This is a genomic window from Paenibacillus sp. Leaf72 (assembly GCF_001422685.1).
Classification (GTDB): Bacteria; Bacillota; Bacilli; order Paenibacillales; family Paenibacillaceae; genus Pristimantibacillus.
The window spans coordinates 288358-403700 of sequence record NZ_LMLV01000035.1 but is presented as its reverse complement, the minus strand read 5'-3'; the positions used below and the strand labels follow the sequence as shown (position 1 = coordinate 403700).

Genomic DNA, 115343 nt, shown 5'->3' with positions numbered 1-115343 from the left:
GCGAGATGATGATGGAGATTATGAAATATCGGGAATTCAGCCTGCCCCATCGCCTTATTCTGCTTGGTGTGTTCTGCGATAATGTCAACTTGCTGATGGATGAGAAAAAATATAAGGAGCTGCCACATTTATGCGTTCAGTTCAGGGAAGAGGTTGCCCACAACGATGAGCTGCGCAGTTATAATGTGTATCCGCTAGATCCTATTTTTCAACTGCAATATTTGAATAATTATTTGATGGATATTTTGGATGATACGATATGGAATGCCCGCTACCGAGAGTGTATCCATGATTATAAACAAGGAATGACGCGAAATGGAAGTTCATTGGAAGCAATTGCGGGTACCTACGATTACTCTTACGAGCATTATTACAAGCCATTTATGGATCAGCATGCGCACGTTTTAGAGAATTTCATTTTGAATCATTTATATAGCCGGATGCTTGCGGAAATGCATGTGAACATCCCCGTTTTTGACAGCTATCAAATGCTCGTGGCCGAATTTGCCATGATCAAGCTGCATCTTATCGGCATAGCTGCGCACCATCAGCAATTAACCGAGGAACTGACCGTAAAGCTCATTCAATCTTATACTAAAAACTATGAACATACCGCGCTGTTTCTTAAAAACATCCTCGATGATTTTAAAAAGCAAGGCTATCATACGCTAGGCTATATGAGCCTGCTCATTAAAAATGACTAAATAAAAAAGTTCCGAACCTCCACTGATAGGGGTCGGAACTTTTGTTATTTAGAGGGACTCTTCAGCGGATCATAACGCACAAATACAGGAAAATAGCGCGGAGCCATCGTAAAGCTAAACTGCTGCTCCGTATTGTCCTTATATGTAACCGTGTAATTACCGTGGCCAGTATCATAAACAATTTTTAGAAAAGTAAACTCGCTGCTCGCGTAATGTGAGCGAACATAGTAATGGGAAGCTGCCTTAGCCGCATTTTCCTGAAACAAGCTCGTATTAACGAGTAAAATAAGCAAGGCCATTATGACGATTGAAAAAAGAATAAAACGCTTGTACTGCATGTTACTCCTCCGCTTAAGCTTATGTAACAATTACGTGAACATGCTTGTAACATCATTCCATTGCGAGTGGTCAGGCAGCTTCTGTGCTCCCCAATATTCAAGAAACATTCGAACAATCTCGCCTTTATCCGTCGTTTTGTATTCATAGTGTTTGAATGAATCATCGGCATACACGAACCGGATTTCCACAACGAAGCCGCTCATGCCTTTCCCTACGGTTGCAGCCTGCAAATAGATGCTGTTTTCCAGCGGCAAGCTCGGCTCAAGCACGATAAAATCCTCATAATCCAGTTCAAATCCATATATGATATCCGTGATAACCGACATATTAATCTCTTCTTTCTTAAATTCCCCATGATCCGTCATCAGCTTATATGTAAGTCCTGCATTCCCCATAAAAGCACCTCCCAGCCAAGGCCATTATGCCCCGGAACTCAAAAAACATGATTTCACAATTGTATCATACGGCTATAACCCGATAATATCAGTCTGCCGACTGATTATTTGCCTCAGCTATGCCAATAGAACTAGCTTCATCGTAAAGTTTGATAGTTGACAATGACACACGGGCTATTTAAAATGAGAAGCAACCATGTGTAACCGATTACACATCACATAATCAAAAACAAGAGGTGTTTCTATGTCTCAAGCAAAAATTACCGTTATTGGCAGTTTGAATATTGATATGGTTACAGAAACGGATGTGATGCCGAATCAAGGGGAGACGTTGATTGGCAACGCTTTTTCCAGCTTTACAGGCGGAAAAGGCGCTAATCAGGCAGTCGCTTGCACAAGACTTGGCGCTGCGGTTACAATGATCGGCTGTGTCGGCGAGGATACGATGGCGCAGCAGCTAAGGGACGCGCTTGGCGCTGAGGGTATCGATATGCAATATGTGAAAACGGTTCCTCATAAAGCTACCGGCATCGCTGCTATTACCGTCACCGAAGGCGACAATCGCATTATCGTTATTCCAGGAGCAAACCACTGCTTGCTTCCAGAAGATGTCCTTGCACTGAAGGATGTCATCGCTGCCTCAGATATGGTCATGCTGCAGCATGAAATCCCGCTTGAAACGGTCGAAGCTTCCATTAAGCTCGCGCATTCACTCGGCGTACCTGTTATTTTGAACCCGGCGCCTGCTGTGAGATTGCCGGAGGAATTGCTAGCCCAGCTGCATCTCATTACGCCAAATGAATCTGAGCTGGCTATTGTGACAGATTTAGAGCGCCAGACTACGCCGGAATCTTTACTGGAGCAGTATCCGCATCCAATCGTAATGACAGCAGGCAGCAACGGCGCTTATTACAAATCGGCGGATGGGACGCAAGGCCATGTAACGGGACATAAGGTCGAAGTTGTAGATACGACTGGTGCAGGCGATACGTTTAACGGTGCATTGGCTGTGAAGCTAAGCGAAGGAGCCGCTCTAGAGGAAGCTGTCCAGTTTGCCGTTGCCGCAAGCGCACTATCCGTCACCAAGCTAGGTGCACAAAGCGGAATGCCGCTCCGCAAGGATGTCGAAGCTTTCATCCAGCAAGCATCACACTAAAGCTCACTATTGAAAGGATCTAGCCCCTATGACCACGATCAGAGATGTCAGCAAGCTGGCTGGCGTATCGGTTGCCACTGTCTCTCGGCTGTACAATAAAAGCGGATATGTAAGCAAGGAAGCGGAAGCCGCCATTCAAGCCGCTGCCGAGAAGCTGAACTACAAGCCTAATACGATTGCCAGAAGCCTTGCGGGCAAAAAAACAGCTGCAGTCGCCTTAATGGTACCCGACATTTTGAACCCTTTTTTCCCGGAAATTGCCCGTGCTGCTGAGGATGCAGCCGCATCCCAAGGCTATACGCTCGTCCTTTGCAACACGGACAATAATCCCGACAAGGAAAAAAGGTATATTGAAGCGTTAATCAATAAACAAATTGATGGCATTATCGTTTCCTCTTATATGATTTCACCCGAGCAGATTATTGCCTTGCAAAAACGGTCGATTCCGATCGTCGTCATTGATAAAAGCTTTCCTGACCATCCAATTGTTACGATTACAGCAGCTAACCGCTATGGCGGACAGCTCGCCGTGCAGCATTTGCTGGACGCTGGCTGCGGCAAAATCGCCCATATATGCGGGCCATCGCATGTGCATTCTGCACGTGAGCGGACGCTCGCTTATGAGGAAATGTGCTCTGACCTGCCGTGGTTTACGCCCAGCCTAACCGCATTCGGCCACTTCAGCGTTGCAGGAGGCTACGAGGCAATGAAAAATATTTTTCGCCAGCATCCCGATGTGGACGGCGTATTCGCCGGCAATGACCTTATGGCCGCGGGAGCGCTTAAGGCGCTGCATGAGCTCGGCGTATCCGTCCCCTCCCAAGTGAAGCTAATTGGCTTCGACGGTGTTCGAATGGATATGGTATATCCTGAGCTGACCACCGTTTCCCAGCAAATTTATACGCTCGGCAGCACCGCTATGAACTATTTAATTCGCCTAATCAACAACGAGCCGATCGAGCGCTGCAACTATGAGCTGGAAGTAGCGCTGCTCCAGAAAGCTACGACCTAATTTCAGTATGCTGATTTCCGTTTACTGATTTCAATTTGCTGATATCAGCACAGATGAACCTTCGACTCCGCTTGTGCTGCTTGCGGACCTCGAAGGTTTTTTCCTACATCCGTTAAACAGGAAATTCAAGGAATGGTATGGCATAATAAGAGATAACCTGGTGCCTCTGATTACTATTTTTTTTACAGGGGGAATTTACGATGCTTAGATCCATCTTTGAAACAGAAACGCTGGAGCAGCTGAACGAAGTCATTCAAGCGGCTCCGGTTATGGACGAGCTTCGCGAGCTGCTCATTGCCGAATATCATCGGCTTTTTCATTATGCCAACATCAAGCAGTGGAATGAGCTTGTACGTGTATGCGAGGCGCTTGCTATTACTGGCTGGGGAGCTTCTTTGACACCCGTAGAGGCAGTTGCGGAAAAATGGATCAACGGCTCCTTCTACACCGAGCTGCGCACCCGCACCTTCAAGCAGATCGAAGGCTCCTGCAAAGGCTGGAGCAAGCGGCAAGACAGCTTCGTCATCCATGAAGGCAGCGACAACAACGATTATGGCATTGCCGCCTTTGCTTCCCAGCGCAATCTGCTGCCGAAAAATCCGCTGCGCCTCGTCCGCTCCGGCAACTATCAGCTGTCAGCCAAGCCTTTCATAAACAGCCTGAGCGAGCTGCGGAGCGCACTGGATGAACATATGCGTCAGCAGCTTTACGGCGATTCTTTTAGCTACATCGGTATTTATTGCTTCTTTAGCCATCATGATGATGCCGAGCGTACGCTGCAGTATGAATATTTTCACGAGCAAAACGATGTTCCGGACGGGTTCGAGCAAGGGTATTACATAAAGCCGAAATTCGCTGTCGGCAAGCTGGCTTCCCGCAAGGGCGAGCTTAAACTAGAGGTGACCAGGCATTTTACGAGAGCGGAGGGAGAGCTGCCTTTACAGGAGCAGCAGCAGCTGTTTAAAGCGGATCTGCTCGTTATTGTGGACCTGCTGGAAGAGAAGCTGCGCAAGAAAAAGCTGAGCTACCGTGTAGATTTATTAAAGGAAGATTTAATTGATATTTTGGAAAAATGGACGACGAGGGGGAACGCTACATGAGCGTAAACCGTACATTAATGACGCAACTACAGCAATTCGCTTCCGTATTTGGAAGGCATGACATTGACCTTGGCGAGGTTTATTATCATGAAAAGCCGCTGCCCGTTCAGGAGCCGCTTCCACTTGGAGAAGCGCTGCACACCTTTTATAGCTGTATAGAATTGCAGGAGCATCCGATGATTGGCGGTGTTCTGGCCGTGCAATTTTTCCGTTTGCCGGAGCTGGAACGGGCGCAGCAGGGCTGGCGCTGGATTATGACGGCTTCCGGACTCGCTCCTGATCCAAAATGGCCAGCTGGCTGGATCGTCTTCGCCGATTACAATGGCGATGCGCTTATCGTTGATTCGGCCGATCCGCAAGGGCCGGTATACGGCAGCATTCAGAAGCGGCATTCGCAAATCGCTGCCTCACTGTCCGACTTTTTCGCCATGACCACTGCATTGATGAAGGTCGAGGAAGAGGAATTTGAGCTCGATGCTACAGACGAGGATTCCGAAGTAAAGAGCGAGTTTATTGAACGCGCAATGGAGCTTGCCCCGGCGATTATAGGACGCGAGCATGGACAGCAATATTTGGATTTTTTCTTTAGCTAGCGATTGATTCGGCTTGTAAAAAAATAACTGGCCATGTACCGCGTTGTGATTTGCGATGCACCATAGCCGGTTATTTTCGTTTATTATTCATTCTGAACGCATTCACTAAAGACGCATCCGTTATGACCGCTCCTGCTCCTTGATTTCCTTCAGAAAAGCTTTCAGCTCCGGATTCGCTGGTGGGTCCTGTAGCTCCATGCTTCTCAAGGCGTCCACAGCAATGCGCAGCACGGCATAATTGCGGTACCAGCGATGGTCGGATGGTACGATATGCCAAGGCGCGTGCTTGCTGCATTTTTCAAACAGCTGCTCGTAATAGCCCTGATATTGCTCCCAGTATTTCCGCTCCTGGAGGTCCGACGGGTCAAACTTCCAATTTTTCGAAGAATCCTCGATTCGGCTTTTCAGCTTCTCCAGCTGAAACTCCTTGGAAATGTGCAAAAAGATTTTGACAACCTTAACCCCGCTATCCGCAAGCAGCGACTCAAAATGGTTAATGTGCTTAAAGCGCCGCTTTGCCTCTTGGTCGGACACTGCACCATGCACCCTTGTAATCAAAACATCCTCATAATAAGAACGGTTGAAAATCGCGATTTGGCCCAGCTCCGGCACGTTGTTGTGCGCCCGCCAAATAAAATCATGCCGCTTCTCCACATCCGTCGGCGCCTTGAAGCTGTGAGCGGACACGCCCTGCGGGTTCAGCCCGGCAAACACATGCTTCGTTACGCCATCCTTCCCGCTGCAATCCATCCCTTGAATGACGAACAGCACCGCCTGCTCCTTCGCAGCCGCGAGCTTCTCCTGAAGCTGCTCCAATTCCTCCTTCAGCTTCAGCGCTTCCTTCTCCACCTCTTCCTTATGGTTAAAGGAACCTTTATCCTTTGGATTGATGCTGCTCAAAACAACCTTTTTATTCGCCATCTGCTCATGGTTTTTTGCCATCTGCTTCACGCTCCTTATGTACCAGTATTCCACTTTGTGCCAATCTTATCAATCTTGCACCTATCCAATATCTTACCCTGTAATTGAATTTTTGATAGACTTCACAGCGCTAATGGATTCCACACCTTAGTTATGCGTTAATGGCCTGCAATAGCTGCTGCTTGTCCAGCCATGATTGTACATGGGCAAGGAATCGCCTCGTAGCAGGCGAGCAAAACTTCATAGAATGGACGGCGATGCCAAGCGACCGAAAGCTTGGTTCTTCCAGCTCCATGACGTGGACATGATGCTTGCGCCCTTCAATTACGAGCTCGGGCAATATGCTAATGCCCAGTCCCTGTTCAACCATGGCAATAATAGCCGCATCATCACCCGCCTCAAATCTGACGTTTGGCGTAATCGCCGCCTTCTTAAGCACACGCCGAACGTCATGATCCGAGCCCGCTTTAGGAATAATGAAGGGTTCCTCTGCAAGCCGTGCAAGCGGAAAAAAAGCGGCTCCGCACATCGGATGATCCTGGGGCAATATGCACAGCATCCGATCTTCTTTTAGTGGGAACACCTCCAGCTTGTCACTCGTGGGCAAAGAGAAGAAACCGCAGTCGATTTGCCCCTCCTCCAGCCATTCCTCAACCTCCTGATAATCTCCCTCCATCAGCTTAAATTCAATTTGCGGATAATCGTTCAGGAAAGCTTTCATCATCCGCGGCAGCCAGTGGACGGATACGCTTGTGAACGTGCCGATACGAATCGTACCAGCCTCCAGCCCCCTGATTGCAGCGATCTCTTCTTGTAATCGAACATTGGCTTGCAGCACCTCGCGCATCGGCTGCAGCAGCCGCTCGCCTTCCGCTGTCAATTGAATGCCCGCACGGCTGCGCTGCAGCAGCCTAAAGCCGATTTCACTCTCCAAGCTGTTGATCGCGTGGCTAACGCCCGATTGGGTAAAACCGAGCGTTTCCGCCGCCTTCGTTAAACTGCCAAGCCGCGCAACCTGTACGAATATTTCATATTTATTAATGCTCATCCTGCGTCTCCTCTATTTACATGAGCATTTCTCATGCTTAAAATAAGAAATCCTCGTTATACTTATATATCAAACCCCAGTATACTAGGTTTCGGCCCATAAGCCTATTCTATTAAAGTCGGAGAAGATAAATCTCATGAAATCTAGAAACGCCGAATTACTCATCGTGCTCGCAACCGTATTTTGGGGCTGTTCTTACTTATTTATGAAAATAGGGCTTGAATCCATTGCTGCATTTAATTTAATTGCCCTGCGCTTCGGACTCGCCTTTCTGCTGACGTCTCTTCTCTTCTGGAAATCGCTGCGCAAGGTAGATTGGCGCACGATTAAATATAGTGCGATGCTCGGCTTCCTGCTATTCGCCGTTTTTGCCTGCATCATGTTCGGACTTAAGACGACTACGACGTCTAATGCCGGCTTCCTCGTTAGCATGACCGTCATCTTCGTTCCGCTGCTGTCGGTTCTGCTGTTCAAGCAGAAGCTTGCTCCATCCATGCGGCTCAGTGTTGTGCTGGCCCTTACCGGCATCGCGCTGCTGACGCTAAAACTGCCATTCAGCATCGGGGGTGGAGATATCCTTTGCATGCTGTCAGCTGCTTTTTATGCCCTTTATATTATATTAACGAACTCGGCGGCGAAAGCTTCAAACACGCTGAATCTGGGCATTTTACAGCTAGGCTTTGCGGGCGGTTTTGGCTTAATCGGCATGCTGCTGTTTGAGACCCCGACTTTGCCGCAAACGCCTGCCAGTTGGGGCGCTGTGCTTGCGCTAAGCCTTTTATGCAGCGGCTTTGGCTTCATTATTCAGCCCATTGCCCAAAAATACACGACACCAACGCGAACGGGGCTTATTTTCGCCTTGGAGCCTGTGTTTGCGGCAGCCGTAGGCTTTTGGTTTGCACATGAAATTTTGCCGCCGCAGGGCTATGTCGGAGCAGCGCTCGTGCTGCTTGCTGTCGTCGCCTCCGAAATAAAATGGCATCGGATTACGAAAATTGGCCGTTTCGACCTATAAGCCTGCATTGCTATTTATGAATTCATCCATTCATAATAGATAGCAGAATAGGAGCGATCAACGATGAACAATCAAAGGAATTACAATAATAACAGCAGCTACTGGGAGAGCTATCAACGATTTTTCCCTGCAGAAATACAGCTAAAAGAAAACAACCTGCCTACTGAAGAATGGTGGCAATGGAATAATGGTGAAATTCACTTAGATCGTTTGCTCGCACCCGAAAGTCCGCTCAAAATTGTACTCGTGCATGGCGCTGGAGGCAATGGCCGTTTATTCGCCCCTTATGGCAAGATGCTGCAAAAGTACGGCTATGAAATGCTTGCACCGGACCTTCCTCCCTATGGGCTCAGCCAATTAAGCCCTCCCTCCAAATCGATTCGTTATGAAGACTGGATTCAGCTTTTAGTTGATTTAGTTGAAAGCGAATATAAACGTGATGGCAAACCTATCGTACTGCTCGGCGCCAGCATTGGGGGCATGCTCGCCTATCATGTTGCTGCCCGTAGTCCATATGTGCAAGGTCTAATTGCTACAACCTTCGTAGATACTAGTGACGCTGCTATGCGCCTCCAGCTTGCCCCTAATAAATATGTAGCGGTGTATGGCAAATGGCTAATGGATGCATGCCCAATTTTACTAGATTCATTTCGGCTGCCTGTTTCCAAAGTATCGCGCATGAATCTAATAGCCAACCATCCTGAATTAGCTCAGCTTATTATGGAGGATCCCCGTGCAGCAGCAACCCGTGTGCCTCTTAAATTGCTAAGAACTTTTCTGAACATGACACCGGAAGTGCAGCCAGAAAACTTTAATTCCTGTCCTGTACTGCTGGTTCACCCAGAAGCCGATCCCATGACCCCGTATGCTTTTAGTGAAAGCTTCTATAATAGATTGGCTTGTCCGAAAAAGCTGGTGTTGCTGGAAGGAGCCGGACATTTTCCGATTGAACAGCCAGGACTTGAACAATTAAGTGCTGCTGTCCTGCAGTTTCTCGCTAATCTTGCCTCATCAACCGCCAAATAACACAACTCGCACCAGCATCTCCCATGTTTATTCAATAAAATTTGTATAAATAATTATATTATTAGTATAATGTTTTTCGCCCTATAAACCGATAAGTATTCAAGCAGCTTCCTTTTTTTCACTAAAAGAGAGTTGTTTACAGCAAATACTATCCCACAGCACTAGAAAGGAAGATTAAGTAATGAATAAGCTTCACCTTTTTACAAAAAAGAATGTTTGCATGCTTTTTATTCTCACCCTGCTGTTTACTAGCTTCGGCACAGTAACAGTACCGACAGCCGAGGCAGCAGCAAACGCCAGCGGTTATGTTTATTACACATCTGACCAAGACCTGTTCCGTATTAAAACAGATGGCACTGGTGCCGCTCTCATAATGGAGGATTTTGACGTTCCTGGTACTGCACTGAATCGCGGTGGCAACTATTTGTATTATTTGTCCTACAGCGGATCAACTACGCTGCTGCGTTTGCCGATCGACGGCACAGCAACCGAAGATGAAGTATTTTATAACGATGTGCTGCACTATTCCATTGTGAATGGAACGCTTTACTACATGACAAGCGCTGGGAAAATCTATTCTGTTCCTGCTAATGCTGCTGCTGTATCGGAAGCAAAACAAATCGCTGATAAAGCTGATACAGACTTTGAAGAATTCAAAATCATTGATGGAAAAATCTATTACAATACCGTGCGTAATGGTCGTTCCACATGGGTAGCCTCCAAAGCAGTTACAGGCGCAGGACAAGTGCAATACATTGCAGCGGGTGCGATTGAGCAGGATCACCATATCCAAACAACTGCTAATTCCGTCAATATTATTGTCAATACCAAGCCGGAAGAACAAATGTATTCGCTTGATTGCATCGTGCTTTATAGCGTTCCTAAAAAAGGCGGCGCAGCTAAAGCCCTTAACTTAAATGCTCCAATTGATGCAAATGCTGCATATTCCGGTATTTGGGCAACAAATACGTACTACCTCTTCAACAAAGGCATTCGCCTTGATTCCGAAGGGCATTTCAACTATAACACCGGTAAAGGCTACCTCTTGAACACAAGCGGCAAAACCTTCTCCCTGCACAGCACAGGCGTCTATGATATTGCAAATGTAGGCACAGACAAAGTGGCTTTTATTGATTCAGCAGACAAAGGTTATGTTGCCACGATAAAAAACAATAAAGTTACCAGCAAAAAAAATCTTAACATTTCTAAGCTTCATTCCGTATACAACATTATGTCAGGCGGAAAAATCGCTTCTACAATCTTTTTCGGTGACAATGCCAGCTATTTGCTGAACTCGGATTTGTCGGTTCAAAAAATACCTGGATTGAACTGGGACTATATGCAGCTTAGTGAAGACGTTGATGGCATTTACTACATCAATGACGACTCTAAGGATGCTGGCTACGGGCAGTTGTTCCAACTGAGCAGCAATGGCAAAACAGCATCCAAGCTTAGCGAGCAATCGATCAGCCGGGTTCTGCTTGTTGCTAAACAATAAGCTGCTATTTTTTAGTCCTAATAGGTAAATCCACTTTTTTAAAAAAGAGGAGCAGAATTTTAAAATCTGCGCCTCTTTTTCCTTTATAAAATGCCTGATTTTTTTACCGTTTAATCTGCTCAAGAATTTGCGGATCTTTAATTTTTGTATCTTGTGCAAGCAGAACAATTTTGGATAAAATCTCTGCTGTCTTTGGATCTTCATCTATAAACGGCAGAAACAGCTTGCCGCGATGCTGGGAATGAACCGGAATAATGGCAATGGCACCAGAAGCCTGTTTATATACGATACCGCTGCCCAGATGAACGCTGTATTCACCTAATTGACCTGCAATTAAAGCATGATTGCCTTCCAATCTTACATTGTCAATTTTGAGCAAGCGCAACGATTCACGAACGATAGCTTGGCGAATTTCAATCGTTGTTAGACTGGCCTCAGGATCTACTCCGCCTACATGCGCCACACTGACGACTAAATCCACATCACGCATCACTTCAGAGAAGACGAGCGGCGGCACATTTTCAATATCAATCGGTTTATACGTATGGCGGTCAAAGAAACGGACGGTCTCGATCGTCGGGCATTCGACATCCGATGGCGAGAACCAATCAGCAAGCGCATAAATGCTCGCAATGATATTTTCCTTGTAATAAACCTTCTGCAGCCCCTCCTCATAGCTTACCGTCCATAAACGGCTTTTCAGCAAGCTAACGGTTTTACGAGGCTGTACCTGGTGTCCATCATATCTGCGGGATATCGCACCACTAGCCAGTTCATCAGCATTCGGTATATACAGCTCCCTGAATACTTGTTTGAACGGCTGCTTCAACTGCCTATCAAACATATCCTTCTGGTACAAACTCCACTGTCCGCTATTTAGCAAATGCAGAGGATGGGCAATAAACAGCTCCTCGCCTTCGCAAACTTCACATGACCCCTCATCTGCTCCCAGCAGCGCCCCATTTTCAAAATAACCGAGCTTCCCATTGGCACCAAATACCAATGTTCTAATTAAAGGTGCAATAACCGGATTTTTCGCGAGCTTGTTAATCTCTTCCTTAGTGAAGAGACTTCCTGTTTCCATGGAGCGTTCAAGCTCCTTGCGCGCCCGCTTGTATTGATCGGAAAGCTCCGATTTAATTTGTTTTAACGTCTCCATGTATTCATGCTTTTTAAAAGCGGCCGGAACCGACTTAAGCTCCTTGTCTTTGCGGAGCAAACGGATTTCTGCTTTTCCTTCTTCATCAATAATAAGCTGTACCGTCACATCCTCGTCCAAAGCGACTGGATCAAAGTAATGCAGAAGCTCGTCTATTTTCCGCCCTTCCATATCCCAGGTTAAACGAACAACATCTGTATACCCTGCATTTCGGGCTAAATTATCCAATGCAATAGAGCTTGTTTTTGACTCTGTAGCTCGGCGCTGGGCTCCGAATGTTTTGCTTTCTTTAAGAAATTGCTGAATAAATTCATAACGCTCCAGTACATCACGCTGCTTGTCTTGCTCCAATGGAACTAGGCTATAGCACAGCAAATGATCTTTATTGCGCTTATCTGCTACTGATTTTTTCAAATCTGCAAGCTTAAGCTTGCCCAGAACCGCATCGGCAAATAATTGAGAGCGTCTGTGATTGGAACCAGCCGAAATGTATTTTGCAGACTGATAGAGTTGATCAAACCGTGTCTCTCCCAGTTCTTTATAGGCCGAATGGAACCAGTTCACATCGAATGCGCCATCGTTGAAGTCCTCCGGCAAAATCGGAGAATAATGTGCTACAATCGTTTCTTTCTCCCCTGAAAACGTCTCATTAATATGAGCGTGAAAATACCAGGCTGCACTTCGCAGACCATCCCAGCCCAAATATTTTGCTATAATATCAACCCATTGCGGTGCATACATCGCTGCTTCAAGCAGTCTGACCTCGCTTATTTTGCTACCTTTAAGCAGCTCTTTCAATGTCTCCTCGTTTTCCCCCGCAGCAGGGTGGCATACTTTAAGCATTTGGCTGAACGATTCTTTCTTCGTCGTATCTTTGCCATAGCTATAAATGTAGCCCCGAACGAATGATTCTTTATCCAATCCTGTCAAAATACGAAGGAAATAAGAAGTCCCCTGAATATGTGAAATGCTTGTTGCGAGCTTGGTGACATCTGTCGGAAGATCACCGCGATTAAGTTCAATTTCCAAAATCCGCTCGATAATCCGATTTTTAATAGCTTCAATTGCTGGATATGAGTCTAAAACATGATTTTTCGGGCTAGTCATTTCCCTAATATAATTATCGCTTCTTGGTCTGGACATTAATAATCGAATAAGTTCATGTTCGGTCAGTATTTCCAAGCTGTACGCCCTTGCAAAATCCTCAATTCCAAGCAAATAACCATCGTATTCCTGAAGCGCAAATAACCAGTAATAAACTTCAAAATACGTTTTGAATGCATCATCGCTATGCAATTCAGACTTTTGCCAGCTTCGCCAGAAACTCGTCAATGCATTTAAAATGCCTTGGTATTCATCCTCTTTGTCATACGGAAAGCAGCTAATAATTAAACGCAGCGCATGATTCGACTTGTCAAAACGCTCCCGCTTATCACTATCTGAAATATAAGCGCCAATAATTTCATTGACCTGATTCTCATAATTCAATTGCTTATAAATCGCTTGCATTTCCGCCACCTTATTCATTGGATAAATGGCTTCAATCAGTTCCTTACCCCAGTTCTCTATCACCTTAACGTTGGACCTGTACATTTCCCAGCTGTTCAATTCTCCCGTGCAGCAGCGATGCAAGAAATTGGCCTGACGATAAAACTCCAGCTGCATTAGCTCAAGCGGGCCAAAGCCGCTCGAATCCAAATAACTTCTCCATACTTCAGCAAGGGGGTACCGATCCAATACGGGTGTTGGATCTTCGGGATCATAGCGCCAGCTAGTGGTGGACAGCCTTGTCCCGAGTAGTACAGACTGTTTAGCCTCATAATAATCTTGAATTTCATACTCATGCTCCCGATACTCGTGCACAAGCTCAGATAACCCTTCCAGAAAACGCTGCATTTTGTCCACCGGCAACGTAAAATATTGCTTAACTTCTTCCAACGCTGACAACGGCAATGGTTCTATTTGCAAAAGCCGATCCACTTTCTCCAAAAGGTTGTACAAGCCGAAACCATTTGTTAAAGAATAGGTGGTCTCTTGCTTCAGCTTCGCTAGTAATAGCCGTTCCTTATCCGTTGGCTCAGTAAGGACTTCTACCTGATCCTGTAGCTCCGCAAACAGCTTTGCGTGCTGCTCGTCTTCCTTCATCTCAGTCAGCAATTCCAACGCAGCCAGACGCTGCAGCTCCACCCTACTTTGCAGCAGTTCCTTTGTTACAGCCTTAAGACTGGACGCTGGCTGATTAAGAAGGAGCTCAATGGCACCTTGGCGAAGCGCTCCCTTCTTAAGCTTTAGAAGAGCGGATATGGAGGAAAGCTCCTCCTCATTAAGTTGAAGCTTGGCAGCTTTACTAATCGCGATTTCACGATTGCTTGTACTTTTATCTGAAAGGCTTGCAAACAAAAAGCCTCGCTGTGCTCTATTTTTTAGATCGGGAAGGAAATACTTTAACAGCTCGCCCCGCATGCTAGGGCTCAATGTATCTTTAATAGCTATCATTTCAGCAATCATTTCATTGTCCATATCGTAAGCAATAAGATAAAGCATTTTACTTACTATATCATCGGCACGTAGCGTATAACTTCTCCAATCAAATACACGGGAGTTTCTCGTAATTTCCTTTTCATTCATCCCGGACAGCATCGTGGAAAATTTCAGGAAATGACTTTGTCGCTCCGATTTCTCTTCAAGCAAAGGCGTACTTGTATAGGTCAACGTATTGTCTCGATCCATATGCCATTCATAGCTGTATCCATAGGCATAATTATCAAGAAGCCAATACTGTAGTTCAAAATCTGTCTCATCAAGCCAATTTCTAGCAATGGCAAAACGCATCGCTGTATTGGTGCTCTGTGCAAGAACATACTGGGCTACCACTTTACGGTACGTTTCTTGACTTGCCATTAAATACGCGATCTTGTCTTTCAAATCATCTTCCTCATGAACAGCTGTCGCCCACAAAGCCATAAATACTTCATTTACGTTGCTGCTTTGCAGCCACTGCTCACATAGTGCCTTATTACTAAGAGACTGGGTTGCATAGCTTAGACATTGCTTCGCTACACGCGCATTAGCAGCCTCCAAATTCATGCCTGTCCACACGTCCAGCGCACGAACAACTGAACTAAAGCGGATTAAATTATTGTCCTCCACAATTTTCAGCATAAATATCATAGCCTCAATCGTACCCGAGTCCATTTGCTCGACAATACTTTGTCTGAGGCCTTCTTGCAGTCGGGCAGCAACAAGAAGCTCGCCTATCATATGATAAGCCCGCTTACTGTGGCTCAAAAATATACCGGAAATCATAGAACGGGAAAGCAGTGCGGTGTTATTGTCCCCATATATAATTTCTCTTAAATATTCAAATGTTTCTTCGTTGCCTCTGTCGATCTCATAGGCAATCATATCTGCTGCGGCAAGCATAAGATGGTTGTAATTCGAAAGAGAAGAATAATCCACTTTTGTTAAATAATCTTTTACATTGAATTTCGCCGCCTGCATATAAAAGAGTGAGATGCATTTCTCCATCACTCTTTCTGTATGTATTTCTAAATTTGACGTGCGGAATGGACGACGCAAATAACCATTGCTGTGCGGATACTCCACGCAATAGTTAACAATATAACGGAATACGGCTGCATAAGGATCATCAAACAGCTTGTCCATAATAATAACGAGTGGCTCAAACCAACTGCTATTATCATCTGCTGCTATTTGCGTCAACAGCTGCTTCAATTCTTTCTTCATGTCGCTGTCCATATATCTATTTTTAGCAGATTCAATTACTAGAACGGCAAGCTTGCGATAAGATTCATCCTTATATAAGGTACCCGCTTTATCCAGCATCTCTTTAAAATATTCCTTACCCGCTTCCAACTCCATATTGTAACAGCCTCCTGTATATCTAAAATGAATTATGAATCAATTTGGCTACCACATTCTACCTGCCAACATTGTAAATCGAATCAATGCGAGATCGTCTCCATCCTGTATATTTAAAGGACTATCCATTTGTTCGACTTCATCGCCATTAATGAATACCTTGTATAGTCCATCTTCAAACGCCAGCAATGCGGTGCAAAGCGCTTCATCTAAGCTCGCCCTTTGCTCATTATATATAGAGCCAAAACCGACTTTTCCCGTCTCGGCTTGCAGCTCTACATCACTTTGCGTCAAATATGGCACAAGCGGAACGTCCGTCTCCTTCTGATTGAATTTCTGAACATTTACAGTAATCAGGTCCGTAATTAGCGCTTTCAACGTATCCGGTTTATTTGCAAATGTCCACTCGAGACGATCTAAATAGCTTTTCTTCTTACCAAGGCTCTTAACCGTTATGTACACAATCATGACTGACTACCTCCGGATACTTATAATGTTCCCTGACTACCATAATAGTACCATAATAAGGAAAGGACGCCCTTCATGCCGTTAGGAGGAAATAATGAAATTTTCTCTAAACAGCTAGGACCAATTACACTTAAAAATACGTGACATAGACTATTTACACATATCGCAGCTAGAGAACACGATGCATAAACTTTTAATATTTCGATATCATGTATATTTAATTGCCCTTTAATATTTACGGCTTGCCAAAAGAGAACATAGGTTCTATAATTCATATTACAGGAACATACGTTCTTAGTCAATAAAATTCCAGCGTCTTCCTTCTGCTTTTGATTATTTGGATTTGTTAATTCATTAAAAAAAGAATGTTTGAGCCTCTCTTAGTTTGGGTATAACCCTCTATTGGAAACTTTGCCTTTATGCTCGATTGTTTTTTTATCATTTTCAGGAAAGCAGCTGGATTGACGCTGCTGAGCAGAGCGTGTTATTTTTAATTTTGACATGGAAACTTTTGGAGGGATTATGAATGATTGAGATTCGCTTATCCGTTGATTACGATGAATATGAAAATGGTGTTCGCATTTCCCAGCTTATTGAACAGCTCACTGAAAAACCGAACGCAGCTAATATTTCCGTCCTTACGATCGGCGATTGGGGACAAGCCTATGAGAACGGCCCTGAAGATGCCATCGAGTCACTCATTAAACACAAACATATTTTCACAGGACTAAGCAGCGTATTTCTTGGAGATATGGAATCAGAGGAATGCGAAGTATCCTGGATTAATCAGACAAACATCGCTCCACTGCTTGAGGCCTACCCTAATCTCCGTTCCGTGACAGTTAAAGGAAGCACCAATTTAAGCTTTGAGCCCCTCCAGCATGCAGCGCTTCAGGAACTGAAAATTATTTGCGGCGGATTGCCGAAAAGTGTAATTAAACAAATTGCTGGCTCCCAGCTTCCTGAGCTTCGCAGACTCGAGCTTTATCTCGGTGTAGATAATTATGGGTTTGATGCATCGCTGCAAGAGGTTTTGGCAGTCGCAAAACCAGAGCTATTTCCTAAGCTCACCTATTTGGGTTTGAAAAATAGCGAGATTCAGGATGAGATAGCCATTGCGATTGCTGACTCCCCAATTGTTGACCAATTGGACACGCTTGATTTGTCTTACGGTACACTAACCGACGTAGGCGCAGAAGCTCTCATAACGAGCGAGCGGGTGAAGAAGCTTAAACATTTAGATCTTAATTACCACTATATGAGCGAAAAAATGATTGAGCGCTGGAAAGCTACTGGTCTTTCTGTTGATCTTAGCGATGAACAAGATGCTGATGAGGATGACTGGCGCTATCCCTGCATTACGGAATAATGGCCGCTTCCGCTTCAGTACAGCCCTATTTGATAATTGGGAACCCGGGCAACAAACGTACACTTGGCCTACAAGCTGCCAGACACAAGCTTGGGCTTCCCCCCGCTGTCGTGCTTCCTTATTCGGATTTGCTGAAACGTTCTATTCATTTAGGTGAATTGATTCAGCAGATGGCAGCAAACTCACAACCCCTTGAGGGCAAGCCTATTATTATCCGGCTGGATGCTCCCGGGGAAAATCCACTTGTGGAGCGTGAATTAATTGCTTGGGGAGCAGAATTCGAGAGCAGCAGGAAAGATTTAAGCAGCGGTTTATCCGTTACTGCGGCCGAGTCATTGCGGCTTCCCGAACAATATGGAAGAATCCTTTTTCCAGGGCAATGGTACCTTGGCTACTGCCGCTTGCTGGCCGAGATCCGTGAAGCTGCACAGCAAAGTGATTTTCCTATCCGCTGGGTCAACGATCCGGCGGATGTTGCTGTTATGTTCGACAAGCGTCGCTGCCAGCAGCTGCTTTCACAAAATGGTGTTCCCACACCTGCTCTGCCGGCTCCTGCTGGCTCTATTCAAGATTATGAATCGCTGCTGGCGGCTGTTCAATCAAGCCGTATGAACCGCTTGTTCATTAAGCTTGCTTATGGCTCTGCAGCCTCAGGCATTATCGCTTATCAGCGGCATCCTGCAACCGGCTCAGAAATTGCAATTACAACGATTGGTGTAGAACAACATAACGGCGAACAGCTTTACTACAATTCTGGTAAATTGCGGCGTTACACCGATCATTCAACGATCCGCTTAATTATTGACTGGGTATGTCGTGAAGGTGCTCAAATTGAGCGTTGGATTGAAAAAGACAGTATCAATGGCAGCAGCTACGATATTAGGCAGCTTGTCGTTAACGGTTCCCCTTGCCATGCATTGGCAAGGCTAAGCCGCACGCCAATTACTAATTTGCATTTGCGCAATGAGCGGCTTTTAATAACAGATGACACGCTGCCAACTGAATTGAAAGAACAGGTTGAAGCTACCGCAGTATCCGCACTTGCCGCTTTCACTGGTTCGTCGGTCGCGGGAATTGATGTCCTTGTACAAAAAAAACGGGGCCGGGTCTACATATGCGATGTTAATCCCTTCGGCGATTTACTTTATCATGCCGAGCATAAGGGAATGAATACTTACGAATGGCAAATGTCTAGTTTAAAGTAGTAAAAGCTTACGTAGAGAGGATGCTCAGGATGATTGATATGAACCAGATCGTGGGCTCCCATGATATTGTAATGATTACGCTCGATACGCTGCGTTATGATGTAGCCAAGCTCGAAGAAGCCAACTGCCGCAACTTATGTGCAGATGGACCATGGGAGAAACGGCATACGCCTGGCAGCTTTACATATGCTGCACATCACGCCTTTTTTGGCGGCTTTCTCCCTACACCCGCCAATACAGATAAAGCATCGCATGTGCGATTATTCCATACCAAAAATACAGGCTTAAAAACACATCCCCATACGTGGCAGTTTGATGCACCTGATCTTGTAAGCGGCCTTGCCGAAGCAGGTTACCGAACGATATGTATTGGAGGCGTCATCTTTTTCACTAAGAAAAACAAGCTGGCAAAAGTACTTCCCGGATATTTTCAAGAAAGCTACTGGCGTATGACTTTTGGGGTTACCAACCCTCGTTCTACTGAACATCAAGTTAATCATGCTCTAAAGCTGCTGGAAAAGGCTGATCCCCATGAAAGATTGTTTCTGTTCCTAAACGTCTCAGCTATTCATGGGCCGAATCATTATTTTCTCCCTGGCGGATCACGAAAAGACTCCATTGAGTCACAGCGTGCAGCACTGAGATACGTAGACAGCCAGCTTGGCATATTGTTCGATGCGCTGCGAAGCCGCGGCAAAACCCTTTGCCTTGCCTTCTCCGATCATGGAACTGCCTATGGCGAAGACGGATATGACGGACATCGACTGGCACATGAGGTTGTATGGAACGTACCGTACCGTGAATTTATTTTATAATGAAAGAGGAGAGATGCCGGATGTCTATGCCAACATCACTAACGAGACCAGCGGATTTGCCGGAATGGGGCAAGCGCTGGTTCGCCTCCCCTTACCGCTCCTATCTTTATTCTTATCCGCATAAGACTGCTTATCGACCAATAACGCCGGCGTTGCCCCTTGATGAGCTCTGGAAGCACGAACCGGCTGATTATTATTTTTTATATATGCATATCCCTTTTTGTGGCGTGCGCTGCGGATTCTGCAATTTGTTTACACTGCCTGATCGCCGTACCCATGTCCATGAGCAATATGTAGACGCACTTGAACGCCAAGCTTTGCAGTGGGCTCCTATTATTACAGGAAAGCCTTTTTCCCGCTTCGCCATTGGCGGCGGCACGCCTACGCTGCTTGAAGCTACTCAGCTAAATCGGCTGTTCACAATTGCGGAAGATATTATGGGGCTGGATACATCGCAGGCTTCTATTTCCGTGGAGACCTCTCCCGATACAGTAAGTGAAGAGCGGCTGCAAATTTTAAAAGACCGCCGAACTGACCGAGTTAGTATTGGTGTGCAAAGCTTTATCGATGAAGAGGCCTCGGCGATTTATCGCCCACAGAAGCCTAAACTTGCTGAACAAGCTATTACGATGCTGCAAGCTTTTGATTTTCCATTGCTGAACATTGATTTGATTTATGGTTTGCCGGGCCAAACGACCGATTCATGGATTTATTCGCTAGAGAAAGCAATTAGCTTCTCTCCAGGAGAAATTTTCATTTACCCGCTGTATACGCGAGAGCATACTATTCTAAAGCCAGACCAAATTCAGCGCCAAGGCACCGATGCACGGCTGGAACTCTATCATATTGCATGCGAACGACTTAAGGCGGCAGGCTATAAGCAATTTTCCATGCGGCGGTTCGCTAAAGAAATAACGTTTACGCACAAAAACATTTTACCGTTTAGCTGTCAAGAGGAAGGCATGGCAGGACTCGGCTGCGGTGCGCGCTCTTATACGCGTGAAGTGCATTATGCATCCCGTTATGGCGTAAGTGCGGCGGCTACAAGAAGCATCATTGCCGATTATGTTTCCACAGAAAATTTCCAATCCGCGAATTACGGATTTATATTAAATGTAGCTGAACAGAAGCGGCGGTTTGTTTTAAAAGCGCTGCTTCACGCCGAAGGCTTGTTACTTGCAAGCTATTCAGAACGTTTCGGCAGTGAAGCACTAGCCGATCACTCCGAATTGGCTGAGCTGATTCAACTCGGCTTTGCGCAAATAATGGACGCCGGGCAAACCCTTCGTTTAACGGAGCTTGGCATGGCTTATTCCGATGCAATCGGCGATGAATTTATTTCTGGTGATATAAGAGAATTGATGGAAGGATACGAGCTGTCATGAAGGCCGTGCTGTATTATCGGGGATCGCTTTCTTCCTGCAACTATGACTGTCCCTATTGCCCATTTAGCAAAAATAAAGACAGTGCCGCTACGCTTCGCAAGGACGAGGAGCAATTGCATACGTTCATGGATTGGGTTCGGGAGCAAGGTCACGCCGGCCATGAATTGTCTATTTTTTTCAACCCCTATGGCGAAGCCCTGATCCATCGCTGGTATCGCGAGGCTATGATTGAGCTGTCGCATATGTCCCATATTTCCAAAGTAGCTGTTCAGACAAATCTCTCTACGAAGCTGGACTGGACAAGCCGGCTAAACCCGGAGAAAGCTGCTTTTTGGGTTACTTACCACCCTGGTCAGACGACGCTTAGCCAGATGCTGTCACAGTGTATGCAATTGTATCAACAAGGGCTTAATTTTAGCGTTGGAACGGTAGGGCTGCGGAGCGCCTTTGAGCAAATTGAAGAGCTTCGGAGCAGCCTGCCAGAGGATGTATACGTTTGGGTGAATGCTTTTAAAGATAAGCCCAATTATTACACAGAGGCGGAAATTGTACGGCTTGAAGCCGTTGATCCTTATTTTCTATGGAATACGAGAGATTATGATAGCTTCGGGCAACGCTGCTCCGCTGGCTCCTCGGTGTTTTATGTTCAAGGAAGCGGTGTTGTCAAACATTGCTACAAAGATCGGCGTATCATTGGTCAGCTCTATCGAGACGGACTGGAAGGCTTATCCGCAGAGCGGCCTTGTGGCATGAAGAAATGCGGATGCTATATCGGCTATATCCATATACCAAAGCTGGAGCTTGGAAGCATCTATGCTGATAGTCTGCTAGAACGAATTCCGGCGCATTTTCAGCACAAAGAAAAAGTAATCACTTCATAAAACAGGTTTCTGTTTTCCCTAGACTTTTCCTGTAAAGGAACTTGTCTATTTCTGTCGAATTATAACTAATATGATACTCAAAAACTATCCAAAAATCAGACTTTTCATTTATATCTTGCTATTCGCAAGTATTCTAACTGGACTGCATTTCGCTTGGAACGCAGCGCATAAGCCCCCTGTCCATCCTGTTGCTAAACAAGGTGTACTTGATTTGCGTAACTGGCATTTTACAGATGGGGAAACGATTCGGCTTAATGGACAGTGGGAGTTTTATCCGGATGCTTTTCTCCCACCTGAGCAATTTAATTCCATCCCTGCAGACAAAAGCTGGGCTGCCGTTCCTGCTGCATGGGGCAGTTATTCGGACAAAAATTCGAATCGTTCTGGCTTTGGATTCGGCACTTATCGTCTCAGGCTTTTGCTGCCTGACAATAACGTTGACCAGTATGGAATGGAAATGATGGTTGTATCCAGCAGTTATGAGCTATTCGTTAACGGGCGTTCTGTATCCAAGCTCGGTCAACCTTCAGAAAATAAGCAAGAGCATGTGGGAAAGATGTATCCCCTTATCGCATCTATTACAGGAACACATGAAATGAATATTGTGCTGCATGTGTCCAATTATGATTTCCCTAAAGGGGGCGGCATTACCAAACCGATTAAGTTCGGGACGCTTGCTTCCGTTCAATATGAAAATAATTTTTTAATTGCTATGCAGCTTATGGTCGCAGTCATCTATTTGCTTCATCTTATTTATGTTGGTCTGCTGCCTTTGCTTGGAGTTCGGAAGAAAGAGCTTTTTTATTTTGCCATTGTGGTTTTCTGCATGATGACAGGCACGCTTCTTGATGACAACCGCTTGCTTACGATGTGGCTTCCAATCTCTTTACATTGGACTATAAAAGGGCTAATGATTGCTATGATTGGCGCATCCACGTTGCTATTAACGTTTTCTGCGAACTTCTTCGCTGTTTATCAGAAAGGCAAAGCGGTACGGGTCTATTTATTTCTATGCTTCCTTTATACGCTTGCCATTGCGATATTGCCATTCAATTATGCGATTACTCTTTCACCTTATATGGCTGCTGCGGTTACCGTACCGTCTCTCTTTATTCTTATAATGATTCTGCGCCTGGCCCTTAAGGGCGAAGAGCATATGATTTTTCTCTTATTCGCAGCTATGAGCGTCGCTTCCAGCATTTTTTGGGGCTCGGTCAAGTTAAGAATAGCCTCGGATTTGCCTTATTATCCGTTTGATTTAATTTTTGCTTTTATCTGCTTTGCCTCCTTCTGGTTCAAACAATTTCTGCAAACAAGAACCGATTTGGAGCAGCTTGCTTTCAAACTGCAAAAAGCCGATAAAGCGAAAGATGAATTTCTCGCTAATACTTCTCACGAGCTGAGGAATCCGCTGCATGGCATGATTAATATGGCACAGACCGTATTGGCTAGTACTACCCATTCCATTAGTGAAGCAAGCAAAAACAATTTAATGCTGCTCATTACCGTAGGACGCCGCATGTCGCTGCTGCTTAATGATTTGCTTGATGTGACGCGTCTAAAGGATCGAGATATTCATTTGAATAAGGAAAGCGTCCGGCTGCAAAACATCATTTCCGGTGTATTCGATATGCTGCGTTATTTAACTGAGGACAAGCCTGTCCGGCTTGAAATGAATATTCCCCGTTCATTTCCTAAAATAATCGCGGATGAAAACAGGCTGATTCAGATCTTATTTAATCTCATCCATAATGCGGTTAAATTTACGAATGAGGGGATTGTTAGTGTCCATGCAGAAGCTATTGGCGATAAAGCCTATATCCACATACAGGACTCAGGCGTCGGCATAGAGGCGGACGTACAGCGCACTATTTTCCAAGCTTACGAGCAGGGCGATTCTAGCATGACGGCTATGAGCGGCGGAATTGGCCTCGGACTCAGCATTTGCAGGCAGTTAGTCGAGCTTCATGGAGGCAAGCTAACGGTATATTCGGTCCCTGGTAAAGGTTCTACTTTCACCTTCACCATGCTCCTTGACCCCCATTCAGCTGCTGACGAACCGGAATTTATACTGCCAAGCGCAGTTGAAGCAGCCGTATCTGCAAAGTCCGTCATTGCCGCCGATTCGCAATTACTGCGCCTTGATCAGAGAAAAGCGGCTTCAGAAACACAGCAAAATAAAGCTACTGTGCTCGCCGTGGATGATGATCCTGTTAACTTGAAAATATTATTCAACTTGCTGGATTCAGAGTTTTATGAAGTGGCTACCGTCACGAGCGGCAAGGAAGCACTCAAGCTGCTTGAAACGAAGGAATGGGATCTCATTATCGCCGATGTTATGATGCCGCAAATGTCGGGCTATGAGTTGACCCAAACGATTCGGAAACGATTCAGCATTTCTGAGCTTCCTATTCTATTGCTAACTGCTCGCAGCCGTCCTGAGGATGTCAACACAGGCTTTATGGCAGGGGCAAATGATTATGTTACTAAGCCTGTCGATGCAATGGAGCTCAAGTCTCGCGTACAAGCTTTAACAGACCTCAAACAAACGGTAAATGAGCGGCTGCGAATTGAGGCTGCTTGGCTTCAAGCGCAGATTCAACCACATTTTCTATTTAATACGTTAAATTCCATTGCCTCCTTAAGTGTAATTGACCAATCGCGAATGGTGCAATTGCTGGAGGAATTCGGGAAATATTTGCGAGCGAGCTTTGATATGAAAAATTCAGAACGCGTAGTTCTGCTTCAGCATGAGCTCGACCTGCTTCATTCCTATCTTTTCATAGAGAAAGAACGCTTCGGCAATCGCCTGCAAATTGAATGGGAGCTTGATGAACTGCCGTGGCTTCGCATTCCACCGCTTTCCATTCAGCCGCTTGTAGAAAATGCCGTGCGTCACGGCGTACTCGCCCGTTCAAGTGGAGGCAGCGTGCGTATTCGCCTGAAAGAATACGACAATTATATTGAAATTGCGATTATAGATAATGGGGTAGGTATGGAGGAGGAACAGGTTAGGAGCGTGCTCGAGCAGAACCGTGGAGGAATTGGCCTGCGCAATACTGACCGTCGCTTGAAACAGTTATACGGTAAGGGATTACGCATTGAAAGCACAGAAAAACAAGGCACGGTTGTAAGCTTTACTGTCCCAAAATCATCAACCAATGAAGGTAATTCAAATAAGTTATAGAGCAAGTATAGAAATTGTATAGAAGTTGCGTGTATAATGTTGGGGGAACAAAAAAAATAAATATGGTGATAAAACATGCGCTTAAAAAAATGGGTTAAGATTCTCCCGACCTCCATTATGATTGCCGCAATAACGGGAATGTTGGTGCTGTTTTTCACGCAACTGTTCAGACTCCCCGAGCCAATCTACTCTAACCAGAACCTTCCTTTCTTCTTCAACACCTTTATGGTCATCATCATTACCGTACTAATCATAATAATGCGTGCCATGCTTGTTGAGAGAGCAGTATTGAAGAAGCTTGCTTTTAGGGACGGTATTACTGGTCTATATAATCGTCATGGGCTTGAGCAATTCTGGAAAACATATCGCAGCAAAAAAAGTATGGCCATTCTCTATCTCGATCTGGATCACTTTAAAGAAATAAATGATCGCTTCGGTCATCATGTTGGAGACGCACTGCTTCGGGAGGTCAGCGTTCGCTTACAACAGGTGGAGTCTAAAAAAAGCCGTGAGTTATTCCGGCTTGGCGGTGATGAGTTCGTTATGATTCTCAAAAACTGCGATCCTATTATGGCGAAACGGGCTGCCACGCAAATTTTGGATAAACTGACGACGCCTTATGCAGTCGAAGGTTATCACGTGTTAATTACGGTGAGTATCGGTATTCGGATGTGCACGGCCCGCAACGCTGAGCATGATATGCTTGTAAAAGAAGCGGACGCTGCGATGTATGTGGCCAAGAAACAAGGCAAAAATGGATTTTTTGTCTTCCGGGAAGGCAGAAGCAAGCTCCCGAAAGAAAAATACGGCAATGTTAATCAAGCTAAGCCATAAAACCACAAGGCAAGGAGTTCTACTTCGTCCATTTATTCCGTGGATTGAGAGTGACTCCTTGCTTTTTTTTCCTATTTAGCAATCACGCACCTCTATAGTGTCTCTATTTGACGAGCGTGTACAATTAGCCTGTGCGTCGGATTAATGAGCGGATCACAGGTAATAAGTGTAAGTATATTTTCTCCCGGGACACTATCTAAAACTGATAATTCGGTTGGCTCCACAATTAACGTCTCGTACACTTTATAAATAAATTTGGCAGTGCTCGTCTGCACGACAATTTCATCGCCAATTTCTACTTCATTCAGCCGATTAAATAACCTTCCGGTTGTATGGGCACGATGCGCTGCTACAGCCGCATTGCCCTCCTCCCCAAAAATAGCGGTCTCTCGCATATGTACAGCCGCATGCTTCATATTCGCCTTAGTAGCGCCCTCTAGGATCGGTAATAAGACATCAATACGATCTATCGTAATCGTTGCAATGGGCTTGCCATTTTGAAAATCGTTTAATAGGGAAGCTGCTTCATCCTCGGTTTCTTCTCCTGCATTTAACATATCATTCAGCTGTGCGTAGCTTTGTGCGGCCCCCATATTTACAGGCTCGGGCGTATCCATGAGCAGCAGCGCTTCTTTTAACAGCTTGTCCTGCTCCCGATCAGCCATCCATTCATTCCACTGCGGATAAATGAGCAGCAGCGCTCCGAGCGCTACCAATATAATTGCGATTTTACGCAAATTCTCAGCTCCCTCTGCTTATATGTCTCTTAACTAAACTGAATAGGCTTCTCTATTATGCAGAGCCTGGCTCTACAGTTTCTCTACAGGCCACACGCTTCTATAAAAAAACCTCCAAAACGAATGAAAAATCTTCGTTTTGGAGGCCGTATGTGCAGAGTAGAATGCGTACAGAATCAAAAATTTTCTACTCTTATGAAGCTTACTGCATCACGCTTAAGGACGTGAGCGTTTTTTTCTAAGCAATATAGCTCCAAGGGCAATTAATGCAGCGCCTGCGAGCTGGATTGGCAATTGACTGGACTCACCTGTCTTCGGAAGTGTGCCTTGGTTATTCGGTGCTGGCTTATTTCCATCTCCATCTTCATCCGAATCCTCCACTACCCCGAGCGGGATTTCATCCACATCAATTTCAAATAAAATTTCCTCTTCGTTGCCGTCAGCATCTTTTACAATAATGGAGAAATCATCTTTGCCTGTATAACCTGGGTCAGGCGTATACACCCATTGTCCATTATCGTCAACCGTTACTTGTCCATGCTCCGGTTGCTTGCCAACGTCTGTATTTCCACCTTTCGGAACATCAACTTTACCTTCAACTGGCGTATTTTCCTTAGTCTTATCTTTCTCTACTACAGGAGTCGCCGTTGGTGCTGGTGTCGGTGTGCCTGGCTGAACAGGAGTTGGAGCCACCGGTGTTGGCGTAGGCGTCGCTGTTGGCGTCTCCGTTACAGCAGGTGTTGGTGTAGGAGACGGTGTTGCTGTGGGCGTAGGTGTCGGCGTCGGTACTGATGGGTTGCCCGAATTTCCACCTGGACTAGTTGGCTTATTAATAAGCCCAAGGTCAATCGTCAAATCTTCCCAGCCACGCGGCGCTCCTTCACCAATAACAATAACTTCTGTGTATCCATCTACCTGTTTGTTTGAATCTTCCTCAGCAGACACGCCGTCTGCCTCAGCTTTCGTTACGGTGTAGCCAGTTGGCACAATAAATTTCACAAAATATTGTCCGCTTGGCAATTGATCAAACAAATAATAGCCAGGATTTCCACTCGCATCATTTGCTGTAATGGTTTCTCCAATTTGCTGTTTGTTTTGATCAAAAAGCTGTACGGTAACGCCATTGCGGCCATCCGCAGCCAGTTCATCCTGCTTGCCGTTGTCATTACGGTCAAACCATACATAATTGCCAATAACCCCTTTGGCAACTACGCCAAGGTCAATCGTATGATCAACCCAGCCAGCCGTCTCGTTAATAACAATTTTGACTGTTATGCCGTCTGCATCCGTTGCGTTGGAATCAAGGGCTGCGTTCGCTCCTTGCTCCGCGCTTGTTTTCAAATAATCGCTTGGCAAAACGAATTGAACATAATATTCGCCTGCAAGCAAATTATCGAACAAATAATAACCCGGCTTGCCACTTGCATCATTCGCTGTTGTAGTTTCAGCTACAGGCGTACCTGTGCTGCTGCCTTTATACAGCTTCACCACAATGCCATTAATTCCGTCTTTCTCATCTTCGTTCTGCAAGCCATCACGGTTGCGGTCGAGCCATACATAATTCCCGATTTCTCCGCGTGGAACAAGACCCAAATCAATCGTCAGATCATTCCAGCCTGCCGGCCCAATCGTAATGACCTCGGTTATTCCTTGGCCATCCGTTTTGTTGGAATCCACATCTGCCGCTCCAGCTTCCGGCTTCGTTACGCCGTATTCTGCCGGAATGACAAACTGGACATGATAATCGCCTTGCGGCAATCCGGCAAACAAATAAAATCCTGGCTTGCCATTTTCATCATGCGTCACGGTCTCAGCCAATACATGGTTTGCATCGTCATAAAGCTTAACGATAATGCCATTAATGCCTGTTTCCGCTGCATCTTGCAGCCCATCTTCATTACGGTCAAGCCATACATAATTGCCGATGGAGCCCCGCTCATCCGAAACGACAGGTATTTCATGCTCAGTCGTCACCGGCGGTGTTTCATCGGAAACAGCTTTAGCCACATTGATAATGGAAGCCGCTGCTGTATCTACTGATGTTACTTGATAGGAATACGTAAATTCCTTCGATTCCCCAGATTTTAGCGATGGAATGCTCGGTATGCCGGATACTTTCGTATCCGTAATCACAACATTCGTTAAATCGCGTTTGCCTGTATTCGTTACTTTAACCGTGTAGTTAATCCAGCTTCCTGCTGCTGTATCGGATACAGCGACTGCACTGCCTCTTTTCTCAATCTTAAGCCCTGCTGTCGGAATGCTAGCCTCATCCTTAATCGGATCAGGGGATTCATTGTAATACACGGTTGCTACATTATCCAAATCTGTCAAATCCAAATCCGCACTCGTGACACGGTATACGCCTTCAAGCGTCAATCCCGCTCCTGCTGCAAGATTTTTAATGACAATAGACGGATTCGTTCCGCTATTAGCCAACTGGCCAATAATGTCTGGTCTGTCATGGCTGCCGCCATTCAAGGCAACTTCCTCGCCATTATACGTCAGCTTAGTAAATTCAAAGCCAGCTTGCAGTCTGTCAAGCGCATCTGAAATTTTAAAATTATGCAAAGTAACAGAAGATGTATTTTTCAAAGAAAGCTTATAATGCACATCGTTCCCTACCACTACATATTGCTGCGATGGAGCAATTGTCGAGGAGCCTTGCGTCACACTTGTAATTTCTTTCTCAAACGTGATGGTTGGGTAAGACTCGCCAGTAGGTGATGCTGTTTCGATTAAGCCCAAATCGATTGTCGGAATTTTACCAGCAGTACCCAAGCTGATCGTATCCGTACGATATGGCGTATAACCGTCTACTGCAGCGCCTTTCGTTACCAGGTTGGAGTCATTGTCATTCGTATGGCTTGGATCTGCGCCATGCACATTGGCTGTCGTCGGCATGTAGCGATCTGGCAGCACAAACTCTACGAAATAATTTCCTGCCTCAAGTCCCTGGAACAAATAGTAGCCTGGGCTTCCATTGTAATGATAGCCTGTCTTGCTTGACTTGAACGGTGTCGTTTCACCCGCTTTGTACAGATTTACGGTAATGCCGTTAATACCTGCACCTTGGCCGCTGTCGCCTGGATATTCTTCATCCTGCGTGCCATCACGGTTGCTGTCGAACCAGACAAAATTGCCGATTTCGCCAAGCGGTACATGCTCGTCATTCGGGTGAATCAGGAAGCCGACTTTGTTAGGCGCTGTTGGAAGCATTTTGCTGCCTTCATCATTGCCTGCACCGATTTCAGTTGCTTGAATGGCAAAAGAGTTCCAAGCTACTTCATTTGTCGGTGCTCCTACAGGGGCATCCATTTTCCAATCCAATACGATATAGTCGCCTGGCGCAAGTCCAGATGCTCCATCACTGCCTACAATGTTCGACAGCTGGAAGTAGAGCGATTTGATGTCTGTCAAATCATCCTTTTGGTAATTCCCTTGTTCGATCCAGCCCTGCTTGCTGTCATTCACATTCGTGAAATTGACAACCTGCTCCTGATTAACCGACTTGCTGTAATACGCGGACAGCGTGTAGTTTACCGTTCTGCTTCCCGCTGCCGCTGAGGATGTAAAGGTTTTATTGCCGGAAGAGAGTACTTCCGCTAGGTTAGGCTGCCATTGGGAGCCCCTTGCTTCATAAGGCGAACCGCTGTTGACGCGCAGTGCATTATCGCCTACATGCGGCAAAATATCCAGCACATCAATGACGCCGAGTCTCGTATTGCCGCTATTGCGAACTGCCAATCTGTAATCCGCTGTTCCGCCTTCGTACGTTACGCTGTAGCGCGGGTACTCGGTGTATTCAATATCGCCATCACAATCAAATGGCTGTACAGGAAGAGCTGGTTCTCCATCATACGTAGCATCATCTGATGCCCGGAAAATAGGCTCCAAATCGCCTTGATTCCATTTTGTCGACTGGACGAGAGATGCTTTGCGTACCGTTACGTTCGCTGAAGCATGAACAAAAAACTCATTCGTTCCCGCCGTTGGATCAAAGCCTATAACTGTATCTTTAATCGTATTGTTGCGTGTTTGCCACGCTGGCAAACTTTGCGGATTATCCTGTGCGGAATCCCCTGTATGCCAGAACTCTGAATTTGGATCGCTTGTTGTAATATACATATCGTTCGTGTAGGTAGTACCTTGAGGCGTACCTGCACGGACCTCGCCTTTATAGCTGATTTCAAAGCTTGTACCTGGAGCAAAAGAGGTGCCGTCGGACCATGACCATTTCACAAGGGTCCGTCCCGTACCGTTCCAGTTTTTATCAACAAGCTCCAGCTGTGGAGCACTTGCTCCAGCAGGCGTGCCCGTAAATGTAAACGAGGCTGCCAGTGCCGCAGCAGGATCAGCTATTTTAGGATTCGTGTAATAATCAAAGCTTGTTGGCAATAAATCATAGACAACTGGATTAATATAAGGTCCCGTTGCTTTAATATCGTTGCGGACCGTAAGTGTGAACGGCACCGTGCTGAGTGGACGGAAATTTCCCGCTCCAATCGCTTTATTAGCTACAAGCCATGGCTTCTCATTGTTGATGTTGAAATCTGCCTGAGCCGTTTTCTGAGGCTTGTCATCCCATTGGCCCGGAATGGTAACATTCAGCGCTTGATAATCCAGCGTGACTTGATTCGTTACTTGATCACCGTGGACGACAGGGGTGTTCGTGCCATTAGCAAAATCTCTAACGGTCCCTGTAATTTCAATGCCGCCAATTGTACCTCCTGGAGCTAGGGTGCTGAACGACCACTCCAAGGCAACCAAAAATTCGCCAGCATTTAGCACAATGCGGTTCGTACCAGCTGTCGTGCTCACTGTAATTGTGCCGTTAGGCGCAAGGCTGCCGCTATACGCATGCCAAGTTTCAGTCGTACCATCGCTTGTTTTATAACGAAGCTGGGAAGTGAAAACATTTGGCATTTTAATGCTGCTGTAGTCCATTTCCGCAGGCAGCACATCTGTCAATACCAGGTTCGACAAAGAGGTATTTACATTCGTCCCCGTATTGCTGATGCCGCCGATGTTGAACTTCTGTGTTTGGCCATGCCAGCGATACTGGTAAACACGCGACTTGGTTAGTCCGGAAACGCCAGATACTGGCTCTCCGAATTTAGTTGTCACATCAGCGTCAGGATCAGTGACCGAGCCGCCACCTTCGAGCGTATAACCGCTCAAAATTTCAACATTATTTTTGCGTTCCAGCGGTGTTCCGGTCGGATGACCATACCCTAAATCGTCAGGGAAGGTGACCGATACTTTCGCTTCGAAAGATTGTCCGGAAGCAAGCTCAATATTCGACCAAGTGATCGTGCGAGCTGTTGAATCATAGACACCGCCTTCTGTTGAGCTCACATATACAGCATCTGGCGGCAGTGTATCGACTAACGTCGCATTTTTCAAGCTGCCAGGGTTATCATTGCCGGCTTCGCCTTTAATGCCTACCGTATACTCAACCGCTCCGCCAATAATCGGAACTGTGCTGCCAAATCCAGTAGCTTGGCTTTTATAAGCCCACCACTTGTCGTAGGTCGAAGCAGTTGGCGTCGCCGTCGGTGTTGCTGTAGGCGTCGGTGTAGCTACCGGATTCGGGTCCGCGTTAATCGTTACATTCGCCGATGCCGTTGTACTTTCCGCTGAATCAACGAGTGTAATCGTCGCCGTATTCGTCGTAGGCACAACCGAGCTTGAGCCAGTCGGCTTCGCTTTCACGGGAATTTCCAGCTTCACCGAAGTACCGGAAGGCAATGGATGTGCATTGACGGTTAGAGTTTGGCCATTTTTCGTATCCCAGCCTCCATCCTCCCAGCCATCTACAATTTCAAATTGTGCCGGTACTGTATCAACAATCGTTACATTCTTACCGACATGAGTCGCTCCATCTGCCTGATACAAGATCGTATACTTGAAGGTATCTCCTACATTAACAGTGCTCACACTGGCTGTCTTTGTAAAAGTCAGCCCTGTAATCGGTCCTGCTGCCTGTACCGGTGCTGCGAATGGCTGTAATGCAGCTTGCAGCAGCAAAACGAGCAGCATGATCCAGGAAATCTTGTGCCTGATCGCTCTCTGTCTACTTGCGGGCATCTCATCAATCCTCTCTTTTTCTCTATCTCCTCTAGTTTCTCTCTTGTTGTGAATACCGATAATGCCTAGTACAAAAACATTACCTTACAAATACCACGTCATTTTCCATCCTCTTCCTCCTTGTATTCAAATAAGAAAATTATATCCAGCCCAACTGTACAAAAACTTTACAAGCCTCCCCTTTATCCGTCAGCTAAATAACTGCAAAAAAGCTTCGTCCATCCGATGAAGGATAGACGAAGCTTCTGTGTGTACCTATTGAGTTATATGTGTTTATTTCCGTTTAATAAACTTTAGCAGCCGTATAACGCGAGCTGTCTTTAATCATTTTGCCCGCTTTCTTGCTGTTCTTCAGGCCAGCATCAAGCGTCGTATCGATCGTGATCCATTTGCCGTCCAAATATACTTCATTCCAGGCGTGATAATTTGATACATCAGACGCTTTGCCCGTCACCATCTTGGCCGGAATGTCCAAGCTGCGAAGCATGCCTGCCATTAATGCAGCGTAGCCGTAGCAAATATCTTTCTGCGAACTAAAGGTACGATCGATTTGAGGCAAATAATCGTTGGTCACCTTAGCCGCAAGCTGATGATCGTAAGAAATATTCGCTACAATATAATTGTAAACCGCCGTTACCTTCTCGGTATCCGTCTTTGCTCCCTTAGTCAGTTCCAATGCTTTCTTAACCGCTTTGCTGTTGCTGCTCCAATCAATATTTTGAATGGAGTTCAAATAGACGAGGCTGCTGTCACTCAAATTCAAGGTAACTTTGCCTGTATGAACTGCTCTATATTTTTTGGTACCACTTACGTTTTCCAATAATGAAATCGTATAATCTCCATTGCCCAGTTGAAGCGCAAACCATTCTTCTGTCTGGTTTGTCCGGAGCGCATACGTATAATTTTTGCCGTCTTTGGCTACAACCAGCCTTGTATCTACGCCTGACTTGACCTCATAACGAATGCCGATGCTTCCTTTATCCACATTGGATTCGTCGAGCCAGCTTGTCCCAGCTGCCGCTGCCACTTGAGCAGTTGCTTGAGGGAACACGGACAGAATCAACGCCAGCAAAATCATAACCGTTAAACTTTTGCGCATAAAAAAAACTCCCTTCGGTGGCTAGGCTGCCATCTAATAATAGAGAAGGCCCTTTAGCTTTGCGTCCCTGCCTTTCGACAGGTTTGCCGTTATCGTGTAAAGTTTTGTAAGTGGTGTTAGGTAGAAAAACTACCTTATATTAAACTATGATTATCTCTAGTATATACCCATTATTTGCAATAAACAATACGTTAAATCTTTTTTATTTCCAGGCTGAGGCTTGTATTTTCTGGTTTTTCTTCATCCATCTCCGCTTTAACCGTTTCATAAAAGGCTCTTCCTTCCGCTCTTTAAGCATGCCCTTTACGTCTCTAAGCAGGAGCATATACCGCATTTCATCTTCGTGCTTCAAGCTTTGAAATTCTTTCAAATGTTCTGCGCCCATCTCGCTTCAACTCCATCATGCGTTTTATCAATCCTATGTCGGTTGATAAAATTCCGATACCCGAAACAGCGTTTAGCTGCTTTTGACCGTGTAAAACTTTTGGAATCTCCAAAACTTCCTTGGTCCTGTCGACAAATAAAGCCACGCAAAAAAATCACGAATACCATCATCTACGATTCCCTCATTGTACCGATAAAGCTGACGCTGGTAGTTCAGGCGGCATATTTCCACCCCGTCCCACCAAAAAGAAAACGTGTTCCGCTTATCATCATGCTCCAGAGTAATCATAAATTTCCCTTCCGAAAGCTGAAAATACTGCTTGTCATAAAAAAACAAAGGCCCCTCAGAAGTAGCTGTAATGCCAATAAAATGACCTCTATGATGGGTATAAAAGCCACGAACGATGGTGTAATCGGTCATTTGATTCAAATTCAGCTGTCGTAGGTGCTGGGCTCCCTCGCTTATACAGCAAGCCAGCTCAGGATAGCGAAAATGGCGAATGACATTCATTTGCCGCTTCTCGGTTATCATCATCTTCTTCAACCATTCCTTTGGACATGCTATTTTTTTGAAAATGAAGCTCGTAAAGCTTGTCCGTCTCCATTTTCACCTACTCCTCCATTATAAATAGGGCAACTCTACAATTTCTCGACAAAATCTCTGTTTAATCTCGCAAAACTTACAAAATAATAGGCCGCATAGAATATTGAATTTTTATTCCTTCAACAGTATGATAATTCAAAGGAATACTCAGAAAGGACTGCAGCCCTTTGGAAGAACAAAAACTTTGGACTAGAAGCGACGGATTTACAATTAGCACAAATAAAGCTTATTTGGATATTGAAACGATTTATAAATTTCTAAACGAGGAATCTTATTGGGCAAACGGAATTGACAAAGAACTTGTACAAGCAGCCATTGAACACTCCATTTTGTGCTACGGCATTTATCAGGGGAATCCGCTTAAGGAACAAGCGAAGCTAGTTGGTTTTGCGCGAGTTGTCACCGACCTTGTCCGCTTTTCCTGGTTAGGGGATGTATTTGTTATACCCGAGTTTCGAGGTATAGGACTTAGCAAGTGGCTATTAGAAACCATATTGGAGCACCCCAAACTAAAAGGAACAAGCTTTAATCTAGGTACAAAAGATGCTCAGACTTTATATGCCAAGTATGGTTTTAAGCCTCTCGAGCAAGTAGAAAGAAGAATGGCACGGCCATTGGATTGGAGAGCTATTTATGAGGGCTATGGTTTAAAAAGTCAATAGCACTCGCTTGCCCCTCCAATTATTTACCATTTTGTTTCCTTCACCAGTCTACAAACCATTAACGCCGCTTTTCCAATCTTTGTACCATTCTGTAATGTATGCGCTTGGCTGCTCGTTCAATTCCTCCATCAGCGCGGCGGTTAAAGCATTGTACTGCTGATTAACCATAAGATGATTCCCTTTAGACGCATACAGCTGCATTAAGGCAAAATAAGCCTCTTCCGCCTGCGCATGCTCCTCGATAATTCGAATATATCCGGCAATCGCTTTATCCAGCTGGCCATGCTCGACATGCCAAGCTTCCAAGCGATAGGAAGTATTCAGCCACAGGCGCTTCAGGCGCTGGCGTTCGCTCTCCGCCCACCAATAATCATAATCCTTTAAATAATCGCCTCGATAAAGATTCATAGCCTCCTCGTATTCCGCAAGGGTTGCCGCCGCTAGCGGCGGTGCAGCAGCAATTCCTCTCTCCCATTCCTCCACATCCAGCACAACCTGATTAAGCGTCAATATGTATCCTTCTGTTGTATTGGCGATGTGAAAACACTTTCCAAACTGATCAAGCGTTTTCCTAATATGGTACACCGTCGTATACAGCTGGGCATATACTTTCTCCGTCCCATTATCGGGCCATAGCAAATCGATTAATAGCGATTTCCTTACCAGCTGTTCGCGATGCTGGAGCAAATACAGAAACAGCTCCTGCGCCTTTGTCGTACGCCAACGTATGGCTGCATCCTTTTTTCCAGAAAATTCGACACTAAACTGCCCCAGCAGCTGCAAAATCAGGTGCTGCTCCTCATTCGTTTTTATCACTTGCTGCACGGCCTGCCCTTTATCCTTCACATGGGAGTCCAGCCGCTTCTGAATCCGTTCCATCGTTTTCATTAACCGCTCAGGATGGATCGGCTTGACGACATAATCCAGCGCATTCAGCTCAAAAGCTTTCACTGCATATTCATCATAAGCGGTTACAAATACGATATTCAGCTCTGGTCTTACCTCCAGCAGTTGCTCGGCAAGCGCAATGCCACTGACTTCGGGCAAATTAATATCCAAAAATACAACATCCGGCAGATCAAGCAAAATCCGCTCTTTCCCGACCGTTGGATCCTCATATTTCCCCAATACCTCTACGTTATTTAGTTTCACGAGTTGCCGCTCCAAGTAATCCAAAGCGAGGCTTTCATCATCTACAAGGATAACCTTCATGCTTGACTCCTTTAATATACGAAATAACCACTCGTTCACAAACTCTGCCATGCTGACAACAATTATAATGCAGTTAAATAGTTGCCGCAATCATTTGGCATGAATAGTCGTTACAAATTCAGGAAAATTTATATAGCAAAAGAGCAGCAAGCGTTAAACCTAAGGCAGGTCAAACGCTTGCTGCTCTTGCGATTTGCGGTTTTGGTTTTGCCTACAGGCAAAACTCGCAGCGATAATAGATGGAATACACGATCCAGTTGTTCTGCTAGACAGTCTACCAGGCGTTGACGCCCAGTTGTTCAATCGTTGCTTGAATAAAAGCCGGCTCGTCCTCTGGCGTACGGGAAGTAATCAAATTACGATCAACTACGACTTCCTCATTGCGAAAATGCCCCCCGGCTGCCTGCACTTCCTGCTCCAGCTCTGGATAAGCCGTCAGTGTGCGTCCTTGCAGCAAACCAGCTTCCGCCAAAATTTGCGGGCCATGGCAAATGGCAGCAATGGTAATGCCTTTTTCATCAGCCTCTTTGACAAAAGCTTGCACGGCCGCATCTTCCTTCAAGTGGGAAGGTGATGCGCCGCCAGGAATAATAATAGCCGCATAATCGCTCGCCTTCGCCTCATTAATCGCAAGATGCGACTTATAGGCAACTGTGCCCTGCTTGCCTTTTAGTTCCTCATTGCTGCGCAAGCTTATAATAACCGCCTCATGGCCATTTTTCACCATTTCATCATACGGATTTTGCATTTCTGAATCTTCAAAGCCATCGGCCAGCAGAAAAGCCACCTTCTTCATTTGCGTCATCATTTACACGCTCCTTCTTGTTTGGGCTCTATGTTACTTTACCCTAAAAAAAGGTTTCGCAAACAAATCCTGCTGTTCATATTCCATCAACGATACACGAGCATCCTCCCGCAATAGTCGCATTCCTCGCTTTGCTGGGGAAGAAGCACCTTATTCGCCCCGCAGCCTGGGCAGCTGATTGTTTTAGGTTCAGATGATGCTGGGGGCGGAGAGCTCTGCCTTGCATTATCGTGTTCTGTCTGCTCTACTAAACGGGCAGCTGCTGCCGCTTGCTCCTCCGCTTCTCTTGCAGATTTTCTCGCTTGCTCCTCATTTTCAGCAAGACTTTTCTCATGCAATAGCTCTTGTCTTGCGATATGCAATTCAAGCTCTAAAGAATCAATCGTTTCCTTATGCTTCTTTTGGACTGATTTACGGTTCGAATAGCGCAAACCAAGGTACACTCCAATCCATGCTGGGAAAACGAAAATCAAGGAATAAAGAAGAATATAAAACATTAATTCTTCCCGATTTGGAGTCGATATTCCATTTTTAATAAAGAAAGCACCAATAACTAACCACACAATTCCGTTTACATACGAAATCATTTTAGATGAATCGTATCCCTTCCGCATTGCTCATCCCGCCTCTGTATCATCGTCCAGTCTCTTTAATTTAAATGTTGTACTCGTGCAAGTCTTGCCCTCTTCAGCTCACTTGTTTCGTTTTGCATCTCATGCAATCGCTGCTCCAAGCTGGCTGAATACTTCTGTGCTTTTTCCATGTATTCTTTTTGTTTTATTTTATCGACCTTCTCGATCATTGCCGCCAATATAAATATGACTGCCGCTGTTATCCCGAAATATTTCCCGAAAAATAAAGCCTGCTCCGCGAAGGACATCTCACCTGCTCTATATAAGGGCATATACAGCATGCCATTCACAAGACATCCGATTGCAATTATTTTAAGTACTCCACCCATCCCGCTATCCCCTTTCCCTTTCGTTGCTGCAATCATTTGAGACCATAAGCTGCTATTATATTGAATCTCTTACCCTAGTAAAAAAAGCAGCATCCGTTAAACCCGCTATAGGCTAAACGCTTGCTGCTCTTATTTCTCTTTGGAGACCCTCAAATAGGCTGGCTTAAAATTAACTATACACCAGCATCGTTCCACAATAGTCGCATTCCACGCTCTGCATAGGCTGCAGCACCTTTCTCGCGCCACAACCCGGACAACTGATATTTTTAGGCATGAGGGGTGGCGGTGGCGGAGACGACGGTGGAGGCGGTGATGTACGGCTCGCGGCTTCGCGCCTTGCCGCTGCCTCTGTTTCTGCGCGCAAAGCCGCCAGCGTCGCTTCCTTCTCAGCCTCTAGCCTAGCCGTTGCTTCCGCTTCCTCGGCTCGTTCGCGTTCTTCTCTTGCAAGCTCCTGCTCATGCTCCAGCTTCTGTAGCTCTATTCGAAACTGGACTAGATATGGCTCCTGTTCATTTAAATATTTTTGCTTCCAATTAAAACGCCTGTTCTTCCTTACCCCAACACAAAAAAGGGAAGCGCCAGGAAATAAAGAGAAGACAACCCAAGAGGCTATGAGTCCATCTAATCCATAACTTGGGTCCAATGTATTCGGATATAAGATGAGACCTAAAGCAGCCCAGAATACGCCAATTGCCTTGTGCCAAAAACCAGCTGCCATTTTCATTCACCCCGTCTTTCGCTCTGCATGGCATAGGAGCCTTTACACCTAGCGGTATTCAATACTTGCATGGCAATATTCGCAGAGGATTGTTTGTTTAGGCCATAGCATCGTATGGTTGCCACAGCTTGGGCAAGCAACAGATTTTCTCCCTTGTCCTGAGCTGCCCGCTGGAGCCCTGCCTTCCCTTGCCTGCTCTCTCTGCAAACGGGCATGCCTCATTTCGTCGGCCATTTTTTTAGCCTCGAAGGTGTTTTGTTGTATCGTGGCATGGGTCGCCCGGATGTTTGCGACCCATGCGTCATCACGCTTCTTCTCACTCTTGGCAAAAAAATACGCCATAATAAAAAAGAACAAAGCAGGAAGAATCGCTCCTAATAAATATATTCCTACTTTTTGTGTAAATAAAAGCGAACTTGGCCTATTATCGAAACCGCCTAGCATATAACCTACAATTAGCAATAATCCCACTCCAATTACGCGAAACAGCAAACTCATGAAGCTTTCCCTCTTTCCCAGCAGCAACGCCATTACGTCTCACGCGCAGTAATGTGCTGCTTTTGATAGCTGCCACAGCCCAATATTTGCGTCCCCTGTGCACTGCACTCGAGCAGCAAAAGAGCTATGCTCTGCCAGCAAGTCCATGCCCGCATTCCGGACAAAACTTCTGCCCCGGCTGCACTTCATGACGACATCCTGGACATTGCTGGCTGCCGCTGCTGTTGCTGGTTCCGCAGTGCGGACAAAACTTGGCGTTTGCGGCTACTTGCTCGCCGCAGCCTCTGCACGGATGCGGCAACGTCTCGCCGCAAGCGCTGCAATTGACTGCATCCTCCGCACAATCCGCGCCACAGCTTGGACAAGGATTATAAGCATCGCCGCAGTTGGCGCAAAACTTGGAATTTTCCCGATGCGGCATCCCACACTTATCGCAATTATGAATCGGTCTCGGCGCTCCCGCCTGACCGCCAGCGGAGCTGCCGGCAAGCCCTTTGCCGCAGCTGTTGCAAAACTTCGCCTGCGCATCGTTGCGGCTCTGACAGCTTGGACAAACCTGAGCTGCGCCGGCTGCTCCATACAGCTGCTCGCCCAGCTGTCCAAATTGGCTGCCGAATATGCCGCCAATTCCCGCTCCCATGCTAAGTCCGAGGGCTGCGCCCATGACGCCAGCTTGCGAGCTGCCTTCATTTTTCGCTGCGCCCTCCAAGGTGTCGAAGGTACGCTCCTGCTGGTAGTTGTAGCCGATAATGTCCATCTCTGCTTTGCGCGCAAGCGCTTCGCGCAGCCGTTTCAGCGAGGCATCATCCTCCGGTGTACTGATGGAATCAATGAAGAAATTAACGAGCCGAATGCCGAATGGGTGCATCAGCGCCCCAACTCGTTCTTCGACGTGCTTGGAAATTTCGCCGATGTAGGCGTTGATTTCAAGCAGGCTCACTTTTTTGAACACCAGATAGGAAGAAAGCAGCTCATTAATATTCATCATAATCATGCCGCGCAAATGTTTGGACAGCGTTTCTTGATTGAACAGCGGGAGCGTTCCAACCAGCTTGGACAAAAACCGGCGTGAATCCTCAATCGCAATGCCGAACTGGCCGAAAGCCCGAACCGGAATGACAATATTGTATTTCGGGTCCTGCAATTGAATCGGCGACGACGTTCCCCACTTCACATCGAGAGATACCTGCTTGTTCACAAACCACACCTCGGCCGAGAACGGCGATCTCCCGCCAAAAGGAATGTTAACCAACTGGTTTAAAATCGGTATATTAAGCGTACTGAGCGTATGCCTGCCAGGCCCGAATAAATCGAGCGCCTGACCGCCCTTGAATAACAGCGCCTCTTGCGTATCATTAACGATTAACTGCGTCCAAGTTCCTAGCTCCGCATTCGGATATTTCCAAGCGTATACGTCCGGAGAACCGTCGTATTTGACCACCTCTACTATAGCCATTCCCTCTCACCTCTAACATGTTGACTTTTTTTGTCACTCACTAGCAGCTTGACGAAACAGAGGCTATTCTGCAAGAAAAGCTTCGCCTTTTTCACTGCACTATCAAAACTTCTATCTCTATTATTTAATAATAAGAACAATTTTCCTGTTTTTCAACAAAATTATGGTCCATATTCCACAGATTTAAGCTAATTTCTCCAGCATTCGACTTTACTAAGCAAGCCTAACCTAAGAAAAAAGACATGGATCGATAATCCTGCCCCGCCTAGGCCAGTCTATCATCCATGTCTTATCGTTTAGCTTGCGTTTAACTTGCGTTCAGCTTATCGCGTCTAGGCTTGCGGCTATACGCCGTATTGCTCGATTTTAATCAAATTCGTCGTACCGGATAAGCCAACAGGCGCTCCAGCCGTAATGACGACAAAATCTCCCTCAGCAAGCAGCCCGGTTTGCTCCGCATCCGCCATTGCCGCATGCAGCAGCTCGTCCGTCGTGCCAGTCTTCGTGCCCTTCACCGGAATAACGCCCCAAATCAGCGCCAATAGCGGCAAAATTTTCTCGTCGGAAGTAATCGCGATAACTGGCGATTGCGGGCGATATTTGGATACCATCCGCGCCGTAAAGCCGCTTTCCGTACGAGTAAGAATCGCTTTCGCCTTGAGCTCCAGAGATGAGCTGACGACCGCTTGGCTAATGACTTCGGTAATCGTCGTGGAAGCAAGCTGACGGCGCTCCTGGAAGCCTGCATAGTAGTCCAGTTGGGACTCCGCCTTAAGCGCAATAGCAGCCATCGTTGCAACCGATTGAACCGGATATTTGCCCGCAGCCGTCTCGCCAGACAGCATGATTGCATCTGTTCCTTGCATAACCGCACCTGCAACGTCGCTCACTTCTGCTCGTGAAGGACGCGGGTTTACTTGCATGGAATCCAGCATATGGGTCGCAACAATAACCGGCTTGCCTGCTACGTTACACTTATTAATCATGTCGCGCTGCATCGAAGGCACATCTTGAACAGGAATTTCAACGCCCAAGTCGCCGCGGGCAACCATAATGCCATCCGAAGCTGCAATGATGGAATCCAGGTTTACGACGCCCTCTTCATTTTCAATTTTCGAAATGATTTGAACGTGGCCAGCACCGTGTGCTTGCAGCAGCTCGCGAATTTCCAAAATATCTTCCGCTCTTCTTACGAAGGAAGGCGCAATAATATCGATGTTTTGCTGGATGCCGAAGTGGATATGGCGAATATCGCGCTCTGTTACACCTGGCAGCGTCGTGCGGATGCCCGGAAGGTTAACGCCTTTGCGCGGCTTGATCAGACCGCCGTTTACGATCGTGCAGTGTACTTCCGTCGCTTCCACCGATGCCACCTCAAGATCAATCAGGCCATCATCGAGCAAAATTGTATTGCCAGGCTTCACGACAAGCGGAAGCTCGCTATAGTTAACATGAATGCGGCGGCCATTGCCCAGCACTTCTTCCGTCGTCAGCGTCAGCGTCTCGCCAGCCACCAGCATGTAAGAAGCTTCCTCCAGCTTGCCAATCCGCACCTCTGGTCCTTTAATATCCAGCAAAATCGGCACGATTGCATTTTCAGCAGCAGCCGCTTCGCGAATCCGCTCAATACGCCGGGCATGATCCTCCAGTTCCCCGTGCGCCATATTCAGACGCGCCACATTCATCCCCGATCGAATCATTTCCCTTAAAGTATCAACCGAATCACAAGCAGGTCCCATCGTACAAACAATTTTGGTTTTACGCATGAAGTCTCATTCCTCCTGAACATTTATACCCCTATTATAAACCTAGCCGTTTCAATCGACTACGAAATATAGTATTCTAAATGTAATATAGTACTGTTCAAGCGTAAACGGCTTTCGCCGTCCTTTGGCGGCAAAGCTTCCGTTTCGAGGGTGAAATATAAGCTGATTATAAGAGTGAAACTTATAATTTCTTATATTTTTGATAAGGAGGCCGATGGCCCAAATGCTGCAAGTAACAGCGGTTCGACAGGACCGAGGAATGGAATGGTTTTACGAAAAAAACACAAAAAACACGAACGAAGCAGCTTTGATTCTAGTCAGCTATGGGACGGTCGTCTATTGGATTGAGAACGAGAAGGTGATCGCCGAGAAAGGCGACCTGCTCTATATACCGCCAAACCAAGCGTATTATGGAAAATGTGTGCCTACTGTTTTTCATGAGAAGTTTGTTGTTACATTAAGTTTGTCTTCTGCCCCCGTATTGCCGCTGCTTCAGCGCCAGACGTGGGTGAAATCCCGCATTGGCATGTACGACATGCTGCTGGCCCGAATGAAGCATCTTCATGCGGAATGGCTGGAGCAAGCCGAGTATGCGCCTATCATCGCCCAAGCTGTCGTAACGGAATGGCTGGCGGTCTGGAACCGCGAATGGAATAAAGGTCCCGCAATGGCTGATACGAATCAGCAAGTAGAGCGTATGAAGCATTATATTTTCAACCATTATCGTGAAAAAATTACGAAGGAAGAGCTCGGCAGCTACATTCAGAAAAGCCCCAACTATGCTGCAACCCTGTTCCGCCGTGTCACTGGGCAAACGATTAGCACCTTCGTTCATGATACGCGTATGAAAAAAGCGATCTATATGCTCGTCGATTCGATGCTGACGGTTGGTGAAGTTGCTGAATTTGTCGGCTATCGCGACGTTTCTTATTTTCAGCGGCTGTTCAAGCGTTTTACGGGAAGGACGCCGACCTTTTATATGAAAGAGCGCGCCAAAACTCAGCCTTGAATCGCCCAATAAATGAAACATTGACATTGATTTCGATAATGATTATCATTCTAATTGGAGTCAAGAATAGGTTTAGGCCGTGCTTGATAATTAGAGATTTCTAGGAGGAAATTATGCTCTCACGTTTTGGATTTCTGAAAGGCAAATCACAGGTTACCCTCGTTGCTCTGCTTGCTCTAACGCTGCTTCTTGCAGCTTGCGGCGGGAAGGAAATGACAAATAACAATACCGCAGGTTCAGCCGCACCATCCGCCTCGCCGGAAGCAAGCGTTGAAGCCTCCGAGGCTCCTGCAGCAGATAAAGTAGTAACGGATGCTATGGGTCATGAAGTAACCATTCATGGCAACCCTCAGCGTATTTTGGCTTCTTATTTGGAGGATCCAGTCGTCACGCTTGGCAAAATTCCAGTCGCACAATGGACCGTTGGCAGCGACAGCATTCAGCAATACTTGCAAGGCAGTCTGAAGGATGTTCCTACGATTGCCTACGATCTTCCAGTAGAAGCTGTGGCAAGCTTCTCTCCTGATTTGATTATTATTGGCGAGGAAAGTGCCGTACAAAAAGGCCTTTATGAGCAATATGCCAAAATCGCCCCAACTTACGTGCTCGGAAGCGCGACTGCTAAAGACTGGCGTAAAACGCTGCTCACAATCGGCGATTTGCTGAATAATAAAGCAGGCGCTGAGCAAGCGATTGCCGAATATGATCAAAAAGCAGCCGATGCCAAAACTAAAATTCAAGCGGCAGTCGGCGAGAAATCCGCAGCTGTCTTTTGGCTGACACAAAAAAACTTCTATATGGTAGATGAAGTCGTATCAAGCGGAGCTGTTCTTTATCAGGATCTGGGCCTCAAAACTCCGAATCTGGTTACCGAAGTGCCCGTAGAAAGCCGCGGCAACTGGAACCCCGTATCACTGGAGAAGCTGGCCGAGCTGGATGCCGATTATATTTTCCTGCTCAATAGCGACAAGCAAGCTGGCGATACTTCCATCATTGATGGTCCCATTTGGCAAGGCCTTCCGGCTGTCAAAGCAGGCAATGTCATTGAGCTCGATTCGTCCAGCAGCTGGCTGTACAAAGGCAAAATCGCAAATGGGCAAATCATTGACGATGTGCTGAAAGCAATGGTGAAATAAGCATTTAATAAGCCTCTGGCTTTTGAACACGCCGTACGATCGTCCTTGCTGGACGAGGTACGGCGTGTTTTTTCAATTAGGCATTAATTCATGGAGTATGGCGTTTTGCTTTTCCTTTTTTCAACAATAAGCACTGTACGCCTGTCCATTTAGCATTATAATAGGAAGTGATGTAATCACTTACATGGAGGTTGATAAACGTATGAGTTCGATCCCTTTGCATAAACGCGGCATTGAAGCGAGCCAGCTTGTTCTCGGCTGTATGCGCTTTGGCGGCGGCTGGAACCGTAATCCGATTGAGGCCGAGCATTTTAAGGAAGGCCATGAAGCCGTCGACGCGGCGCTGGAAATCGGCATCAACATGTACGATCATGCAGACATTTATACGTTCGGCAAAGCCGAGCAAGTTTTCGGCCAAGTGCTGAAGGACCGTCCGGGCCTGCGTGAGCAAATCATTTTGCAATCCAAATGCGGAATTCGCCTGCAAGGCGGCGATGATGATCCGCAGCGCTTTGATTTTTCGGAAAGCCATATATTAAGCAGTGTCGATGGTATTTTGGAGCGGCTGCAAACCGATTATCTCGACATTTTGCTGCTGCATCGCCCAGATGCGCTTGTTGAGCCAGAGGAAGTAGCCAGTGCGATTTCGAAGCTCAAGGCTTCCGGCAAAGTTCGCGCATTCGGCGTTTCCAATATGAGCCAAGGGCAAATTAAGCTGCTTCGCGCTTATACGGATGAGCCGTTTATCGTGAATCAACTGGAGCTTAGCTTGCTCAAGCATGGATTTATTGATACAGGTTTGCATGTCAATCAGCTCGCAGCGCGCGATAATGTGTTCCCGGAAGGAACGCTTGAGTATTGCCGAATGGAAAATATTCAGCTGCAATCGTGGGGCCCGCTCGCTCAAGGCATCTATTCCGGCGCGCCGCTCGGCGACAGCCCTGAATCGGTTGCTGCAACAGCCGCGCTCGTCGCTGAATTCGCCGAGCGTAAAGATACGACGCCGGAAGCGATCGTACTTGCATGGCTGATGAGACATCCGGCTAACATTCAGCCTGTTATCGGCTCAATCAATCCGAAGCGTATCCTCGCCTGCAAAGATGCCAATACGCTTCGTTTAACGCGCGAAGAATGGTACAGGCTGTATAACTGCTCACGCGGCAAAGCGCTGCCTTAAGGATTATAAGAACAACGGTACTTATATGTAATTGAAAAAAGCTTCCAACACCACTTTTCGTGGCAGCGGAAGCTTTTTTCTGATTCATAACTTATTATCTTGGATCGTCAACGACGTGACAATTCGTGACTATGCTCGACTACGCGACAGCTTAAACGCCAGCAGCGCGGAAACGATAAACCTTGCTTGCATAATCGTTATGGAATTGCGGCGTCGCAAGTCCAGCATATAGCAGCTCATCGCCGCCATACGTCTCGCCATTTTCTTGCCATACATAATCGCGGCTTGGATCAAGCCCTTTCAGCACAAAACGGCTGAGCGGCGGATTCGGCTCCTGCAAGACGGATGTGTAGACAGCAAACGCCTCGCTCTTGTCTTTCGAAACGAACATCCATGCGGCAATATTGCCTTCAAATGGGCTGGACAGACGATAGAAATCGCCAAACTGCACGAGATGGCGGACTTCTTTATAGAGCGCAATCTGGTCTTTCACCGTTTCCTTCTCATCCTCGGTGAACTTCGTCAAATCCAGCTCATAACCAAAGTTGCCGGACAGCGCCACATTGCCGCGCGTCTCAAGCGGCGTACTGCGGCCAACCTGATGGTTAGGAACAGCCGATACGTGGGAGCCCATCGAGCTAATCGGATAAACGAGGCTTGTGCCATATTGGATTTTCAGCCTCGATACGGCATCGGTATTATCGCTCGTCCAAGTTTGCGGCATGTAATACAGCATGCCCGGATCAAAGCGTCCGCCGCCGCCGGAGCAGCTTTCAAACAAAATATGCGGGAAAGCAGACGTAATCCGCTCGAGCACTTCATAAAGGCCAAGCATGTAACGATGAGCCGTCTCACGCTGGCGCTCGGCTGGAAGCAGTGCAGAGCCGATCTCGGACATATTGCGGTTCATGTCCCATTTTACGTACGTAATCGGTGCGCTAGCGAGAACATCAGAAATCGTTTTAATGATATATTCGCGAACGTCAGCACGGGACAGATCCAAAATCAGCTGATTGCGAGCCTCTGTACGACGCCTTCCTTCGACATGCAGACACCACTCGGGATGAGCACGATACAGCTCGCTGTGAGGCGATACCATCTCCGGTTCAAACCAAAGGCCGAACTGCATATCCAGATTGCGAATGCGCGCTACTAGATCCTCAAGACCGCCCGGCAGCTTGTTTTTGTCAACGAACCAGTCTCCAAGCGATGAATTGTCGCTATTGCGCTGCCCAAACCAGCCATCGTCGAGCACGAACAGCTCCATGCCCAGTTCCTTGCCAACCTTAGCAATATCCTCAATTTTATCCGCTGTAAAGTTGAAGTAAGTCGCTTCCCAGTTGTTGATCAAAATCGGTCTGCTCTCGTCACGGAAGCTGCCGCGGCATAGACGCGAACGATAGAGATCATGGAAGCTGCGGGACATGCCGCCCAGCCCTTCGGAGGAATGCACGAGTACCGCCTCTGGCGTCTGGAATTGCTCGCCTGGCTCCAGTCTCCAATTGAAATCAAACGGATTAATTCCGATAAACAATCTTGCCGCATGGTACTGGTCGACCTCAACGCCTCCTACAAAGTTTCCGCTGTAGACGAGGTTTACCCCATATACATCGCCATGATCCTCTGTTGCCCCAACAGATAACAGGGCGATAAATGGATTTTGCGCATGGCTGCTTGCGCCGCGGCGGCTTTCCACCGATTGCAGTCCCGGCTCCAGCTGGCGGCGGTGAATGTAACGCTCGCGCGCCCATGCACCAGACAGCTGAAGCATATCATAATGGTCATTAGGGAGGTCTAAGCTCATGCTAAGCGCCCGAAGCAGCTGCAGCGTGTTCTCGCTGCCATTTATGACACGAGCCGAGCGAGTAATCGCGTTATACGATTCGAATACGGTATAGAGCAATACGACACGCAGACCTGAGTAGCTGTCAGCAAGTGTAATTTCAAGCGTCTGTGCCTCGTCTTCGCCTTCTACATAGACAGACGGCAATCCTTCAAGTGACGGCTTGCCCTGTACGATCCGGTGAGAATCGTAACGCAGATCCGTTACCGTCGTTCCGTCAGCAAGCTGTACTTGATAGGCCGGATAGCGGAAATCCGAATTGCCGAATGCCGGATATTCCTGCGGAAGCGTATCAAGCGACACTCTTAAATCATCCGCTTCTGTTGAAGGACTGAACGAGCAGCGCTCCTTCAGCTCAAGCAGTCTTCCGAGCTGGCTGCCTCGTACCCGCTTGCCCCAATACACATGTGCCGGGTAAGCGCCTTTCACCAACGCGATCACATAGCTGGTTTCTTTCGATTGCAGATGAAAAAGCTGATTTTGTTCGTCAAAAATAATAGCCATTATTCATTAGCCTCCTTATTATGGCCGGCTGTCCCGCTGCTTTCACGCGCCATTAGCGTCGTATTCATCATGACATGCAGCGGAACTTCACGGCCTTCAATCCGTTCCAAAAGCAGTTGTACTGCTGTCTTGCCCATTTGCTCCGTATATGCCTTGACGCTCGTTAGCGGCGGCTGTACGAAAGCCGATACCTCAATGTCGTCGAAACCGACAATTGCCATTTGCTCCGGCACCTCTACACCGTGCTCATGCAGCGCGCGAAGCGCACCGATTGCCATCGGGTCGCTGCCGACAAAGCATGCGGTAGGACGTTCTTCCAGGCCCAGCAGCCCATTCATCAGCTCATAACCGCTGCCTGTTGTCCATTCCCCGGCAAGCACCCAATCCTTACGCAAAATACCGTGCGACTCCAGCAGGTGCTGCATATGCTTGCGCCGCGGCTCGTCGGCGGCTTGATCTACTCCACCGCCAATGTAGCCAATGCGGGTATGTCCAAGCTCCAGCAGATGCTCCATAACATCCTCAACCGCCTGCTCAAAATTCAAGTTGACCGTGTCATAATGCCGCAGCTTGCCTAGATGGTCAATCATAACGACTTTGTCGCCTTCGTACAGCATCCGAACGTCACGCTCTGCCACCCCGCCAACGACAATGAGGCCATCCAGCTGCGGATGAGGCTCCATAGCTCCGCCAATGCGCCATACTTTAACGATGGCGATGCCGAGCTCCTCACAACGGCGCTCGATCCCTCTGCGAATAGACAGGAAATAAGGATCTATATCCTCATGTTCAAGCGTAAAGCTCAGCAATAAGCCAACTTGCAGGTGTGAACGCTGGCTTTCTTGCTTGAGCCGTTTTAGACGCGATGGCTTATACTGCAACTTTTCCGCTATCGCGAATATGCGTGCACGCGTCTCTTCGCCGACAGCGAGCGTCATATCGTTGTTAAGCACACGTGACACCGTCGCGGCAGACACCTCCGCCATAGCCGCAATTTCTTTAATCGTTGCCATTTCATCCACCACATTCGTTTAGTTAATAAATTTACTAAATAACTTCCGCTTTATTTTAGCAAATTTCTTGGTGCACAACAAGCCTTGTCTTAAAGAACGAAAAAAAGAGCCTACCCTAGTACGGGAAGCTCCTGCTGGCTTTTCCTTATTTTACTCATAACGGGTTCAACTTACTCTAATCTAAGGCTAAGACATACAAGCCTTAAGACACATGCTTTTGGTAAAGCTTGATGAAGCACTCAGCCGTAACCGGCGGACTATAAATATAGCCTTGCACCAGATCGCATTTATGCTGGCGAATAATTTGCAGCTCCTCGTCGGTTTCGACGCCTTCCGTCACAACCTTCATATTCAGGTTATGGGCGATAACGACGAGCGATTTAAAAATCATTTGCTTCTTAAAATCCGAGACAATATCATGGATAAATGATTTATCCAGCTTCAGATAATGCAGCGGAATGTTTTGCAAATAGCTAAGGGACGAATACCCCGTACCAAAATCATCTAGAGAAAGCCGAATGCCAAGCTGCTGCAGCTCGCGCAATATTTTCAGCGTGTGATCGGGATTGTCCATAAAAATCGTCTCCGTCAGCTCAAGCTCAATTTGCTCGGGTCTGACAGAAGCTTCTGTAATAATGGACTGGATCGTCTCCACGATATGCTTTTGCTGAAATTGCAGCATCGACATATTGACGCTGACCGTCAGCGCCGTGACGCCTTGCTGCTCCCACATCTTGATTTGTTTGCATGCCGTTCGAAGCACCCATTCCCCCAGCGGGATAATGAAGCCCGTCTTCTCGGCAAGCGGAATGAAATCAAGCGGCGAGATCATGCCAAACTCAGGATGGCGCCAGCGGATCAAAGCTTCGGCTCCGTATATTTGTCCGGATTTCAAATCCACCTTTGGCTGGTAATACAACACGAACTGCTCGCCCTCAAGCGCAGGGAACAGCCCATTTTCAAGCTCCTGCTCCCGCTTTGAAACATCCTTCATCGATGGGGAATACAGCCTGCTTGTATTGCGCTGCTTCTTGGCGACAAAAAGCGCGGTGTCCGCCTCCTTGACCATACGGTCGCCGGTTTCCTCCGTCAGCTCATGCTGCAAACTAATGCCAATGCTAGCGGTAATGTAAAATAGCCGGTCATTCAATTGTATAGGTTCGGCAATCGTAAGCAAAATATCATCAGCTACCAGCAGCAGCGGATTCATATGATTGACGTCATTCAGCAGCACAACAAATTCATCTCCGCCAAAACGGAACACCCGCCCATTAGAACCAACGGTCTGTTTGAGACGGTCCGCGAACTGCTTGAGCAGTTGGTCGCCCATCGCATAATCAAGCGTATCGTTAATGACTTTAAAGCGATCCAAATCGATATACAGCAGTGCTGCCTGCTTATTGCTGTAAGGAACAGTATGTATTTGCTCAATATGACGCGTATAGCCGTAACGATTAGGCAAGCCTGTCAACAAATCATGAGTCGCTTGAAATTCGATTAATTCCTCGCTCGCCTTGCGGTGATCAATCATGCGATTGAACTGCTGCGCCATAAATTCAAACTCGTCCTTCGTATCAATGTCCAGCTTCTGGTCGGTATCTCCCTCCACCAGCGCCGAGGACACGTGGACCACTTTGCGGATGTTTTGGAGCACAATTTTGCGAATGAGCAAAATCATCAGCATCGTTGTGAAAACAAAAGCAACCAGGGAAATGATGATGGTATTGCTTAAGCCTTTATAGTAGTCCTTGAGCATATTGCCCTTCGGAATGATCGTTTCAAAATACCATGTTTGATCCTTTATATGTATCGGGTTAAGCAGCCTCATTACCGTTCCGCCCAACATGGGGTCGGAAGTATACATAATGGTTAGAGCCTGCTCCTTCAGCTCCTCTAACGATTCGCCCTTAGGCAAAGGCAAATAAGGCTTGGATACCAGCGCGCGATCAAATCCATTAGCAAGGTAGCTGTCACCAGCCGTAATCATCGTCGCGTAGCCGCCCATAGGACGGATTTTCTCCACTTCCTGCTGCACCATGTCGAGGGAAATATCCGCTCCAACGACACCTAGAAACTTGCCCTGCTCATCCAAAATCGGATAAACAAATGACGAAATCAAAATCCGCTCGCCATTTATATCATAATAATAAGGCTCCATTAGAGCGAATTTCTTCGTCCGCTTGGGGATTTGGTAATAGTCCCCGTCGCCAATATTTTCATAGTTTTTATTAGGATAGGCTACTATCTTGTCGCCTTGACGCACAATATAGGGGACAAAACGTCCCGTGTCATCATCGTAGCTGCTTTTGTTGCGAAAATTCCCATCCTGATTATCGAACGCATTAGGCTCCCAAACCGTAAAAACACCGAGTATATAAGGCTGTTCCCGCACAAAATTTTCAATGAGTCTAACTGCCTCCGAGCGGTCAGTCATGTTATATTCCTTCATTTGCTGCAACGATTGCTGCAGTCCTTCAAGTCTAATCAAGGCATCGTTCGTTTCAATGGACATCTTGGTTGTGTAGGCATTGGACTGATTTTGCGCAACCAGTTCCCCTTGACGCAAGCTGACGTCGTAAAGCTTCATTAATTGAATGGAAGCAAGCAAAGTGAAAGACAGGATCATGAGGGCTCCCAAAGTAAAAATTAATTTATGTGCAATACCAACCCTCATTGTTTTCAAGTGCCTATCCTCCTCCAAATGAAGCTGCTTATTGAATCGACGAATTTTGCCAAATTATGATATAGTTCTAGTATACTTGACGCATTAATCCAAACACAACGCCAAATTAATTTAATATTTTAAATTACCACGACAAATTGCGACAATTATTGTCGAATCTCGATTTAACTGCCCTATCTGCTGAAAAAAAGCTGTTTTTCCGCCATTTCCACCTGGCTGCTGACGTTCAAAAAACTGTATTTCCTCCGAATCATTGCCTGTTATAGCCGAAAGCTCCCCTACATGTGATGGGAGCTTTCGCGCTTTCCGGCTATGCTTTTGTTTTGCCATCCTTTGGCGGCACAGCTACCGTTTCAAGGGAAATACGGCGAATTTAACGCCTGCTGTCGTCTGCCGTGTCCTTGGAGCGTTGAAACTTGCGAATATCCTCGCGCAGCTGCTCGGCCGTTTTTCCTTCAGTCTCAAGACCATACTCTTTCGCTGCATTGCGCAGCATTTCCAAACGCTTGGCCCGATGCTCCGCTTTAAAAGCTTCCCACTTCGCCGGATCTTTTTCCTTCGCTGCCTTCAGCTCGCTCTTTAATTGCTCGGCTGTCTTGTCTTCTACCGCAATGCCGAAATATTCAGCCATATAACGAAGCTTGGCGAGACGATACTGCTCGTGGCCCAGCGCGTGCTCGCGATGCTGCTTTTTATGCTCCTCGTGAAAATGGCCCTTGGCAGCTGGCAGCTTGCCAGGCTGTTCCTCCGTCTGTGGCGGCTGGACAGGCTCGGCGGCATAGGCCGCGGGTAACGCTATGGCTGCTACGAGCAGGCATGCCGCTGCTGACCTCACTATTTTTGACTTATTCATCCTTGGACACAACCTTTCTGCTGGGCACAAGCGAAGAAAGAAAGGGCTATTTTTAAAATCCTTTCAGCGCCATGCCTGAATTCTTGATGCAAGAGGGCGAATCGCTTCAGCCCCTTTACTTGGTTATTTTGTCCATCAACGATTTAACATAATCATGAGAAAAGCGGAAGAATCATAAAAAACGCCAGAGCTTCTGCTCTGACGTCTGGCGCTGCAAATACAGCTTTATGTGTATGGAGACAGCCCATTTGCCCCGTTCTTACTGCTGGCTCGCTTTATGCTTCAGAAGAAGCGCCGTACTCCAACTGCTGAAGCTGTGCAATCAGCTCTTCCCGGGAAAAATGCTCGCCAATAAACACGGCTACATCATTAACTTTGCCTTGCGGTGTTATTTTCATAAAATCGCTTTCCCCATAGGCATATTGAAACAAGAAGCGGCTCGCCGTATCCGTAAAGGTCACGATGCCCTTCGCCCGATAAACATGCTCAGGCAAATTTCTTAGCAGCGCTTCAAACTGAACACTGTCTACGGGTCCCTGCAAATAATGGGTCAGCGTCATGACATGGTCATGCGAATGGTGGTGGTGCGCATGCTGCTCTTTATGCTCGGGAGAATGCTGGTGATGATCCTCATCATGCTCATGGGAGCAGCCCGGGCCACAGGCATGGACAGCTTCAGCGTTTTCCTGGTTCGCAGTCGGCGGCAAGGCCGCGGAGCTTGCAATCACCGGTTGCTGAGCGTCCAGCCAGGACCACTCGTCTATAATGCAGCGCATCGTTGCAACGATTTGGGCGTGGGCGTTCAGCTCCCGCAGCGCCTGCTGCGCTTCAACCAGCTGCTCCGGCTCCAGCTTGTCCACCTTATTAAGCAGCAAAAAGCTCGCGCAGCGAATTTGGTCCTGCATCAGCTTAAGCGTCCGTCCTTTGCCGGCACGGGTACGCTTTAACAGCTCAGGGCCATCTACAACTGTAATAACCGCTCGCAGATCAATGCGCATATACATGGCCGCTTCGGTTACGCCGTCCAAAATCTCCATTGGATTCGCAGCACCCGTTGATTCAATGACGATAATATCAGGCTGATGCTCATCCATCAGCAGCTTCATCTCCAAGCTCAAATCGCCGCGAATCGTACAGCAAATACAGCCGCCCAGCAGCTCGGCCATCGGCACTTCATCTCCGACTTCTTGTCCATCCAAATTAATATCGCCCAGCTCATTCATAATGACAGCTGCTTTCTTACCTTCAGCCTGCCAATAATCGAGCATGCGTTTCAACAGCGTCGTCTTGCCGCTTCCGAGAAACCCGGTCAGCAAATAGACTGGTACTGGCGGTTTGCTATTTTCCATCTCCAAAACTCCCGTATCCCATTATTGTCCTTCTACATAAGCTTTATTATATCGTAATAGTTACGTTTTCGCACCTTAAATACGGCCCAAGCTATGTAAAAGCCCGGAGCGCGGGAAGCTCCGGGACGATTAAGCCTATTTCATGATTTTGCACGCTCAGGAAAGCTGGCAGTCTGAACGAAATAGCTTGCAGCGGTTATGCAAAACCTAATAAAGTTATGAGCCATGTCGGCAGACATCAACATTTATTCATTAGATGAAAGCGCGAGTGATGATAACAAGTAGAATGAAAAGGACAAGGATCGCTCCTACGTTAGTAAAGGGGCTGCAGCCGTGGCCGTGGCCGTAGCCTGCACCTGCTAAATTGTAGCTCATTTGTTCAACTCCTTTTTGTTCAGATATACGTTTCTGCAGCCCAGCGCCTAGTTCGGTGCCGAACCGCCAGATCCTATAACTGGACTATAGCCAGCAAGCGCGAGTAATAATTACAAGCAGGATGAAAAGTACAAGAATCGATCCTACGCTTGTGAAAGCTCCGCCTACACCGCAAGGGGCACAGCCAATTCCAGCGTTTGCCACATTGTAGCTCATTTGTCCATCTCCTTTGGTTGAAGTACACAGTATCCTATGGACGAAATGGCGAAACGGTATAGGCGCTTGCAAGAAATGTGCGTTTGACCCGTCAGAGACTGCGACGAAATGAAGTACCGCTAATTTGTTGACAAAACTCCCAAAACCATGGAGATTTTGTCAACAAAAGCGAGTACTAATTTCCTCGCAGCTCCTTAACTACGGGCTTGCTGGCTTAAGGAGCCTTTTATGCAAAAACCTTGTCGAATCCGGCTTTGGAGCGGCTTAGCAGTTCATCAGCAGTTCCTTCAGGAGCAGTCTGGGTCAATATTTCCTGTACAACTGGCCCCTTGTAGCCGATGTCGGCGAGCGCAGCAAGAAAGCCTTTCAGGTCAATAATCCCTTCACCAGGGTAAAGGCGGTCATTGTCCAGCAGCTCAGCAACAGGAAGATCGCGGGCATCATTAATATGAACGTGAACGACCTGATCAGCTCTAAGGCTCCGCAAATGCTCCGGCGTAAAACCCGTCGTATGGCAATGATAAGCGTCCACCAGCAAGCCGACATTTGGCCGATTTATTGCCGAAATAAGTGCTAGCGTCTCCTCAACCGTCCATATAAAAGGGTTCGCCCATGCTGTCCGCAAATGATGCGGTCCCACAAACTCCAGCGCAAAACGAATACCATACGCGTCCAAAATGTCGGCAATTAGGCGCAAACGGGATATCGCAAGCGCTGTGAACAGGGCCGATTTATAGTCCGTCGAGGGCAAAATGTATGTACAGCAGGCTGTACATCCCAATTGTGCCGCAGCCGCTGCATGCAGCGGAAGCTGCTTCAGGCCCTCCCGAAACTGCTCATCCGTGCCGCGCCATTCAACATTCAGCCCTATGGAGCCTAAAGTCACATGATGGTCAGACAGCAGCCTCACTGCTCCTTGCTCCCCATGCTTTTCTACAAGCGCTTTAGCATCGATATCCACGACGCCAAATCCATACTCTGAAGCTTTTGCAATCAGCTGTTCATCTGTAATGGAGCCTAATCCCGACTTGCTTAATCCTCTAATCATTCCCCTACACCTCTTCCCAGTTAAATAGCACACCTAAATATTCATCTTTTTTACTGCGTAATCCTTCATAGGCAGCAGGTGCATCAGCAGGACTCATGATGTGGCTAATGAGCGGCTCGACCTGCAGCTTGCCATATTGCATGAGGCGGAATACGACCTCTGAATTGCGCACAAGGGAATGCTTGACGAATGCTTCAGGCGTTAGCGGATAACGCCATTCATGTGCTCCCTTGAACGTCACACAGCCGCGACCATTCAAATGAATGCTGTTCAGCAAATCGGTTACATTGCTTTGCAGCTCTCCCCTTGGACTGCCAAGCAGAATCGCTTCTCCATATTGGCCTACAAGCGCTACATTGTCCAAAATAACTTGCGGGACGCCGGTCGCTTCGATAAGTGTAGATACGCCTTTGCCGCCCGTCAACTCCATAACCTGTTTATGCGTATCCGTGCCTGCCTCAATGGCATGCTGGATGCCGCAATTTTTCGCGAGATCTCTGCGTTTTGCAGCTAAATCAATGCCAATAACCGAAGCGCCTTGAAGTCCGGCCAGCTGCGCGGCCATATTGCCAATTAGGCCAAGGCCCGTCACCGCTACATAATCGCCCAGTTCAATCGACGATACTCGCGTGCTTGTCATCGCTACCGTGGCCATTCGTGTAAAAGGAGCCCAAGCCAGCGGCAGGCTGTCCGGCACTTTAAGAAACACCCCACTTGTCGTCGTCAGCTCATAGCGGGAATGCTTCCCGTAATGAAACACCATATCGCCAATTTGGAAGCCTTCAGCCGCATCCGGCCCCAATGCCACAATTTCACTAGCTGCCGCATACCCTGGTACAGATGGCATATGGAACCAGCCTTCGCCTCCCGAAAGACAAGCAAGCTCCGTGCCAGGGCTAATGAGCGTATAATGCTTTTTCACCAGCACCTGATTGCCTGTAAGCTCTGGAACCTGGGCTTGCAGCTCCTCCTGCTTTACTTCTACTTTCCATGGCGCTGTAAATTCAATTTGCGTGTTTTTCATGAGACGCACTCTCCCGTTATGTAGTGGTTGGATTATCACTTATGAGGCTCCGGATAGGACCGGATGCTTCGGCCTTGAATTGGCTGGGGGTCAAGCCCGCCTCGCGTTTAAATATTCGGCTAAAATGATGGATGCTCGAAAATCCGCTGCCCCCCGATATAGCGGTCAACGTCTCTCTGCCCTCCATAATCCGTTTTTTGGCATGCTCAATGCGCACATACGTCAAATACTTATGAAGCGTGACACCCGTCTGCTCTTTAAATAAGTTGGATAAATAGCCAGGAGACAGCCCGGACTGCTCACTTATGCGATCATTATCCAGTTCAGGATCGGTGTAATGCTGCTGAATATAGTCAATGCATTGCTGGATTGGCGCCCACGCTTTCGCCTGTGTGCCTTCCTGGCGCTCATGCCCGCTTTGGTTGCGCAGAAAAAGCACGAGCAGCTGCAGTGCGATTGCCTTAAGCTCCAGCTCGCTAGTGGCGCCGCCTTCTATGAATCTTTTTCGCATGATGAGAAACAGCTTCTTCAGCTCCATGCGGTCAGGCCCGCTAATGGCGGAAACCGGATGCAAGCCTTGCAGCAATTGCTCACACTGTGGAATGATTAGCTGCTCACCTGTTACAATGCCAATGGACTGCCAACGTTCGCGGGTATCATCATGGAATAAATCAAAGTGAAAAATATACTGAATCAGCGGCTCGCTCGACGTAGAGCGAATGAAATGCGTCATCAGCGGCGGCATCACAATGGCATCGCCTTCTCCAAGCTGATAGCGAACGCCATCTAATATAAAATCGGCTTCCCCCTGCTCAATAAATGTAAATACATGGTCAAAATCCAGCCACTCGCCCGATAGCTCGGCGGATTTGATGATTTTAACAAAACGAACGAATGGAGAAATATCTTTTAATGCTGCTGCCGAAAAAGTCATCCGCTAGCCCTCCTCCTGCGAAAATAGCTTATAAGCTTTAGTTTAACATGGAAGAGGCAATCATTGGAGGGAGAGACAAACTTACGATCATGTGCTTTTTCGCCTATTCGTTTGCTTTGCTACCGTTTTATTTTAACGTAATAACGCTTCCAATTCTTTAGGGGAAAACATGACTATTTAACAAAAACTACGATTTATTTTTCACAAGGATGTGGTAGGAAAATAGACTTTGCTGGAGAATATAGTTCAACTGAGGACATCGTGCTTTTATATTCAAATGAAAGGAAGGTGACCCTGCCCATGTCTCTTTTTTATTATATGGCCGCTAGCCATGAGCTTCCAACAGGCTCGTTCGGGATGAATAATAAGACGATGACACTAATGGATTACGTCACTTATGTGAATCCAGAGGCTAAAAATCATGAACATATGAAAACTTTATTGGAGAAATATCCGAAAGGGGACAAACTGATAGAAATTTATGAAACCGAAGAGGATGCTGCGGGGTTATTTGTAAGCGGGCCCATGGAAAATCAAGATGCCTCTCATATTTTCCGCCTCCCCTATGTATACGAAGTACACCCGGATGGCGGCTCCTTCGAAATGAGTGAGGAAATAAAGCGCTTGTATCCCACTGCCTATCCATGCAGCAAAAAATGCTTGACGGAGCTGTTCCATTACCTCGACCGCAATCTGGAAATCGGTGAGGAAATCGAGCTATTTTCCTGCTGGGCGGATGGAATGGAGCGCTTTAGGGAAGCGGCCAAGCTGGAGCCTGATCTGATGCTAGAAATATCTGAGCTGCTTCAAGCAGAGGAGTTCGAATGGAGGAGGCAGCAGTACATCGTGGTCAAAAAGTAAGCTTGCGGCAAGCGCCGAAATGGAGAGCGTCTGGTGAGTAACGCAAAAGTGCGTCGAAATCGTGGTTTCTCTCCATTTCTTTGTTCAGATCCTATCTGTGAGTCGATAAAATAGATGGTCACAGGCGTTTTATTGTTCTTTTTGTCCGCTTGCTTTGCGAAGCTCATTTGCAAGTCGATGTGCTTCTTGCATGCCTGCGGCATCGCCTTTTTGCTTGCATGCTGCCCAGGCGGGCTGCAAGTAACGCTTAATAAGATCATTAGCATCCTCGGCTTTCATGATATACAAGTCCTCCTTCGTTATATGGGCCATCGCCGCCGCAATCTGTGCCGCAGTTGGCCGAATGCCAGCCCGGAGCTGCGCCGTCGATAGGCCAAACGTCATTTCAAAATGGGGATAATCCTTAAATGAAGTCCAGTCTCCTCCCCACGCAAAACCAAGCCGCTTCGCTTCATCTACTACCTCGGCCCAGTCCGCGACTTTATTGGCATTGCCGTCGCGTTTCGTATCCCAATATACCTGCTTTCCGTCTTGCGACAGCAGCGCAAAATCTATCGCTACGCCAAAATTATGGTAACTGTAGCCGCCTCTGGCGTTAGTGACGATACTGCCCGCCGACGTTCGGCCTTGAGCGTAGAGCTTGTCTTGCTCAGCAATTGTACGCAAGCCTTGCGTAATGACGATGGGAATATCGCGCGTATAGCAGCGTTCAATTAAGCGCTCTGCGGCGGCGCGAACAGGGGCTAGCAGCCCTTCGAGCTTGGGTACGGATTTATTTTTCACCTGTAAAAGGGTTAGCATTAGGAATCATTCCTTTCTGTTTGGTCTGTAGATTCAGTTGGTTCTGTTGATTCAGTTGGCTCTTTTGGTTCCGCACCGCGTTTTGTCGCCCGCTCCATCTTCGCTTTCAGCTCGCTTTCGATCAGCTTGACCACAGCCTCGGGAATCCATTTACCCCAGCCGGCGTGGTAGGCGTTGGCCGTTAAGGACTGCCAGGTGTGATAAATCAGCCCAATCGTAATTGCGTAGAAAAACAGCCCAGGCATCGCCAGCATCATATCCAGCAAATTCGCCAGTACTGGCAGGGCCAGAAGAAACAGCGTCCGCAGCACGCCCTGCATGCCGTATTCTGAGGAATACGTCGTATCTTTATGCGAAGCGGCAATGCCCGTAATCCAGTCCAGCCCAATGACCACCATTAGCAGCAAAATCGGAATCAGCCTCCCCTCCCCATAAATCAGTCCAATCCACGGCGCCAAAAAAGCGCCCACCGCTCCCGCAATCGTTGTCCCCGGCGTAATATCGACGTTAAAAATAGGTTTGAACATATTAATGTTGCCCCCTTTCGTGTTGGTCTCAGCGAGGTTGTTGCGCTAGAGTCAAAAAAATGAGGCCCCGCCGGAGCGGAGCCTTATTTAAATAATGATTTCATCACCAATTAAACTCTAGAGATCGATAGCCAACTATTTCTTCCATCCATATTTGTGACACAACTTGCCGTGCAATTACCATAAAAATCGATAATATCTCCAACATTTAAATAAACTAGAGTCGAACCCGAAATAGTAACATATCCCGCTGAATTGTTGGTTACCGAGCCTAATGTTCTTGCATAAATACCATTTACATATATGATAAGTTGACTGTTTGAGCCAGCAGCAACACTCATTAGTTGAATCGATGCCGCAATATGATGAGGACCAGCTGTTTTTGCTGTAAATCGATTGCCTCCAGTCCACTCCCCAAGATGATCTTTACCAATCGTTGCATATGCCAGTCTTGTAATCACATTTGTAGGTAAAGAAACAGCTGAAGATGTATGCGCAGCTTCAACATATGATTTTGCAGATGCTGTATTATCTCCCCATGGATTTATCACTGAGTTTGCATTATTAACAATCATCCCACCAGTATCCGCGAACATAGGAACATTCGAAGTGATAAGAGACGAAAGAATTGTCAATTTTGCATTAAGTTGAGCCGTGTAAGCCACATTGTTTCCAACTCCAGAGATCGTCTCAGCTATCATACCCGAAGAGTAGGCACATAGTATTGCATTGCTTTTATTGCTAATTTCACAGTCATAAATACTTACAACAGGAGAAGTGATAGCGAATGCTCCAATCTTATCAGAACCTACAAAAACAGAACGACAGTATTGAACACTAACGTAGCCTGGATTATCGTAAATAAAAATGCTAGAACTATTGGCCCAAAGCGGCGCTGTTAAAAATTCAAACCCCTTAAGAATTACGCGAACTGTATTTTTTTCCGAAATGAAATTATTAAATCTATAATTAACTGAGCTGCTCCTGGCTGCTGCTCCGATTATGGAAATGGACCCTTTTCCGATAAAGCCTCTCAAAGCAATTTCCTCATTGTAAGTACCAGCTGCAACATTAATAACAATCGCATGATCAACGATGTTAGGTATAATTGCTATTGCTGCTGCAATGGTTTTAAAAGCTCCAGAAGCTGAATTAGAAAGACCATCATTGTTGTCATTACCATCAATTCTAACATATAAAGTTAAATTATTAGCTGTTGCAGTCGGAACATACTCTGTATAATCCCACTTAAATATTTCATTTCCTTTATTACCTTTCAAAACAATTAGTTTGTTTCCAGGGGAATTAGCATCAAGCATCATTGAATTATAAGATGGATTAAAACGTTTGAATCCAACGCCATCATGGTATGCATTTGCAATCAGACGGGAAACAATGCCTTCTAGACTAGCGGACCCATTAACAGTACGTACAACAAATCTATCATTTGAAACCGGCCCTACAAAATTCTCACCACCATTAGAAACGAAGCGCCTCGCTACTAAATCACCTTCTTCGGTTCTTTGAGAGATGGTATTTGGTTCCGCTCCACTAGTAGCGCCATGCACATCGGTTGTAGCTTCTGTGTGAGTATCTACTTTTTCAAGATTATCATTCACTTCCTGACCCAACTCATTCATATCCGTCTCGGTCACAATATCATTAAATTTCCAGTCTGTTTTAGCCATGTTTATGTTACTCCTCCTTCACAAAAATCGTTTGAATCATGAGTGTGTCTGATGCAATGGGCAGGTTTACGGTGTTGTCGCTGACGGTTCCGGCTGCATTTTTCAGCTCAATGCGAGTGACGGTATCAACCGCTCCCTCCGGAATAAAATAATTCAGGCTCAGCACACCATCGCTGGCCGATTTCACTATAAAATCCGTAATTTCATAAGCCCCGCTATTGAGCACAACCTTCGTAATTTTTGAGTCAATAAACTCCGCAACCTCCTGCTTAAACGTTGACGTAATCACTTCACAATCACCTCTGCTTCCCTATCTGTAAATGGCGTAACGCCGAGCTTCCAGCTGCCGAGCTTCGTGTTACGCACGAGCGGAACTCCCACAATGCGCTCTTCCAAAACAACGCCATCCATAATCGCCGTCTGCTGGCGATACACGATATTGGCAGGTTTAATCGCCGAAACCGTACGCTCGACCTCTTTAAAAATATTAGCATCGTCAATCGCCGCTGTTACCGTCAATATGAAGTTCTGCACATCAACGGTAGCGACGCCTCGCCCTGTACCGACAAGAAAATCCAGCCGCTCCTGCAAATACCTCATCGTAAAAGGAGGCTTGGTCGAATAACGATTAACGATCCGTCTCCGGCGAAAATCAATGCTCTCTGCATTCGGATCAGCTTGAATGCCCAGCATGCGCTCTCTGCGTTTGATAGCAGGCAAGCTAGCGGTCATTACAAACCCGTCGTCCAGTTGCTGAAGCTGTGCCTGTTCCAACAGAGCCAGCTCCACATCTTCCGAGGCTGCGAGCTTGATGAATTCCTTAATGTCCGCATACAGCTCCGGCCAATAGGATGAAACCGGCTTAGTCATGCACAACCACCGTCCCCAATAACGGGATTTCATCCTCAGCCAAAGCTAAATTGGCTGCAGCACCGTTTAGCTTTGTGCCGAGTACATCCACCACTCCTAAAACAGTCAAAATACGGGCCTCGATTTGAGCAATGCGAACGGTAAGCTCCTGCTGATTCATCCATTCTTGGCGCAGCTCTAGCAAATATGCGGAAATTTTATCCTCAATATCGCTTTGAACCTGTCCTACCGTCCGGCCTTCCCCAAGCACAACTGTCGTTTCCACAGCAACCTGTGCCCCGTCGACACCTGTTACCGTTACCTCATGCCCAATAGGAGCCATGCCAAGCCCGAGTCCACTGTTGATGGTTGGATCAACGGCTGTCTGAACAAGCGCAATGAGCTGTTCCGCTGGCTTTGTCCAATCCGCAGCAATAACCGTGCATTTGACGGTGCCGCCGCCATTCCAGACCGGGAAAATTTTCGCCCCGCCTACGCCATCAATCGAGCTGATCATTTGCTTATAATCGGCAATATTGCCGCCAAACGCCGGCTCATTCACGACGCTGTAATACCTTGCCCGCAAAGCCTCATCCGTTTCATCCTCTTCACCTGGCACCAAAATTTGCGTCAGCTCTGCACGCGCCAACCCATCAACATAAGCAAGCGGCAGCAGCGCCCCATATTTCTGATTACCAAGGATGCCCGCTGTCTCACAGGTCAACGTGAAAAGTCCCGTTCCGATTTTCCCCGTCACCGTATACCTCAAATCATCGAGGGCAAACCGGCTCTGCAAAGGAACATCTACGGGCTGACCATTGCTGCCAAAAAACTCCCCTTGCCGCTGGGCGAAGGTCGCTGGCTGCCTTTCCACACCAAACTCAGCCGTCCGCCGCTCCAGCCACTCGCCCGTAGCCGTATCCGCGAACAAAAGCGCCTGATTTACATCAAGCTGCGCATACATCTCTGACAGCTCAGCAGCCGCTGGCGCCAGAGCGTCAAAAATAACGCTGCCCTCACGCTTATCTACATCATCTGAAACCCGGTCCAGCATACGCTGTAAAATAAAGCTATACGTAAATGCCTCATACACGGGCCATCACCTCCTCTTTAAAGCTTCCTTCATCGGTCACTACCGTAAAACTCACCGCTGCCTTGTCTCCCTCCACCGTCAGTTCAAAATCAGTCACATCTGCTATTCGATCATCCGCCAGCAGCGCTTCGGTTACGCGGCGCTTGAGCTCAGAGCGTACATAGAGATGGGAGGATTCATTCAATAAATCCAGCTCGGAGCCATAATCGAAGCTATAGATAAAATAGCGATAACGCTCCGTTTGCAAAATTTTGAACACAGCCTGCTTAATCGCACTGAGGCCATCCGTCATGCCGGACATACGCTTATTGGCAAAATCGATATAATACGTGCGACTAGGCTCAATTGCCGCTTCGGTCTGAAGCTCGTCGATGCTTGCACCTTGTGGAATCATGCGCTCACCCGATCCAGCACGACGAACTGTTGTCCGCCCTGGACCCGAAGCAGCAGCACCTTATCGTCAATATCCAACGCACGCCGAATGCGCAGCATTGATCCTGAGCCAGCGGCAGCTGTCTCAATAACCCCCTGGTTCGTACTAGTTCCCTCTGCCTCATCCGTTCCTGCTTCATAGGTAAGCATGAGACCTGTCTCCAACTGTGTCATACTTTCCGGAATAATTAAAAAATCCTCCGAAAGCGTGAAACGTTGGTCGACGTTCACTTCCAGAGGATTTGTGCCGGTGACCCTGCCGATTAACACAGCGACGGGGTTGCCCGACGCATGGGCGGCAGCGCCCGCTTTTTTAATTGCATCAAGCAGTGCCATCATATCACCTTCAATTCTAATGTCATCGTATGCGCGTCCGCTTCGAGCTTGTGGGAGCATTCTTCGACCAGAAAATACTGTCCAATATCCAGTTCCTCAATGACAATCGGAACATAGGAGCCTGCACGCACGCGTAAATCACCGATCGCTTCAATGCTGAGGCTGCGCTGCTCCCGATTTTTCAGCTTCAGCAATTGGTCCAGCAATTCATTAATTTGCGCACTGTTCATTTGCTCGTCGGCTACCTGATAAAATTGCAGCAGGCCCCATTTGGCGATATTTGCGCTGTCCTGTCCAATGTAGACGTCTCGCTTCCCGGTTTCTTTATTGTTTTGTACCACTTTGATCTTATTGTACGATTCGCTGTCGATCGAGCTTTTGTAGCCAAAATCCGTCATCAAGCTCCAATCGCCAATGATAGAATCTGTCTTCATGTCCTCAATATTGCGTAGAGACAAAGCACCCGCTTCATCGAATAATACAAAATTGCCCTTATCATTAATTAGCGTATAGTCGAGCGCTTTGCACATAATATCCAGCAGCTTTTTGTTGTCCTCCACCATAGAAGGAATGACATACTCCGTCTCCGCAAGCGTTCCTATTTTCAAGCCCGTATCCTCAGCAATTTGCTTAATCATTTGGGTAGCGGTTTTGTTGCTGAACACATACGTATCGCTCATCAGCAAATAACGCAGCTGGTCATACGCCTTGATCGTGACACTCTCGTCCCTGCCGAAATTGTATTCAAACACATAGCCGTAAAATACGACCTTCCCATCCTTCGACAGCCGCACGACGTCGCCATTGTTAACCTCAAACGCTTGGTGCTGGTACGGAGCGCCCTTAATAAGTGTAAAATCCAAGCTCGATGCAGAGCCTATCCGCTTCGTTTTATACGTTAGGGAAGGAACGAGATTTGTCACATTCCACACTTTCCCATTCCGGTTATCGATCAAAATTTCCAGCATCTCATCACCCCGGCAGCTTCAGCACCCTACCGATTTGCAGCTTGCGCAGCTCAGAATCGGCGATGCCATTCAGCTTCTGTATTTCCTTCCAACGCGACTCATTTCCGAGCTGCTTTTTGGCTACCCCAATGAGCGTATCGCCGCTTACGAGCGTGTAGGTTTTTGGGGTTTCCTTGGTCAGGCGCCCTTTTGTATCGCGTTCTTTACCGCCACTCTTCTCATGTTTTTTATTAACTTTGACGGGCCTTGCCTTGTAAAATACGTACTTTTTCAGCCCCAGGCTGTATTCAATATCACCAGAGCCCGCCGCTTCACGCCATTCAAACTTCTCAATGCTGACGGCAAGATTCAGATCGAAGGAGGCACCTGTGAAAATAAAGCGGATTGGACGTTTCTTTTTCATCCAGTCCTGGATCAAGGTCAAATAAACATAAGGCTCGAGCAGCGTCTCGCTAGCGATAAACGAATAATTCGCTCCAGGCGCAGGAAAAAAGCTGTCGAAGGAAATCTCCGTCAGCTTTGGACTTTGAATCACATTAATTTCGCCAAGACCGGACACGTCGTAAGACTTGCCGCTAGTTGCGTCGCTAATTTGCAGCTCAGCTGGATTAACCGGCAGTCGAAAGCCGCTTTTCTGATTATCATAGCTGAGCCAAATACCGTACTCATGATGCTTGTTTGTAATCATTAAGCATACACCCCTTCCGCGGACGAAGCGATTTGCTCATTCAAGGAGCGCTCAATTCGGCTAATAATGGTGTCAATATCGGTGCCATTGTTGATGTCACCGGTTTGTACGCTCACGGTCGGCTGGAGCGATACGAAGTTTTGAATGTTTTTCATCTCCGCAAGCTCGCGCATCGTCTTGATATCTTCACTTCCGATATCCACAGTATCGTTGATTTTGCCAACTTCATCGACTTTATTAATATGGTCGATGCCGCCGGAGGCACCCGCTCCCATGCCAGCTGCACCTGCCGGATTAGCAGTTGTAGAAGCAGGCTTGGTCATATCTGCTGTAGCAGCAGGAGTAAACTTATCCGTCGTTGCGGCAGGAATGAGCGGCTGATCTCCTTCTGTTGGAATGAGCCCATTTTTTCCACCGTTTAAATTACCTCCGGCCCCACTCAACTTATCCGTCAAACTAGTGGTCATATCTTTCCCGGCTTGATTTCCTTGTGCAAACGAGTCTCCAAGATCCATCTTGCCCATCCTGTATTTGTCCAGATTCACAACATCTTCATCTGATGTCGGTTTGAGACTCTCTACAAAGCTGGCATCAAATTCAGGAATTAATGATATTTTCGTATCTGCAACGCTGTTAATTTTCTCAATAATCCAGTTGAGGCCATCCAATACTCCGTTAACCATTCCACCGAAAAACTCCGCAACATTTTTGACCAAATTATAAAATAGATTTTTTATAGCATATACGGGATCAATAAAAATATTCGCAAAAAACTCCGCAAAACTAATGATATAATCCCAAAACAACGAAATTATATTGTATATATTCGCGAATAATGCGTAAAAAACACCTGTTACAAATCCAACAATGTCAGATGCCGTAGCTCCAAACATCATAACAATAGCAATCAGCAAGCCAACTGCTGCAACAATCAATAATATCGGCCAGTTCATAATGGCCCAGATCGCCGCCTGCATAAGCAATGGAGTGATCATCGCCCAAAGATTTGTCAGCATGATTGGGAGATAAATCGCTCCAGCAGCAAGTAGCATTGCAGCAATAATCGGCCAATATTCCGCAAAGGTTGTGACAACCCATAGCGCGAGTTGCCCCACTAAAGAAAGCATTTCAGCGGCAACAGTCAATCCTACACCCAACATATCAAAATAAGGCTGTAAACGACCGCTGTTAAAAGCGTCTAGTATCATAGCAAACAATGGCGAAAGCGCCTCAATGGCGCCCATGCCCGCACTGGACAGAGAAGAAGTTAAATTTGTCCCAATGGCACTAATTTGTCTTGAAGGACTATCCATCATCGTATCAAAAGCAGCTTTACCTAAATTTGCTTTTTCTAGCACCTGATTAAGTCCATTCAGAAAACCATCCATATCCTTATTATTAATAAATGATTCCGCATCAAAGCCTTCCATAGCTTCTGGAGCTATGTTGAACTTCGATGCAAACTCATCCATGTCTCCCCCCATTGCCGCTTTCAACGCATCCGCGGCTTCACCGACTCCCCCTTGCGCAGGATCAAGAACAGCGAGCTGCATCGTCATATCTGACATTTTAGTCAATTGATCCACATTTGCGGCCATAGGCATTAGTGAATAAGTCCCCTCGATGCCTTCATTTGGATCAATTCCCGCCTGTAGGGACTGGGTCCTTATTCGATTAAAAATATCGGTGCCTTGCTCTTCGCTGCCTGTTCGCGCAATGAGCATATCCTTCTTTTCCTGTTCTTTGAGAGCGCCCTCGATAGAAAGCTGAACAATTTGCTTAAGCGCTGCTCCGGCCTGAGCGGCGATATTTCCCCACATTTGATTCCAAGCATCCATTTGTTCCTCAACCGTATCTCGAATTTTATTAAAAACAGAGAAACTGGCTGTTGCAATGGCTAATGCTGATTCCAAATCCATTTCTGGGATCGGCATTCCGAATATTTTTCGGGGCTTTTTACCGCTGTTAGCCGCATCTTCGCCCGCATTTGCTGTCTCATCAGGATTAGCCGCGGTACTGTTCTGAGCCGCATTCGCTGCTTGAGCTGCTCCCTCTGCAGCGGTCGTGGCTGCTGTATTGAAATTTTTAACGGCATCGGTCAATACATTGACTTTACGCGCCATCTCATCAAACTCTGCATTTAGATTTCTTAAGCCTTCTGTCAGCATTTGTACGCCGTTAATTAATCCATTGCCTTGTTCAGCAAAACCCATAAAACTTTGTTTCATACTGTCCATCATCTGAGTAAAACTGCCTACAGAATTCTGACGTTCACGTACGGTAACAACTTCGGTGCGTGGTTGATATACAACGATCTCATTTCCTGGCGTAACGGTACTCGCCATCCTTCCACCTCCTTCACACAAGCGTAAACGGCTGACGCCGTCATCTGGCGGCAAAAGCTCGTTTCGCGGTGAAATATAAGTCCTATTTATAAGCTCCAACTTATTAATTCTTATATTTGAACAAAAGCGCCCTCTAATAGAGAAGCGCCGTCCCGCTAACTTTCATTATTTCTTCTTCATCTTGGCCCGCTGCTTTTTCTCGCCCTCGATGCGGACATCGATCATGGCGTAGATCGCCGCTTTCTCGCGGCGCGACATGCTCATCAGCTCATGGGGCAAAATGCGAAGCTCGTGGAGGGCGTAGTAAGCGTAATTCGCTTCACCGTCGCCCTCTTTAATTAGTTTTTTACTTCATCGGCCAGCTCATTCAGGCTTTGATTAAAGCCGTTGATTTCCTGCACGCGCTGCACGAGCGATGCATATTCGCCCGGACGCAGCATTTTGCGGAGCAGATGCTCGGCACCCATCGTGCCGTACGATTTTTGCAGCTCGGCATCCTTCAAGCTCGGATATTGAATGCTGCTTACGACCAGCTTGGCCAAATATTCATCCGTATTCGTCTCAGGCACGAAGGTGCCATTTTTGCCTTTCACTTTGCGGGTTGCGGATTTGCGGCATTCTTCATTTTCCGCCTCCGTCATGCTGCGCAGCTCCCAGGCTACCGGATTGCCGTCTGCATCCTTGAATCGCTCGGACACGACGAATTTCTCCGTCGCCTCCGCAGCTGTATTTTGCGCAAAAAACAAGCTTAAGTCACTCATTTGCTACCTCCATGGATTGGTTTTATTGGGATAAAGCTATTTATACGCGTGCTGGTGCTTTGAAGCTTTCGGCAATATCGACGCCATCGAAGGTAAACTCAAGCTCTTCCTCAAGCGCTTCGCTCTCCGTGTCGAGCTTGCCGATGATGACCTTATTCAGGTTGACGTTGTACAGCACAACCTCTTGGCGGCCGATCGTCGAAGTCGGATCTTCGTTGATGATGTGGACATCAAAGTTCGTATCAATACCCGTTTTCACGTAATCGAGCATCATTTGGCGAAATTTCGACGTCACATAATACACCGTCATGCTGCCGGTACCCGACCAGCCCGTCGCTTTATGCTGCAATGCGCGATGACCCAGCGTCTTAATTTCCGCTTTCGTCTTCTCCACGCTTGCTTCAAGCGTTTTAATATAGAACATTTCCTCGTTTTGGCCGTTGATTTTCGCATAAGCGCGTCCCTCTTGCCCCGAAATCGTATCTCCTGCATGCAAAAATGCCATATTACTTCACCGTCACTTTCATATATACTTTTTCAATGCTGTCAACCGGCTGGATGTAAACGTTGATGACGATGCTGTCGGAAGCCTCGCCCGCTTCAACCGTCAGGTCCGTTTGGGAATTAAAGTTTTGAATCGCATTGCCATCCTGGAGCAGCGTCAAATATTTCACGCATTCGCTGCGGAATAGGCTGCGACCATCCGGATTATTGTCGATTTTGCCAATGTATTGCGTCTCGAACAGTTTTTTCATGTCGGTCGCAATGCCGTCCAGCACGCGGATAACACGGTTTTTCGCAAAAGAAGGATTTTTGCCTGGGACATAGGTGACCAGAGAGTTAATATCCTGCTCAACGATGACACGGCCGCCGTTCGGCGTGAACAAAAATTCGCCCGCACGCAAAGCCTGCTCGATTTGCGAATTCGAATAACGAACGTCGACATCCACTGCACCTTCGTACACACTGTAAGTAAGCGATTGGCTCATACTTGCGCCGGAAGTAGCAGCTGCCACCCATACGGTTGCATGCTCGGCATTCACTTCTGTGCCGTCTTCCAGCTTGACGCCATTTTTCACGCTAATGATACCTTCGTAATCCGATAGTGGAGCATTCGCCAGCACGACCTGAATTTTCTTGCCATCATTTTCGCGCAGTCTGCGGGCAAAAGCGGCGTAAACCGACTTCAGCGAGCTGTCGCCAGAAACAAGCGCCACCGCATTAAATTCCTGCAGCTCAACAGCTGCCAAATAATCCAGATGATTTTGATTCGTCACCGTGCCATTCGCACCGCCAGCAAGTACCGTACCAGCTGTCGCTACAAGCGCGCCAGTGCCGCTGAAATCAACGAAGCGATTGGATTCAAGGCCAGCAATCGCAGCAACCGTCTGCGAATCCACTTCTTCACCTGCCAAATAAGTGACAACGTCGAATTGATCTTCATCATCCACATTGCTTTGAACCGATACGGTAATCGCATTGCCGCGTGTACCGCCAAATTTAGCCGTTGCAACCAAACCGCCAATTGTTGCAGTCGCTTTCGTCCCTGCGTTCAAGCGGTAGAGCAGCAAAGTTTGTGCCCGTTTCAAAGCCTCACGAACGAGCAGCATTTCCGGTGCGGTTACATCATAACCGAGCACGCTGCGCAGATCGTCACCCGCTTTAATGGAAATCATCGTTTGCGGCGCACCCCAGTTTAGCGTCAGCGCCGTTGATACGATGCCCCGTTCCCCTACGTTTGCTGCCGATTGCGGCTCAGCCGCGAAATTAATGTATACCCCTGGTCTTGCCTTCGTTTGCGTTGTCCAAGTTCCTCCTGCCATGATCTACATGACCTCCTTTTGTGAATATGCTTGTAATTGCTGTTTGACCTGCTCATGGGAGTAAGTGCTGTGCTCGTCCAAAATGACATTCAGCACATCCTTCTCACCTGCGGAATACCGCGCTGCTGCCAGCAGCTTCTGCTTGCTGTGCTTTGCTTCCATCGTGCTTTGCCGATTTTCCTGATCGTTCACCGCTGCTTCCCTCCTGTTTCCTCCAAGCTAGCCTTGCGGCGCTGTCCCCGCCTCAATCGGCGATTACCGGCCTTGACGCTGCTGCTGTAAAGCTTCCTTCGTCTGGAGCTACATGTCCTCACCCCCTTTCATATTGAGATATTTAAATTACTTCGATTTATGAAAAGAGGATTTAAAATACCTAACAAGCGTCGTTTGTTGCCGTTGCTCATTTGGTGACAATATCATAATAACACGATTTTGGAGGCCGTTTCGGACACTCAGCGGACACTATACGGACATAAACCGGACAATCTCGTAAACCGCTTTTTGACGCCATCTGCGGAAGGTACGATCAACGATTCCAAGCTCCGATGCGACGAAGTCAGCTGGCTTTCCTTCAATATAACGGAGCCTCAGCAGCGTCGCATATTCAGGGAAACAAGCCTCCAGCGCTTCCAGCGACTCATCGATCGTTTGCAGCTGGCGCTCCAAATCCTGCAGCTCGCTCAAACGTTCAATGACACCCTCATAACCTTCCGGAGCTGCACCTGCCCTTGCTTCAATAACTTTAGCGATTTTGCGGCTGAGCTCCTGTACGAGCTGCTCTTCATCGGCATTGCCCGGCTGGATTTGCTTTACTTCCCTAAGCTGCGCTTTCGTTCCAGCGGGGTACCTCGTCAAATGCGTATGTGCCAGCTTCTCTAATTGCTGCTCCTGCTTGTCCAAATACATATAGGAAGGAAGTCCGCGCAGCTGGCGATGAAGCTCCTGAAGCTTGTCATCCTCATATACGGTGCTAACCGTTAAACCGCTGCCTACCTTTTGCTTCTCAATCAGTTTTTTCCTGGCGACGAGACGCTTGTACGACTTTAATTGCTCAATTGTCATTTTTTCTACGTCCATTAAAATACCCTCTTTCTATTTAATTAAGTATTTTTATTACCCTATATTTCAAAAAAATAATAGCGAACCTGCGATATTGACAATACCATCGTTAAAAGGTAAAATATAAATATAGTATTAAAAATACGTTTTAGCCACTTAATTGGCTTATATACTCGCTTTCAAACGATTAACTTGCTATTTTCAGTAGCATTTGCGGAATCATTTCATAGCCGCTGTAACGACTGTGAATCTTATTATAATTGATATTTATAATACCGTCAAGTATTATAAATACCTTTTCAAGAGACGGAGGGTATTACCATGGCGATGGGAGCAAGGATCAAGCAATTGCGCACACAACGAGGGTTAACACAGCAGGAAATTGCCGAACAGCTTGGCATGGGACGCTCTAATTTTGGGCATATCGAGAATGATCGTGTCGTCCCGACCAGTGAGGATTTGCAGAAAATTGCAGACATTTTGCATACGACTGCCGACTATTTGCTCGGACGCCGCGATGCGTTTGCGGAGCATGTGCCAGACTGGGCAACCGCTAAAGACAAACGCGATTTCAAAAAAATGCTGGAGGAGGACGGAGAAGTCATGTTTGACGGCGTTCCGATGAGCCAAGGCGACCGCCAGCGTGTCATGGATGTGCTGACCGGACTATTCTGGGAAGCTAAGCAAATGAACAAACGTACCCCCAAACCAGATATCACGGACAAAACAACAGATCATGCCGAAGGGTAGGTGCTGCCATGGACAAACTAATACTGCGCCTTGTACGAAAATTCCAGACAAGAGATCCTTTTGTGATCGCAAACGGTTTGGGAATCCATATTCGTTATGCCGATCTGGGGAATGAAACGCGAGGCTTTTATTATAAGAAGCTGCGCCGTCGGTTTATCGTCATACACGAGCGTCTGCCGGATGACTGGCAGCGTTTTGTTTGCGCGCATGAGCTGGGACATGACCGCCTGCATCCCGGCTTCAGCCGTTTTTGGTTGGACGAGCAGTCCTTTATCAATGTTGGAAAATATGAGCGCCAAGCGAATAAATTCGCCGTCCGCCTGCTGACCTCCGGCGACACGATTGGCCGCTCGGAATCCATTGGCGAGCTTCTGCAGCGCAACGGCGTCCCGAAGGAAATGGATAAGTTTTATTTTTAGCTGCGGCCCTGCCCATCAGAGGTGGAACAACAAAGAGCTCCAGAACGCCAATCGGCGGCCTGGAGCTCTTTATGCTGCAATCATTTTATAAATACTTTTCCAAAATATTCACAAAAGCAGTTAACGTCGCCAAATCCGTCTCATCAAACCGCGAGAACTGCGGACTGTCAATGTCGAGAACGCCAATAACCGCTCCATCCCGCTTCAATGGAATGACCAGCTCGGAATTCGATGCGCTGTCGCAGGCAATATGGCCGGGAAATTGATGCACATCCGCTACCAATATCGCCTCGTCGCGGCTAACCGCCGTTCCACAGACGCCTCTGCCCACTTTGATGCGCGTACATGCCGGCTTGCCTTGGAAGGGTCCGAGCACAAGCTCCTCCCCATCCAGCAAATAAAAGCCGACCCAATTAATATCGCTCAAAAATTGCTGGAGCAGCGCCGAAGCATTGGCCAAATTAGCGAGCTGGCTGGGCTCATCTTCGATAAGCCCCTCCAATTGCTTCAGCAGCAGGCGTTCGTTCTCTTCCTTCGTTCCTGTATAAAGTTGTTCTGCAAACATCGCTTACTCCTGACTGATTTTGATCGCTTGCTCCAAATCATAAATAATATCGTCAATGCCTTCGGTGCCGACAGATAAACGAATGAGTCCTGGCGTAACGCCGGATGCAAGCTGGCTTTGCTCATCGAGCTGCTGGTGCGTTGTGCTTGCCGGATGGATAATGAGCGACTTCGAATCGCCGACGTTAGCAAGATGGGAAAATAGTTCCACGCCATGAATCAGCTTTTTGCCTGCTTCTACGCCGCCTTTAATGCCGAAGCTGATAATCGCGCCTTGGCCCTTCGGCAAATATTTTTGCGCCAGCGCATGCGACGCATGGCTTGCGAGACCTGGATAGCTTACCCATTCTACCGAATCATGCTGCTCCAGATAGTTCGCTACTGCAAGCGCATTAGAGCTGTGGCGTTCCATACGCAAATGCAGCGTTTCAAGTCCTTGCAGCAGCAGGAACGAGTTGAATGGCGACAGAGAAGCGCCCATATCGCGAAGCAGCTGCACACGCGCTTTAATAATATAAGCAATCGCACCAACAGCTTGCGTATATACAAGACCATGGTAGCTTGGGTCCGGCTCAGTCAGGCCTGGGAATTTGTCATTTTGCGCCCAGTCGAATTTGCCTCCGTCTACAATAACGCCGCCAATGGATGTTCCATGACCGCCAATAAACTTCGTCGCCGAGTGTACAACGATGTCTGCTCCATGTTCAATTGGACGAAGCAAATACGGGCTTGGGAACGTATTGTCCACGATGAGCGGAATGCCATTCTCATGGGCAACCGCAGCAACAGCTTCAATATCGAGCACATCGCCACGTGGATTGCCGATCGTTTCCGCGAATACCGCCTTCGTATTGCTATTGATCGCTTTGCGGAAATTTTCCGGATCGGAGGAATCGACGAAATGCACTTTAATGCCGAGCTTCGGCAGCGTATGGGCGAACAGGTTGTACGTACCGCCATACAGGCTGGACGAGGAAACAATTTCATCGCCTGCGGATGCAATGTTCAGAATGGAGTAAGTGATCGCCGCTGAACCGGATGCCACGCCAAGTGCGCCAACTCCCCCTTCAAGCTCAGTAATCCGCTTCTCGAACACATCTGTCGTTGGGTTCATAATACGTGTATAGATATTGCCAAATTCTTCTAGTCCAAACAATCTTGCCGCATGATCTGTATCTTTAAAGCCATAGGAAGTCGTCTGATAAATCGGTACCGCACGCGATTGTGTAGCGGGATCAATTTGCTGACCTGCGTGTACCGCTAAAGTTTCAGGTGAATATTGTCTTTCTTGCTTAGCCATTATAAAAAACCTCCCAGAACGTTAGTTTTTCCAAGCTTACGAATATAACACCCTGCGTCATCACTAATCCTACCATTAAAGTAGGAATTAAAAACGATTATAGCAGATCTATGCAAAATTATACAGTAGGGAGACAAGCTTTCATACAAAAAAATATTCCGCCAGTCCTTGACAGAACTGGCGGAATACAGATTAAGCAATCCAAATTCTACTCTTACTCAAACGCCTCAAATGGCGTCACAAACTCCGGCATGCCCTCGGCATAAGACGTATACTCGTACTGCTCGAAAGCGATGGCGATTCCCTCATGCTTTAAGTAGAAGGAACGATTCGATTTAATGCCATCGAACGGTGCAATTAGCGGCAGCTTGCGTTCTTTAATTTGCTTGTTGATCGAAGCATTAATAATGGATAAGTATTTCGAATTGTAATCGGCAGCTTCCTTTAGCGTCAGCAGCTCGCCGTTATTGAGATCAAATGTATAAGGCACGCGGAAGGTCATCCCATGCGCTCCGCCCAGGTAGGAGTAATAATCCACATACAGGCTGAGGCGCCCCTGTTCATTATAGGTCACGTTAAATACGCCCTCGAAGGTCACCTTGGGAAACGTTGTACCCGGATTTTTCTTGATGTACGATGCATTTGTGGCCGTTGCTTTAGTAAGATCCTTCTGACCGGCTGCCGCATAGGACTCCGCTTCCTGCTTCAAAAACGTATTAATTTTCCCCTCAACCGTTTTATCCTTAAGGTCTTCAATAACCGGATAATTGACGAGCAGCGTTTGCTTGTCGTTATTTTCCTGAATCGAGCCCAGCGCAACCGTAAGCTCATTTTCCTCAATCGTTTGAATGACTACGGTCTTGCTGCCTTTCTCATAGGAAATGCCATAGCCCATCCGCTCCAGCAAGAAGCGCAGCGGCACATAAGCCGAGCCTTTATAAATAAGGGCCGAATCGCCGTATGTCTTCTGACCATTAATCACATAGCTGCCATCCTCCGGATTCGCCGTTAGCTTGCGGCCTCTTCCATCGAGTGTAATCGTCCGGCTATTCACATTCCACGTAATATCCAGGCCCAGCTTCTCATTGAGCGAGCGAATGCCAATATAGGTGCTGCCGTTAATGTTAATTGTCGGGATGGAATATTTGTAGTCGTCAATGATAAACGGTTGCGGGACGACGCGATAAGTTTGCACAGCCGTTGCCGCTGCTGCCTTCTCAATTGCAGGAAAACCAAATGCTGCAGGCGATGCGCCTACTATAAGGCTCGCTGCCAAAATCGAAGCAAGGGTACGTTTGTAGGTCATATTTTTAAAAGGATTCATATTCATCATTCATCTTCCTCTCCGTGAATTCATTATCATTGTAGACGCATATACCACCCTATAAGTTACAAACTGGCTAATAAAAATAGGGCTTAGGCGCGGAGCGACGAATCGCTCCGCTACTTGTTCCGGGCTACTTGTTCCGATTCACAATAACGAGCTTCATCTCCAGCATTTCTTCCACCGCATATTTAATGCCCTCGCGTCCTGTGCCGCTGAGCTTCACGCCGCCATAAGGCATTTGATCGACGCGAAACGTAGGAATATCGTTGATCAGCACGCCGCCCACATGCAGCGCATCCGCCGCATCAAGCGCTTTGCCAATATTTTGCGTGAAAATGCCTGCTTGCAGGCCGTAATCGGAGGCGTTCACCTGCTGAATGCCTTCCTCGATGCTGCTGATTTTATTGATCAGCACGATTGGCGCAAACACCTCCTTGCAGGAAACCTTCGCTTCCGCTGGCACATGAAGCAGCACGGTCGGCTGCATAACGCCTTGCTCGTCGACTCGGCCGCCAATAGCTAGCTCGGCGCCTAGCTGAACCGCTTCCTCCACCCAATCTATCGCCCGCTTCGTCGCGGTTTCCGAGATAAGCGAGGATACATCCGTATGCTCGCTCAGCGGATCACCTGTCCGCAGCGCTGCAGCTAATGCGATAAACTTGCTGACAAAGGCTTCATACAGCTCGTCCACTACAAAAATCCGCTGCAAGGATATGCAAATTTGCCCCTGATACGAGTAGGCCCCGGTTACGCACCGTGCCGCGACAGCATCGACGTCACTGTCCTTGTCAATTATGACAGCGGAATTCGAGCCCAGCTCCAGCGTCACCCGCTTCAGTCCCGCCTGCTTGCGAATGCCTATACCGACCTCTGGGCTGCCGGTGAACGTAATCATCTTCACGCGGGCATCCTGCACCAGCTTCTCGCCAAGCAGCTTGCCGTCTCCACTAATAACATTGAGCGCTCCCGGCGGCAGGCCAGCCTCCTCGAACAGCTTGGCAATGAAATAAGCGGACAGCGGCGTCTGCGGAGCAGGCTTCAGCACGACGGTGTTGCCTGCCGCAAGTGCGGGTCCCACTTTATGGGCGACCAGATTCAGCGGAAAATTAAACGGCGTAATCGCGCCAATAACACCAAGTGGCTCGCGCAGCGTATAGGCAAGCCGTCCTTCGCCACCTGGAGCAGCATCAAGGGGCACCATCTCGCCATGAATACGCTTCGCTTCTTCCGCCGCAAATTGATACGTTTGCACGGTCCGATCCACCTCGGCGCGAGCTGTCCTGATCGGCTTTGCCGCCTCCATAGCTACTATGCGCGCTGCTTCTTCCTTGCGTTCCTGCAAGAGCGACGCCACCTTGGCCAAAATTTCCGCCCGGCGGTAGGCGGGCAGCTTCCGCATAACCGCTGCCGCTTCCAGCGCCGCCTCAATCGCTTGATCGGCCTGCTCGATTGTTGCGCTCGCTACCTCAGCAATTACCTCGCCTGAATAAGGCGAGCGTAATGAATCGTACTGCTGTGCAGCTGCTTCCTGACCATTTACATATAAGTTTTGCTTCATTGCAGCTCGTCCTTCCTCTCCCAAAAACATACCTGTTTAACTAGCCCTATGTAACTATTTATAACCATAATTCGGGCCATTGAAGCGAAATCCCTTCTAGCATACCTGATTCAAGCTTCCTGTACATTCATATCCTTATACTTTCATAAAGGCCGATGAAAAAGCTTATATTGAAATCAAGCGGGTGAGTCTATACAATGAGCAGGTACCAAATTTACTTCCCTTAAGGTGGCTATTGCAAATGTTCAACCGACTTCGTACCGTTAACAAAAATTATGCGCTGCAGCTCGCAGCTATTTTCATCGGCTTTATTGTGTTCGGCATTTCTGAAAATGTAAAAGGACCCGCGATTCCCCGGATCCAATACGATTTCGCCCTTGATGAACAGCAGCTTGGCTCCTTGCTGTCGCTAAACGCGCTCGGTTATATGCTCGCCTGCTCATTTACCGCTTTTCTGACACGCAAGTTCGGCGTCAAGCTGGTCACGCTGGTTGCATTCGGCTCGATGGTTCTCTCAGGCGTACTTATTTTCTTTTCCAAAAGCTATTCTTTCTTCGGGGCATCCTATTTCCTCATGTATATTGGCAACGGCATGCTGGAAATTGCGCTAGCGGTCATCGGGGCGCGCATCTTCGTGCGCAATGTCGGAACGATGATGAATTTATCCCATTTTTTCTATGGGCTCAGCTCAACCGTTGCCCCGATGATTGCCTCAGGCCTTATTACAGTGAGCGTCTACGGCCATGTTTTGGATTGGCGCGGCATGTATCTTATTATGCTGTCGCTCTGTCTCATTCCGATGATACCGACGCTGCTGAGCAAATTTCCCGGCGATGATCCAGCAGATGGGCCGCGCTCTGGCTTCCGGGAGCTGATGCGTGATCCGGCATTGTGGCTGCTGGCGCTCATTCTCACCTTCGGCGTCGTCGCAGAGCTTGCGGTAGGCGGCTGGCTGGTCAATTTTCTGGAGAAGGCTTACGCTTGGAAAAATGTTTCCGCAGCCGGCATGCTGTCCGCCTTCTTCCTCTGCTTCTCTGGGGCAAGGCTGCTGCTCGGCCCGCTTACGGACAAAATCGGCTTTAACTTGTCGCTGCTGCTCTTCGCCGGCGTATCATCGATCTGTACGTTTATCGCGGTGTTAGGCGGCGAATCGCTGGCGTTTCTGTTCGCCGCCGCCGGAATCGGCATTGCTCCGATTTATCCGACCGTTATGGCCTTCATCGCCAAGCGCTATCCGCGCGGCAGCGAATCCGCCATTACTTTTACGGTCACGATCATGGGCATCGGCAGCGTTATTTTCAACTATTTGATAGGCGCAGTTACCCAGCTGGTGAAAAATAGTTACGGCGCCGAGACGAAAATCGGCCTGCTGCGCGGACTTCAAGCCGGCTACGGCTTCATCGGCCTCTGCCTGCTCTTATGCGCGATAACCGGCGTTTTCCTCTACCGTTATTTAGCGGCGCGCAAAGAGCTAATCTAGCAGCCTGTCCGCCTGCTTAAAACGGCCTGACCCATTCGCGGGGCGCAAGTCTGAGCTCCGTGAATCGTCAGGCCGTTTTTCCTGTTACCAGCTTGCTATTTTCCAGAAGGCGGGCTTTGGCTGATGCTGCTCATCGAGAACAAATGGCCAATTTTTCCTGCCTCTCACCGGAAAGTTATCCAGCCACGTATAATCATCCGCCGCTCCCCAAAATGTTACCGATGTCAGTACCTCTTTATATTGCCTGAATAAACGAAAAACCTCCTCATATCGCTCTGCCTGCCGCTCCAGCATTTCGGCAGTCGGCTCGCGCAAGTCGGTGCGCTGGTCCTCGAAAGCAAATACGGACATATCCAGCTCCGTCATTTGCAGCTTCAATCCAAGCTCCGCATAACGCTCAATCGCCGAGCGAATATCGTCCAGGCTTGGATCATGCACATTCCAATGCCCCTGAAGCCCGATGCCGTGAATCGGTACGCCCTGATCCAGCAGCGACCGTACGAGCCGAATGATTTTGTCGCGTTTTTCGGGGAAGCATTCGTTATAATCATTGTAAAAAAGCAGCGCGGATGGGTCAGCCTCATGGGCAAACTCAAATGCTTTAGCGATATAATCCTCGCCGATGATTCGCAAATAGCTCGAATCCCGCAGCCACACGCCGCTTTTATCCTCGATGGCTTCATTCACCACATCCCAGGCGTAAATTTGCCCCTTGTAGCGGCCTACAACTGCGGCAATATGCGCCTTCATCCGGGCAAGCAACGTTTCACGGTTGGCAGAAGGCTCGCCATTCGCCCCGGCAAACAGCCAATCCGGCGTCTGATTATGCCAGACGAGCGTATGCCCGCGCAGCTTCATGCCATGCTCCTTTGCGAAGCTGGCGATTTCATCCGCCGCCTCGAAGGTATAGAGATGCTCCTGCGGATGCAGCAGCTCAAATTTCATTTCATTTTCTGCCGTCACACTGTTGAAATGGGCGGCCAGCACCTGCTGCTGCGTCTTAATCGTTCTTCGATTGACGGCAGCGCCAATATCAAAATAATCGCCGTATTGTGCGGCAAGCCCCGGAATTGCATTTTCCTCTTTTCTATCGCTCATATCCCATCCTCCTCCACTAGCCCTTCACACCGCCGACCGTCATGCCCTTCACAAAATATTTTTGCAAAAACGGATATACCATAATGATCGGTACGCTCGCTATAATCGTCATCGTAGCTCTAATCGAGGTAGGCGTGACAGACGTCACCCCGCTCTGGCCGGAAGCGAACTGGTCGGCTGCGGTCGATGAGGTGGCCGCCGTATTCGACGTCTGCAATATTTTCATCAGCTCATACTGCAGCGTACTCAGCTCAATTCGCGAGGAATTGTACAAAAATACGTCAAACCAGGAATTCCACTGTCCAACCGCCACGAACAGCGATACCGTTGCAAGCGCTGGTACAGTAAGGGGCAAAACGACGCGCATAAACGTCGTAAACTCGCCCGCTCCATCGATTTTCGCCGATTCCAGTATGCCGTCCGGCAGCCCTTCAATAAACGAACGTATAACGATCATATTAAATACGCCGATGATGCCGGGAATAATATAGACCCAGAACGAATTGATCAGGTGCAGCTCCTTAATTAATAGATAGCCGGGGATGAGGCCACCGCTGAAATACATGGTGAAGATAAAGGCGACCGTGACAAATTTGCGCAGCACAAAGCTTTGGCGGCTGACCGTATACGCCAGCATGGCGGTGCAGAACACCGACACTATAGTGCCCACGATCGTCCGCAGTGCCGAAATCGTCGTCGCATAATAAATCGAGGCCTCATTAAAAATGTATTTATAGTTGTCCAGCGTCCACAGCCTCGGCCATAAATAAATATTGCCGCGAATCGAATCATTCGCATCGTTAAACGACAGCGCGAACATATTGATAAAGGGATACAGCGTAACGATCATTAAGCCGACCATAAACACAATATTGCATAAATCGAACAGCTTATCCGGCCAATTATAAAATTTGCTCCGCGCCAAACGCCCTTCCTTCATAGCGATTCCTCCCTGCTTTGTTAAAATAGTCTGCTCTCGCCAAGCCGTTTCGCAATTCCGTTAGCAGACAAGAGGAAGATGAAGCTGACGGCGGTTTTGAATATGCCCGCGGCGGTCGCCAGCGAATAGTTGCCCATATCCATCCCGTATTTCAATACGAATATATCAAGGTTATCCGAGTATTCGACCGTCATCCCATTGCCCAGCAAATATTGCGGCTCGAAGCCCGACTCCAAAATATGCCCTAAATTCATAATGAGCAAAATGACGATGACCGATTTCAGGCCCGGCAGCGTAATATATCCGATGCGCTGGAAGCGGTTTGCACCATCAATTTCAGCCGCTTCATATTGTGCAGGATCAATCGTTGTAATGGCCGCGAGATAAATAATCGTGTTCCACCCGACATTTTTCCACACTTCCGCCGATCCGATAATGCCCCAGAAATACTCGCCCTTGCCAAGCCATAGTATTGGCTGATCGATAATATGCAATTTGACGAGCAAAATATTAATAATGCCCTCCGGCGAAAGCGCCGAGGATACAATGCTGGCCGCAACGACCCACGATATAAAATGAGGCAAATAGCTGATCGTCTGCACGACCCGCTTGAACAAAATATGGCGCAGCTCATTGAGCAATATCGCCAGCGTTATCGCCGTTAGAAAGCCGAAAACCAAATTAATCGTACTCATGACGATTGTATTGCGCAGCACCTGATAAAACGTATCGTCCTGAAATAAAAACTTAAAGTTTTTCCAGCCTACCCATTCCTGGTCAAACAGCCCCTTAGCCGGGCGGAATTTCTGGAATGCGATCGTCCAGCCCCATAGCGGCACATATTTAAATAACACCAGCCATAGCAAAAAAGGGACGGACATCGCCACTAGAACCTTTTGCTGCAGCAGCTTTTTGAAAAAAAAGGGCAGGCGCGAGCGCCTAAGCGCTCGCCCCTCATCGGTTGAAATAGCTGGCTGTGTCTGCTTCTCCACCTGAAAATTCTCCTCTCTCTAACCGTCTACCAATTGCCTGCTACGCGCTCCTTGACGATATTCGTTATAAAGGACTCATAGCTTGCGGAATCCAGCTTGCTAAATTCAGCCGTATATTCGCTCCAGATGGAATCGAATTGCGCCGGATCAGCGAGCACGAGCTTAGGCAAATATTTTTTCGCGATATCGCTGCTCTTCTGTTCAAAAATCTGCTCCGGCGTGCCTTGGCCTTTATTAATGCTCCAAGCGGGGTACCACGGCCGTTCATCCGGCTTCGCAAACATTTCAGCAAACGTCTTGACGCCATAGGCATCCAAAATCGCCTTATCCCCGTCCGTATAGCCTGCATAAGCGACCTCCGGCTGATTGCCTACCGCATAGGAGTTGCCATCCGCCAGCAGGGAGTTATTGCCGTAACGCGGCCAATTGTATTGGAAGTAGGACCAACCGAACTCGCGAGTGAACTCCGTGTCATTGCGCTCGCTGATTTGCTGTTCGTTCATAATAAAACGCCCGTTTGCATCGACGCTGTAATTTTGGTCTTTGATGCCCCATTGCACGAGAATTTGATTTTCTTCCTTGAGCATATTGTCAAAGTATTGGATAATGCGGACCGGGTCCTTCGCATTTACCGAGATGCCAATACCGCGGTTGTTGACGAAGGCAGGCGGATCGACATATTGATCCTTCGTATTTTGATCGAATACGATTGGTAGCGGCGTATAGCGCTTCTCGTCAATGCCCGCTTTTTTCAAATTGTTCGTTGCATCTCCAACCTGCCAGCCGTAGTTGAAATAACCGAGCACACGGCCGGAGGTCAGCTTCGCCAAATATTGATCCTTGTTTGCGGTGAACGATTCAGGGTCGAACAGCCCCTCGGCATTTACCTCATTCAGCTTCTGAATCCAGCGTTTCTCGTATTCGCTTGCTTGATAGGTTTTCGCTTCATGCGTATTCATATCAACGAGCACGCCGCCATCGTTCGGATAACCGGCCAGATGCATCGAAGGGTTTGTAAGGGTAAAGAAGTTGTCAGCTACGCCTGCAAAAATAACGAAGCCCACCGTATCCTTGCCATCCACTTGCGGATGCTTCTCCTGATACTGCTTGATCAGGTCAAAATATTCATCCAGCGTCTTAATTTTCGGATAGCCGAATTCCTTCAAGACCGAGCGCTGCATCCAAAATGCGCCTTGGCTAATGCCCGGGTCGCCAATGTAGCCTTGGTCCGCGGAAAAAGGAAGATGATAGATTTTGCCGTCTGCTTGCTTAAATTTATCCATGTAAGGTCCATATACGCGTTTAATATTAGGGCCGTATTTTTCGATTAAATCATCCAGCGGAATGAAGGCGCCGGCATCCATCAGCTTATCAATTTCGCCATCTGGCACGATCACATCAGGATAGTCGCCGCTGGCGATCATAACGCCGGATTTCGTTTTTACGTCACCGACGATAAACTCCATTTTGAAATCAACGCCAGTCTGCTTTTGCAGCTCCTTGCCGATGACCGTATCGCTTGCGAGCGTATCCTTGTTAGCCGCAAAGCCGTAATACGTGAAGGTGACGGGCTCCTGCTCGCCCGCTGCTTCCGAGGAGGAGGCCGGACTGCTTGACGCATTGCCAGCATTTCCAGCATTGCCTGAATTGCCGCTGTTGCTGCTGCATCCGATCAATGCGACAGATAGCGTCGCTGCCAGTCCCATTGTCCAAAGCTTCTTTTTGACCATATTGGTATGACCCCTTTCAATCTATTGGTTTGTTTTTTGTAAGCACTTTCATTGTAAAACGTGGAAAGAGGCTGCGTTACCCTAAAAACTTTAGCTTTTACTGTGAAAACTATAGGTCGGGGGAACATTGGGGCTGCGCTGCGCGAAAGGTTTGGGTTCCGATCGCCATTCCGCCTGAAATTTTTCAATTGGGACCGCTCAAGCGGTTAAATTTCAGGCGCAAAAGCGAACGCTATCGCTTCTCCACCCAAACCTTTCACATCCGCTTCACCCCTTGTTCACCCTCCCTTAGTGGGATGGACAAGAGGGCGGGGCGTCCCTGCTACGCGCCCTTGTCCATTACCGGGAGGCGGAGCTCTATGGTGGTGCCGGAGCCGAATTCGCTGCGGAGGGTGAAATCGAAGGCGTCTTTATAGCAGAGCTTGAGCCGGGTGTATACATTTTTCATCCCTACGTTGTCGCCCATCGCCCCGTCCTCCTGCAAATATTGCATCAGCTCGCTCAGCTTGTCCTCCGGCATGCCCATACCATTGTCCGTTAGACGGAACAAAATCCGGCCATCCTCGTAACCAATATGCAGTCCAATGAGACCGATGCCCGGCGAGCTCTCAACGCCATGAATGCTGGCATTTTCGACAAAGGGAAGAAAGCTCATTTTAGGAATCGTATGCTCGTATACCGCGTCCTCGACCGTCAATTGATATTGCAGCTTGTCGCCGAAACGGTATTTCTGAATATCCAGAAAACATTCAATCAGCTCCAGCTCCTCGCGAACCGATACCCAGCTGCGCTTCCATATAATCGACTTGCGGAATATTTTGGCCATCGAATGGATCGTCCGCGCCGTCTCCGTTTCCCCCTTCATTAAGCTGCGCATACGGATCGTCTCCAGCGCATTAAAGAGAAAATGCGGGTTGATCTGGCTGTGAAGGGCATGAAGCTGCGCTTGCCGCTGGCGGATTTCCAAATCCTTTTTCTGAATATCCGCCATATAGACGTCGTTGATTAAATTATCGATCCGCATCGTCATTCGGTTGAATTCGCCCGTCAATTGCCCGATCTCATCGCGCGACTCCTCGAACGGAATCGTCTCGAAATGCTGGTTTTTCACCTTCTTCATATGCCTTAAAATGCGGACCAGTCTTACGTGGATAGATCGAGAAATGGCGGCAATAATCAAAGACGGAACGACAATGTTAATGCTCGCCAACAATAAAATGAAGGTGCCCGACTTGCGTACCTCCTGCAAAATAACCTTCTCGTCCATGACGCCATACAGCCGCCAGCCGTTTAAATAATTGTTGTTCGCATACGGCTTATCGAAAGCGATCGACTTTTCCGGCATCGCCATCTGCTCAAGCCGCAGCGTCCCAGCCTCCCAGTCTGCCCCCGCCTCATTCGTATAATGAATCATCCCGTTGGCGCTTACGAAATACATGCTCCCTTCAAAACCGATTCCGGCAAACAGCTGCCTGAAGGTCGCCATATTCAAATCGCTTTTGATCAGGCTGTTGTATCTCCCGTCTCCGCTATTATTCAAACGCTGTATAAGGCTGATCGTATCTCCGCTATGAATGAGGACGGGATACGAAGCGCTCGTTTGCTTGAACTGGTTATACCAGTCGGCATCGAGAGCTGTATTGTCGAGCGGCAAAATCTGCCCCGAGGCAAGCACCGTCGGATTATCCGTATAAATAACTGTCGAGCTAATCGTAGAGTAGGCTTGCTCCGACTTCATAAACACGCTTTTCATATCCGTAAACGCTTCTACATATTCCAGCTTCGATGTGTACGTGTGATCCAAATGCCCGTTCAGCAGCGGATCGATATAATATAAATAGGAGATGCCCGCCGCCTCATCAATGACGGATCGCACCTCCCGCTGTAATTGCTCCAAAACCATGTCCGCATCGCGCGTCTTCTGGTTTTTGATGTTGTTTGTGGTCACGTTGTAGAAGATGACGTTCGTCAGTACGATCGGAATAAACACCGAGCATATGTACATAACAAGCAGCTTATCCCGCAATTTCAATTGATTTAATAGATGCATCCACCTGCCGCCTCCATCCGTTTAGGTTTTGTCAAACAGGCCGTTGCGATAGTCGGTTGGAGTAACCTTCTCCAGCTTTTCAAACTGGGTGACAAAATAGTCCGAATTCTGGAAGCCAACCATCTCTGCCACCTCATACATGCGCATATCGGTTTGCCGCAGCAGCTTCTTCGCTTCCCTGACCCGAATGCTGAGCAAATATTCGTTAAAATAGACGCCATAGGTTTTGCGGAACAGCTGCCCCAAATAAACGGAATTCATATAAAACTTTCCTGCCAGCCCCTTTAGGCTAATATTTTCGTTGTAATGGGCTTCAATGTATTTCTTAACCTTCTCGATGCCGCCTTTGGATTGGTCGCTGCGAAGCAAAGCGATGTAGGCAGCTGCCTCGTTCGTAAAAGCGAGAAACAGCTGCTTCAAATCGCATAAGCGTGTGCCCTGCTGCTGCCAATTCATCATAGCGGGAAGCTGCTTCAGCTGCTTTTCATCCCCATTCATTTTGCGAATAATATTAATGATGCCGATGAGGAAGCGGACCATCGCATTCGATACGGCATCAGGAGCAAAACGTTTCTCGCGAAACGCCTGAAACAGGAGGTCGATGTCAGCGGCATATTGCTCCGGTTTATTTTCCTCCACCTTCTCAATCACTCTGCTGTACAATGCTGCCTCCATATCAAAATAATACAGCGGCGTTCCCTGTACACGGCTCGCATGCACAATAACTTGGTCCGCTTCAGCAAATTTATAGGCCATCGCTTCATTCGCTCCGCGGTAGGACTCTTTAATATGCTGCAGCCGCTCAACTGGATTGCCTACATACAAAGTGACCGGATGCCCTAACTGATTTTCCAAGGTGCTGTGCAAGAGGCGAAAAATATAATGCCCATCGGAATCGTCCGCCAGCAAGCTGTTCATATGCAGCAGGCAGCCATACAGCCCCGTTTGCTGCTCATAGGTGAATATGGCTGGTGATTCGTGCTTTTTGTCCGTTGATTGGTTGGATTGGTTGGATTGGCTAAATTGGATATGGCGAATAGCCGCCTGGCAAGCGGCTGTGAAGGCTTTCGGCGTCGTATCAGTGGTGCCCGCCATGTGGACTCTCGATTCTATTGCCGTTTCTGATGCTGCTTCTGTTGCCTTGGGTGCCGTACCTGTATGCAGTTCAGCCAGCACATAAACATACGTGCCAACCTCCTCTAGCTCAAGGGCTGAACATAGCGTCTTCATATCCTCTTCTTTAAAGCTCCCCTTAATCAACGTTTCAAAAATCGAGTCGGCAGCCAGCTTATCGCCCGTCAAGCTCGCAATACGCTTAAGGGCGAGCGTTCCGGTCAGCTTCTTCAGCGTCGCCGTAAGCTCGCCCTCATCAATAGGCTTTAATATATAGTCATGAACCCCATAGCGCAGCGCCTGCTGGGCGTAATGAAAATCGTGAACGCCGCTTACAATAATGAAGGCCGGACATTCCTGTTCCTTTTCCGAAGCTGCACGAATCAATTCCAGGCCATCCAGCATCGGCATACGTATGTCTGCCATCACGACATCCGGATTAAGCCGCTTCATCTGCTCCAGCGCATCCATGCCATTTTCAGCCTCGCCGCAAATTTTATAGCCCAAGGCTTCCCAGTCCATTAAATTCATCAGCCCTCTACGGACAAACATTTCATCATCCACCAGCAGCACCTTATACATTCGGCTTCCTCCCTTGTTCCTAGTGAAACTCTATAATTCGCAGATGTTGCTTCGGATTCCTTTATTATGCAAAAAAATAACTGAAAAAATGGCAGATACATTTCAGATACCGCTATAAAGAAAGCGTTTACAATTTATTATAAGAGCGGGGCTTTTACTTTTTCACCCCACAATGTTTAGGATTTACTTAGAAGATTAAAGGACTTTTTTGGAGCAGGACAAACTCACTTTCTTCTAAAGCACGTATTATAAACGACAACAACAAAGCTATCACCTTTCCTGTCCCTCAAATGCTGAGCAGAAGCCTATTTTTCGTATTTTTCAAAAAAAAGGTTGATTAACCAACAAAACCGAGTATAATACTTGGTATATAACTTAAGCGGGGAGATAACGGACATGACAGTAGAAGCGTACACTCAGATTTGGATCAATGACCATTTGGATTTAATCAATTATGCTATGCAAATCGGGGATCAGGAATGGCAAGCTGAGCTTGTAGCTGCTTTGCAGGAAATGAATGTACCGAGCTACCCTTCGGAAGAAGTCGTTAAGGAGCTATTATGGCGCCAGTATGATGAGGTGCTTCGGCAAATGCTGGCCATTTATGAGCAGCTGCGCAATAGCGCATTTAAAGGGGATTTAAATATAGAGAAACAGCTGTGGAGCCTGAAGCTTAGAAGAGTTAATCTAGCAAAACAAATCAAGCAAGCCTAGCGATTAGACAGTTATTTGGGCTGAAAATAAAAAAGGCAAGCAGTTGTCTGCTATGCCGCTAACTTTTATAAGGACCGACCAGCGAGGCTTAGGCCATCATTTCCTTTTTGTCGCGCATCATAGCCATCATACCAGTCATCATTTCGTCGCACTCTTGCATCTTGGACATCATCATGTCGCTGTCCATCATTTCTTTGCTGTCCATGGAATCCATCATCATTTTCATACATTTCATCTTGCACATCATTTCTTCCATACACATCATCATCATCATGTTTGTCGTCATTATTTTCACCTCCACTTTCAAATTCATCATTTATTTTCCTCCCTAATCATAAACCAACTCCCACAAAATAACAAGCTTTTATAGTTGATTTATAATTACATACTGTGTTATATTTATATGTTACTATTCTCATTAGACTTATAGGGATTGTTTTAAAGGAGAGGAATCATGCTAAAACCTGTACCTTTCGGCATCATCGGATTTGGCTGGAGAGCGGAAGCGTATTTGCGGATTGCCAAGCAGCTGCCGCATTTATTTCAAATAGTCGGTATCGTGGTCAGAGATCCGGCAAAATATGAGCATGCTGCTGAGCAATGGGGCGTGACCCTTTATTCAACGCCGCAGGAGCTGGCCAAGCATTGTGAATTTCTTGTGGCAGCCGTCTCGAAAACTTCCATGCCCCACGTCCTGAAGGAAGCGGCGTTACTGGACATTCCACTGCTGGCCGAAACGCCTCCGGCTTTCAACGACGAAGGCTATCAGCTCGTTTCCTCGCTCATCCAATCCGGCGCCCGTATCCAAATCGCCGAGCAATACCTTTTGCAGCCGCATCATCAAGCCAGAACCGCTCTGATTCAATCGGGAAGCCTGGGAGAAGTACGCCACGTACAAGTATCGACGGCACATGGCTATCACGGCATCAGTTTAATTAGACAGTGGCTTTCCGTCACGGATTCCAGCTGCCAAATCGTTTCGCGACGTTTTGAACTCCCCATTCAAGAAGTGCCCCATCGAGGACGAGCCGCGCAAGACCGGCTGGAGACCGAGATTCAGGATATTTCCATTATTACTTTCGGAGATGGGAAAAGTGCCGTTCTTGATTTCGCACGCTCTCAATATTTTTCGCCAATACGACACAATCGCATACTAATACGCGGCTCTAAAGGGGAAATCCGGGATAATGAGGTAACCCGAGGATTAGGTGCCAATAGCTATGAAGACGTAACGATTAGAAGAATGCAAGACGGCTTGGAGGGCAGCCTTGCTCCGCTTTCGCTTCGGGAATTGCGGGCAGGATCAGAGTGCGTTTTTCGCAATCCGTACTACCCTGCCCAGCTATCCGATGAGGAAATTGCGATTGCCGAAGTTTTGACTCGCATGACGGCATATATAGCAAGCGGAGAAAGCTTTTATTCACTATCCGAGGCTTTAATCGATGTTCGTCTATCCCTGGCTATTGATGAGTCGATTGCTACCGGCCATGCGGTAAATGTGCTGTAGTTAGCTTGTTCACTTTCAGAAGCTAAATAGACACCGAATAAGGCACTCTGCCCTTAAATTGCACAACCTCTCGAATGTCATGGCTTTGCAGCAGCTCGATCGCTTCTGCGAAGCCTTGCTCTAAATGCCCCACCTGATGGGCATCTGAGCCAATGGACACCGCTCTGCCTCCTAAATCCACATACATGTCCAGAATATACGGATGCGGATGAATCCAGCCTTGGCGATACAGTCCGGTTGTGTTCAGCTCCAGCACCTTTTGCTTTTCAATGATCAGCGTTAAAATATCGTACAAAATAGGCTTGCAAGCCGCTATATCTTGTTCCTCAACCGGATAGGTCGTATATCTCGCTACATAATCCAAATGGGCAACGATATCGAAATTGTCCATCTGGTCGACAGCCTCTCTTACATGGCTAAAATAATGCTTAAGCCTTTGCTGAATCGGCAGATCATGATAGGCTTTTTCAGAAAAATCAAGGGTGCCGTCGTTATGCGCCGAAAGCAGAATGACGTCAAACTGTTGCTGAGCCAAATAGTCGTTTATGACGTCTTTATAATCGCTCCGATAGCCGACCTCAATGCCTTTGCGAATTTCCATCTTATAACGCTGTGTCAGCTCTTCCGCTTCTTGCTTGTAGCTCTTCCAATCAATGAGAACATTCTGTTTGAAATATTTGCAATCATACTCTAAATGGTCTGTCGTTACGACAGCCGGCTTTCCCAGCGCAAGCGCATATCGCACAAGCTCCTCCAGCGTGGAGCTGGAGTCTGGCGAATAGGAGGAATGCACATGCTGATCAATTAAAAGATTAGGTATTGTCATCCTTTTCTCCTTCTCATTCTACTGAAACTGCAATAGATTGCGCCCTTCATCTGTCATATCGAACAAATGGATTTTATCCGGCCTTATATCAATTGAGACCGTCTCGCGCTCCTTTAACCGCTTCTCGTTATCGGTCAGCAGACGAATCATCATATCGGACTGGCCAGCCCGATCCGTCATTTTAACGAGCTGCCCGCTGCCTAAATGCTCAATCAGATCAATTTCGAGTCTAATCGATGTCTCACTCGGCTGCTCGGGGATGAACAGATCATGCGGACGTATGCCCAGCTTGACCGCCTTGCCAATATGCTGTGCCTCCAGCCTGCGCGACTGAGGGATTTCCAGCTCGAACAGCTCCGTCTTTACCCACTGCCGATCCTCTCTTTGCTCCACTATGCCATCAATCAAGTTCATAGGCGGATTGCCTAGAAAGCTTGCGACGAACAGGTTATACGGATGATTGAACAGCTCGCTGGGAGGCGCATATTGCTGAATTTTCCCGCCGTTAAGAATCGCTACCCGATCAGAGATGGCCAAAGCTTCCTCTTGGTCATGCGTGACAATAATAGTCGTTACGCCTAATTTGCGTTGGATTTTTCGGATTTCATCCCGTACATCCAATTTCAATCGCGCATCCAAGTTGGACATCGGCTCATCCAGCAGCAAAATTTCCGGGTCCTTGGACAGCGCGCGCGCCATGGCGACACGCTGCTGCTGTCCGCCTGACAGCTGCGACGGCTTGCGATCGAGCAGATGATCGATTTGCAATATTTTGCTCGTCTGCAAAGCACGGTCGTAGGCGTCCTTCTTGGCCATTTTTCGCTCGCGAAGCGGAAACGCAATATTGTCTCGAACCGTCAAATGAGGATACAGCGCATAGGATTGGAACACCATTCCGATATTTCGATCCTTCGGCTCCACATGATTGACTAGCTTATCCTTAAAATAAATTTCCCCGGAGGTTGGCTTGAGCAGCCCAGCCAGCATCATTAGCGTAGTCGTCTTTCCACAGCCTGAAGGGCCTAGCAGCGCGACAAATTCGCCCTTTGCGATTTCGAGATTCAATCCGTCAACCGCACGGCCTCCATTTTGCTTGCCATCATAGTTTTTCACAATATTTACAAGAGAAATCATACCTGCTTTGCTCCTCCCAAATTCACCTTCAGGAATATTTTCTGGGTAAAAATATAAAACACGATTAGCGGAATCGTATAAAACAAACCAATCGCTGTAATTAATCCATAGTTCATAATGACATTTTCCTTCGTTACGAGCCGCGACAGATAGCCGGCAAGCGTCAGCATATTGTCATCGAATATAAACAGCTTGAACAGAAACCATTCGCCGTAGGCGCCTAAAAAGGCAAAAACAGCAATTGCCCCGATGCCCGGCAATACGTAGGGAACGAGCACCTTCGTAAGCGCTCGAAATCTCGAGCATCCATCTACCATCGCCGCCCATTCCAAATCCCACGGCACCTCATCGAAGAAACCTTTCATAATATACACTCTGCCTGGCAAGGAGCCCGTTATAGCAACGAGGATAACGCCTAAGTAAGTATTTACTAGATCCATTTGAACCAATATGAAAAACGTAGCGATAATGAGCGTGATGCCCGGAAAGGAGCGCATAAGAAACAGAAACTTCATGGCGGCCAGCTTTCCTTTGAAATCGAGCCGAGAGAACGCATACGCAGCAGGCACAGCAATGCCGATTTCAATCAATACAATAAGAAACGAATAAACTAATGTATTTAGAACAATGGGCCAAATCGCTGGCAGACGGACGCCCGCATACTCGACAGGCTCCTTAACAAAATTGAAGTTTTCAAGCGAAAATTGGCCCGTCGTGCCATTAAAGGTGGCTGCAAGAAAATACCATATAATCATGCCGATAATAGGCATCGTGAAGAGCAGCAGATACGTGTGTACGAGCAGCTTTTTTACTATCGTTGTCGACATATTTGCCTCCTAATCCTCAATCCGTGATGGCTTTATCATTTCATCAAAATCAAACAGCCTCAGCAGCCATAATGTCAAAATAAGCGAGATCAACACAACCAAAAGCGAAAGAGCGGCGCCGTAGCCATAATATTTTAAATGAAAGGCCTGCTGGTACGCATATAGAGATAACGTCGTCGTGTCGCGCATAGGTCCGCCATTAGTCAGCAGCAGGATGAAGAAATAGGAGGACACAAAGCCAATAAGATCGGATATCGTAATATACATTAACGGCCATTTCAAAGATGGAAGGATGATTTTAGTGATGACCGATTTTTCACTTGCTCCATCTACTTTCGCAGCCTTATACAAATCTTCAGGTATCGAGCTGATTGCAGCAGATAATAAAATCATGCCTCCTGAAGTTGTAGATACAATCGTAGCAATGATCACAATAGCCATAGCGATTTTCGTAAACCATGAGACAGGATCACTGTCTGGCTGGAATAAGAGCAGAAATTTATTGATCAGCCCACCCTCCGTGGGATCAAATAAATATTTCCAGAACGTTACATATACAACTGCCGGAATAATGCTCGGAATTAACCATAGGACACGATAAATGACTGCCGTCAATTTGCCCTTTAAGAAGTACTGGGTTGCGATCGATATAAACAAACCAAAAAACAAAGAGAACACGAGCGTAATCACGGCAAATATAACGGTATTCCATAAAATTTGCGGCATGCTGTAATCGGAAAATATGTGCTTGAAGTTATCAAAACCAACAAAGTTGATTTTCATGGATGCATTTAAATCGGTAAAGGACATTATAATGGTCGCAATAGCCGGGAGAATAAAAAAGACCAGCACCAGCAGAGCAAAGGGCATAATGAATAAATAGGGGTACACTTTCTTGGCAAAAGGTTTCTTGTAAGCTGTCTTGGCTGAAGTTACCGGGATCTCCATAATGAGATCTGCACCTGCTTCCTATAAGCAAAATAGATGGAAAGGTGCTCCTGTCATCAGAGCACCTTTCCTTGTATCATCGTTATTCTACAATGAGACTGTCCGCTGGCACGTTTTGCTTGACATCCTTTTGGAATAACTCAAACGCCTGTGCGGCGGTTTGCCCTTTCGTCAGAATGGCATCAATGCCAAGCGTAAAGGATTTCATATAGACCGCATAATCCATTTGGGCTGGGCGCGTTTTCGTAAATTCGATTAAATAAGCATGATCTTTGTAGAAGCTCATTTGCTGGAAGCGGGCATCCTCCTGCGCTGCTGCTGTTACAGGCAGCTTGCCGCTCTTAAGCGTATGATTAACCTGCAGGTCCGGATCCAGCACATGCTCAATCAATTTTTGAACATAAGGCATCTTCTCATCATCCACAGTAGGTCCCACATAGATCATCGCGGGGTTGCTGTAGGATACAGGTTTTCCTCCCTGCTCGACCGACGGAACCGGAATCCAGATTGCATTTTCCTTAAACCATGCTTCATAGCCAGCCAAGTCCTCTTCCATGCCAAGTTGTGTACGCATCACTTGATAAAATTCAGTACGGGCAAATTCAGCAAACAATTCGCCTTTAATGAACAGCTCGGCAGCCTTGTCCGTATCAATCTCAGCAATTCCCTCCGTAACGACGCCGCGCTGCTTCGCGTCCTGCCAAAACTCATAAACCTTCTGCGTATTTTTCGACAGTACCATCTTGTTCTGTTCCGCACTATAATTGAAGTTGCCGAATGTATAATTCCAGCCTTCAAACCTTGTATCCTCAACGCCAAAGCCTACTTTAACCAGCTTTTGCTTAACAGCCGCATCTGCAAGATCCACAAGCTCACTGAATGTGAAGGTTCCAGCATCAACGCGAGCCTTCAGCTCATCGATTTGCGTCGTTGTCCAGCCTAAGCCTTCCAGCGCTTTGCGGCTAATGAATACGGGAGAAGCATCCATATCTTGAATGACGCCATAGTAATGGTCCTCGTATTTCATCATGTTGTTGTAGGACTCCGGCATATTTTTGAACACGTCTGAAGTCCCCACCCAGTCCACATCACGGATGAGTCCGGCGTTCAGCTGCCAGCCAATATCCACGCTGGAGTTAATAAATACATCTGCTACCTTATTCGCCTGTGCCTGCAAAATCAGCTCATCATCGCCAATACCAGGCCACCAATCTATTTTCACCTGCACGTTTTCCGACTTTAATTGTTCGTTCAAGCGCTTTTCTGCTTCTATGAAGTTGTCCTTCCGTGCTCCCCATGTGTTCTCGCGTACCGAAATAACGACCTCTTTCATTTTCGCCCCATTGCTGGAAGTCTCTGTGCCGTTATTTGCAGCAGCTCCAGAGTTTGAGCCTGTGCCACATCCAGCTAACAATGCGGTACTAGCCATTACACTAACTAATCCAAGTGCAAGCCTCTTCATGCTTTTAAACCCTCCTCGTTGTCCAGTTATCACTGGCTTAACTAAACTATAAAGGAGAATTGTAAAAACTGTGTCAATTACACATTAATAAATTGTTTTTTTATTCTTTTAATTGCAATGATGTTGTTTTCAAAATGATTGATCTGTTTTATTTTGTGAACACTTGCCCAAGTGCCTGATCCAAAATCGCGATCGCTTCTTCCATTTGTGGAAGGGTTGTAATTAATGGCGGAACAAGCGTAATGACATTTCCTCCAGACACCTTGAAGCTTAGTCCGCTGGACAAGCATTCATAGAGAACCTTTTCGGCACCTTCTGCTTCCTTCTCTTTCGTCTCACGATCAGATACGAGTTCTATTGCCGCCAGCATGCCTTTCACCCGAACGTCGCCGATTACGGCATACTTCCTCTGCAGCTCCTGAAGATGCAGTGTCAGCCACTGCTCCATCTTTTGCGCATGCTCCAGCAGGTTTTCCTGTTCGATGTATTCAATGGTAGCCAAAGCTGCCGCACAGCCTACAGCGCTTTTCTCATGCGTATAATGTCCGAGTGAAATATCGCCAGCAATATCTAGATGCTCTCTCGCAATAATGCCTGCCATCGGAAAAATGCCGCCGCCCAAGCCTTTGCCAATAACAACGATATCCGGAACAATATCATAATGCTCGTGAACGAACATTTTGCCCGTACGGCCTAATGCCGTCGGTATTTCATCCAGGATGAGCAGCACCCCATAATCATCACAAATTTGACGCAGCCGCTGCATATAGGCAATGGTAGGAATTTGTACATCCGTGCTGCGAATCGGCTCTAGAATGACCGCGCACACGTCATCTTCCCGCTCCAGCATATAGCTTAAGTAATCGAGATTTTTGGCAGCTGCGGCTTCTCCTTCTCCAAAGATCGAACGATAGCTGTTATAGGGCATCATATGCTCCGTTCCAGACATTAACGGTCCGATCCCGCTTCTGAATACAGCTTCGCCGCCAATGGATATCGCATCCAAGCTTGCGCCATGAAAGGAATCCCAGGTGGATATCGTTTTGTGCTTGCCAGTTGCCCTGCGGGCTAGCTTTAGCGCTATTCCAATTGCGCTGGTGCCGCCTGGCGTAAACAGCACCTTGTTCAAATCTCCCGGCGCAAGCTGGACTAGCTTCTGGGCCAGTTGAATAGCAACCTGGCTCGTATAGCGGCGCGGCAGAAACGGCAGCTGCTGCATCTGTTTCATGATGGCATTCATCACATACTCATTTTTGTAGCCGACCTGATGAACGCTGTTTCCATGAAAATCAATCACCTTGCGTCCGTCCTGATCCTCAATGTAAATGCCTTCTGCATTTACGATGACATTTAAGCATGGCGTAGACATAGACTGATGAAGAAAAAGCTTGCTGTCCTGTTCGAGTACAGCAAGCGTTTCTTCGCTTAGATGCTCATCCTGCCAAGCTTGACGGGCATCCGTTCCATTGATATCTCCTTCTATGCGGCTATTGATGCGGTTTGGCATAAGGCAGCTCCTCCTTCATCAAACGTACATTGATTTGCTCGATCATTGCTGGCAGCTCGGACATGTCCTCAATAACGGCATGGGCTCCTGCTTCCATATAGCTCTTGCTCACAGCAGCGATAATATGGCGTTCTTCCTCTGGCGTCAGCTGCTGCGCCTCTGCCTCCGTAAAGCCAAGCATGGAGCTGCCCTTCACAATGCCAATCGCCCATACGCCAGCACTATTCGCTTCCTGGATGTCCGAAATCGTATCGCCAACCTTTACAACTTGCGCATGGTGGCGAAGGCCAAGCTGCTTCATATTTTCATAAATCATATAGGGATACGGTCTGCCTTTGTCCATAACAAGATCGGGCGTTACCCAATGATCAGGTTCGTAACCGTATTCCTTAGCTGCTTTCGCCACGATGGACAGCATGGTAGACGTATAGCCTGTCGTCGCTCCGATTTTCAGTCCTTGCTGTCTTAGCTGCTTCATAGTCTCTATTACATAAGGATTTGGCTTCCCGTATAGCGGGAGGATGGCCAGCAGTCTGGGCTCAAACCGGTCATGCAGCTCATCAATATCCGTCTCCGTATAACTGCGGCCAAATTTTGCTTGAAAAGCAGCTTCTATTCTCGGCATTTGCAGCAGCGATTGAATATGATCCCGTTTCAGCTGCCCCATAGGAACGCGAACCTCTTCCACCGTAACTGGAATGCCTAGCTCCTCAAAAACATCCATAAACACCTGCACGGGTGCAAAACAGCCATAATCAATGGTCGTCCCGGCCCAATCTAAAATAACGCCTTCAATTTTCATAGTTGACCTCTCCAACATAACGTAATATTTGCTCAATTAAATTCTCCATATCCTTTGCATGCACGTCCCCGATATTTCCGATTCGAAATACTTGGGCGTCTGTCAGTTTGCCAGGGTAGATAACAAGGCCAGCCAGCTTCAAAAAGCTATAAAAATGTTCAAATTCAAAAGGGATATGCGTCGGATACAAGAAGGTTGTAATAATGGGAGATTGCAGCTCTCTAGGCAAGTAAGCCGTAAAGCCAGCTAGCGTCAGCCCTTCCACGACGATTTGCTGGTTGGTACAATACCTTGCATGGCGTGCTTCCACACCGCCTTCTTCAGCCAGCTCTTCTAGTGCCTGTTCAAATGCATGTACGACATGCGTTGGCGAAGTAAAGCGCCATTTGCCGGAGTCGTTCTCCATCGTCTCCCACTGGTCATATAAATCGAGCGATAACGAGCGCGCTCTCCCTTTGCATTTCATAAGCTCCTCCCTTTTGCAAAGCATAAAGCTGAAGCCTGGAACACCTTGAATGCATTTATTGGCGCTACTAATGATAAAGTCGATTTGCAGCTCCTCTACCCCAATCGGAATGCCGCCAAAGCTGCTCATGGCATCGATGATTGCGATTCGATTATTTCGCTTAATGACCTCCATTACCGCCTCCAGCGGATTCAAAATGCCGGTCGTCGTCTCGCAATGGACCATAGCGATATGCGTAATTGATGAATCCTCAATAAGCTTCCTCTCAACGACTTGAGGATCTATCTGCTCATTCGCTTCAAACTCAAGGGATGCATGTGGAATATGGAGCACCTTTGCTATATCCTCCATGCGCTTCCCGTAGGCGCCATTTTGCAAAATAAGCAGCTTGCCATCATTCGGGATGACTGAGCCAAGCGTCGCTTCAACCCCAAAGGTGCCGCTGCCCTGCATGAACAGAGCCGTATAGTGCTCCTGAGATGCGCGGCCAATCTCTAGCAGCTGCTGGCGAATCTGCTGGACAACGGCTTTATAGTCATGATCCCAGGTGCACCAATCCTTTAACATCGCCTCTTTGACCGTTAATGTTGTGGATAAGGGACCCGGCGTCAATAATACATATGGATTGCTCATAGCTCCTCCTATACTTGCCACTCGGATTTGGGATAGATCGGATTGCTCCACGCGACTTTTCCCAATGCATCTACACATTCCACTCGCACATATTGCTCATCATTTTGAATGAAATATTCCGCTTCGGTGATGTATTCGCCAGTTGGGTCCATTTCAGCCAAGCCATTGTGGGGAAAGGTAATAAAGCGAATACTCTGCACAGGGGAGCATTTGACCTTAAGCCTGTCGTTCTCCATGCGAAGATCATAAATGGTCGGACCATTGGAGCTGTAATAACGCCCTGCTTTCACCGCCTCAATAATCGCCTGCTGCTCTAATCGCTCGGTCTCTACGACAATCCAGCCGCCATAAAATTCGGATACTGCTATCTCCGTCGGACCACCATGGGCATCGTCTGCCGCTATGGCATTTACCTGCTTGCCACGTTTTAGGACATAATCCCAGTAGGATACGCCATAACCGACCGCCTCTTGAATTTCCGACTGGTGATTATAGATTTCAATCGCTGCATAACCCTCCAGCTGAAGCAAATCCTCTTCTCGATTTTTCGACCATTCTGGATGGTTCATAATGACGAGATTGCCTTTGCTTCTCATGTCGTCAATCAATTGCTGAATCGTATTCAGGCTCTCGTAATCGGGCTTCTCATGCACCTCATCATGCTGAAAGGGCTTCTCCGCCAGCAGCGAACGGTCCAATAGTCCATGCAGATGATACTGCTGGCCAGTCGTTTCACGATCCATCTCGCATGCCATTTCATAGCCGTCCAGCATAATAAAATCACCGGTGTCATACGCATCGCTGTGAAAATATATTTCATGGTCGCTTAAGCACATAAAATGATAGCCTTTTGAACGATAAGCCTCTCTCATTTGCTCTATCGTATATTCCCCGTCACTGCGAACGGAGTGCGCATGAATGTTACCTTTATACTTTTGCCGCTCAGCATCTAAAATAACAGCATCTCTCATCGCTATTCCCCCTCCGCCAAATCTGCCACAAAGATCGGATTAGACCACGCTATTCTGCCCTTCTCGTCCACACACTCAACCCGAATATATTGCATGCCCTGCTTAATCTTCATGCTTCCAGAGGACATCAGCTCGCCCGTCCCGCGTTCCACGAGAAAGGGTCCGCGCAGCGGAAATGCTTTAAACATCATATACTGGCAGGGCGAGCACTCCACATGGACAAACCCATCCTCCACACGATAATCAAAAATTTCGGGACCCGAACTGGAATAAAACTGTCCGTTCTTCAGGGCTGTAATAATCCCTTGCTGCGTAAGCTCCTCCGCCTCGACACATACCCAGCCTCCGCCATACTCAGAAATTTTGCTGCCCTGGTCATGCTCATGCGAGTCATCAGCAGCGATACCAAACACGCGCTTGCCATTTTGAAGCGCATGATCCCAGTAGGCCGCCCCATAAGAAGAGCTTGGTGTCCATTCTGTTGCATGATTATAGATTTCGACTGCAAAAAAACCGTCGTACTGCACCATATCCTCGAAGCGTGTCAAATGCCATTCGGGGTGATTGAAAATAACGAGATTGCCATGCGCCTTCATTTCATCAATCAGCTTCTGTGGGGATTGCGGCCCCTCCCAAGGAATGGGAACCTCGAATGCTTGCAAATGATGAAATCTCTCTTTCTCCGGTCGCATCGTCGGATCATCCAGCACGCCAAAGTGGTAACCTGGGTCTTCGTCCGGCACTAAATTCAAGCCGCCTCTTTCCATGCCTGGCAGCACGATGAAGGATTCAGTGTCATAATCAGCCGTTCGAGCGAAAATATCATGATCGGTTATGCTGATGAAGTCATAGCCTTTAGCCTTGAAAGCAGCCACAACATCCTCCGCTTCCTGCGATCCATCTGACCATGTCGTATGCGTATGCAAATTCCCCTTGTACTTTCTTTTGCTTTTGTCTAAATACACGGCGTCCTTCATCGTCATCACTCCTGTTTTCCTAGTTATCCATTCGCTTAGCAAATAATTGCTTTTTATTGCTTTTATTTTTATTTATGTTGTTTTAAACATTCTACTGCGAAAAAATGACCAATACAATGCGATTCGAAAGATTTAACATAGGGATTACAATTTTGACACAACAACAAACAACATCAAAAAAAGCCAGCAGAGAAGTTGCGCTTCTCTACTGGCTTTTACGACGGATTGGACCATCTGGTTGGACCATCTAATTCGATCATTTCATTCGATCGTTTGATGCAAACCTTATACTTTACTCATCCTTTACTCATGCTTTTCTTCTGCTTTGCTATTCAGTTGGCATCATCCATCTCGTATTCTTCTCTTCCAGCTGCGTCTTCCACTCGGCCAGGGGCTCCAGTTCCGAAATCACGATATCGACATTTTCAAAATCGCATATTTTCACCATGGACCGCTTGTTCCATTTCGATGAATCCGCCAAAATGATCGATGTTTCCGACTGCTGAATCCATTTGCGGGTCAACGTTGCCTTCTCATAATCATAGCTCGTAAATCCGTGCTCGATCGATAAGGCATCTACGGTTACAAATGCTTTATTCACAAAAATATCCGACATATTAGCTTCCGCAATAGCGCCCGTGACACGGGAATGCTTCACATTCACCTCGCCGCCAAGCATAATAATCCGGCCATCGAATTGCTCTCTTTTTTTGAGCTCAATCAAGGCCATCATGGCAGATATCGAGCTCGTTAGTACGGTAACCTGCTGCTTTTGGGATAGAAACGGGATAATCTGCAGCGGTGTTGTGCCTTCATCTATAAAGATCACGTCATAATCGTCGATTAGTGAAAAAGCAAGATAGCCAATTTTCTCCTTCGCCTCTTGATTAATGCAGGCTCTTTCAAACAATGTAGGCTCTATTTCTACCTTCAGCTTGATTGCGCCTCCATACACCTTCTTAAGCTTATTTTCCTTCTCCAGCTCATCGAGATCTCTGCGAATCGTTTCTGTTGTAACCTCAAACATGCGCGCCAGGTCGCCCGCAATGACCTTTCCATGCTCATTCAGCAAGTTCATAATGCTTAGCTTTCTTTCTTCGCCTGCGAGAGACATCACAAACCCTCCATTCTACTTCGTTACTATTCTCACGCACCCAGAACCCTACAAAGATGCCGCCGCTGCTGGCGCTTCCGGGCTAGGCCCAGCTAAATTCCGCATCCATTTCTGGGAACGATAACGTTTATACCCGATCAAAGCTTTGCTAATCTCTTCACATAAAAATAAAGCATACACCCATTCAAGCGGCAGATGGAGCACGTACACGCCAACAAATACTGCTGGCAAGGCAATGGCCCATGTTGTAATTAAAATCATGTTCATCGTAAACAAATTATCTCCGCCTGCTCTAAACATACCGACAATCCAAACATTATTCAAGAAAAATGCTGTCATAGCCAGTGCTTGCAGCAGAAGCACATTCCCTAATGATGCATGAACCTCCGCGCTTAGGTGAGGAAAAATCAAGGCTGCAAACGGCGAAACTATAATAATGACAACACTTATGATTATACCAGCAATGACCGAAATGCGAGTAAATCTGCGCGCATAATCCATCGCCTGCTCCGGCTCATCCTGGCCCAGCTTTTGTCCAATCATGACCTTTGCTGCATAAGCAAATCCGTGAATCCCCATCATAAAATATCCCTGCAGCGTATTGCCCAACTGAAATGTAGTCAATGCCGCGATGCCCAATGCTCCAAAAGCTACGGCATACAGCATATTGCCAATCGACCACATTCCTTCGTGGAACATGAGCGGCGTGATCGTTTTCAATACCTGTTTGCGCAGCAGCAGAGGCAAGCTAAATAGCTCGCGGACGCGAATGTTTACATAATAGGATTTACTATAAATGAAGACGAACAAAACCAGCAGGCTCGCACCAGAAGCGATTAACGTTCCCCATGCAGCTCCAGCAACACCAAGCTTAGGCAAGCCTAGCCTGCCGTAGATCAGCCCATAATCCAGTGTAATATTGATGGCCATCGCACATAGACCGACATACAAAGTGATCTTAACCTTCCCTATAGATCCAAGCGCCTGGGCATAAGCATCCCTAATTGCACTGATTAGAAAAACAAACGCCATAATCGTCACGTATTGAATGCCAAGCGGCATGAGTTCAGCGTCCTTAATAAATAGAGAAAGGATCGGCTCCTTCCAAATCGACACAGCAGCAAATGCCAGAAGACTGATGCCGATACCCGTCATCAGCATAAAGCCGAATGTCGCACGCAAAAGCGTGTACTGCTGTTTTCCATAGTACTGGGTCATATAAGCAGTCATTCCATAAACGGCGGTAAGAATCATCGATAAAATGAAGCTGATCCTGCCTGCTGCGGCCGTAATCGCGACGGCTCCATCCCCCAAGCTGGTCACCATCAGCATATTAACTAGCGAGAATGAATTAGCTACTAGCATTTGCAGCACAGATGGAACGACTAATCCTTTCATCTCGCGAGTAAATTCAGACTTTCCGATCGTACGCTTCCCCAAGCCTATCCCTCATCTACATTCAAATTGTACGATATCTTGCATGTTTCATCTTCGTTTCGATCAAAGCACTGTAGCTTTCATGTTGTTTTAATTGCTTTTTTGTTGCCTCGTTTATCATACCTATTGTTTGTTGATTAATCAATGCATGATGACGAGAGAAAGGAGGATTTACAAATACTTTAGTTTTTATCGTTAAAAGCTGACCAATTAAATAAAAAAGCCCACCTCCTTGGAATAGGAAGTAGGCTGAATGACTAGCTCACAAACCGACTCAGACGTGACCGACCATAAAGCGACTGTTTATGGGAGGTGATGCCTTGTGACAGTATTTGAAGCACTCATGATCATGCTTACTTTTGGTTTGCTTATCGTAGCGCTACTGTCCGAGAAACGAAAATAGACCGCCCCCTGGTCAAGGAATGCGGTCTATTTCGATCGTAACACCTGATTAAAGCCTACTGCCCTTAAAAGCAGCTGTTGCAGGGGGAGTCGTGTTAGCGCACGGCTCCTTTCTGCATTATATGCTTCTGTTGCTTATAATATAACACTGTCGAGTGGATAAGTAAATTATCCACTTTACTTTTTATTCCACCATGTACGATTACCTCAAACTATATAAAAAGCACCTTAGAGTCTACTGAAATATTCCAGTGAACTCTAAGGTATACTAACAAAACGATGTGAGTTTTTTGTGTATTTTAGGTCTTATCATAGGTTTTCTATCCGAATCCCCTTAAAAATCAGCCCTATATTTCCAAGTCAATATCATGTGTTTACGCTCACACAATCGATTCAGTGCATCAAACGAAAAAAAATGATATTATGTATGATGTATGATGGATAAAGGAATTTGCCATAGCTTTTTTTATATATTGCAACAAGAGGAGATACTATGAGTAACGAACATAATTTTTGGCTTGACTTACCGAAGCCATTTTTCATATTAGCACCAATGGAAGATGTCACAGATGTTGTATTTCGTCACGTCGTTAGTGAAGCTGCAAAGCCCGACGTATTTTTCACGGAATTCACAAATACAGAAAGTTATTGTCACCCTCTAGGAAAAGACAGTGTACGTGGCCGGTTAACGTTCACAGAAGATGAACAACCGATTGTCGCTCATATTTGGGGCAATAAACCAGAATTTTTTGAACAGATGAGTATGGATATGAAAAAACTCGGTTTTCGTGGTATCGATTTAAACATGGGATGCCCTGTACAAAACGTTGCTTCCAATGGAAAAGGTGCTGGATTAATACAACATCCTGAAGTTGCAGCAGAAATTATTCAAGCCGCAAAAGCAGGTGGATTGCCGGTTAGCGTTAAAACAAGATTAGGTTACCATAACATTGACGAGTGGCGCGATTGGTTAGGACATATTTTGAAACAAGATATTGCGAATCTTTCCATTCACCTTCGTACAAAAAAAGAGATGAGTAAAGTAGCTGCACACTGGGAGCTAATCCCTGAAATAAAAAAATTACGCGATGAAATTGCTCCACATACGTTGTTAACGATTAATGGAGATATTCCTGACCGCGCAACAGGATTAAAATTAGTAGAACAATACGGCGTTGATGGCGTCATGATTGGACGCGGCATTTTCACCAATCCATTCGCTTTTGAAAAAGAGCCTAAAGAACATAGCGCAAAGGATTTTCTCCATTTGCTTCTTTTACAGTTGGATCTTCACGATAAATATTCAAAAGAAATTCTGCCACGTTCATTTAAACCGCTTCTTCGCTTTTTCAAAATCTATGTTCGCGGATTTAGAGGCGCAGGCGAACTAAGAAACCAGTTAATGGATACAACGTCAACAGATGAAGTACGTCATTTAGTAAAAGCGGTTTTAGAGCAAGAATTAGATTGATTTTGCGAAATCAAAGAGACCTTTCAAGAGTTCAATGAACTCATGAAAGGTCTCTCATTTTTGCATGATGTGGTCAAACGGTGTTTCCGTTTAAGGAAACTTTTGATGCTGCAGACTTCTCAGCCTGATTACCGCATGGAGCGCTTTTCTGCTCCATCGGCGATGAAATCTACCGCTTAAGCGCGGTCGCTCATCATCGAATTACTTCGATAATGATTTCATCACATCATGCCGCCCATGAGACATATGCGTTCTTATGGTTTTTTTGAGTCTTTATGTAGCGATTTCATCCGATATCCTTCAGATATTAGTCCAATAAATACTTGTGAGTATGGTGTGTGCGTAGAGTTTGTGGGCAAAATGTGGGCACTCATGCAATTAAAAATATGCACCGTATGTGGGAAACGGCCTCATTTCTGCGGCTTCTATTGTAGTAGCTTAATAGCGCATAAATCAATGTTATTTCAATAAATTCACCTAGTACTCTTTTACTTTACCATACCTTTTCTCGAGTTTTTACGGCAGTTTTACGGCAGCCTTTGAAAAGGTACTTATAAGAACTAGTTTGACAATATAATGCCCCTCAATAGACCATCGCATATTTGTCCTGCTAGCCAGACTTGTCTTAGGAAATTATTTACACGCTTACTTCGTTGCTGATTCCGAGGTAATTGTGACTGTTTGACACACAGGAAAAAAACACTTCAATCACATTTCGGAATGCGACGTAAAGCTGTGATACTCGGGCTAAATTAACATCATTTACGAGATGCTCTTCTGTCATAATTTCTTCTATTTTTTTTAGAAACACATCATCAATAGCGTTAACTCCGTATTTCGGCTCATAGCTTTTCCATTGCTCCTTCATTTTTGTTATAGAATCAACTACTTTATACCTTGATATGAAATAATAACCTGAAAAAGTCGCTCTGGTATCCGTGCAGGAATTTTGCAACACATACTTCAAGCATTGCTTCACTTCAAGGATATAGGTATTGACAACATTTTTGTTTTTGCGTTCTTTCCCCTCGATAGAGTTTACGATTAACTCTGCCAAATCGGTATATTTGTCAACTAAATCAAAGTCAACGATAATTTCATTGAAGGCTTTCCATGCTGTTACCGCAAATGTCCCAGTATGACCATAATCGTAGTAACCATTGGTCTTTGCAGTGATTCCTCCGCGTGGGCCTAACAGGGACTTCTTTATTAAATCGTCCAGACGACTTGTCATATGGAAGTCATTCGTTATGGGTCTTACATAGACGCTATTGGTTCTGTCGCCGTTTAAATAATCGGTTACGATGTCAGAGAAGTGAAGGTTTTCAAAAGTTTCTAAAACCTTACTTTGAAAATCAGCAACTCTATCTGCGTCGTCAAAGAAACCAACTATTCTTTTCAATAACTCTCTAAAATCAGCGAGGCTTTCTAATAGGCGCTTGAGTACTTCCATCTGGCATACGGCATAGAGTTTATATTCTTCAGAATCATAATTCTTTTCTTTGTTCTTTAACTCTACAATTTCCGGTAACAAAAGCTGTCTTTTATTGGCTTGAATGAGTTGATTTGTTGCCTCGCCATCTTTGTCGACAATCCCTAAATGTTCAAGGAGTTTTCTGATTTCCGTAAAGTTACGTTTTACAATTTTCGGGTTTTCCATTGAATCGTTGTATGCTTTAACCAGACTATCATCACCACATTCCTCTAATTCTCTAGTTAAATAACCACTTTGTTCAATAATAAAAGTAGGAACGGATTCAAATATTGACTTTACAAAATCACCGTACATGTCGCGTGCCAAATTTGGAAAAACAGAGTCACGTCCATTCATAAACACGCACGCCTGTATTCCGTCCAATCCGGTATCCGCTAAATTGGGAGATTTTTTACCCGAAGACATACTATCATCCAAAAATCCTCTTGTGTCCCGTAGTACTACTGTATCGAATCCATATTTGCTCATTAGTTCTAGAGCCCACTGTGTTGCAGGAACCTTGATTTTTATATATCGAATTATTTTATCCGCATCTTTTTTATTTATCGTCTGAATGGTATAAGCCAAATCGCTCTCGAGCTTCTTGCGGAACTCATCTAACGCAGTCCGAATTTGAATAGCTTCGTCCTCTTTGTTAGCGGTGTCTTGCACATCAATTTTTAGCTTTCTTAAGATTTCATTTGTCTTTTTAGCGTTTTCCTCTACGAAATCGTCGTGAAAGTCCACTTTCTCGACAGAAGCTGAATCGCATTCATTCAAAGCATAGAAAGTTGTAACTTTCGTCAACCCTCCGTCATTGTCGCACAACTTTTTAAGAAGTTCAGTATCACCAAACTTGCTTCGGTCAATCATAGACGTGATAAAAGTAGACTTTCCGGAATTGGTAAGTCCTATTACAGCTACATCGACCTCTTTATTGAAAACTTGTAAACTCATAACACTTCCCCCCTCGTATAAAATATAGTTAGCTCTTTCGCTATATTACTTCCATCAACTTACGGTTCAACCGTAGCCAATCCTGCGCCTCTTTGTAGCTTGGCATTACAGTTGCAACCCGAATCCAGAACTTCGCGCTGTGGTCTTTATATGTAACATGGGAAAGTTCGTGAACCACCACGTAGTCAATGACCGACTGCGGACACATCACGAGCCGCCAAGCAAAGTTCAATGTGTTGCCCGCTCCGCACGAACCCCATCGGCGTTTTGCTTCCGACATTTTGACAGAAGCGTATTTTACCCCCATCAGGTTGGAATAGTAGTCCACCCGTTCGCGGATAACTCTATCGCCCTGTGCCTTCATCCACTCGGCAAAGCCTTCAAGCATCATGTCCTCCGGAACAAACAGGAAATTGCCCTCGATCGTGACTTCCTGCACGGCTTTGCGGAGGACGGCATAGGACTTCCCGAGGTACAGGACGTTCTCGCCATCCTCCAAGACAAACGCGCTCTGCTTCGTTGCGTAGTCGCTCACATGCCTTTGTTTATCGGTTATCCACCGTGCTTTCTTTTTAATGAAATCACGGATAACATCTTCGCCCAACTGAATCGGTGCCCGGACTACAAGTTTTGCCTCACTGTCGACAGTCAATGCCAGTGTCTTTCGATTGGAGCGTACTATTTCATAGGGGATTTCGTTCATTTGTAATGCTCCCTCCCCAATTCGATTATTTTCTGGACGATGTCGTTAATCTTGCTGCCGATACTTGGTGCGGTTACTTCCATGTCCAGTAGCTTGGAGCGAATTTCAGCCCTGGTCTGCCGAATCTGCATATCATGGTCCCAAAAGTCCCGCTTGGCGGTGTCCGTCTTAAGCCGTGACAAGCAGTCGTCCGTCAGCGATTTTAGGGCATTGAATTCAACCTGGGTCAAGTCCTCAAACTTCTTGTCACCGAAGACTTCTTTTCGGAGCAACGAGAAAAATGGCATCTCTTTTACAGCTTCGTACCCGTATGTATTTTCCGCGTTACGGGCGTTGAAGAGGTCGGTCTTGATGAACTTTTCGAGAGCTTTGCGAAGTTCCTTCCAGTTACCTGTAAGAGTTTCCAGCATTTCGTTCAGGTGCTCGCTGAAGCGCTCGAACAGTTCCGGGTCACGCGGCGTATTCTCAATAATATACTCACGGACGGCGTATTCCAGTTCGTCCACCACGGCGCGGTCGGTCTTGTCGGGTTTCTCAACCCCCGCGATGAAGTCGGGGGAGAGGATATCAATAGGCGGCACTTCTACACCCACGCCGCTGACGGCGAGGTACTCTTCGATGATTGCCCGAACCTTGGCGCTGGCGTCCTTCATGGAATAACGCGGGTCGCGGGTGCGGTTTGCCACCGACTCACGGATAAACGCCAGTTGCTTGTAGCCATCACGGTATTGAAGCGCCACAGGGTTCGGCAGAACGCGGTCATAATACTTCGACAGTTTTTTGAAAAGGTCGTTGTACTCGTCACGCAGCTCTTCAACCGCAACAAGCTCCTCTATTACGGATTCTGTCTGGGTGGAAATATCGTAGCAGACCTCATCACGGACAAAAGTCAGAATTTCGTTGTAAGCGGAGTTAAGGCGGTCAACGTCCTCCGAAACAGATAACATAGGGTCTTTATCCTCTTCTGAAACTCCTTCAAGCGAGGCGTATTCCGAAAGAGCTTCCTTGAGGTGCTGGGTAATGCCAACATAATCAACGACATAACCACAGGTCTTATCCTTGCCGTAAGTGCGATTGACGCGGGCAATCGCCTGCAAAAGGTTATGGTTGACCAGTTTCTTATCGAGATATAGAACCTGCTCGATAGGTGCGTCAAAGCCAGTCAGCAGCATATCGGATACGATAACAATACCAGTGTATCCACCTTTGGCAAACGACGTTTTGAAACTGCCTTCCTCCCCGACAATCGCGTCTTTGTCGGTGCTGTCCACGAGAGCCTTCAAATGCGGATGACGGTTTGCGTCGTCGGTGCCGGACGAGATGATGCACTCGACTTTCAATTTTTCCAAAAGGGCAATGTCAATGCCGTCGGGGTTATCCGCTTTGAGAGCGGTAATCTTGGCGATAAGCAATTCCTCAAACGCCTTTTTATATCGGTACGCAGCTTCGCGGTTAAACGCTGCGACTTGAGCCTTAAAGCCGTTCTGAAATACTGTTCCTATGTAATGCTCTAGCATATCGGCGGCTTTGGCTCGGATAACAGCATCAGCCTCCATATAGCCCTTGAGGGTATATCGGCGCATGATGTCCTGTTTTTCATCGTCGTCCGCATAACCGAAGATGTCCACAAACTTGCCGTTCATGGCTTCCTCATCAATGACGGTGCTGTTCGCAGCCCGACCCTCGTAGCGAATTTCCACAACCACGCCGTCTTCTACAGCTTGGCGCATATTGTAAGTATCAAATACGCCGCCGAAAGTGTTAGTAGTCGCTGTTATCGGTGTCCCTGTGAACGCAACCCGGACAGCATTCGGCATCGCCTTAATCATACCAGCGGCAAGTTCCCCATACTCACTGCGATGCGCCTCGTCAATCATTACGAGGATTTTATCGGACTTGTTCAATTCAGGGAAAACGGAGACCTTTTTCTTTTGGCCATCTTTTTCAGCCGTTTCACCGAACTTATGAATCATAGTGAGAGTAATATCGCTCGCTTCGGAAGCGATAAGCTGCTTCGCACCCTCAATACTTTTCGCTACGTTGACCGTATAGCCCAAAACCGCACTCGTCTGGCGCAGTTGCTTCTCTAAGTCATCACGGTCGACGATAAGTACGATTTTCCAATCCTTCAAGTCATCGGAATGGTACATCTGCCGAATGACATACATCATCGATAAGCTTTTACCGGAGCCTTGCGTATGCCAAATCGTGCCGCCCTTGCGGTCGGTGCGAATACGTCCCACTAATTTTCGCGCACCACGATACTGCATATATCGCGGCGCTTTCTTTATTACTCCGTCCCAAACAGTGTAGTTACGGACAATGTCGAGGAAGTTACCGAGCGACAGCATACCCCATACGAGTTTCTCTTGGCTCGGTACGATACCGCCGGACGGGTCGATGTCCGAAAGAGGAAACGGATATGGTTCCTTCCATTCGAGGTAGTTATCCACACTACCCGTGATGGTGCTGTACTTCGCCATCTGGCGGCAAGTAGAGATGACAAACTGGTTATAGCTGAACAAGTCGGGAAAGTCCCGCTTGTATCGTTCAATCTGCGCTACGCCGTCAAAGAACGGTTCTTTTAGTGTGGACGATTTGCACTCCACGACAACAAGGGGCAGACCATTTACAAAAAGCACGATGTCGGGAATGATTTCCTTTTCGAGCCGTTGGATGCGGAACTGCGACACGGCGAGAAAGCTGTTGTTTTTCGGCTCGGCGTAGTCAATTAGTCGCACAGGCTGATTATCCTCGCCGGTTTCCTCGTTATATGCAGAAAGACCGACCGCCAGACGCTCATCGCCCTCGCGGTTACGGTCTATTAGGGAAAACCTTTTGAAGCTGTGCAGTTCCGTGACAAGGTCTTCTGCTTGACTGTCGGTCAGCCACGGATTTAGGTCAAGGAGGGCGGCTTTCGCATGGCTCTCCAGTATCACATCGCCGAAGTCGGCGCGGCAGTTCTTGCCGCCTCTCCAACGCTCGATAGTCCAGCCTACCTTTTCAAGGTGGGCGAGGAACGGTTCTTCAACGTATGTGAGTTCGTTGTTAGATTTGGTATTTGCCATATCAGATCCCTCCTTGCAGTTTATCGGTGGTGACCTTGTTCGTCAGCAGGTCGTTCATCAGACCACGTTTAATGTCTTCCAGTTTCCTCAGCCGTTCACGTTCGGCTGTTAGCCGCTCGTCCGCGGCCATTATTGTTTCGGCGATAGCGCGTTGTTCGTCGGGCTTTGGCAGCGGAATCGGTATTGTTGAAAGATAAGTTCCGCTTGTAAGTGCGCGTGTGGTGTAAGTAGCGCCTACTATTATTGCTCTCCTGATTTCCGGCGTTGTGAAGCAAAACTGGCAATAATGAATATCAAGTTTGTCATTCTTCGGTCGTCCTCTCAGTACGAACCCACTAAACACTCCATCCTCAACATCATCAAGCAGGACACTCGTATAGCCGACCTCGTTTACTGACTCGGAAGTTCGGGTGAAAAACACATCGCCCTTTCTAACCTCAAACCGTTTTATCTCGTTCTTGCTTAAGCGTACTCGCCCTTCGAGGCTTGCGGCGTGAATTCCAGGCTTTGAGTAGACATCCATGTAGTTCACAATCGGAATACCTTCTCCAAAAAACTCTTTGCCTTTGTTTAGACCATTCTTGAAGTCGAGTAGGTTCCCAATCTTCAGCAGTTCCCAATCACCCTTATAGCCAGAAAGCCTAACTCTGCCCGACAACAAATCCTGCATAAGCCCCTGCTTCACGGCGGCGTACTTCTCTACCAGAGCGCGGCTCGCGGCGATAGCTTCATCGGCTGCGGTTAGTACGGCGGCTATTTTATCTTGCTTTTTATGGTCTGGTTCATAATAAATGCAACACTTTCCGAGTTCTGTTGGGTTTATCGCCGGATAGTTTGAACCCGTCGTTCTGTTATTCACTTCCCGAACGAATTCATCTTGATGAAGTGAATAATAGATATACATCGGATTGTTTTCGGTTCTTATCTGTGCGTAGCCAGTAGAGGCAACCGTTCTGAGCTCACGTTCTTTGCTGAAAAAATAATTGTTCTGCTGGTATGGACGCACTGTTTGAAAGAGTATGTCGTTTACTTTCAGGAGCCTTTGCGCCCGTGATGGTGCTTCGGTTCTCGACACAATGACATCCTTTGTTAGTTTTCCTGCGGTAACAGCATCCAAATCAATATAGTAGAATTGGGCTGGACGCTTTTTACCACTATAAGGGTTAATCTCCACGATTCCAGAATCAAGTCTTGCTTTACCCATAGTACCCCAACCCCCTTAGAAAGCCGTTCAGCTTATCCTCGGCGGCGGCGCGAGTGTCGGTTAGCTGTTTCGCTGATATAGCATACTTCTCCCAGAGGTGATGCACGGCTTTGACCGTTTTATCGAGTTCAGCTTTCAGATATTTATCCAACTCGATAATAAAGCCCTCACACAGGAGTTCCATCACGAGTGTCTCGCACTGTTCGGTGGTCAGTTGCTTTCGTATGGCCTCGATTTTCTGCTGCAGTTCGGTCTGTGCCTTTTTCAAGGCTTTATTTGCCTTGCTCTTTTCGGACTTCAAGTCCTTTATCATTTTTAGGGACGCTTTTGCTTCCTCCGTCCCCAGAAACTTCAAATATTTTTCTACGTCCGAAACTTTGACTTCCTTGGCTTCATCCGCCCCCTCGCCCTCGGAATCGTCGTCACCCTCCCCCATGTCGATGCTCTCGGCATAGCTTTGCAGCTCTGCGGCAGCGTTCTCCGCATCGCGCTCCAAAACTTCAAGGGCATCCAGTTCAGCGGCAAAGTGTTCCTTTGCTATCTTCTCGTCGGAAACAAGCGCAGCGACAAACCCCTCCGCACTGATGGTCTTAAATACATTCTTGATGGAGATGACCTCCTTGACGGTAACCTTGGTATTGCTGTCGCCATCCGATTCGATTTCAGTGGATTCCCTCACGGTATAGCTGTGTTCCCACCAGTTGGCGAACACCCCGATACATTGGAATCTGTCCATCACGCCGAGCGGTTCAAGCATCTCACGCAGTTGTTCGGTGTACTTCCGCTTGAATTCATATACCTGTACGGTCTTGCCAATTTGTAAGATTTCGGTGGCGGCCTGCACCCACCAACTATTAGCGGCTTCGGTAACTCTACTGTTGGCGGCAGTCACACCCGCGTTCGATTGAATGGCTTTCTTAATATCGTCTTTGTCGGCATGGACAAAGTCGGCGTAGCCGTTTCCACGGTCGGTGAAGAGGTTGCTTTCGGCGATGCCGTACTTAGTGACCAGACCGTTCAATGCAGTTATTTCCGCAATTGGTACACCGCCGAAAAGGTGCGCCTTCACATCGTGCGGTTCTGCAAGTGGAATATTATCAACATAGCGGCGAATATTCAGGTTGCAGTCGTTGCCTTTCTCGTCGGTAATTTCGTTTATCGGCACAATGCTTGAATATCCCGGCACTTCGAGAAAGTTGTCAAAGACGTAGACAATCTTCTCGATATCCTCCGGACGCAGGAAGTTCTGATTGCGACCTTCGCCAAACTCCGCATCGGCGTTGATGATAAGGACGCTGCCTTTCAATCGCTTCGGCTTCTTTTTGTTTATCACAAGCAGACACGCTGGAATGCTCGTGCCATAGAAAAGGTTTGGGGGTAATCCAATGACCGCCTGCACGATGTCCTGCTTATCGGTCAGAATTCCTTTGCGGATACGCTGTTCCGAGCCACCACGGAAGAGTACGCCGTGGGGCATAACCGATATCATAATGCCGTCGTCTTTGGTTGACGCTATCATGTGTTCCACGAACATCAGGTCGGCTTTTTTTCCCGTTTCAGGTGCGAAGCCGTACTGGAAGCGATTCGGCAGTTTCATTCCCGCTTGGGAGTAGTTCTGCGAAAACGGCGGATTAGCGATGACGCGGTCGAACTGGCGCGTTAGGGACGGGTCTTTTTCATCCGTCCAATGCGGCTCACCTATGGTATCACCGTGTTGAATATCCGCATCCTTGATGTCGTGCATTATCATATTCATCTTGCAGATTGACCATACGGAAGCCGCGTCGTCCTGCCCGAACAGCGATAAGTCGTCGGCTCTGCCGCCGTTTTCCTCGACATATTGTTTGCTGTGAATTAGCATACCGCCCGAGCCGACCGTCGGGTCATAAACACGATTACCCGCCGCCGGTTTAATTAGGCGCACCATGAGTTGCACCACCGGAGACGGGGTATAGAATTCTCCGCCCTTTTTGCCCGCGCTGTCGGCGAAGTTTTTAATCATGTATTCATATGCCGCGCCTAAGAGGTCGGGGAATACGAAGTCCTCGTTTGTCAGACGATATTTGTTGAAGTGACCAATCAGCTTAATTAGCTTCGCGTCGTTGATTATCTGCTTGGATTTTACTTTCTTGCCGAAATCTATATTTGAAAGCACACCCTCAAGCGTGGGGTTGCTCTTTTCAATCCTCGTAAGGGCGCGCTTCAGTTTGGAAGCGACCTCGGTTTTTAGGTGCAGGATGCCCGTCCACTTTTCGGGCATTGCCGCCGTACCGAGCTCGTGTTCCTCGCACGTCCAGCGAGCCTCCCACGGAACGAAAAAAACATTCCCGTAATTAATAGGTTCTTCGAGTTCCTGTGCAATACGTTCAGTTGACCATCCCCTTGCCTGAAAACCCTTTAAAAGTTCTGTCCGTTTAACTGTGAAATTGTCAGATAATCGTTTGAGAAAGAGCATAC

99 protein-coding genes and 1 riboswitch (2 of these 100 only partly in view) are annotated in these 115343 nt (G+C 47.2%); of the genes, 27 read left to right on the top strand and 72 right to left on the bottom strand.

Translation table 11 applies throughout. The features are described 5' to 3' along the window. Nucleotides 1-704 carry the 3' portion of a flagellin lysine-N-methylase gene (fliB, locus tag ASF12_RS33040; protein WP_327204964.1) on the top strand. The gene continues 526 nt to the left of window position 1, outside the view, so the window shows 704 of its 1230 coding nt (coding positions 527-1230); the start codon falls outside the window, past its left edge; it ends in the stop codon at nucleotides 702-704. A gap of 44 nt (nucleotides 705-748) precedes the next feature. On the opposite strand, the gene ASF12_RS33035 is transcribed toward fliB, so the two are convergent. Both ASF12_RS33035 and ASF12_RS33030 read right to left on the bottom strand, forming a co-directional pair. Further along, nucleotides 749-1042 (bottom strand): DUF3139 domain-containing protein, encoded by a 294-nt coding sequence (locus tag ASF12_RS33035; RefSeq protein ID WP_056043903.1) that lies wholly within the window; start codon nucleotides 1040-1042, stop codon nucleotides 749-751. Nucleotides 1043-1072: 30 nt separating this feature from the next. Continuing rightward, the gene (locus ASF12_RS33030) at nucleotides 1073-1438 is read right to left on the bottom strand and encodes a hypothetical protein (protein WP_056043900.1); all 366 of its coding nucleotides are present in this window, start codon (nucleotides 1436-1438) and stop codon (nucleotides 1073-1075) included. 244 nt (nucleotides 1439-1682) lie between these two features. Between ASF12_RS33030 and rbsK the strand changes: the two genes are divergently transcribed. The 4 genes from rbsK to ASF12_RS33010 all read left to right on the top strand — a co-directional run bounded on the left by rbsK (nucleotide 1683) and on the right by ASF12_RS33010 (nucleotide 5299). Beyond that, nucleotides 1683-2594: a ribokinase gene (gene rbsK, locus ASF12_RS33025; protein ID WP_056043897.1), complete on the top strand. Its 912-nt coding sequence runs from the start codon at nucleotides 1683-1685 to the stop codon at nucleotides 2592-2594. A 28-nt stretch (nucleotides 2595-2622) separates the two neighbouring features. Further along, nucleotides 2623-3606 (top strand): LacI family DNA-binding transcriptional regulator, encoded by a 984-nt coding sequence (locus tag ASF12_RS33020; RefSeq protein WP_056043894.1) that lies wholly within the window; start codon nucleotides 2623-2625, stop codon nucleotides 3604-3606. 200 nt (nucleotides 3607-3806) lie between these two features. Then, nucleotides 3807-4706 carry a hypothetical protein gene (locus ASF12_RS33015; protein WP_056043890.1) on the top strand — a complete coding sequence of 300 codons (900 nt, stop codon included), beginning with the start codon at nucleotides 3807-3809 and terminating at the stop codon, nucleotides 4704-4706. Then, nucleotides 4703-5299 (top strand): hypothetical protein, encoded by a 597-nt coding sequence (locus ASF12_RS33010; RefSeq protein WP_056043887.1) that lies wholly within the window; start codon nucleotides 4703-4705, stop codon nucleotides 5297-5299. The genes ASF12_RS33015 and ASF12_RS33010 overlap by 4 nt, the downstream gene beginning before the upstream one ends. A gap of 120 nt (nucleotides 5300-5419) precedes the next feature. Here the strand turns inward: ASF12_RS33010 and ASF12_RS33005 are convergent, their stop codons facing one another. Together ASF12_RS33005 and ASF12_RS33000 are read right to left on the bottom strand one after the other, a co-directional pair. Further along, nucleotides 5420-6241: a PPK2 family polyphosphate kinase gene (locus ASF12_RS33005; protein WP_056043884.1), complete on the bottom strand. Its 822-nt coding sequence runs from the start codon at nucleotides 6239-6241 to the stop codon at nucleotides 5420-5422. Between the two features lie 130 nt (nucleotides 6242-6371). After that, nucleotides 6372-7268 (bottom strand): LysR family transcriptional regulator, encoded by an 897-nt coding sequence (locus tag ASF12_RS33000; RefSeq protein WP_056043883.1) that lies wholly within the window; start codon nucleotides 7266-7268, stop codon nucleotides 6372-6374. Nucleotides 7269-7404: 136 nt separating this feature from the next. On the opposite strand from ASF12_RS33000, the gene ASF12_RS32995 reads away from it, so the two are divergent. The 3 genes from ASF12_RS32995 (at nucleotide 7405) to ASF12_RS32985 (ending at nucleotide 10807) form a co-directional block, all read left to right on the top strand. Then, nucleotides 7405-8283, top strand: a complete 879-nt coding sequence (locus tag ASF12_RS32995; protein WP_056043880.1) for a DMT family transporter — start codon at nucleotides 7405-7407, stop codon at nucleotides 8281-8283. 63 nt (nucleotides 8284-8346) lie between these two features. After that, nucleotides 8347-9309 carry an alpha/beta hydrolase gene (locus ASF12_RS32990; RefSeq protein WP_056043878.1) on the top strand — a complete coding sequence of 321 codons (963 nt, stop codon included), beginning with the start codon at nucleotides 8347-8349 and terminating at the stop codon, nucleotides 9307-9309. 220 nt (nucleotides 9310-9529) lie between these two features. Next, the gene (locus tag ASF12_RS32985; protein ID WP_235533357.1) at nucleotides 9530-10807 is read left to right on the top strand and encodes a DUF5050 domain-containing protein; all 1278 of its coding nucleotides are present in this window, start codon (nucleotides 9530-9532) and stop codon (nucleotides 10805-10807) included. A gap of 103 nt (nucleotides 10808-10910) precedes the next feature. On the opposite strand, the gene ASF12_RS32980 is transcribed toward ASF12_RS32985, so the two are convergent. Further along, nucleotides 10911-15848 carry a DUF4132 domain-containing protein gene (locus ASF12_RS32980; RefSeq protein ID WP_056043872.1) on the bottom strand — a complete coding sequence of 1646 codons (4938 nt, stop codon included), beginning with the start codon at nucleotides 15846-15848 and terminating at the stop codon, nucleotides 10911-10913. Between the two features lie 48 nt (nucleotides 15849-15896). After that, nucleotides 15897-16316: a hypothetical protein gene (locus ASF12_RS32975; protein ID WP_056043869.1), complete on the bottom strand. Its 420-nt coding sequence runs from the start codon at nucleotides 16314-16316 to the stop codon at nucleotides 15897-15899. A 526-nt stretch (nucleotides 16317-16842) separates the two neighbouring features. On the opposite strand from ASF12_RS32975, the gene ASF12_RS32970 reads away from it, so the two are divergent. The 7 genes from ASF12_RS32970 (at nucleotide 16843) to ASF12_RS32940 (ending at nucleotide 25992) form a co-directional block, all read left to right on the top strand. Then, nucleotides 16843-17685 carry an STM4015 family protein gene (locus tag ASF12_RS32970; protein WP_056043867.1) on the top strand — a complete coding sequence of 281 codons (843 nt, stop codon included), beginning with the start codon at nucleotides 16843-16845 and terminating at the stop codon, nucleotides 17683-17685. Between the two features lie 29 nt (nucleotides 17686-17714). Further along, the gene (locus ASF12_RS32965) at nucleotides 17715-18890 is read left to right on the top strand and encodes an STM4014 family protein (protein WP_235533356.1); all 1176 of its coding nucleotides are present in this window, start codon (nucleotides 17715-17717) and stop codon (nucleotides 18888-18890) included. 29 nt (nucleotides 18891-18919) lie between these two features. After that, entirely contained in the window at nucleotides 18920-19705 is a 786-nt protein-coding gene (locus tag ASF12_RS32960; protein ID WP_056043862.1) for an STM4013/SEN3800 family hydrolase, read from the top strand. Between the two features lie 26 nt (nucleotides 19706-19731). Next, a complete protein-coding gene (locus tag ASF12_RS32955; protein WP_235533363.1) occupies nucleotides 19732-21090 on the top strand; it encodes an STM4012 family radical SAM protein in 1359 nt (452 codons plus the stop codon). Further along, a complete protein-coding gene (locus ASF12_RS32950) occupies nucleotides 21087-21971 on the top strand; it encodes an STM4011 family radical SAM protein (RefSeq protein WP_056043855.1) in 885 nt (294 codons plus the stop codon). Before ASF12_RS32955 ends, ASF12_RS32950 begins: the two co-directional genes overlap by 4 nt. A 211-nt stretch (nucleotides 21972-22182) precedes the next feature. Continuing rightward, complete coding sequence (locus tag ASF12_RS32945; protein ID WP_162241958.1) at nucleotides 22183-25158, top strand: hybrid sensor histidine kinase/response regulator; 2976 nt, start codon at nucleotides 22183-22185, stop codon at nucleotides 25156-25158. Nucleotides 25159-25233: 75 nt separating this feature from the next. Beyond that, nucleotides 25234-25992 (top strand): GGDEF domain-containing protein, encoded by a 759-nt coding sequence (locus ASF12_RS32940; protein ID WP_081419178.1) that lies wholly within the window; start codon nucleotides 25234-25236, stop codon nucleotides 25990-25992. A gap of 92 nt (nucleotides 25993-26084) precedes the next feature. Here ASF12_RS32940 and ASF12_RS32935 read toward each other — a convergent pair whose 3' ends face one another. The 4 genes from ASF12_RS32935 to ASF12_RS32915 all read right to left on the bottom strand — a co-directional run bounded on the left by ASF12_RS32935 (nucleotide 26085) and on the right by ASF12_RS32915 (nucleotide 34837). Beyond that, nucleotides 26085-26729, bottom strand: coding sequence for a class D sortase (locus ASF12_RS32935; RefSeq protein WP_056043851.1), 645 nt, complete (start codon nucleotides 26727-26729; stop codon nucleotides 26085-26087). A 216-nt stretch (nucleotides 26730-26945) separates the two neighbouring features. Continuing rightward, entirely contained in the window at nucleotides 26946-32819 is a 5874-nt protein-coding gene (locus ASF12_RS32930; protein WP_056043848.1) for an SdrD B-like domain-containing protein, read from the bottom strand. Nucleotides 32820-33102: 283 nt separating this feature from the next. Next, nucleotides 33103-33918, bottom strand: coding sequence for a transglutaminase-like domain-containing protein (locus tag ASF12_RS32925; RefSeq protein ID WP_056043845.1), 816 nt, complete (start codon nucleotides 33916-33918; stop codon nucleotides 33103-33105). Between the two features lie 13 nt (nucleotides 33919-33931). Further along, nucleotides 33932-34016: riboswitch (cyclic di-GMP riboswitch) on the bottom strand. A gap of 359 nt (nucleotides 34017-34375) precedes the next feature. After that, entirely contained in the window at nucleotides 34376-34837 is a 462-nt protein-coding gene (locus ASF12_RS32915) for a hypothetical protein (RefSeq protein WP_155973666.1), read from the bottom strand. Nucleotides 34838-35073: 236 nt separating this feature from the next. On the opposite strand from ASF12_RS32915, the gene ASF12_RS32910 reads away from it, so the two are divergent. Next, entirely contained in the window at nucleotides 35074-35568 is a 495-nt protein-coding gene (locus ASF12_RS32910) for a GNAT family N-acetyltransferase (RefSeq protein ID WP_063892706.1), read from the top strand. A gap of 48 nt (nucleotides 35569-35616) precedes the next feature. Here ASF12_RS32910 and ASF12_RS32905 read toward each other — a convergent pair whose 3' ends face one another. The 8 genes from ASF12_RS32905 to pyk form a co-directional block, all read right to left on the bottom strand. Beyond that, complete coding sequence (locus tag ASF12_RS32905; protein WP_056043836.1) at nucleotides 35617-36780, bottom strand: response regulator; 1164 nt, start codon at nucleotides 36778-36780, stop codon at nucleotides 35617-35619. Between the two features lie 274 nt (nucleotides 36781-37054). Then, a complete protein-coding gene (locus tag ASF12_RS32900; RefSeq protein ID WP_056044072.1) occupies nucleotides 37055-37576 on the bottom strand; it encodes a DJ-1/PfpI/YhbO family deglycase/protease in 522 nt (173 codons plus the stop codon). Nucleotides 37577-37671: 95 nt separating this feature from the next. After that, the gene (locus ASF12_RS32895) at nucleotides 37672-38199 is read right to left on the bottom strand and encodes a hypothetical protein (RefSeq protein ID WP_056043831.1); all 528 of its coding nucleotides are present in this window, start codon (nucleotides 38197-38199) and stop codon (nucleotides 37672-37674) included. Nucleotides 38200-38234: 35 nt separating this feature from the next. After that, entirely contained in the window at nucleotides 38235-38582 is a 348-nt protein-coding gene (locus ASF12_RS32890) for a hypothetical protein (protein ID WP_056043829.1), read from the bottom strand. Between the two features lie 133 nt (nucleotides 38583-38715). Further along, nucleotides 38716-39264, bottom strand: coding sequence for a hypothetical protein (locus ASF12_RS32885; protein ID WP_155973664.1), 549 nt, complete (start codon nucleotides 39262-39264; stop codon nucleotides 38716-38718). Between the two features lie 48 nt (nucleotides 39265-39312). Continuing rightward, nucleotides 39313-39762, bottom strand: coding sequence for a hypothetical protein (locus ASF12_RS32880; protein WP_056043823.1), 450 nt, complete (start codon nucleotides 39760-39762; stop codon nucleotides 39313-39315). A gap of 124 nt (nucleotides 39763-39886) precedes the next feature. Further along, nucleotides 39887-41218: an SPFH domain-containing protein gene (locus tag ASF12_RS32875; protein WP_056043820.1), complete on the bottom strand. Its 1332-nt coding sequence runs from the start codon at nucleotides 41216-41218 to the stop codon at nucleotides 39887-39889. Nucleotides 41219-41562: 344 nt separating this feature from the next. Beyond that, on the bottom strand, nucleotides 41563-42984 hold the full coding sequence (gene pyk, locus ASF12_RS32870; protein ID WP_056043818.1) for a pyruvate kinase: 1422 nt from the start codon (nucleotides 42982-42984) through the stop codon (nucleotides 41563-41565). Nucleotides 42985-43207: 223 nt separating this feature from the next. On the opposite strand from pyk, the gene ASF12_RS32865 reads away from it, so the two are divergent. The 3 genes from ASF12_RS32865 (at nucleotide 43208) to ASF12_RS32855 (ending at nucleotide 46306) form a co-directional block, all read left to right on the top strand. Beyond that, nucleotides 43208-43993, top strand: a complete 786-nt coding sequence (locus ASF12_RS32865; RefSeq protein WP_056043814.1) for an AraC family transcriptional regulator — start codon at nucleotides 43208-43210, stop codon at nucleotides 43991-43993. 113 nt (nucleotides 43994-44106) lie between these two features. Then, nucleotides 44107-45129, top strand: coding sequence for an iron-hydroxamate ABC transporter substrate-binding protein (locus ASF12_RS32860; RefSeq protein ID WP_056043812.1), 1023 nt, complete (start codon nucleotides 44107-44109; stop codon nucleotides 45127-45129). A gap of 202 nt (nucleotides 45130-45331) precedes the next feature. After that, nucleotides 45332-46306, top strand: coding sequence for an aldo/keto reductase (locus ASF12_RS32855; RefSeq protein WP_081419177.1), 975 nt, complete (start codon nucleotides 45332-45334; stop codon nucleotides 46304-46306). 151 nt (nucleotides 46307-46457) lie between these two features. On the opposite strand, the gene ASF12_RS32850 is transcribed toward ASF12_RS32855, so the two are convergent. The 10 genes from ASF12_RS32850 to ASF12_RS32815 form a co-directional block, all read right to left on the bottom strand. Beyond that, a complete protein-coding gene (locus ASF12_RS32850; RefSeq protein ID WP_056043806.1) occupies nucleotides 46458-48653 on the bottom strand; it encodes an alpha-galactosidase in 2196 nt (731 codons plus the stop codon). Then, the gene (locus tag ASF12_RS32845; protein WP_056043803.1) at nucleotides 48653-49666 is read right to left on the bottom strand and encodes a LacI family DNA-binding transcriptional regulator; all 1014 of its coding nucleotides are present in this window, start codon (nucleotides 49664-49666) and stop codon (nucleotides 48653-48655) included. Before ASF12_RS32845 ends, ASF12_RS32850 begins: the two co-directional genes overlap by 1 nt. Nucleotides 49667-49868: 202 nt before the next feature. Beyond that, a complete protein-coding gene (locus tag ASF12_RS32840; protein WP_235533362.1) occupies nucleotides 49869-52340 on the bottom strand; it encodes an EAL domain-containing protein in 2472 nt (823 codons plus the stop codon). A gap of 120 nt (nucleotides 52341-52460) precedes the next feature. Further along, nucleotides 52461-52679, bottom strand: a complete 219-nt coding sequence (locus ASF12_RS36100; RefSeq protein ID WP_235533355.1) for a hypothetical protein — start codon at nucleotides 52677-52679, stop codon at nucleotides 52461-52463. Between the two features lie 43 nt (nucleotides 52680-52722). After that, entirely contained in the window at nucleotides 52723-53202 is a 480-nt protein-coding gene (locus tag ASF12_RS32835) for a hypothetical protein (RefSeq protein ID WP_056043797.1), read from the bottom strand. A 275-nt stretch (nucleotides 53203-53477) separates the two neighbouring features. Beyond that, on the bottom strand, nucleotides 53478-54551 hold the full coding sequence (locus ASF12_RS32830) for a CobW family GTP-binding protein (protein ID WP_056043795.1): 1074 nt from the start codon (nucleotides 54549-54551) through the stop codon (nucleotides 53478-53480). Nucleotides 54552-55010: 459 nt separating this feature from the next. Beyond that, on the bottom strand, nucleotides 55011-55142 hold the full coding sequence (locus ASF12_RS36090; protein ID WP_235533354.1) for a YjcZ family sporulation protein: 132 nt from the start codon (nucleotides 55140-55142) through the stop codon (nucleotides 55011-55013). 226 nt (nucleotides 55143-55368) lie between these two features. Further along, complete coding sequence (locus tag ASF12_RS32825) at nucleotides 55369-56190, bottom strand: sugar phosphate isomerase/epimerase family protein (RefSeq protein WP_056043792.1); 822 nt, start codon at nucleotides 56188-56190, stop codon at nucleotides 55369-55371. A gap of 4 nt (nucleotides 56191-56194) precedes the next feature. Beyond that, nucleotides 56195-57214, bottom strand: a complete 1020-nt coding sequence (locus ASF12_RS32820) for a zinc-dependent alcohol dehydrogenase (protein ID WP_056043788.1) — start codon at nucleotides 57212-57214, stop codon at nucleotides 56195-56197. 16 nt (nucleotides 57215-57230) lie between these two features. Continuing rightward, nucleotides 57231-58148, bottom strand: coding sequence for a helix-turn-helix domain-containing protein (locus ASF12_RS32815; protein ID WP_056043785.1), 918 nt, complete (start codon nucleotides 58146-58148; stop codon nucleotides 57231-57233). A gap of 300 nt (nucleotides 58149-58448) precedes the next feature. On the opposite strand from ASF12_RS32815, the gene ASF12_RS32810 reads away from it, so the two are divergent. Then, on the top strand, nucleotides 58449-59009 hold the full coding sequence (locus tag ASF12_RS32810) for a hypothetical protein (protein ID WP_056043782.1): 561 nt from the start codon (nucleotides 58449-58451) through the stop codon (nucleotides 59007-59009). A 129-nt stretch (nucleotides 59010-59138) separates the two neighbouring features. Here the strand turns inward: ASF12_RS32810 and ASF12_RS32805 are convergent, their stop codons facing one another. From ASF12_RS32805 to ASF12_RS32730, 16 genes are all read right to left on the bottom strand, one after another. Next, nucleotides 59139-59810, bottom strand: a complete 672-nt coding sequence (locus tag ASF12_RS32805; RefSeq protein ID WP_056043779.1) for a M15 family metallopeptidase — start codon at nucleotides 59808-59810, stop codon at nucleotides 59139-59141. Beyond that, nucleotides 59810-60337: a phage holin family protein gene (locus ASF12_RS32800; RefSeq protein ID WP_063892705.1), complete on the bottom strand. Its 528-nt coding sequence runs from the start codon at nucleotides 60335-60337 to the stop codon at nucleotides 59810-59812. The genes ASF12_RS32805 and ASF12_RS32800 overlap by 1 nt, the downstream gene beginning before the upstream one ends. A gap of 110 nt (nucleotides 60338-60447) precedes the next feature. Beyond that, nucleotides 60448-62025, bottom strand: coding sequence for a pectinesterase family protein (locus tag ASF12_RS32795; protein WP_056043776.1), 1578 nt, complete (start codon nucleotides 62023-62025; stop codon nucleotides 60448-60450). 7 nt (nucleotides 62026-62032) lie between these two features. Beyond that, nucleotides 62033-62314: a hypothetical protein gene (locus ASF12_RS32790; protein ID WP_056043772.1), complete on the bottom strand. Its 282-nt coding sequence runs from the start codon at nucleotides 62312-62314 to the stop codon at nucleotides 62033-62035. Then, nucleotides 62311-62895: a putative phage tail protein gene (locus tag ASF12_RS32785; RefSeq protein ID WP_056043769.1), complete on the bottom strand. Its 585-nt coding sequence runs from the start codon at nucleotides 62893-62895 to the stop codon at nucleotides 62311-62313. The genes ASF12_RS32790 and ASF12_RS32785 overlap by 4 nt, the downstream gene beginning before the upstream one ends. Beyond that, nucleotides 62888-63967, bottom strand: a complete 1080-nt coding sequence (locus tag ASF12_RS32780; protein ID WP_056043766.1) for a baseplate J/gp47 family protein — start codon at nucleotides 63965-63967, stop codon at nucleotides 62888-62890. Before ASF12_RS32780 ends, ASF12_RS32785 begins: the two co-directional genes overlap by 8 nt. After that, on the bottom strand, nucleotides 63960-64361 hold the full coding sequence (locus ASF12_RS32775) for a DUF2634 domain-containing protein (RefSeq protein ID WP_056043762.1): 402 nt from the start codon (nucleotides 64359-64361) through the stop codon (nucleotides 63960-63962). The genes ASF12_RS32780 and ASF12_RS32775 overlap by 8 nt, the downstream gene beginning before the upstream one ends. Further along, a complete protein-coding gene (locus tag ASF12_RS32770; protein ID WP_056043758.1) occupies nucleotides 64358-64738 on the bottom strand; it encodes a DUF2577 domain-containing protein in 381 nt (126 codons plus the stop codon). The genes ASF12_RS32775 and ASF12_RS32770 overlap by 4 nt, the downstream gene beginning before the upstream one ends. Next, nucleotides 64735-65703, bottom strand: a complete 969-nt coding sequence (locus tag ASF12_RS32765) for an XkdQ/YqbQ family protein (RefSeq protein WP_056043755.1) — start codon at nucleotides 65701-65703, stop codon at nucleotides 64735-64737. Before ASF12_RS32765 ends, ASF12_RS32770 begins: the two co-directional genes overlap by 4 nt. Before the next feature lie 4 nt (nucleotides 65704-65707). After that, nucleotides 65708-66391, bottom strand: coding sequence for a LysM peptidoglycan-binding domain-containing protein (locus ASF12_RS32760; RefSeq protein ID WP_056043752.1), 684 nt, complete (start codon nucleotides 66389-66391; stop codon nucleotides 65708-65710). Then, a complete protein-coding gene (locus ASF12_RS35360; RefSeq protein ID WP_056043749.1) occupies nucleotides 66391-68736 on the bottom strand; it encodes a DMT family transporter in 2346 nt (781 codons plus the stop codon). Before ASF12_RS35360 ends, ASF12_RS32760 begins: the two co-directional genes overlap by 1 nt. Before the next feature lie 338 nt (nucleotides 68737-69074). Next, the gene (locus ASF12_RS32750; RefSeq protein ID WP_056043746.1) at nucleotides 69075-69497 is read right to left on the bottom strand and encodes a phage tail assembly chaperone; all 423 of its coding nucleotides are present in this window, start codon (nucleotides 69495-69497) and stop codon (nucleotides 69075-69077) included. A gap of 40 nt (nucleotides 69498-69537) precedes the next feature. After that, nucleotides 69538-70002 (bottom strand): phage tail tube protein, encoded by a 465-nt coding sequence (locus tag ASF12_RS32745; RefSeq protein WP_046229141.1) that lies wholly within the window; start codon nucleotides 70000-70002, stop codon nucleotides 69538-69540. A 1-nt stretch (nucleotide 70003) separates the two neighbouring features. Further along, a complete protein-coding gene (locus tag ASF12_RS32740) occupies nucleotides 70004-71320 on the bottom strand; it encodes a phage tail sheath family protein (protein ID WP_056043743.1) in 1317 nt (438 codons plus the stop codon). A 3-nt stretch (nucleotides 71321-71323) separates the two neighbouring features. Further along, nucleotides 71324-71512, bottom strand: a complete 189-nt coding sequence (locus ASF12_RS32735; protein ID WP_056043740.1) for a hypothetical protein — start codon at nucleotides 71510-71512, stop codon at nucleotides 71324-71326. A 270-nt stretch (nucleotides 71513-71782) separates the two neighbouring features. After that, on the bottom strand, nucleotides 71783-72397 hold the full coding sequence (locus ASF12_RS32730) for a hypothetical protein (protein ID WP_056043736.1): 615 nt from the start codon (nucleotides 72395-72397) through the stop codon (nucleotides 71783-71785). Between the two features lie 303 nt (nucleotides 72398-72700). On the opposite strand from ASF12_RS32730, the gene ASF12_RS32725 reads away from it, so the two are divergent. Both ASF12_RS32725 and ASF12_RS32720 read left to right on the top strand, forming a co-directional pair. Continuing rightward, a complete protein-coding gene (locus tag ASF12_RS32725) occupies nucleotides 72701-73129 on the top strand; it encodes a helix-turn-helix domain-containing protein (RefSeq protein WP_056043733.1) in 429 nt (142 codons plus the stop codon). Between the two features lie 8 nt (nucleotides 73130-73137). After that, nucleotides 73138-73548, top strand: a complete 411-nt coding sequence (locus ASF12_RS32720) for an ImmA/IrrE family metallo-endopeptidase (RefSeq protein WP_056043730.1) — start codon at nucleotides 73138-73140, stop codon at nucleotides 73546-73548. Between the two features lie 85 nt (nucleotides 73549-73633). Here the strand turns inward: ASF12_RS32720 and ASF12_RS32715 are convergent, their stop codons facing one another. The 4 genes from ASF12_RS32715 to ASF12_RS32700 all read right to left on the bottom strand — a co-directional run bounded on the left by ASF12_RS32715 (nucleotide 73634) and on the right by ASF12_RS32700 (nucleotide 78297). Continuing rightward, nucleotides 73634-74113: a GAF domain-containing protein gene (locus ASF12_RS32715; RefSeq protein WP_056043727.1), complete on the bottom strand. Its 480-nt coding sequence runs from the start codon at nucleotides 74111-74113 to the stop codon at nucleotides 73634-73636. A 3-nt stretch (nucleotides 74114-74116) separates the two neighbouring features. Then, on the bottom strand, nucleotides 74117-75412 hold the full coding sequence (locus ASF12_RS32710) for a homocysteine synthase (protein ID WP_056043723.1): 1296 nt from the start codon (nucleotides 75410-75412) through the stop codon (nucleotides 74117-74119). A 214-nt stretch (nucleotides 75413-75626) separates the two neighbouring features. Next, entirely contained in the window at nucleotides 75627-76745 is a 1119-nt protein-coding gene (locus ASF12_RS32705; protein WP_056043720.1) for a PdaC/SigV domain-containing protein, read from the bottom strand. Between the two features lie 124 nt (nucleotides 76746-76869). Beyond that, nucleotides 76870-78297 carry an aldehyde dehydrogenase family protein gene (locus tag ASF12_RS32700; protein WP_056043717.1) on the bottom strand — a complete coding sequence of 476 codons (1428 nt, stop codon included), beginning with the start codon at nucleotides 78295-78297 and terminating at the stop codon, nucleotides 76870-76872. Nucleotides 78298-78538: 241 nt separating this feature from the next. Here ASF12_RS32700 and ASF12_RS32695 point away from each other — a divergent pair, with 241 nt between their 5' ends. After that, a complete protein-coding gene (locus ASF12_RS32695) occupies nucleotides 78539-79777 on the top strand; it encodes an MFS transporter (protein ID WP_056043715.1) in 1239 nt (412 codons plus the stop codon). 84 nt (nucleotides 79778-79861) lie between these two features. Here ASF12_RS32695 and ASF12_RS32690 read toward each other — a convergent pair whose 3' ends face one another. The 6 genes from ASF12_RS32690 to ASF12_RS32665 form a co-directional block, all read right to left on the bottom strand. Next, nucleotides 79862-80875: an endo-1,4-beta-xylanase gene (locus tag ASF12_RS32690; RefSeq protein WP_056043712.1), complete on the bottom strand. Its 1014-nt coding sequence runs from the start codon at nucleotides 80873-80875 to the stop codon at nucleotides 79862-79864. Between the two features lie 16 nt (nucleotides 80876-80891). After that, complete coding sequence (locus ASF12_RS32685; protein WP_056043709.1) at nucleotides 80892-81815, bottom strand: carbohydrate ABC transporter permease; 924 nt, start codon at nucleotides 81813-81815, stop codon at nucleotides 80892-80894. Nucleotides 81816-81835: 20 nt separating this feature from the next. Beyond that, entirely contained in the window at nucleotides 81836-82783 is a 948-nt protein-coding gene (locus ASF12_RS32680; RefSeq protein ID WP_235533361.1) for an ABC transporter permease, read from the bottom strand. 50 nt (nucleotides 82784-82833) lie between these two features. Next, complete coding sequence (locus ASF12_RS32675) at nucleotides 82834-84537, bottom strand: ABC transporter substrate-binding protein (protein ID WP_056043703.1); 1704 nt, start codon at nucleotides 84535-84537, stop codon at nucleotides 82834-82836. 322 nt (nucleotides 84538-84859) lie between these two features. After that, nucleotides 84860-86587 carry a sensor histidine kinase gene (locus ASF12_RS32670; RefSeq protein ID WP_056043701.1) on the bottom strand — a complete coding sequence of 576 codons (1728 nt, stop codon included), beginning with the start codon at nucleotides 86585-86587 and terminating at the stop codon, nucleotides 84860-84862. 21 nt (nucleotides 86588-86608) lie between these two features. Then, entirely contained in the window at nucleotides 86609-88282 is a 1674-nt protein-coding gene (locus ASF12_RS32665) for a response regulator transcription factor (protein ID WP_056043698.1), read from the bottom strand. Between the two features lie 396 nt (nucleotides 88283-88678). On the opposite strand from ASF12_RS32665, the gene ASF12_RS32660 reads away from it, so the two are divergent. Then, a complete protein-coding gene (locus ASF12_RS32660) occupies nucleotides 88679-88996 on the top strand; it encodes a hypothetical protein (RefSeq protein WP_056043695.1) in 318 nt (105 codons plus the stop codon). An 88-nt stretch (nucleotides 88997-89084) separates the two neighbouring features. Here ASF12_RS32660 and ASF12_RS32655 read toward each other — a convergent pair whose 3' ends face one another. Beyond that, nucleotides 89085-89312: a hypothetical protein gene (locus ASF12_RS32655; RefSeq protein ID WP_200931695.1), complete on the bottom strand. Its 228-nt coding sequence runs from the start codon at nucleotides 89310-89312 to the stop codon at nucleotides 89085-89087. Between the two features lie 138 nt (nucleotides 89313-89450). Between ASF12_RS32655 and ASF12_RS32650 the strand changes: the two genes are divergently transcribed. After that, nucleotides 89451-90503 (top strand): Gfo/Idh/MocA family protein, encoded by a 1053-nt coding sequence (locus ASF12_RS32650; protein ID WP_056043692.1) that lies wholly within the window; start codon nucleotides 89451-89453, stop codon nucleotides 90501-90503. A gap of 22 nt (nucleotides 90504-90525) precedes the next feature. On the opposite strand, the gene ASF12_RS32645 is transcribed toward ASF12_RS32650, so the two are convergent. From ASF12_RS32645 to ASF12_RS32590, 12 genes are all read right to left on the bottom strand, one after another. Further along, nucleotides 90526-91329, bottom strand: coding sequence for a histidinol-phosphatase HisJ family protein (locus ASF12_RS32645; RefSeq protein ID WP_056043689.1), 804 nt, complete (start codon nucleotides 91327-91329; stop codon nucleotides 90526-90528). 18 nt (nucleotides 91330-91347) lie between these two features. Beyond that, nucleotides 91348-92463: an ABC transporter ATP-binding protein gene (locus ASF12_RS32640; protein WP_056043685.1), complete on the bottom strand. Its 1116-nt coding sequence runs from the start codon at nucleotides 92461-92463 to the stop codon at nucleotides 91348-91350. Beyond that, nucleotides 92460-93290, bottom strand: a complete 831-nt coding sequence (locus tag ASF12_RS32635) for a carbohydrate ABC transporter permease (protein ID WP_056043681.1) — start codon at nucleotides 93288-93290, stop codon at nucleotides 92460-92462. Before ASF12_RS32635 ends, ASF12_RS32640 begins: the two co-directional genes overlap by 4 nt. A gap of 9 nt (nucleotides 93291-93299) precedes the next feature. Further along, nucleotides 93300-94238 (bottom strand): carbohydrate ABC transporter permease, encoded by a 939-nt coding sequence (locus tag ASF12_RS32630; protein ID WP_056043678.1) that lies wholly within the window; start codon nucleotides 94236-94238, stop codon nucleotides 93300-93302. Between the two features lie 82 nt (nucleotides 94239-94320). Then, nucleotides 94321-95700, bottom strand: a complete 1380-nt coding sequence (locus ASF12_RS32625) for an ABC transporter substrate-binding protein (protein WP_056043676.1) — start codon at nucleotides 95698-95700, stop codon at nucleotides 94321-94323. 148 nt (nucleotides 95701-95848) lie between these two features. Next, entirely contained in the window at nucleotides 95849-97207 is a 1359-nt protein-coding gene (locus ASF12_RS32620) for an aspartate aminotransferase family protein (RefSeq protein ID WP_056043673.1), read from the bottom strand. Further along, nucleotides 97188-98009: a phosphonoacetaldehyde hydrolase gene (phnX, locus tag ASF12_RS32615; protein WP_056043670.1), complete on the bottom strand. Its 822-nt coding sequence runs from the start codon at nucleotides 98007-98009 to the stop codon at nucleotides 97188-97190. Before phnX ends, ASF12_RS32620 begins: the two co-directional genes overlap by 20 nt. Beyond that, complete coding sequence (gene phnW / locus ASF12_RS32610; protein ID WP_056043667.1) at nucleotides 97999-99108, bottom strand: 2-aminoethylphosphonate--pyruvate transaminase; 1110 nt, start codon at nucleotides 99106-99108, stop codon at nucleotides 97999-98001. Before phnW ends, phnX begins: the two co-directional genes overlap by 11 nt. An 8-nt stretch (nucleotides 99109-99116) precedes the next feature. Beyond that, on the bottom strand, nucleotides 99117-100079 hold the full coding sequence (locus tag ASF12_RS32605; protein ID WP_056043665.1) for a CehA/McbA family metallohydrolase: 963 nt from the start codon (nucleotides 100077-100079) through the stop codon (nucleotides 99117-99119). A gap of 2 nt (nucleotides 100080-100081) precedes the next feature. Beyond that, entirely contained in the window at nucleotides 100082-101056 is a 975-nt protein-coding gene (locus ASF12_RS32600) for a CehA/McbA family metallohydrolase (protein WP_056043663.1), read from the bottom strand. Between the two features lie 328 nt (nucleotides 101057-101384). Beyond that, nucleotides 101385-102170, bottom strand: coding sequence for a DeoR/GlpR family DNA-binding transcription regulator (locus ASF12_RS32595; RefSeq protein WP_056043660.1), 786 nt, complete (start codon nucleotides 102168-102170; stop codon nucleotides 101385-101387). A 48-nt stretch (nucleotides 102171-102218) separates the two neighbouring features. Beyond that, nucleotides 102219-103610, bottom strand: a complete 1392-nt coding sequence (locus tag ASF12_RS32590) for an MATE family efflux transporter (RefSeq protein WP_056043658.1) — start codon at nucleotides 103608-103610, stop codon at nucleotides 102219-102221. 319 nt (nucleotides 103611-103929) lie between these two features. Between ASF12_RS32590 and ASF12_RS36750 the strand changes: the two genes are divergently transcribed. Together ASF12_RS36750 and ASF12_RS32585 are read left to right on the top strand one after the other, a co-directional pair. Continuing rightward, a complete protein-coding gene (locus tag ASF12_RS36750) occupies nucleotides 103930-104010 on the top strand; it encodes a putative holin-like toxin (RefSeq protein ID WP_414811807.1) in 81 nt (26 codons plus the stop codon). A gap of 492 nt (nucleotides 104011-104502) precedes the next feature. Then, nucleotides 104503-105480: a tRNA dihydrouridine synthase gene (locus ASF12_RS32585; protein ID WP_056043655.1), complete on the top strand. Its 978-nt coding sequence runs from the start codon at nucleotides 104503-104505 to the stop codon at nucleotides 105478-105480. 637 nt (nucleotides 105481-106117) lie between these two features. Here ASF12_RS32585 and ASF12_RS32580 read toward each other — a convergent pair. The 5 genes in view from ASF12_RS32580 to ASF12_RS32560 are tightly spaced (at most 40 nt apart) and all read right to left on the bottom strand, a layout consistent with a single transcriptional unit that may run on beyond the window. Further along, nucleotides 106118-107911, bottom strand: a complete 1794-nt coding sequence (locus tag ASF12_RS32580) for a hypothetical protein (RefSeq protein ID WP_056043652.1) — start codon at nucleotides 107909-107911, stop codon at nucleotides 106118-106120. Between the two features lie 40 nt (nucleotides 107912-107951). After that, nucleotides 107952-108614: a M48 family metallopeptidase gene (locus ASF12_RS32575; RefSeq protein WP_056043650.1), complete on the bottom strand. Its 663-nt coding sequence runs from the start codon at nucleotides 108612-108614 to the stop codon at nucleotides 107952-107954. Continuing rightward, nucleotides 108611-111682, bottom strand: coding sequence for a type I restriction endonuclease subunit R (locus tag ASF12_RS32570; protein ID WP_056043647.1), 3072 nt, complete (start codon nucleotides 111680-111682; stop codon nucleotides 108611-108613). Before ASF12_RS32570 ends, ASF12_RS32575 begins: the two co-directional genes overlap by 4 nt. 1 nt (nucleotide 111683) lies before the next feature. Continuing rightward, nucleotides 111684-112886: a restriction endonuclease subunit S gene (locus ASF12_RS32565; RefSeq protein WP_056043644.1), complete on the bottom strand. Its 1203-nt coding sequence runs from the start codon at nucleotides 112884-112886 to the stop codon at nucleotides 111684-111686. Further along, nucleotides 112879-115343: the 3' portion of a type I restriction-modification system subunit M gene (locus ASF12_RS32560; RefSeq protein ID WP_056043641.1), read on the bottom strand. Its footprint extends 103 nt past the window's final position; the window shows 2465 of its 2568 coding nt (coding positions 104-2568); the start codon falls outside the window, past its right edge; its stop codon occupies nucleotides 112879-112881. Before ASF12_RS32560 ends, ASF12_RS32565 begins: the two co-directional genes overlap by 8 nt.

Coding starts and splice junctions, on each gene's coding strand:
- ASF12_RS32595 (WP_056043660.1), bottom strand. CDS start 102,170: ATGTCTCTCGCAGGCGAAGAAAGAAAGCTAAGCATTATGAACTTGCTG.
- rbsK (WP_056043897.1), top strand. CDS start 1,683: ATGTCTCAAGCAAAAATTACCGTTATTGGCAGTTTGAATATTGATATG.
- ASF12_RS32885 (WP_155973664.1), bottom strand. CDS start 39,264: ATGGCAGCTGGTTTTTGGCACAAGGCAATTGGCGTATTCTGGGCTGCT.
- ASF12_RS32980 (WP_056043872.1), bottom strand. CDS start 15,848: ATGGAGTTGGAAGCGGGTAAGGAATATTTTAAAGAGATGCTGGATAAA.
- ASF12_RS32845 (WP_056043803.1), bottom strand. CDS start 49,666: ATGGCAACGATTAAAGAAATTGCGGCTATGGCGGAGGTGTCTGCCGCG.
- ASF12_RS32880 (WP_056043823.1), bottom strand. CDS start 39,762: ATGAGTTTGCTGTTTCGCGTAATTGGAGTGGGATTATTGCTAATTGTA.
- ASF12_RS33030 (WP_056043900.1), bottom strand. CDS start 1,438: ATGGGGAATGCAGGACTTACATATAAGCTGATGACGGATCATGGGGAA.
- ASF12_RS32760 (WP_056043752.1), bottom strand. CDS start 66,391: ATGATTACAAACAAGCATCATGAGTACGGTATTTGGCTCAGCTATGAT.
- ASF12_RS36100 (WP_235533355.1), bottom strand. CDS start 52,679: ATGGCAAAACAAAAGCATAGCCGGAAAGCGCGAAAGCTCCCATCACAT.
- ASF12_RS32745 (WP_046229141.1), bottom strand. CDS start 70,002: ATGGCATTTTTGCATGCAGGAGATACGATTTCGGGGCAAGAGGGACGC.
- phnW (WP_056043667.1), bottom strand. CDS start 99,108: ATGAGCAATCCATATGTATTATTGACGCCGGGTCCCTTATCCACAACA.
- ASF12_RS33015 (WP_056043890.1), top strand. CDS start 3,807: ATGCTTAGATCCATCTTTGAAACAGAAACGCTGGAGCAGCTGAACGAA.
- ASF12_RS32835 (WP_056043797.1), bottom strand. CDS start 53,202: ATGAATAAGTCAAAAATAGTGAGGTCAGCAGCGGCATGCCTGCTCGTA.
- ASF12_RS32855 (WP_081419177.1), top strand. CDS start 45,332: ATGAGTTCGATCCCTTTGCATAAACGCGGCATTGAAGCGAGCCAGCTT.
- ASF12_RS32895 (WP_056043831.1), bottom strand. CDS start 38,199: ATGCGGAAGGGATACGATTCATCTAAAATGATTTCGTATGTAAACGGA.
- ASF12_RS32820 (WP_056043788.1), bottom strand. CDS start 57,214: ATGAAAAACACGCAAATTGAATTTACAGCGCCATGGAAAGTAGAAGTA.
- ASF12_RS36090 (WP_235533354.1), bottom strand. CDS start 55,142: ATGAGCTACAATGTGGCAAACGCTGGAATTGGCTGTGCCCCTTGCGGT.
- ASF12_RS32970 (WP_056043867.1), top strand. CDS start 16,843: ATGATTGAGATTCGCTTATCCGTTGATTACGATGAATATGAAAATGGT.
- ASF12_RS32795 (WP_056043776.1), bottom strand. CDS start 62,025: ATGGCTAAAACAGACTGGAAATTTAATGATATTGTGACCGAGACGGAT.
- ASF12_RS32565 (WP_056043644.1), bottom strand. CDS start 112,886: ATGGGTAAAGCAAGACTTGATTCTGGAATCGTGGAGATTAACCCTTAT.
- ASF12_RS32770 (WP_056043758.1), bottom strand. CDS start 64,738: ATGATGGCACTGCTTGATGCAATTAAAAAAGCGGGCGCTGCCGCCCAT.
- ASF12_RS32925 (WP_056043845.1), bottom strand. CDS start 33,918: ATGCGCAAAAGTTTAACGGTTATGATTTTGCTGGCGTTGATTCTGTCC.
- ASF12_RS33000 (WP_056043883.1), bottom strand. CDS start 7,268: ATGAGCATTAATAAATATGAAATATTCGTACAGGTTGCGCGGCTTGGC.
- ASF12_RS32570 (WP_056043647.1), bottom strand. CDS start 111,682: ATGGCAAATACCAAATCTAACAACGAACTCACATACGTTGAAGAACCG.
- ASF12_RS32905 (WP_056043836.1), bottom strand. CDS start 36,780: ATGAAGGTTATCCTTGTAGATGATGAAAGCCTCGCTTTGGATTACTTG.
- phnX (WP_056043670.1), bottom strand. CDS start 98,009: ATGAAAATTGAAGGCGTTATTTTAGATTGGGCCGGGACGACCATTGAT.
- ASF12_RS33035 (WP_056043903.1), bottom strand. CDS start 1,042: ATGCAGTACAAGCGTTTTATTCTTTTTTCAATCGTCATAATGGCCTTG.
- ASF12_RS32645 (WP_056043689.1), bottom strand. CDS start 91,329: ATGACAATACCTAATCTTTTAATTGATCAGCATGTGCATTCCTCCTAT.
- ASF12_RS32720 (WP_056043730.1), top strand. CDS start 73,138: ATGGACAAACTAATACTGCGCCTTGTACGAAAATTCCAGACAAGAGAT.
- ASF12_RS32575 (WP_056043650.1), bottom strand. CDS start 108,614: ATGAACGAAATCCCCTATGAAATAGTACGCTCCAATCGAAAGACACTG.
- ASF12_RS32660 (WP_056043695.1), top strand. CDS start 88,679: ATGACAGTAGAAGCGTACACTCAGATTTGGATCAATGACCATTTGGAT.
- ASF12_RS32740 (WP_056043743.1), bottom strand. CDS start 71,320: ATGGCAGGAGGAACTTGGACAACGCAAACGAAGGCAAGACCAGGGGTA.
- ASF12_RS32640 (WP_056043685.1), bottom strand. CDS start 92,463: ATGATTTCTCTTGTAAATATTGTGAAAAACTATGATGGCAAGCAAAAT.
- ASF12_RS32585 (WP_056043655.1), top strand. CDS start 104,503: ATGAGTAACGAACATAATTTTTGGCTTGACTTACCGAAGCCATTTTTC.
- ASF12_RS32985 (WP_235533357.1), top strand. CDS start 9,530: ATGCTTTTTATTCTCACCCTGCTGTTTACTAGCTTCGGCACAGTAACA.
- ASF12_RS32805 (WP_056043779.1), bottom strand. CDS start 59,810: ATGCTAACCCTTTTACAGGTGAAAAATAAATCCGTACCCAAGCTCGAA.
- ASF12_RS33010 (WP_056043887.1), top strand. CDS start 4,703: ATGAGCGTAAACCGTACATTAATGACGCAACTACAGCAATTCGCTTCC.
- pyk (WP_056043818.1), bottom strand. CDS start 42,984: ATGCGTAAAACCAAAATTGTTTGTACGATGGGACCTGCTTGTGATTCG.
- ASF12_RS32960 (WP_056043862.1), top strand. CDS start 18,920: ATGATTGATATGAACCAGATCGTGGGCTCCCATGATATTGTAATGATT.
- ASF12_RS32685 (WP_056043709.1), bottom strand. CDS start 81,815: ATGAAGGAAGGGCGTTTGGCGCGGAGCAAATTTTATAATTGGCCGGAT.
- ASF12_RS32620 (WP_056043673.1), bottom strand. CDS start 97,207: ATGCCAAACCGCATCAATAGCCGCATAGAAGGAGATATCAATGGAACG.
- ASF12_RS32730 (WP_056043736.1), bottom strand. CDS start 72,397: ATGGACGTAGAAAAAATGACAATTGAGCAATTAAAGTCGTACAAGCGT.
- ASF12_RS32775 (WP_056043762.1), bottom strand. CDS start 64,361: ATGATTCCACAAGGTGCAAGCATCGACGAGCTTCAGACCGAAGCGGCA.
- ASF12_RS32675 (WP_056043703.1), bottom strand. CDS start 84,537: ATGGTCAAAAAGAAGCTTTGGACAATGGGACTGGCAGCGACGCTATCT.
- ASF12_RS32930 (WP_056043848.1), bottom strand. CDS start 32,819: ATGCCCGCAAGTAGACAGAGAGCGATCAGGCACAAGATTTCCTGGATC.
- ASF12_RS32830 (WP_056043795.1), bottom strand. CDS start 54,551: ATGGAAAATAGCAAACCGCCAGTACCAGTCTATTTGCTGACCGGGTTT.
- ASF12_RS33020 (WP_056043894.1), top strand. CDS start 2,623: ATGACCACGATCAGAGATGTCAGCAAGCTGGCTGGCGTATCGGTTGCC.
- ASF12_RS32990 (WP_056043878.1), top strand. CDS start 8,347: ATGAACAATCAAAGGAATTACAATAATAACAGCAGCTACTGGGAGAGC.
- ASF12_RS32665 (WP_056043698.1), bottom strand. CDS start 88,282: ATGTATAAGGTGCTGCTGGTGGATGATGAAATGTTTGTCCGTAGAGGG.
- ASF12_RS32850 (WP_056043806.1), bottom strand. CDS start 48,653: ATGGCTATTATTTTTGACGAACAAAATCAGCTTTTTCATCTGCAATCG.
- ASF12_RS32605 (WP_056043665.1), bottom strand. CDS start 100,079: ATGAGAGATGCTGTTATTTTAGATGCTGAGCGGCAAAAGTATAAAGGT.
- ASF12_RS32955 (WP_235533363.1), top strand. CDS start 19,732: ATGCCAACATCACTAACGAGACCAGCGGATTTGCCGGAATGGGGCAAG.
- ASF12_RS32900 (WP_056044072.1), bottom strand. CDS start 37,576: ATGAAGAAGGTGGCTTTTCTGCTGGCCGATGGCTTTGAAGATTCAGAA.
- ASF12_RS32815 (WP_056043785.1), bottom strand. CDS start 58,148: ATGACTTTTTCGGCAGCAGCATTAAAAGATATTTCTCCATTCGTTCGT.
- ASF12_RS32580 (WP_056043652.1), bottom strand. CDS start 107,911: ATGAGTTTACAAGTTTTCAATAAAGAGGTCGATGTAGCTGTAATAGGA.
- ASF12_RS35360 (WP_056043749.1), bottom strand. CDS start 68,736: ATGGCGAGTACCGTTACGCCAGGAAATGAGATCGTTGTATATCAACCA.
- ASF12_RS32635 (WP_056043681.1), bottom strand. CDS start 93,290: ATGTCGACAACGATAGTAAAAAAGCTGCTCGTACACACGTATCTGCTG.
- ASF12_RS33005 (WP_056043884.1), bottom strand. CDS start 6,241: ATGGCAAAAAACCATGAGCAGATGGCGAATAAAAAGGTTGTTTTGAGC.
- ASF12_RS32625 (WP_056043676.1), bottom strand. CDS start 95,700: ATGAAGAGGCTTGCACTTGGATTAGTTAGTGTAATGGCTAGTACCGCA.
- ASF12_RS32940 (WP_081419178.1), top strand. CDS start 25,234: ATGCGCTTAAAAAAATGGGTTAAGATTCTCCCGACCTCCATTATGATT.
- ASF12_RS32995 (WP_056043880.1), top strand. CDS start 7,405: ATGAAATCTAGAAACGCCGAATTACTCATCGTGCTCGCAACCGTATTT.
- ASF12_RS32825 (WP_056043792.1), bottom strand. CDS start 56,190: ATGATTAGAGGATTAAGCAAGTCGGGATTAGGCTCCATTACAGATGAA.
- ASF12_RS32710 (WP_056043723.1), bottom strand. CDS start 75,412: ATGGCTAAGCAAGAAAGACAATATTCACCTGAAACTTTAGCGGTACAC.
- ASF12_RS32750 (WP_056043746.1), bottom strand. CDS start 69,497: ATGAGTGACTTAAGCTTGTTTTTTGCGCAAAATACAGCTGCGGAGGCG.
- ASF12_RS32700 (WP_056043717.1), bottom strand. CDS start 78,297: ATGAAGCAAAACTTATATGTAAATGGTCAGGAAGCAGCTGCACAGCAG.
- ASF12_RS32975 (WP_056043869.1), bottom strand. CDS start 16,316: ATGATTGTGTACATAACGGTTAAGAGCCTTGGTAAGAAGAAAAGCTAT.
- ASF12_RS32915 (WP_155973666.1), bottom strand. CDS start 34,837: ATGATGATAACCGAGAAGCGGCAAATGAATGTCATTCGCCATTTTCGC.
- ASF12_RS32715 (WP_056043727.1), bottom strand. CDS start 74,113: ATGTTTGCAGAACAACTTTATACAGGAACGAAGGAAGAGAACGAACGC.
- ASF12_RS32950 (WP_056043855.1), top strand. CDS start 21,087: ATGAAGGCCGTGCTGTATTATCGGGGATCGCTTTCTTCCTGCAACTAT.
- ASF12_RS32690 (WP_056043712.1), bottom strand. CDS start 80,875: ATGAGCGATAGAAAAGAGGAAAATGCAATTCCGGGGCTTGCCGCACAA.
- ASF12_RS32860 (WP_056043812.1), top strand. CDS start 44,107: ATGCTCTCACGTTTTGGATTTCTGAAAGGCAAATCACAGGTTACCCTC.
- ASF12_RS32655 (WP_200931695.1), bottom strand. CDS start 89,312: ATGATGAATTTGAAAGTGGAGGTGAAAATAATGACGACAAACATGATG.
- ASF12_RS32630 (WP_056043678.1), bottom strand. CDS start 94,238: ATGGAGATCCCGGTAACTTCAGCCAAGACAGCTTACAAGAAACCTTTT.
- ASF12_RS32695 (WP_056043715.1), top strand. CDS start 78,539: ATGTTCAACCGACTTCGTACCGTTAACAAAAATTATGCGCTGCAGCTC.
- ASF12_RS32600 (WP_056043663.1), bottom strand. CDS start 101,056: ATGAAGGACGCCGTGTATTTAGACAAAAGCAAAAGAAAGTACAAGGGG.
- ASF12_RS32800 (WP_063892705.1), bottom strand. CDS start 60,337: ATGTTCAAACCTATTTTTAACGTCGATATTACGCCGGGGACAACGATT.
- ASF12_RS32725 (WP_056043733.1), top strand. CDS start 72,701: ATGGCGATGGGAGCAAGGATCAAGCAATTGCGCACACAACGAGGGTTA.
- ASF12_RS32765 (WP_056043755.1), bottom strand. CDS start 65,703: ATGCTGGAAATTTTGATCGATAACCGGAATGGGAAAGTGTGGAATGTG.
- ASF12_RS32785 (WP_056043769.1), bottom strand. CDS start 62,895: ATGACTAAGCCGGTTTCATCCTATTGGCCGGAGCTGTATGCGGACATT.
- ASF12_RS32650 (WP_056043692.1), top strand. CDS start 89,451: ATGCTAAAACCTGTACCTTTCGGCATCATCGGATTTGGCTGGAGAGCG.
- ASF12_RS32875 (WP_056043820.1), bottom strand. CDS start 41,218: ATGGCTATAGTAGAGGTGGTCAAATACGACGGTTCTCCGGACGTATAC.
- ASF12_RS32705 (WP_056043720.1), bottom strand. CDS start 76,745: ATGATGAATATGAATCCTTTTAAAAATATGACCTACAAACGTACCCTT.
- ASF12_RS32840 (WP_235533362.1), bottom strand. CDS start 52,340: ATGAGGGTTGGTATTGCACATAAATTAATTTTTACTTTGGGAGCCCTC.
- ASF12_RS32890 (WP_056043829.1), bottom strand. CDS start 38,582: ATGATTGCAGCAACGAAAGGGAAAGGGGATAGCGGGATGGGTGGAGTA.
- ASF12_RS32670 (WP_056043701.1), bottom strand. CDS start 86,587: ATGCATCTATTAAATCAATTGAAATTGCGGGATAAGCTGCTTGTTATG.
- ASF12_RS32865 (WP_056043814.1), top strand. CDS start 43,208: ATGCTGCAAGTAACAGCGGTTCGACAGGACCGAGGAATGGAATGGTTT.
- ASF12_RS32810 (WP_056043782.1), top strand. CDS start 58,449: ATGTCTCTTTTTTATTATATGGCCGCTAGCCATGAGCTTCCAACAGGC.